Here is a 115,343-nt window from a genome sequence, read left to right on the forward strand (position 1 = left end):
ACCGCTCATTACCTAGTCAACGCCGAAGTACTGCAGATTAAAGTCGCGCAAGGGGCAAAACCCGGTGAAGGTGGCCAATTGCCAGGTGATAAAGTCAGTGTCGAAATTGCAGCGCTGCGAAATGCGCGCCCTGGTGTCACACTCATTTCACCACCGCCCCATCATGATATCTATTCGATTGAAGATCTGGCGCAGCTGATTTTTGACCTTAAGCAGATCAACCCTAAGGCGATGATCTCGGTCAAGCTAGTGTCAGAGCCTGGTGTAGGCACCATTGCCACCGGCGTTGCCAAGGCCTACGCCGATATGATCACTATCTCAGGGTACGATGGCGGCACGGGCGCCAGTCCTATCACGTCGGTTAAATATGCGGGTAGCCCATGGGAACTAGGCTTAGCCGAAGTGCATCAATCACTGGTCACTAACGGCCTACGTCATAAGATCCGCTTGCAAGTCGATGGTGGCCTAAAGACAGGTACCGATGTTATCAAGGCCGCCTTACTTGGAGCGGAGACCTTCGGTTTCGGTACCGTGCCTATGATAGCCCTAGGTTGTAAATACCTGCGTATTTGCCATCTAAATAACTGCGCAACTGGTGTTGCCACCCAGAATAAACAGCTGAGAGACAATCACTACCACGGCTTACCTGAGCGGGTGATGACCTACTTTGAGTTTATGGCTCAAGAGATCCGCGAGTGGATGGCGGCACTTGGTGTCACAGAGTTTGAACAATTGGTCGGTAGAAGCGAATGGCTTCATGCACTCGAAGGCACTACGCCCAAGCAGCAACATTTAGATCTGTCGGCGATTTTACATAAGCCTGTAGTACCAGCAGGTTGCGCGCTGACATGGCAAGAAACTAACCCGACATCGGACAAAGGCGAGCTCAATCAAAAGATCCTCGCAGCGGCTAAAACCGCGGTTGAACAAGGCGAGAGCTTTAAGGGACGCTTTGAAATCAACAACACAGATCGCTCTGTGGGCGCCGCCCTGTCTGGCCATATTGCTACGACCGTGGGTCGCGACGGTGCTAAGGCGCCAATAAAGCTTAAGTTTAGCGGCAGCGCAGGCCAAAGCTTTGGTGTGTGGAATGCGCCAGGCCTATCACTCGACCTCTGCGGCGATGCTAACGATTACGTCGGTAAAGGGATGTCTGGTGGCAAGATCACCATCTACCCTGCCGTTGGTAGCATGTTCCAAAGCGAGAAGAGCGTTATCGTCGGCAACACCTGCCTCTATGGCGCGAGCGGCGGTAAGCTGTTTGCAGCAGGCCAAGCGGGTGAACGTTTTGCGGTGCGTAACTCAGGCGCGATTGCCGTTGTCGAAGGTCTAGGTGACAACGGTTGCGAATATATGACTGGCGGTATCGTGGTTGTGCTAGGTAAGACTGGTGTCAACTTCGGTGCGGGTATGACAGGCGGCTTTGCCTATGTATTTGACCGTTTTGGTCACTTCAATCGCCGAGTGAACACCGACCTGGTCGATACCCATAAAGTCAGTTCACCTATTCAACAACAACATCTTAGAGGCCTGATAGAAGAACATCTGGCTGAAACCGGAAGTGAACACGCCAAGATGTTATTAAATGATTTTGAAAACTGGATCGATTGCTTCGTACTCATTAAGCCAAAGAATATCGCGCTTGGTGATCTATTACGCATCGAACAATCGCAGCCAGAACTTTCAGTAGTAGCGGGGTAACTTCAAATGAGCAATGATTTTCAATTTATTGAAGTGGGCCGCAAGGATCCGACGAAACACCAAGCGGCAAAGCGTGCCACCCAGTTTATCGAGATTTATCAGCCGTTCGCTCAGCCTCAGGTCACTGAGCAAGCCGACCGCTGTCTCGACTGCGGGAATCCCTATTGTGAATGGAAATGTCCACTGCACAACTATATCCCTAACTGGCTCAAGCTAGCGCAACAAGGGCGTATTCTCGAAGCAGCAGAGTTAGTTCATGAGACTAACACCCTGCCTGAGATCTGTGGTCGCGTCTGCCCACAAGACAGATTGTGTGAAGGTGCCTGCACCCTTAACGATGAGTTCGGTGCCGTCACCATAGGTAACGTCGAGAAGTACATTACCGACACGGCCATCGCCCAAGGCTGGCGACCAGACATGAGCAAGGTAACAGCCCGCTCTGAGCGCGTTGCCATTATTGGTGCCGGCCCTGCGGGTCTTGGCTGCGCCGATATCCTCGCTCGTAATGGCGTACAGGCAGTGGTGTATGACAAAAATCCGCAAATTGGCGGCCTACTAACCTATGGTATCCCGTCGTTTAAACTCGATAAATCGGTCATGGCTACTCGCCGTTCGGTACTCGAAGGTATGGGGATCGAATTTAAGCTGGGCGTAACCGTCGGTGAAGATGTGAGCTTTGACACTCTACTGAGCGAATATGATGCCATCTTCCTCGGTATGGGAACTTACACCGCGATGAAAGCTGGGCTGGAAAATGAAGATGCCAAAGGCGTCTATCAAGCCCTGCCCTACCTTATTGGTAACACCCATCACATCATGGGCACAGAGTCCGCCGAATCACCTTACTTGAGCCTGGCAGGGCAAAAGGTCGTGGTACTGGGTGGTGGTGATACCGCCATGGATTGTGTGCGCACCGCGATACGTCAAGGCGCCAGCGAAGTCACTTGTGTCTATCGCCGTGACGAAGAGAACATGCCAGGTTCGCGCCGCGAGGTTCAAAATGCCCGTGAAGAGGGTATTCAGTTCCTATTTAATCGCCAACCTACCGCGATAAAAACCGAAAACGGCATCGTCAGCGGCATCGAGTGTGTCGAAACCGCCCTTGGTGAGCCAGATGAGTCCGGTCGTCGTCGCCCACAGCCGATTGAAGGCAGCGAGAAACTGATCGAGGCCGATGCCATTATCATCGCCTTTGGTTTCCAGCCTAGCCCCGCTAAGTGGTTAGGCGACCATGGTGTAGCGCTAGATCAATGGGGACTCGTGGTGGCGCCTAAAGTTGCCGACAATCCGTTCCAAACCAGTAATCCGAAGGTGTTTGCTGGCGGCGATATGGTGCGTGGTTCAGATCTCGTCGTCACCGCGATTGCCGAAGGACGCGATGCGGCACTGGGGATATTAAACAGCTTTGAAGGTTAATCTTGGTCGGCGCTTACCCAAGCACAGTATGAAGTAACCCAACCCGTTTGCTTGTGATTTGGCACTTTAACTTTGAGTGAAGGTTAAAGTGCTTTTTTTTGCCTCGGGAAAACCAAGGTTGTTTTTGCCAGTTAACATTGACCCGTATTTATAAAAGTTCGCTTGAGTAGCGTTTGGCGGCGTCCTTTTGGAAAGAGTGCTTGAAGGTCGAACCTTCATGGCAACCTATCACCAGCGGTGAGCGAATGTGCAAACACTTCTGCGACACGGTGAGTAAAGCATAGCTTCGAGCTCACGAACGAGAGGCAAGACGAGCTTGGCGACAGCCATATACTCGCGAACGAGAGACAGGAATGTCGAACTGGCTTTTGTATGTGGATATATTTTGCCGAACTGGCTTTTAAACAAGGATATCGTTCAAGCACATCCATGTGGGCTCTTCAAAATCATCTGACCTCCAAGGACGGAGGGAATGCCGAAAAATGTCAGGAACATTTTCGGTCATGATTTCGAAGACCAAAACCGCGCTTACACCGAGTCATTTTATCTATTCAATTTAACGGCATTTGGTGTGAGTTCAGAGTTAACAGCTAACGTACTTTTGCCCCGTTACGAGTTAGCACCAGCATTACCGCAGTCGCCCAAAACGCCACCAGCCACCAGCCACCAGCCACCATATCGAGTGGTGCCAATCGACTAATTCGTTTCAATAGAAAATGTTTGTACGGTTTTACCTATAACAACGATTGATCTAATCAATTAGCTATTCTATCTTCGTGTTCTCATAATATGATACATCTGAACCGTTTTTGTATGTTTATTAAACCGCTTACATTGCAGATGTTGGTTGAAAACAGGTAACTACAACCGATTACCTGAGTTAATAATTGCCGCAATCAAATCTAAACCAGTTGAACAGGCGGTTAAGATCTCATAAGTTGATCGCCCTGAACGACGTTAGTGGAGACTAACTCTTGCATTATTTATCGAATTTAAAAATAAAAACACGTTTAGCCGCTGGTTTTGGCTGTATTTTGAGCCTGATGGTGCTGCTAAACATCCTCGGAATAAACCAAGTTAACTTTATTGATCGAACCCTTTCCGTAATGACCGACATTAACTCTGTAAAACAGCGTTATGCCATCAACTACCGTGGAAGTGTCCATGACAGAGCTATTGCTATCCGTGATATCTCCCTTGCTAGAACTCCGGCAGAAATCGGTTCTTTTGAGAGAGAGATAGCCCGCCTGGAAAATTTTTACAAACAGTCGCAGATTAAGATGGACGAGATGCTCTCAAGGGGAATCGATTTTTCTTCAGAAGAAAGGAGAATTTTAGGAGACATCAAAGATATTCAGGCTCGTACGGAACCAATAATTCAACAGATCCTGCAGGATAAGAAGCAGGGGCTTAACATGACGGACGTGGTACTTAACCAGGCTCGCCCAGCATTTATAGAGTGGCTGAACCGGATCAACGAGTTTATTGATTACCAAGAAACTCAGAATCAGCAGCTGACACCTAAAGCCCGGGATGCTGCAGGCGGTTTCGAGAATCTCATGCTATGGTTAACGGCATTCGCTCTGGTGGTGTCAGTTATTATCGGCATTACAATTGAGCGAAGTTTGAGAAATTCCCTGGGTGGTGAACCATTTGAAGCAGAAAGTACCCTTAAAGTTATGACCGAAGGGGATCTGACAGAAAGTGATAAAGGCCGCCCAAAGAGCAGCGTTCTCGGCTCATTATATGAAATGAGAGCCAAGCTTACTCAGATAGTACGCAATATAATAGGGGCATCCGATAGCCTGTCAGTTCAGGTAAGTGAAGTTTCACAAGAGTCTTCTATGGTTCTTAGTGCTGCCCTGCAACAGGGAAAGCTGACATCGGACACAGCTTACAAACTGGAAAATATGCGTGACAGTATTGACCAAATCTCACAGCTATCTAGCCTGACGGAAAGTAATTCCGAAAAGACAGCGGAAAACGCCCGTCATGGCAGCCAACTGGTATCGCTCGCCGCACAGGAAATGGAAAAAATCGCCTCAACGGTGAACAGTGCTGTAATGCAGCTGAGTTCACTAAAAGAGAAAACTGAACAGATTGGCGGTGTTGCGAATGTTATTAACGATATTTCCGAGCAAACCAATCTGCTTGCACTGAACGCTGCTATAGAAGCTGCTCGGGCAGGAGAATCCGGTAGAGGTTTTGCTGTCGTTGCTGATGAGGTTAGACAGTTGGCAAAGCGTACCAGTGAAGCAACTACGCAGATTGAAAACATGGTTGTTCAGATTCAGTCTGAAACTGCTGAAAGTGTTCAAGCGATGGAGACCGCGCAGCCACAAGTGATAAAAGGGCAGGAACAAATCACTCAAGCCACAGATATACTGCAAAGCATCGAGGAACAAGCCGCAGATTCTTTGGATCGCATCCGTGAGGTCGCATTATCTACAACGGAGCAGGTCAGCGTAGTAGGCGACGTTGCAAGCGCCATGGAGCAGATTTCGGCAATGTCTACCAGCACTATAAATGCAATGCAAAGCAACGAAAAAGCCGTAGAGTCTCTGAATAAACTGGCCAGTCAATTAAGAGGTGAAGTGGCATACTTCAAAGTACAGTAAACTCGTTGATTCTGTACTCTGTTTCACGCATAAAGTGTCTCTGATTATGCAGTTCGTCGATGATAATTTTTGTCTACAAATGAACAACAGACCACCGCATCTAAGTGGTGGTTTTTACGTATTGGGGTATCAAAAATTATTTGAAGGGTAGATTAGATATCGTCCGAAAGATCTAAACGTTTATATCCACAATGTATGCTACACGTTCAACAGTACTGGTCAACAAAACACTGATCAGTGAGTCACAACCACCTAAGCCACAGATGATTGCATCCACCACTCAAGCAATAGATGAGGTTAACCGTCATTGCGGCAAGCGATCTCGCCAGAGAACCACTTGTTTGCTATATTAGCGCCCGTTAGCCTGACGATGACGTCGAAGCTACTCTCTAACGCAATAACAAACGTAATAGCGAACGTAATCGCAACCATCACCATATTAAGGTCATTCAATGAAAATCGGTATTATCGGCGCCATGGAGCCAGAAGTTGCTCATCTCATCGCCTCTATGACTAACCCTGAGTCACAAACTATCGCTGGCATCGAATTTGTTGCCGGGCAGCTAGAGGGAAAAGAGGTGGTGGTCACTCGCTCGGGTATTGGTAAGGTCACAGCCAGTGTTGCAACTACTCTATTGATTGAGAAATATGCGCCTGATTATGTGATCAATACTGGTTCGGCTGGCGGATTTGTCGATAGCCTAGCGATTGGTGATATTGTCATTTCATCGGAAGTACGTCACCACGATGTCGATGTGACCGCATTCGGTTACGAAATTGGTCAGATGGCGCAGCAACCAGCCGCCTTTATTCCCGATGCAACTTTAGTGAGTGCAGCGCAAAAAGCGATCGCTAGCCTTGGTGAAGTCAAAGCTATCGAAGGACTTATCTGTACTGGCGATAGCTTTATCTGCGATCCCGTTCGCACTAAGACAATGCTAGAAAACTTCCCAACAATGGCCGCTTGCGAGATGGAAGGTGCGGCAATTGCGCAAGTCTGTCATCAGTTTGGCGTACCATTTGTTGTTATTCGTTCACTATCAGACAACGCCAATAACGACTCGCCCGTCGACTTTGACAGCTACATTGTTAAGGCTGGACATCATTCGGCGCTTATGGTGATGTCACTGCTTAAGCAACTGTAATTGCCCTCGCCATGCTGCCAGATTTTACCCAACAGCTATTGAATGACAGCTCCTTATATCAAGGGGCACTGATTCTTTTGGTGTCAATATTGCTGGCAAAAATGGCCCCGCTGCCACGAGAGGCGCAAGCATTTTACTGGTACAGCCATCTCGCGCGCAGCTTATCGGCCAAGGTTAACCGTAAAGGGCGCACCAGTTCCCAACAAAAAACCGCGGGCTTTCTGGCTATCGTGCTCTTGGTCGTGCCTTTTTGGCTTATCACCACCTTCTTAATCAATCTTGCCGCCTTTCCCTGGTTTTTCGAATTTATTATTCTCTACCTCTGCCTGTGTGATGAGCAGTTCTACAAGGTTGCCGAAGAAACCGCCCAAGTATTAAGGCAAGATAATCGCCCCAGAGCGCGAGCACTGTTAAAACACTGGTTATTTAGAGACACCCAAGGCTTATCTGAAGTCGGCTTAACCAAAGCCACCATAGAGAAGCTCGTCACCACCCCAGTATATGGCACTGTGGCCACTATCTTGTTTTTCGCCATCGGCGGCGCTCCACTGGTACTCGGCGCACGAATGATAAAACAGCTCGAATATTGCTGGCCATCAATCAATCCACAATATCGAAGCTTTGGTAAACCCACATATTACTTAAGCTACGCCCTCTATTTCCTGCCGACACAGTTATGGAACTTCACCTTAGCCATACAAGGCGGCCCCCGGACATTGATGCTAATGCTCAGGCCAACTAAGAGCCGTTATCCAATCAACAACCATATCGCGACCTGTGAAATTGCCGCGCATGTGCTGCATATAGAGCTAGGTGGGCCAATAAAGTTTGCCGATACTAAGGTTTCTGTCGAGAAAGTAGGTAAAAGCCAAAAACCAGATGCATCTCACCTCCTCCCCGCCCTAAAACTGGTCCGAATGGGAAATACTATTTGGGTTTTGAGTGTTATCTTAATTCCCGTTATTTGGGCCTTATTACGCTACCTCAAAACCGCAGCGCTATAGTTTTTAGTCGAACGACGGTCTCCATAGAGGATTGGGCTAGACAAGCGACAACGGATTGGTATTATGCGATTCTAGCGGTAACATACTGACACAATAGGCATAACGATTTTGTTTGATAATCTTCATATTTCACTGACAACCCCGGCGCTACTTTTCCCTGCAATTTCATTGCTATTACTTGCCTACACCAATCGCTTTTTCTCGCTAGCGGCGTTAATCCGTAACCTTAGTAGTCAGGGAACGCCAATTCATAGTGGACAACTTAAAAATCTCCGCCAACGCATCGTTATCATTCGGCGCATGCAAGAAGCGGGTGTATCTAGCTTCGCCCTATGTGTGTTGTGCATGATTTTTATCTATATTGGTTTTAACAAGACAGGGTCTCTCATCTTTGGCTCAAGCCTACTGCTCCTGCTTTATTCTCTGTTGCTATCCGTCATTGAAATTCGGATCTCGGTCGATGCGCTTAATTTTCACTTAAAAGAGCTCGATCAATGAGAGAGTGGCTCTATTTTTTTGACTTATGTGGTACCGCAGTATTTGCCCTATCAGGCGCACTGGCAGCAGGACGTCATCGAATGGACCCTTTTGGGGTGATTGTTCTCGCCTCGGTAACCGCGATTGGCGGCGGCAGTATTCGTGACGCCCTCTTAGGAACCACGCCAGTATTTTGGATCCGCGACCCCAATTACATCATAGTCATTCTCGCTACTGTGTTGTTAACGTTTATCTTTATTCGCAAGCCCAAGAAGATGCCACAATATACTCTGCCCGTGGCGGATGCTTTAGGTTTAGCATTATTTACCGTTATTGGTGCAGAAAAGGCGCTCAATCTCGGACTCGGCGGTATGATTGCTGTGGTAATGGGCTTGATAACTGGCGTCGGAGGCGGCATTATTCGAGACTTACTCTGTCGCCAAGTCCCGATGATTTTACGTACCGAAATTTATGCTACCGCATCAATATTCGGCGGGATAATTTATACCTTGGCATTAAGCCTAGGCGCCGCCAATAAGGCTGCATTCGCGGTCGCTATGATTAGCGCTCTGGCCATTAGGTTAGCGGCGATTAAATGGCACTTAAGACTCCCCGCTTTTGATTTGAAGAAAACATAAGATGATCAGGTATTTTTTATATAGCTTACTGGCACTAACCCCTCTATTTGCGCAGGCAAATCCTGGTGATATGCCAAAAGAACAGCAGATGGCTGTCAAGTATATTCAAGCCCTTACCGATCACGACTACCGCACTCTAGGATCATTTTATAATCGCGACAGTATCTTTATCGATCGCACCGCCAGTAAAAAATACACAGGTAGACGCGATATCTTAGAATTTTTCGAGCGCGCTCATCGCGGCGTACTCGAATATGATTTCAATATTGAACACATGTATAACTCAGGCTCATTGGTGATCATGATAGGTAACTACCACTATCGTGGCCCAGGAAGTCTATTTGGTAAGCCAGGGAAAGTGATTGAACTTGCGATACCAGGGGTAACAACAGTAAAACTGGATCTAGCCAACCACCGCGTGACCCAGCATGAAGACCTAATGGATTATCAAACCATGCAAGATCAACTCGCAACGCAGTAAGTTTCGAGCAAAGAGCATAAGTGTTCCAGACACAAGGCTAATTTCTACCCATCCATGGGAAATTGACATAAGTGTTCCAGACACAAAAAAGGTCTGCATGGCAGACCTTTTTTATATTGCTTAGCTTTACTCTGAGCCAAGTACTCTAGACCAAAGCGATTTAAACCAAAGTGATTTTGGCAAACTTACGCTTGCCCACTTGGAATACCCCGCTAGCCCCTGCAGTTAACTGCAGGCGAGTATCTTCAATCTTAACGCCATCAATCTTAGCAGCGCCTTGCTTTATCATTCGCATTGCATCAGAAGTTGAACCGACAAGGCCCGCCTCTTTTAACACGTTAGCGATCGCAATCCCTTCACCGGCAACAAGCTCAACCTCTTCGATATCTTCAGGTAGAGCGCCTTTTTGGAAGCGGTTAATAAACTCTTGGTGAGCGGCTTCAGCTGCGGCTTCATCATGAAAACGCGCGATGATCTCTTTCGCCAGTAAGATCTTAACATCTCTAGGGTTAGTACCTTGAGTCACATCCTCTTTTAACTGAGCAATTTCAGTAAGTGGACGGAATGATAAGAGATCGAAATAACGCCACATCAAATCATCAGAAATTGACATGATTTTACCGAACATTTCACTCGCTGGCTCGCTAACACCGATATAGTTGTGTGCCGACTTCGACATCTTCTTGACGCCATCAAGGCCTTCGAGCAGCGGCATCATAATAACCGTCTGAGGCTTTTGTCCCGCCGATTTTTGCAGTTCACGGCCCATCAGCAAGTTAAACTTCTGATCCGTACCACCAAGTTCTACGTCAGACTCTAGCGCTACCGAGTCATAACCTTGCAAGAGTGGATACATAAACTCATGAATCGCGATAGATTGACCCGAAGCATAACGCTTCTTAAAGTCATCACGCTCCATCATACGAGCAACCGTTTGCTGAGAAGCTAAGCGGATCATCCCCGCCGCGCCTAGCGGCTCTAGCCAGCTAGAGTTAAACTCGATGCGCGTCTTAGCAGGATCAAGGATCTTGTACACCTGCTCTTTATAGGTCTCGGCATTCGCCAGAACTTGTTCACGGGTCAATGGAGGACGAGTGCTATTTTTACCGCTTGGATCGCCAACCATACCGGTGAAATCACCAATCAAGAAGATCACTTCATGACCCAGTTCTTGGAAGGTTCTCATCTTATTCAAAATAACGGTATGGCCAAGATGAATATCTGGCGCAGTGGGATCGGCCCCCAACTTAATGCGCAGAGGACGACCCTCTTTGAGTTTTTCAAGCAGATCCGCTTCGAGAAGGATCTCGTCGGTACCACGTTTAATTTCTGCTAATGCTTGGTCTAAATCAGCCATCTTGGCAGCTACTCCTGAGAGCCTATAGGTAAATACTGGGCACTAATGTTACTTGTTAGCCAGCACAAATGAAAGGGTGTACACTAACAGGATGGGCTTAAGTGTAAGAAATTGGTATCGGAGTCAATGGGAAAGGTAATAACACTCTTAAAATTGTTACCCAGATTACATCAAATTATATTGAGTATCTTAGTGGTGATCACCTTAATGGTGGTATTTTTACCATCTGACGATGCTCAGGCTTCCCGTTCTACAAACAGCGCGCTATCGGGATCTGTGACCTTCTCTGACGAAGGTAAAGCGATAATCCCCAATGCCCAAGCGTATCCCGTCCCATTAGCCTTCAGAACACCTGAGCCGCCAAGCGCCGCTGAAATAGCCCAAGACGCAAGTAAGGCTAACCAAGTCGATTTAACCCAAACTGCACTATCATCTCCCGCCATTGATAATGAAGAAGACACTGTTGAAGCTGCTGAACACAAAGAACAATTTATCGTTCGTAGTGGCGACACCTTAGCTGCACTGTTTAAGCGTGCAGGACTTAGCGCGCGCGACGTATATGAGATCACCCAACTGCCCAAAGCCAAAAAGAACCTGTTAAAAATCATGCCGGGCGAAGAGATAGAGATCGTTAAAAATGAGGCGGGTGAACTCACTAAGGTGCATTACCATCTCGACCCCATCTCGACACTCATTATCAGTAAGCAAAGCAGTGGCTATAGCGAAGCGGTCGAGACCAAACAAGTAGAAAGCCGTACTAAATTTGCAGCGGCAACCATTAGTAGTAACTTTTGGAATGCTGGCGTTAGCGCAGGCTTAACACCAAACCAGATCATGCAGTTAGCGACCATCTTTGGCTGGGACATCGACTTTGCCCTAGACCTAAGACAGGGAGATAACTTCGCCATCTTGTTCGAAGAGGAGTACGCCGACGGCGAGTTTTTACGTAACGGCAATATTCTTGCCGCTGAATTTATTAACCAAGGCGATAAGTACACCGCAGTGCGTTATAAAGACGGCAGCTACTACTCGGCGGAAGGACGCAGCATGCGTAAGGCCTTCTTACGCTCACCTGTTGATTTTAAATATGTAAGCTCAAGCTTCAATCCACGCCGCCTTCATCCCGTTACTGGGCAAGTCAAAGCCCACCGAGGCGTCGACTATGTCGCCGCGGTCGGCACACCGATTAAAGCGGCGGGTAAAGGCAGAGTAATTAAATCGGGTTACAATCAATACAATGGCAACTATGTATTTATTAAGCACAATGAAACCTATACCACTAAATACCTTCACCTTAAAAAGCGCAAAGTAAAGCAAGGACAAACGGTCAAACAGGGCCAAGTGATCGGCACGTTAGGCTCAACAGGTCGGGTTACTGGCGCACATCTTCACTATGAATTTATCGTCAATGGGGTTCATCGCAATCCGCGAACGGTAAAACTACCGCAGTCGTTACCAATCGACAAAAAAGAGAAGCAGCAATTTCTCGCGCTTAGCCAGCAATTAATGACTAAACTTGAACAGCAACAACAAGTTCAGCTTGCCGCTCAATAGGATCGACTAATGACTTCAAAATACTATATCGGCTTAATGTCGGGTACCAGCATGGATGGTGTTGACGCCGTTCTAGTCGATTTCAGCGACGACAAGATAGCCCTAGTCGCTAGCCATACCGAAGCACTGCCTAAACACCTGCTGAGTGGCTTACAGCGTTTATGTAAGTCAGGCAACGATGAAATTAATCGGGTTGGCACCTTAGATCGAAGTGTCGGCAAATTATTTGCCCAAGCGGTTAATGGATTAATCGACAAAGCGGAAATAGACAAAAGGCAGGTGATTGCCATTGGCAGTCATGGTCAAACAATAAGGCACATGCCAAATCTAGAGATGGGATTTACCTTACAAATAGGCGATCCCAATACTATAGCGGCGTTGACAGGTATCGATGTGATAGCCGATTTCAGACGAAAGGATATCGCCCTTGGTGGCCAAGGAGCACCTTTAGTGCCCGCATTCCACCAGCAGCTATTTGCCAAAACGGGCACCAAAAGGATGATATTAAATATTGGTGGCATCTCTAACATCACCTATCTGCCTGGTGATGCAACTGCGGTTATCGGATTTGATAATGGCCCTGGCAACACCTTAATCGATGCTTGGATGAAGCAGGTTAACGGTGAGCCCTATGATAAAGATGGTGAATGGGCGGCCAGTGGAACCACAAACCAACAACTCTTAGAGCAGATGTTATCCCACTCCTATTTCTCTTTAAGTGCACCCAAGAGCACAGGTAGAGAACTGTTTAATCAAGCTTGGATGGAGCAACAAACCGCCGACTTTGGTTACATGAATGAAGCCGATATTCAATCGACCCTGCTCGATCTAACCTGTCACAGCATCGCTAATGATTGCCTAAAACTCACCGATAGCGCCGAGCTTTATGTCTGTGGCGGCGGCGCCTTTAATAAAGAGCTGCTGCGCCGCATAACCCTACTGCTGCCACATTATACGGTGAACACCTCAACGGCCCTAGGGGTTAACCCTCAATGGGTCGAAGGCATCGCCTTTGCTTGGCTTGCCATGCGCCATAAACATGGACTGCCAGGCAACTTGCCAGCGGTAACGGGCGCCTCAAGAGAGGCAGTGCTTGGTGGATTCTTCCCTGCGGGCTAAACATCTACCCCGCTCCCATGACATAGTTTATTCAACGCAAACGGCTTAGATCACTGTCATATCTGTTGTCTTGTTGATTGATAAAAAAGTTTCACTTTTCATCTAGTCGATAGGCGTTAAAGTGCAAGTAGTACGATTAACAATATTCTCACAATACAAGGAATCGTTTTATGAATATGACACAGAAAATGACTGCTGAATTTATTGGCACACTCTGGTTAGTGCTAGGGGGATGCGGTAGCGCAGTGTTAGCCGCGGCGTTCCCAGATGTAGGGATCGGCCTACTTGGCGTTTCATTTGCCTTTGGTTTAACGGTATTAACTATGGCCTATGCAGTGGGTCATATCTCAGGTTGCCATCTTAATCCAGCGGTATCCTTTGGTCTTTGGGCTGGTGGTCGCTTTCCCGCCAATGAACTCTTGCCGTACATTACCGCTCAAGTTGCTGGCGGTATTGCTGGCGCAGGTATTATTTACTTAATCGCATCGGGTAATCCCGACTTTAACCTCGCAGATGGCTTCGCATCCAATGGATTTGGTGACCACTCCCCAGGTGGTTATACCATGGCAGCCGCATTAATCTGTGAGGTTGTCATGACATTGTTTTTCCTATTAATTATCTTAGGCGCCACAGATCCTCGAGCTCCTTCTGGTTTTGCTCCTATCGCTATCGGTTTAGGCCTAACACTTATCCACTTAATCAGTATTCCAGTCACAAACACCTCGGTAAATCCGGCTCGCAGCACGGGCCCAGCCTTATTTGTCGGCGATTGGGCTATGTCTCAGCTATGGTTATTCTGGGTCGCGCCTATCGCTGGGGCCATCCTTGCAGGACTGATTTACAAAGTATTTAATGCGAAACAGTAACGATAAACGCCTCAAAAAAATACGCCAATATGTCAAAACATGTTGGCGTTTCACCAATAAAGCCTCACGACAAAATCCTCTATACTGCGGCCTAACAAATGTTATCATTGTAGCCAATCGGCCTAGCCATTAAAACTGAAGAGTAAACCATGACTAAAAGTGCAAAAGATGCCAGCAACATGACGCCCGAAGCGCGTTACGACTACCTCGTTGAACAAGCCAAAACTCACAAGACATTGTGGACACTGCAAGATTTAGATGGTTGCGTGATGTTAACCACCGAAGATGAAGATTGCATCCCTATGTGGCCATGTGAAGAGACCGCTAAGATGTGGGCCGTTGAAGATTGGGCTGACTGCACGCCGCTGGCGATCCCGCTAGATGAATGGTTAGAGCGTTGGGTTGCCGGTATGCAAGATGACGATCTATTTGTCGCTGTATTCCCTGTACAAGAAGATCTCGGTGTCGTTATCCCGCCTTATGAATTAGAGCAACGCCTAACGCCAAAGCAACGCCACTAATTTTCATCAAAAAGGGAGTAACACGTGTCGTCATCAATACCGTCAGACAAGCAAGCAGCACCAAAAGCCGCTGATAAAACCAAGTTACCTAAACGCTTATTAGCCTTGCTACTTTTCTTAGGCATCGCCTCGATAAGTGGATTGATGGCGAAACAAGGGGTACTGTTTTGTATATTGACGCTGTTGATGGTGATCGCTGTATTGGGCCGCCAAAAAGCAGGCTTATACATGCTCAGAGGTTATACGGTGATCCAGTTAGGACTCGTTTGTCTATTACCGGTGATTTTATACGACCCAGGAAATCTAGTTGCGGGTCCATCGACCTTCCAGCTTGGTGAGTTACAAGGACAAATACCCGATTCCATCGTATTTAGCGTGTTGATCTTACTATCTATCTTACAAGTGTGGGTCGCCTTTACTCCCAAAGTGAAAGCCTATTGTCATATCAAAACCAATATGAACATTATGCGATAAGCATTAGCTTTAACGCTCGCGATACAAAAAAAGCCAGCTATGCTGGCTTTTTTTATCTAACTCATCAATCAAGCTTATACCGAGAAACTCGCGCCACAGCCACACGTTGTGGTGGCATTAGGGTTTTTCACGAAGAAACGCGACCCTTCAAGGCCCGAAGTATAATCGACTTCGCCACCCACTAGGTATTGCAGACTCATGGGATCAACCACTAACTGAACACCTTGTTTTTCCACGGTGAAGTCACCTTCATTTACCTTCTCATCGAATGTAAAGCCGTACTGAAAACCTGAGCAGCCACCACCAGTTACATATACACGTAACTTAAGCGCATCATTTTGCTCTTCGTCCAACAAGGTTTTTACCTTTGAAGCTGCCGCGTCGGTAAAACGGATTGGCATTGTATCTTCAACTTGTTCAGTCATTACTACCTCTTACATCGGTTTGCTGAGCGGAATTATCCGATACCTGACCATTTTGTTCAAGTAATAGTCGTGGCTCAGGTGAAATCAGTGATGAAGCCGATTCATCGTCATGGTTTTCTGGCAATGCTTGAGGCGATGTGGCATCACTCTCAGGGGCAATTATATCATCTTGAGAAGGTGCTAAGCCTTGCTTCAACGCATTTTCATTCACCTCATCGCCGCCAACCTCTTCGAGGATTGATTCAGTTCTATTTAACAATTCTTGAACCGTAAATGCCTGCTCCGCCGATGCGCCTTTACTCCAACGACTCGAGGGTACCGTAACCTTAGCCTCCACTCTCGATAGCTCAAATCCATCGGGAAACTGCACCACAGTTTCTAGACTCTGAAAATACCTAAAACTAAAGTTAAATTTATCCTCGGTTAAGTCACCCAATGATAATTTGGCCACCTTACCCTGTTGAAGTCCGATAAAGAGAAGATCGGCTTTGCCTTTTAACGCTTGCTTGCGCTTTTGCAATTGAGTGAGTACTAACTTAACTCGATATTGATTAGTAAGCAGACTCGGACTCATCTCCAGCTCGTGAATCGCTACTCCATCGGCTTGATGTTCAGGTGCCATTATACTGCGATAAAATGCCAGTTCACGATCCAGCTCTTTCTGCTTCTGATGCTGCTCTAAAAACATCTGCTGCATATTGTTGTTTGCTTCACGCTCGAGCGACAGCTCTAAATTACGAGATGCGAGTACCTCAGCTTGTGCTTTTAACGCCTGACTAAGCTCAGCTTCCCGAGCATTAGATGGATTAGCAATAACTTGATGCTGAGACGACCAAATATCCCACGTTAAGACGCCAGTAAAAAATGCCACTAAGATTAGCAACAACAGATAAACGCTCGAAGGTCTAATTTTTCGCTCAATGACTTGCATGCGATCGACCCAGCGATGATAATTTGGCATTAAGTATTAGCCCCTTATAAAAAAATCTTAACTCTATTTGAGTACAACAATGGTTTATCCGGAAGGTTACTGTGCAGCTAAAAATTAATAGCGTCATTAAGCAATGCCAGAAATACCTCAATACCGATCTCAAAGATAAGCTATCACAAGCCCAGATCAGTGTGCAGCTTTGTGGTCTCGCGCTCGCTTTTGCTCTCGTGGCATCGGCGGTGATAATACTATTTCGCCTGCTATTACTCGGATTAAACACTTTCACCCAAACTCAAGAGTGGGATTTTACTGGCAACTTTGGTGACTGGCGAGTGCTATTGCCACTTTTAGGGGCGATATTAATCTGGATCGTGGCGATTTTGGGATCTAAACGGTACAAGCGCATGGGAATCGCCTATGTCATGCACCGCATGAAATTGCATTATGGCAAGATCCCTCTGCAATCTGCACCAGGGCAATTTTTCCAAGCATTGTTTGCATTAGCGACCAACTTCTCTGTGGGACGCGAAGGCCCTGCCATACATCTCGGTGCGGTCAGTGCCAGTGTTATGGCTGAGAAATTCAAATTGCCAGACAACAGCGTACGTATCATGTGCGCTAGCGGCATCGCCGCCGGAATCGCCGCCATCTTTAACGCCCCCTTAGCGGCGGTTATCTTTGTATTTGAGGTGGTCCTTAGAGAATACAAAGTCCATTACTTCTTCCCTATCATGCTCTCGGCCATTTGTGGCGCAGTTACCAGCCAGCTAGTGTTTGGTAATGTTCATGAATATGAGCAGATTGGTATCAACCATATTCCCTTGTCTCAATACCCTATTTTACTTGTCTGTGGCGTCACACTTGGCTGTATCGCGGCGTTATTTAATCACACGCTTCTGCAAGTCACCGACAAGGGGCAGCAGTGGCCCTTGATCTATCGCCTGTTATTAGCTGGCGGTATCACGACTATCATTGGCGTATTTCTGCCGCAAGCATTAGGCAGTGGTGACCTTGCTATCACCCATGCCATAAGCGACAACCCAAGCTTGCTTTTATTGATAGGCCTTTTGGTCGGTAAAATCGTCGCCACCATTGCCGCTATAGGGCTTGGTATTCCTGGCGGGATCATAGGCCCGTTATTTGGTATCGGCGCGTTAATTGGTGCCATTTTGGCCGTGGTAAGTGCCTTTTTCTTTCCGTCGGTGACCCCTTATGTGGGTCTCTATACCATTATCGGCATGACCGCCATGATGGGCGTTTGCCTAAGTGCTCCCTTAGCTGCACTCGTGGCATTACTTGAACTGACTAACAATGCATCAATTATTTTACCTTCGATGTTTGTCACCATCCCTGCATTTTTGATCGCTCACCAAGCCTTCAATACTAAATCACTGTTTTACCGCCAAATGGATATTATGGGGCTCGATTATAAGATCTCTTCCGTTAAACTAGGACTCCAGAAAAAAGGCGTGAGAGCCGTTATGGATAAACGCTTTGTTATTGTCAAAGACAATAATGAGTTGCTACTCGAAGTATTGAAACGCGCCGAAGGTCGCTCTGTGTTGGTGCAAAACAACCTAGGCGAAATGGAGATGCTACAGCTAGAGCTTCAGATAGTGGATGATATGAGCACCTTAACCCGTCATCCAATCCAAGGTCTGGCCGATACCAGCACGCTAAAAGAAGTTTATGAGGTACTATCGAGAGAAAGACGAGGAGAAGTGTTTATCTATCAAGGTAGCATCGACAAGGTAGTGGGTGTGATTAGCTGGGCAATGCTGCAAAAAGAGATTAACTCTGGGCAGATATAATGCGCCTTATCTGTCTCATCATAGTCAATTGAGTAAACGCGATTCACAGCTTAAATTTGCCAATCAACCCGCTGGCGTATGATTCCACTGTACTGGCAGTTCTGCTATAGTGCCGTCTCGAACATTTAGCAACTTATTGCCATATTTAATGGCTATTTGACCGCAATGACGTTATCCGTAGACTAGCCCAAAAGCACACGTAGCGGATTAGTCTAAAGACGTTTTAAGATATCGCAAGTACGCTTGAGCTTGAGCAGGGTGTTGATGAGCCATGTTGCTGCGCGGTTTAACGGTAAAATGGTTATTCAGTATGGCGTAAGGCTTATTTAGCCTAACGCCCTGACAATACCAAACTATGTGATCGATGACATTGAAAATGCTGAGCATAAGATCACAATTACAACTCGACTCGCAGGAAATTTAGACCAGCCTGATATACTCTAGCTGACACGAATTTAATAAGTGCGTTTTCCTTCATAAGAAGGTGTTAGTGGTAAGTGCAGCATTCACCACAATATTTTACGCAGCGTGACAAATACAGTGAAAGTGTCCCCGCTATCCAGAGGCCATTGAGAGCGGGATAATAAATAAGAAATGACTCGAGTAGTCATAGATACTCAACCGTTTCTATACGAGCGGGTAACGAACTCTTAATTTCCATGGCACTGTTCACTCATGCTGTTAGCACTGATATTGGCAATTGATTCACAACTTGAACAATACCAAGGCCCAATTAATTGATATTCACAAAAAGCCAGTTTTAATCTGGCGACTGACTTTAAGGATATAGAATGACCCGTTCTGAAACCCTATTTGAACAGGCTAAAAAAACCATCCCTGGTGGCGTTAACTCACCTGTACGTGCCTTTAACGGTGTTGGTGGTTCCCCCCTCTTTATCGAAAAAGCTGACGGCGCTTATATCTATGATGCCGATGGTAAAGCCTATATCGATTATGTTGGTTCTTGGGGCCCGATGATTTTAGGCCATAATCACCCTAAAATTCGTGCAGCTGTGTTAGCCGCTGTCGAGAATGGCCTTTCTTTTGGGGCACCAACAGAACTTGAAGTGCGCATGGCTGAGAAAGTCATTGAGATGGTGCCATCGATGGAACAGGTTCGTATGGTCAGCTCTGGAACAGAAGCAACCATGAGTGCCATTCGTCTAGCACGTGGCTTTACCAACCGTGACAAGATCCTCAAGTTTGAAGGCTGTTACCACGGTCACGCAGACTGCTTGCTGGTTAAGGCGGGATCTGGTGCATTGACTCTTGGTCAACCAAGTTCACCTGGTATTCCAGAAGATTTCGCTAAGCACACCCTGACCGCCGTTTACAACGAGCTTGAATCGGTTAAGACACTGTTTGAACAGTATCCAGAGGAGATCTCCTGCATCATTCTTGAGCCTGTTGCTGGCAACATGAACTGCATTCCGCCAATTCCAGGCTTCCTTGAAGGACTGCGCGCCCTTTGTGATCAATATGGCGCCCTGCTTATTATCGACGAAGTGATGACAGGTTTCCGCGTATCAAAAAGCGGAGCTCAGGGTCATTACGGCATCACTCCCGATCTAACGACTTTAGGTAAAGTGATTGGCGGCGGTATGCCGGTCGGCGCTTTCGGTGGCCGTAAAGATGTGATGCAGTTTATTGCACCAACGGGTCCAGTTTACCAAGCCGGTACCCTATCGGGTAACCCAATTGCGATGTCAGCAGGTCTTGCACAGATGGAAGCGCTTTGTGAAGAGGGTCTTTACGAAGAGCTAGCCGCTAAGACAAAGCGGATCGCTGAAGGCTTTAAAGCGGCGGCGAACAAGCACGGTATTCCACTGAGCATCAACTATGTTGGTGGTATGTTCGGACTCTTCTTCACTGATGAAGAGAAAGTCACTCGCTTCGATCAAGTCACTAAGTGTGACGCTGAAGCATTCCCAGTTTTCTACCATGGCATGCTAGATGAGGGTGTTTACCTAGCACCGAGCGCCTATGAAGCAGGTTTCTTGTCCATGGCTCATGGCGAAAAAGAACTAGAAGCCACACTTGCTGCAGCAGATCGCGTATTTGCTAAAATGGCTAAGTAAGCTTTTTTGGTAGTTGATCATAAAGGGGCGCCTCGGCGTCCTTTTTTATTAAGCCGACAAACCTACCGATAGATACTGACAGGCATTCTATTAACAGTGATAATCACTGGCTTTACCCCGTTAACCATGACAAAAAATGATTAAACCACCTAAATTAGCATAATAATCTAAATAAAGGTGTTGGCTGATTTTTATCTAGTGCTATCCACCAAAGCTAAACACTTAAAAAAAATATTCTCCTAACCACAAAACCCAAGCATGCGTAACCTCTCATTTTTTTCCAAAGTTAGACTAAGGTAACGCTTGCGTATTATCTCATCCTATGGTCAGATCGCCGCCTATCACAACAACCTTAACTAAACCTTGAATGAAATCACGCCTCCTATCCCACATTAGGCGCTGATCTAACTCGGCTGTAGGAACAAATGTATGCTCGACATTTTCCTGATAACACTTGCTGTGCTAGCGCTATTAAGCATTATTTTTGAAGAGGTGACTCACTTAAATAAAGCGAAAACCACCCTGTTTTTCGGCTGTATAGCCTGGATAACCCTATTTGTGGCGGCTCAAGATTCAGATCACCAACGCTTGGTGGCAGAAGAGCTAAACGAGAACTTACTCGAAATCGCGACGCTGTGGTTATTCTTAATGTCAACCATGACCTTTGTGGCTTATCTAAATGCCAAGGGTATGATCCAGATCTTAGTGCAAAAGCTTTTTCCGCAGAAAGTCTCTGTACGAATGTTGATGATACAGGTCGCACTGTTCTCACTCGTTTTGTCTGCTATATGTGATAACGTAACGGCGACCTTGGTTTCTTTAGGCTTATTGACCACTTTCCAACTCGAAAGTCAGATGAAACGCCGCATGTCGGTGCTTATCATCTTTGCGGTTAACTCGGGAGGTGTTGCACTGATCACGGGGGATGTGACCACTCTGATGATCTTCCTTGGCGGTCACGTCCATATATCTCAGCTACTGGTGTTGTTTATTCCTGCCGCGGCAAGCGTCATGTTGCTGGCAGTATTATTTTCGCTCAAAGCCGAGGGACACGTCAGCACAACCCCCATCAAACGAAGTTACAATCGCATTGATGTGCTGATCGCCTTTATCTTCTTGATCACCATCATTCTAACTATGGTGCTCAACATTTTATTTGGTATTCCTCCCGTACTTACCTTCCTTTCAGGTTTATCTGTGATGTTCTTAGTCGGCACCACCTCTCGCAGCAACAAAGAGGAGTTACAGATCCTGGAATATATCCGTCAGGTCGAGTTTGATACCCTGCTGTTCTTCCTTGGGATCTTGTTACTTGTGGGTATGCTTAAAGAGATAGGTACGCTTCATCTACTAACAGAGGTATACGCAAAGTTTGATCCCAACATATCTAACTTCGTTACCGGTATGGGCTCGGCAATATTAGATAACGTGCCACTAACTGCGGCCCTACTTAAAGCAGAACCCGTGTTGACCACCCAAGAATGGCTAGGTCTGACCTATTCGGTTGGGGTCGGAGGCTCACTATTGGTCATTGGTAGTGCGGCTGGTATCATCGCCATGAGCAAGGTCAAAGAGCTGACCTTTGTCACCTACCTAAGATATGTGCCAGCGCTTTCGCTATGCTACACCGTAGGTTATGGACTTACCCTGTTTATCGCCTATGAGTTTTTTGGCTAATCTCTTTGAGCTGTTTCGTTAGAGTGACTCTTTAGGGTAGCGATGTTTAACAGTAAAAAAGGCGATGGAATGATCCATCGCCTTTTTTAATTTACCCCTGATAGCAATCAATATAAGGTTAAATCGCTGGCACCTTAAATTGAGTACCCGCAACCTCTAGCACCACATCACGCGGCCTGATCTCCACAATCGTTAACTTACCACCGATCATATCTCCCTGCTGTAACTCAGCGCCATCGACATTTAACCAGCGGTTATTAGGATCGCTGGCATAGACATGAGCCAGGATGTTAAATTCGGGCACTTGCAACTGGACTCCTGCCGGCAATTGACCATATTTAGGCAGTTCATCTGGCTTAGGCTCAGGAATAGGATCGAGCTTAGGCTCAGTCACAGGCTTAGCGACCGCATTGTCTTTTTCGACCTCTTTGAGCGCAGCTTCGAACGCTGCCACCAGATTATTCGACGCTAAATCATTGGATATATCCTCAGGCTGAGACCGCTCCAAACCTAGCTCCTGCGCCGCTTCATTCACCTGAACCTTCAACGAACTGAGTAACTCTTCGCCGCGCTGGTTGCTGTTGGCGCCCAAGATGATAGGTTCTTGAAAATCGCCGTTATTAACTTGAGTCGCGACTGCAATTGTCTTTGAGCCCTTAGCCAAGTTTTGTTGGGGCAATGACGGTTCAACATACCGAGGGGTTTCTGCAGAGACATAAGGCTCAGATCTTGGACGCTCAATGGCGACGGGCAGCGCTACTTTGCCTGCCAGTTGCACCTCATTATTGATAGTCGTGGTTGCCGGTAATTGAGCTATCTGCTCCTGCGCTATAGTTCGACTTTGCTCAGTTTGCGCCGCTTTCCTATCGGCAACATTCGCTGACGGATCGTTTATAGCTTGAGCCACTAGAGTACCAGATTGCCCGCTAAACGGGCTGGTACGACTAAACAACCAAGCCAGCACCACAGCAAGCAGTAAAAATAGGATAAATAGTGATATTTTAAGGCCTAAATGACGCCCTTGATTCATTGCCTGATATTGTGCCCGCGGCGTAATAACGGGATCGATAAGCTGATCTTGCTGCTTAGCTCGGGTCACTGCATCGAGTAAAATCGACATTAGTAACGACCTCCGCTCTCTTGCAAACGCGGGCCTTTATCGCTCAAATACAAGTTTAACTGTACTAAGGTTTGGTTACCCGCTATCGCATCGGCTCGTAATCCATGCTGACGCTGAAACGCTTTCAATGACTGCTCGAGTTCATCGTCAAAATAACTAACCAATCGAGGTGACTTATCTTGAATATGGGCCAATGCGTTTTCAAGCCATTGGATCTGCGGCGCGGGAGCACCTCGACCTATCTCTTTGGGTTGATAAGCGGGCGCTTGCCACAATAACTCCATCGTTCCGCTAAAGTGACGCGTAAACCACTCTCTATCGACCCACAATTGTTGTTCGGACAACTGCAGTAATAACTGCTCTCCTTGGCGAGAAACGACTGTGCCATAAAATGGCTGCTGCGCATCATCCACAAGATATACAACGGCAGGATAATTTAACCGTATCAGCGAATGCCAATTGCCCTGTTGCTGAAAGCAATCTAGCCCTTGTTGCTGAGCAGACTGACAAGCGGTAAGGCCAACATAGGGTGATTTCCCCCATAGCCCTAAAATCGCCGCATAGGCAGTATCAATACTTCGGCTTTGCTCTATCGCACTGCGCAGCACCTGTTGACTGGCAGACAATGATGTTTTTAATGCTGGCTCAGCGGCTTGTGGCATGACTTGAGGCGTTACAGATGCCTGCTCGCTAGCAATGCTAGGTTCAGAAATCCCACTTAACGATTGCTGCTGATTAACTTGTTGTTGATTAAACAGGTAAAACGCTCCTGCAAAGGTTATTCCCACTGCAACAACTGCCATACTTGGCCACAGTAATGAACGCTGCTTAATCTCCTCGCCCAATACCTCAGACGCCGCAGTGCGAACCATTTTTGCATCAATAGGCACTTTCGATTGCGCATATCCCGCCATTAATGCTCGCTCACATAAGAGGTTAATCAGTCTAGGAATACCGCCACTGTATTTATGTAAGGTTTTTATGGCGCTGCGATGAAACAGCGGCTCATGGCGACCACCCACTTGCAAGCGGTGCTGCACATAGAGCGCGATCTCTTGCTCTGTTAAAGGCAATAGGTGGTAGCGAGCGGTGATCCGCTGCGCCAACTGCCTTAACTCTTGTCTTTTTAGCAACTGTTGCAGTTCAGGCTGCCCAATTAAGATCACCTGCAATAGTTTCTTAGTATCGGTTTCAAGATTAGTGAGTAACCTGAGTTGCTCGAGTACCTCAGCGCGAAGATGTTGAGCCTCATCGATAATGAGTACGGTGTTGCGACCCTTTTCATGATTAGCCAACAAAAACTGACTCAGGTGATCAGTCAACTGCTTTAAGGTTGGAGATTCACCGTAGGTGATATTAAGCTCATCACAAAGCGTCGCTAACAACTCGAGCTCTGTGAGAGAAGGATTAAGAATAAAGGCGGTATCGGTATTTTCGGGTAACTGATTAAGCAAACAGCGTGAGACCGTGGTTTTTCCCGTTCCCACTTCACCAGTCAGCAGTACAAATCCCCCCGTCTCACCTAATCCATAGGTTAAGTGTGCCAACGCCTCACGATGCCGATCGCTAAGAAACAGATAATGCGGGTTTGGGGCAATTGAAAATGGGTTATCGTTAAGTCCATAAAACGCTTTGTACATGCAGCCTTTAGTCCCAAAAAATAAATGACGCTCCAAATTAATCCCTAGGGCTATTATTGTCAAAAAATCCCCACAAATAATTGACATCAATCCTAGCCCAAATAATACATTTAAGGCGGTTGAGCGTGGTAAGCTAGTGACAGATAACGCAAAGAGAATGAAACAACGTGAAGATCTACTTAGTTGGCGGTGCCGTCCGCGACCAATTACTGCAAATTCCCATTAAAGATCGCGACTATATGGTTGTTGGCGCTACGCAGCAACAGATGTTAGATCTCGGCTATAACCAAGTAGGCAAAGACTTCCCTGTATTCCTTCACCCTAAGACCCAGCAAGAATATGCCCTGGCACGAACCGAGCGCAAAACCGCGGCAGGGTATAACGGGTTTAGCTGCAATGCAGCCCCGGACGTCACGATAGAGGAAGACTTACTCAGAAGAGATTTGACCATTAATGCCATCGCCCAAGATGAAGATGGTACTCTAGTCGATCCTTATGGTGGCCAGCAAGACATAGAAAACCGACTGCTTAGGCACGTATCGGATGCCTTTACCGAAGATCCTCTAAGAGTCCTCAGAGTCGCAAGGTTTGCAGCTAGATTTCATCATCTAGGTTTCAGCGTGGCTCCCGAAACGCTCACTTTAATGCAACAGATAGCCCAAAGCGGTGAGCTCGAAGCACTAACACCTGAGCGCGTCTTTCTTGAACTCGATAAAGCCCTGACCACGCAATCACCACAGATCTTTTTTGAGGTATTAAGGCAAACTCAGAGTTTAGCTATTTTGTTTCCCGAAATAGACGCGCTATTTGGTATCCCGCAACCAGAAAAATGGCATCCGGAAATCGATACGGGCATCCACACCCTAATGGTATTAGAACAAGCTGCTATGCTATCACCCGATCGCGCCATTCGTTTTGCAGCACTAGTTCATGATTTAGGTAAAGCGCTCTCCCCCAAAGAACACTGGCCAAAACATCATGGGCATGGACAAAAAGGACTCGCACCAATCAGAGCGCTTTGTGAACGTATTCGAGTACCTAACGAATATCGAGACCTTGCCCTTTTAGTGAGCGATCAACACCAAAACATACACCAAGCCTTCGAACTAAAACCGCAAACGATCATAAAAATATTCGATAAAGCCGATCTTTGGCGCAAACCGCAGCGCCTCGCTCAGTTGCTCATCGCCTGTGAAGCCGATATCAAAGGCAGAACCGGTTTTGAACAAAAGAATTATCCACAAGCCCAATACCTAAAAGATTGTTTTGACGCGGCTGTTAGTGTGGCAATTAAACCCATTATTGATGCCGGCTTCAAAGGCGCGGACATCAAAGCTGAACTTCAACGTCAACGTATTGAAATATTGACTGAATATAAAAAATCTACTCAAAAAATATGAACAATGATAATTAAAAGTGAATTTTTAGTGATCATTGAGCCAAAAATTGCTCAAAAAGCCTACTCAGGCTTGCTTTTGTGGTTTCATGAGATATTGTATAGGTACCTGATTGTGAAAATTCATAGCAAAATAAAATAGCTATGACATAATTACCCCGTTGCAGTTGTCTTTTCGGCTGCTCCATTTCAATCCAACTTATTTAAAGGGATTTCCCAATGAACAAAAAAGTACTGATGATTGCTGGCGTAGCAATGACTGCCCTTCTTGGTGGTTGCGCAAACACTACTGCTCTAGAAGAAAGCGTTGCTAACCTAGGCAACAAGGTTGATCAATTGTCAGCTGAAGTTAGCTCTCTTAAGTCTGAGCAAGGCGCTCTTTCTGCAGACGTTAAAGATGCAAAAGCTGCTGCTATGGACGCACAAGCTGAAGCTAAGCGTGCTAACGACCGTATCGACAACATCGCTTCTTCTTACAAGAAGTAATTTGTCTATATCGGCAACACAACTGTGTTGCCGATATGTTCCCCCTCGCCATCCTTTCCCCATTTTACAACAACATTATTTACGCTCTTAAGTAAATCTTAACTCGCGCAATCTGTACTAAACCAAGCCCCATGGTTCAACACGCATATCATTGAAAGTTATCTACCTCTGCCTTTGACACTGGCTGCCCTGCTCAAATTTCACTCTTTAAGCCATTACTTTAGCAACCCAAAAGCGCCCCGAGGGACACTTATTGATAGAGCGGTAAACAATTAAAGAGATTAGTGGTCTCCAACATTATACTCTTGGGCCGTTAACTCATCATGACTAATAATCATCGGAATACCGTTTTGGGTCAGCAGCGCATCATTAGCCTTTGTGTTATCCACTTTATCTTGGCTGATAAACTTAACGACTTTACTACTTAAACTCAGCACCTTCTCACGCTGCTCGCCTTCTGACTTAGACAGTGGCGAATGAACCTCGATTATTTGCCGGCCATCAGGCTCTGAGGATATTTTCACAGTTTGGTTAATAATTCTCACGCTATCGCCGTATTTAGCTTGATGAAACAACCATTCAATATCGTCAGGATTGAGCCTTATACAGCCAGCGCTAACGCGCATTCCAATACCAAAATCTTTATTGGTTCCATGGATAAGATAGCTACCATCACCATAGGAAAGCTGCATAGCATACTTACCAAGTGGGTTATCAGGGCCAGCAGGAACCACCCGAGGTAACACTTCACCTTTTTCCCTTAAATGCTCGGCTCTCAAGCTGGCCGGAGGCGTCCAACTAGGATTGGGGATACGCGACTTAATTTTGGTCGTCATCTCGGGGGTTTCACGCCCTACTCGCCCAATTCCGACAGGAAAGACGTGAACCTCTCTACCACTTTTGGGAAAATAATAGAGACGAAGTTCAGGTAAATTGATAACTATGCCTTTTCTCGGTACATCTGGCAGCAACATCTGGGTGGGGATAACTAATTCAGTACCCGGTGTTGGCAAAAAAGGATCCACACCAGGATTAGTCTCCATCAACTCCAAGATGCCAATATTATACCGTTCTGCAATGGTCTTGAAATAATCGCCCTTTTGCACGACATGTGTCTGCAACTCTCCGATCAGGCGCCCGCCTTGAGCTGGGAGTGAATAAACATTCGCTAACAGCTGCAGCGGGAATAGGCATAGGATGAACAACAGCATTTTACGCATCATCAACAATCGCTTCCAAAAATTACTCGATTAATAGCTCAAAGGTTAACCCGAGCCGACTCCATTTTCTAGTCTTGATTCCGCAGCAAGTCTTAATTGACCTTGTCATCAATTAACTTTGTACTCAAGGTCAAATAGAAGTCGATCTCAAGCTTGCTAAAGTCACCAGTCAACATTTGCCGCTTCTGTTTATCACCCGCGCGCCACGCATAAGGAGTCATCTCTAACAAGGTAATGGCATCCTCTGGTGTGACATCAAGGGTAAAGCTAATTCTTTGCTGGGTCACTAAGGCTAATTGCTTAGGTAAGGTTAGCTCTGCCTTTTTCTCGGTTAAATCACTATAAAGAAACTCTTTAACCTGCCACAGATGGCGAGGACCGGGGGCTAGCTGTACAAAGAGACCACCAGGTTTTAGGACCCGTAATAGCTCTTTGCCCTTTAATGGCTTATCGATGAGAGTGATGAGATCAAAGCTGGCATCGGCAAAAGGTAACTGCTTAAGTTGGCTAACAATGTAGGTCGCATCGGCGTGACTCTTCGCCGCAGCAAACAGCGCATTTTCGGCCTCACCTATTCCCGTTTGGGTAAATCCATTCGACAGATGTTGAAGGCTTGAAGTTAACGCCCGCAGGTAAAAGCCTTCACCGCAATCGAAATCCAGATGGTTTATTGGCTCAGGAGAAGATGCTAAAGCACTCGCTACATATTGATTTAACGCCTCAACGACCGGAGCAAAGACACCAGATTCCAGTAAAAAGCGTTTTGCGCGCATGAGCTGACGCGAATCGATATTGGGTTTTTTCGCCTGACTAAAAATCCAATAGCCTTGATCATTTTTATCTAAATGATGTTTGTTGACGCAATGCAACCCTTGTGAGGCCTGATGAACCGACATCGGTGACTGGCAAATAGGGCATAAATAATGGCTTTGCATTAGTTCTCTTCAATAATTCATGGTAAATAAAAACATTAAGCGAAAATAACTGCGCACAACACAGCACCTAATGCTAAACGATAAATAACAAAAGGCGTCATTCCCATCCGGCTAATAATCTTTAAAAAGTAGTGGATACAAAGATAAGCTGCAACGAACGAGAGCGCAGTGCCCAGTATAAGCGCCTGTAAATCGACACTTTCACCGCTTTCAATCAAATCTTTGACCACCAAAATAGCAGCGCCCAAACTCACAGGCACTGACATCAAAAATGAGAACCTAGCTGCGGCTTCACGACTGAGTCCGAGCATTAATGCAGCAGTGATAGTGGCACCAGAACGGGAAGTTCCTGGAATAAGCGCCATTGCTTGAGCGACGCCGATAACTAACGCTTTCTTCCAACCCACCTGAAACTCATTAAAGCCCTCGCGAGTCATCCTATCTGCCCACCAAAGGAGCAAACCAAAGACTATGGTAGTAAAAGCGATAACCTCAATATTACGCAGATGGGTAGCGATAAATCCTTTCGCTGTAAACCCGACGATAACGGCCGGGATCGTGGCAAAAATGATCCACCAAGCCAACTTACTCTCTTCATTTTGTTGACGACTTACTATGCTGCCAGTCCAAGCGGTGAACATCGACCATAACTCACGACGAAAATAGATAACCACAGCCAACAATGAGCCAGTATTGACTGCGACATCGAACGTTAATCCCTGATCTTGCCACCCTAATAATTGCGCCGGAAGAATAAGATGCGCCGAACTAGAAATAGGTAAAAATTCAGTAAGGCCTTGGATTAAAGCCAATACAATTACCTGAAAAGTGTCCATGTTAATCCTTTATAAATGCGTCTTAATAAGACCAATAAAACTCAATCGGCCACAGCTTTTGCTGCGACTTATCATAATTATCCCAAAGGGTTTGGTATGTTTGTTGCTCGACAGGGTGTACCAGATTCGGTGCTATCTCGGCTAAGGGCCATAACACAAAGGCATTAGTTGTGATCTCGGCCCTTGGTAATTCAACTGGCGCAGTCACTACGCAATCATCAAACAACAATAGATCGAGATCTAATGTCCGCGGGCTAAACTTCTTGGCGCCTATTTCTCGACCATTGTCTTGCTCAATACGTTTAAATACAGCAACTACCTGAGCAATATCCAGCTGAGTATCAGCCGCGACAACCATATTCAAAAAATTACTACCATCAAATCCAACGGCCTCACTTTCAAAAACCGATGATAAACATAAATTTGAGAAATCTTTAGACAAGGCTTTTAATGCGGCATTGAAATAGTGCTCAGCTTCAATATTACTACCGATACTAATAAAGATACGTGCCATAGCGTTATAAGTGACCTCGTTCAATCTCTACACCCACAGCAGTCGCGGCGGGCACAGCGCCTGGTTTCATCACTTTGACTTTGACCCAAGGCACGTCAAACTCTGTCATCACGCACTTAGCACAAAGTTCGGCAACCGTTTCAATTAACTCTATCGGTTTTTCTGTAATCAATGCGGTCAACCGATTTGATACAGTTTCGTAGCAAAGCGCATACTGATAATCATCACTATCGGCGGCTTGACGGTTGTCCCATGCCATCTCCAGATCGATCACTAAATTCTGGTGGATCTGCTTTTCCCACTCGTAAATCCCGATCACCGTTTCCACTTTAAGTTGTGAAATAAGCACCTTGTCCATAATGCCTCCCAATGGGCAAATTAAATGTGGTCTAAAAAGAGGTCTAATAAGCTAATGAGCTCAATCTTGATATAATCACAAAATTGATCAGATATCTGTCATTTCCCCTTTCGTACAGCCGAAAACCCAAGTAGGATAAGCTGCTGTAATGGCAACGAAACAGGGTGTATGAGAACGGATGACAACACCCAACGACTCATTACAACGACATGATCAACCAGTGCGTAGAATACAAGGTTGAATCAAAGGCCTCGATGCTAGGTCGCGATAATACCTTAAGAAGGATAAGGAAACCAATTTGAGCTTAACGCTGCTGACTCTAGCAATGATATTGAGCGCCTACCTAGCAGGTTCAATTTCAAGTGCTGTGCTAGTATGTCGTCTTCGAGGATTACCCGATCCGCGCAGCGAAGGTTCAGGCAACCCTGGCGCAACCAATGTTCTGCGTATTGGTGGAGCAAGCGCCGCGGCCATGGTGCTATTATTTGATATGCTCAAGGGAGCTATTCCAGCTTACGTGGCTTTCAGATTAGGCGTGGATGCCATTTCCCTAGGCCTGATTGCTATCGCCGCTTGTTTAGGTCATATATTTCCCATCTTTTTCAAGTTTAGAGGCGGTAAAGGCGTTGCAACTGCATTTGGTGCAATGGCTCCTATTGGCGCAGACTTGTCGCTGTCGCTTATAGCAACTTGGGTGTTATTGGTATTAATCTGCCGATACTCCTCACTTGCCGCCATCACCACCGCACTTTTGGCACCCGTCTATACTTGGTATTTTGATGAACGTTTTACCCTGCCTGTCGCCATGCTCTCATTGCTCATAGTCATTCGACATAGGGAGAATATTCATCGACTACTAAAGGGGGAAGAGCCAAAAGTGTCGAGAAAGAAGCAGGATAAAATTTAACAGTAGCTATAACAGTACGTTATACCCATCAGTATAAGAAAGTGATCTACTCAGCGTGTTTTTTGGCAACTCATTCAAGGTGAATGGGCGATGGAATGGTTGATCCCTTATGAGGCCATTCAACGCAGAAGTAGGAAGGTAAAAAACACGCCTAATAGGCGAGTTTAAGCGCTTTTGATGCTGCGTTAACGCGTTTGACCCTAGTTCAACTATGCTCTTCACTCGCTGCAATCAACAGGGTCTAGCATATTCCCGACATACTTAAGACATTCCCTCCATCTCTAGCGGTCAGATGCCTTAATGCACGACGATATGGATAATAGGAGATAGGGTAACGCATGAAGCGGTTACCGAGCATGTAGAGCCGAGGAGCAATTAAGGGCTTTGCCTCATAAGCGCTAATTTTTCGCTGAGCGATCACACCTTTATACTGATAGGTATTATAGAAATAGCTGAAATCACGAGGGCTATTAAATTATAGCCCTGTGCTTGTCAGCATATAAGCGTTATACCGCAGGTAATGAATCTAATGGCCAACGCGGCATGCCTTTTACCGCCAAGTCTTCTATCTGTCCAGCCTTAAGACGTTGCATTCCCGCATAGGCAATCATCGCACCATTGTCGGTACAGAACTCTCCGCGAGGATAGTAAACTCGACCACCCAATCCTTGCATCATTTCAGCTAAAGATTCTCTTAAACGGCTATTGGCACTTACTCCACCCGCGATCACTAAGCGGTTATATCCAGTCTGCTTAAGGGCACGTTTACATTTAATCGCGAGAGTATCTACGACCGCCTCCTCGAAAGCTCGGGCGATGTTAGCACGAGTCTGTTCATCATCAGGCTCAGATGCAATGGTATTGGCAGCAAAGGTTTTAAGGCCTGAAAAACTAAAATCGAGTCCAGGGCGATCTGTCATTGGTCGAGGAAAACGGTAACTGTTTGGCAAACCTTGAGCCGCAAGCTTAGCAAGCCTTGGTCCACCGGGATAATCTAACCCCATCAATTTAGCCGTTTTATCAAACGCTTCACCAGCGGCATCATCGACAGACTCACCCAGCACTTCGTAGCGACCAATCCCCTCAACTGCAACCATCATAGAGTGACCGCCAGAGACGAGTAGCGCCAAGAAAGGAAACTCAGGAATATCATCTTCTAACATTGGCGCCAGCAGATGACCTTCCATATGATGAACACCAACAGCAGGTTTACCCCAAGCAAAGGCAAGTGCTCTACCAACACACGCACCCACCAACAAAGCCCCGACAAGACCAGGGCCTTTGGTGTAGGCGATGCCGTCGATATCATCCGCAGTACAGTTAGCATCTTTCAACGCTTGCTTAATTAATGGCACAATCTTACGAACGTGATCGCGAGACGCCAGTTCAGGTACGACCCCGCCATAGTCAGCATGTAACTTAACTTGGCTATAAAGCGTATGAGATAAAAGACCTTTTTCGTCGTCATAAACGGCGATACCTGTCTCATCACAAGATGTTTCTATACCTATAACTCGCATCGTTTCCTGTCTACTGAAATTAAGTGGCGGCCAATTTTACCTGCTCAATTGAAATTATACCAATCTTGCTTATCAGCAACGTCTTTAGGCCACATCCTCATAAACAGGATCACCGCCATTGTTATATAGCGCGGAGCTGCGACGCGGCATTAAATCACATTAAATGCTAAACTAGATCCCTGTCGACGGGAAAGATCGCGAAATGGATCGCCATAAAGGGGTTTACAAAGGGTAGACTGTCGGTATAGAATTCCGCACCATTTTTAAATTAACTTGGGTTAAGAAATTAACTCAATACAACCTACACCTAAGGGGTGATGGCGTATGCCAATTATTAAAGTACGTGAAAATGAACCATTTGACGTAGCTTTACGTCGTTTCAAGCGCTCTTGTGAAAAAGCTGGTATCTTAGCCGACGTTCGTGCTCGTGAATTTTACGAGAAGCCAACTACTGCACGTAAGCGTGCTAAAGCCGCTGCAGTTAAGCGTCTTGCTAAGAAGCTTTCTCGTGAAAATGCGCGTCGCGTACGTTTATACTAATCTCTTATGAGCCTAGTTGATCAGCTAAAAGACCAAATGAAAGATGCCATGCGTGCCAAAGATAAGGTGCGCTTGGGAACTATTCGTATGGCATTGGCTGCCGTCAAACAGATTGAAGTGGATACCCGCGAAACTCTGAATGACGATCAAGCCATAGCTGTCTTAACCAAAATGGTTAAACAGCGTCGTGATTCGATTGCTCAATATACAGCAGCCGGTCGTGACGAGTTAGCAGATGCAGAAGCAAGTGAGATTCAAGTACTTGAAACTTTCCTGCCTAAACCTCTTTCACAAGAAGAGATTGCTGAGCTAGTAGATGCAACGGTCCAAGAGGTCGGAGCATCATCCATGGCGGATATGGGCAAAGTAATGGGAGCGTTGAAACCTAAGGTACAAGGACGAGCTGACATGGCGGCAATTGGCGCTATGATTAAGGCTAAACTTCAGTAACTTAGTGTTCGATGTATGAATGAGCCGTGCTTAAGCACGGCTTGTTTGTTTGTAGGATTTCTGTTTCATTTCGCGAAAGGCGGCATTTATACAGCAATGGCGATACCTCGTGATTTTATCAATGAGCTTGTAGCTCGCACCGATATTGTCGATCTTATCGATGCTAAAGTCCCCCTGAAAAAGGCGGGGAAAAATCATTCTGCCTGTTGTCCGTTTCATAGCGAAAAATCGCCCTCTTTCACCGTAAGCAGAGATAAGCAGTTTTACCATTGTTTCGGCTGTGGTGCCCATGGCAACGCAATTGATTTTGTCATGGAATATGACCGACTCGACTTTGTCGATGCCATTGAAGAACTCGCCGGTCAACTCGGTCTCGAAGTACCTAGAGAACAAGGTACAGGTAAGCGTCGCGACGAAGGCTTGAGTCGAGACCTATATCAGTTGATGGAAGAAGCGAGTCTTTTTTTCCAAAATCAGCTGAGACAACATACAGATAAACAGAAAGTGCTCGATTATTTATCCCATCGAGGGCTATCAGATGAAGTGATAAAACACTTCAATATAGGTTTTGCGCCCGATGGCTGGGATGGACTCCTTAGCCGTTATCGCCAGAATCAAGATTCGCAAGACAAACTCCTCACCGCGGGAATGGTGATCGAAAATGACAGTGGTAAGCGTTACGATAGATTTCGTGACCGACTAATGTTCCCGATCCGCGATAGACGAGGCAGAGTCATAGGTTTTGGTGGACGAGTGCTTGGTGATGGTACGCCAAAATACTTGAATTCGCCCGAAACGCCCATATTTCATAAGGGATATGAGTTATATGGCCTATATGAACTAAAGCAACGCCATAGGGACCCAAATCAAATATTGATTGTCGAAGGGTATATGGATGTTGTTGCATTGGCCCAGTTCGATGTTGATTATGCGGTAGCGTCTTTAGGCACCTCAACGACAGCTGAACAGTTTCAACTACTGCTGCGCAGCGCTAAAGAGGTCGTTTGTTGTTACGACGGAGATAAAGCAGGAACGGAAGCGGCATGGCGCGCACTAGAAACAGCTCTGCCACTGCTAAAACCTGGCGACCAGGTTAAGTTTATGTTCTTGCCCCAAGGTGAAGATCCTGACTCTATGGTTCGGCAGATTGGCAAGCCCGCATTCGAGCAGTTAATAACAGAAGCTAAGCTGTTACCCGAATTTTTATTCGATACCTTAGCCAGCCGTTACGGCACAGATAAAGGCACCCTGGCTAAACAAGCTATGGCGCTGATTGAAAAGGTACAAGATACTGTTCTACAAAGTTTATTACTGGAAAATCTAGCCTATAAACTGGGGATGAACAGTGCGGAAGAGTTGCAACGTAAACTCGGTTTTCAAGCTAAAAAGCAGAGCAAACCGATGCAAAACAAAGCGCTTAAAGGACGTGGAACACCATTGCGATTAGCCATCGCATTACTCGTTCAACATCCTCGCTTGGGTAATGACTTACCCGAGCAGCCAGCGCTAAAACATATCAAGATGGCAGGCATTGAGTTGCTTACCCTCTTATTAGACCGAACTCGAGCAGATAAGATTAACAGCGCACAACTACTTGAACAGTTCAGAGGTGATGACCAATTAGGCACCCTGAAGAAGCTGACCCAATGGGAACATCAGGTGGCGGATGAAAATTTACAGCAAGAGTTCAAAAAAGCCCTGATATGGTTAAACAATCAATACATTGAACAACGATATCAGGAATTGAGCTTAAAACAGCACCATACTAAAGAAGAGCGGATACAATTGAAAAAGCTCATCGCTGTGATGCAAGGACAAATTTAAGAGCAAATTTTGTCTCAATAAGTAAAGACTTGGACTAGCACAGCATTGCACACACGGCTATAATTGACGATTTGCGCGGCACTAATTTGCCCGTCGTTTAACAGTTACCCAACTTGGATGATATCTATGGAGCATACTCCGCAGTCGCAACTTAAATTGTTGCTTGCCAAAGGTAAAGAGCAAGGTTATTTAACCTATGCAGAAGTGAATGATCACTTACCTGCAGATATGGTCGATTCTGACCAGATCGAAGATATTATCCAGATGATAAATGACATGGGTATTCGCGTCTATGAGCAGGCGCCGGATGCCGATGACATCATGATGTCTGAAGACAGCACCGATGAAGATGCTGCAGAAGAAGCTGCCGCTGCGCTTGCTACGGTAGAGGCAGAACTTGGACGCACAACAGACCCTGTTCGTATGTATATGCGTGAAATGGGTACAGTTGAGCTTCTTACCCGTGAAGGCGAGATTGTTATCGCTAAGCGTATCGAAGAAGGTATTAATACCGTTCAAGCCTCAGTAGCTGAATATCCTCAAGCAATTACCATGATTCTTGAGCAATACGATCGCTATGAAGCTGAAGAAGTCAGACTATCAGACATTATCTCTGGATTTGTTGACCCTAATGCAGAAGATGTTGCCCCAACCGCAACACATATCGGCTCAGAATTATCTGACGACGAACTCGATGACGAAGACGACGAAGATGATGATGATGAAGACGACGAAGAAGATGATACGCCAAAAGGGCCAGATCCAGAGGAAGCTCGCGAGCGTTTCACTCAGCTTCGCGTAGCACATGAACATGCGTTAAAAGTGATTGCTGAAAAAGGTCGTGAACACCCTGAAGCCACTGGTGCACTATTTGCGATTGGTGAGATCTTTAAAGAATTCCGCTTAGTGCCAAAACAGTTTGACCGCCTTGTGAAAAACATGCGCGAAATGATGGATAAAGTGCGTATTCAAGAACGCCTCATCATGAAGCTATGTGTTGAACAAGCTAAGATGCCAAAGAAAAATTTCGTTAAAGTATATACTTCTAACGAAAGCAGCATCGAATGGTTTAATGACGAACTTGCAGCGAAAAAACCTTATGCTGAAGGTCTAGAAATGGTTGCAGACGACGTAAGACGTTGCCGCGCTAAACTAGATGCAATTGAAAACGAAACTGGTCTTGCTATTGCTGCAATCAAAGACATCAACCGTCGTATGTCAATCGGTGAAGCTAAGGCTCGTCGTGCGAAGAAAGAGATGGTTGAAGCGAACTTACGTCTGGTAATCTCAATCGCTAAAAAGTACACCAACCGTGGTCTACAGTTCTTGGATCTTATCCAGGAAGGTAACATCGGTCTGATGAAAGCGGTTGATAAGTTCGAATACCGTCGTGGTTATAAGTTCTCGACCTATGCTACTTGGTGGATACGTCAGGCGATCACTCGCTCTATTGCTGACCAAGCAAGAACGATCCGTATCCCAGTACATATGATTGAGACAATCAACAAGCTAAACCGTATCTCTCGCCAAATGCTACAAGAGATGGGCCGCGAACCTTCTCCAGAAGAGTTGGCTGAGCGCATGTTGATGCCAGAAGACAAGATCCGTAAAGTACTTAAGATAGCCAAAGAGCCTATCTCTATGGAAACCCCTATTGGTGACGATGAAGATTCGCACTTAGGTGATTTCATCGAAGATACGACCCTTGAGCTACCACTGGACTCTGCGACTGGCGAAAGCTTGAAGAACGCGACTCATGAAGTCTTAGCAGGCCTAACGGCTCGTGAAGCTAAAGTGCTGCGTATGCGTTTCGGGATCGACATGAACACTGACCACACCTTAGAGGAAGTGGGCAAGCAGTTCGATGTAACCCGTGAACGTATTCGTCAGATTGAAGCGAAGGCGCTACGTAAGTTACGTCACCCTTCTCGCTCAGAGATCTTAAAGTCATTCCTAGACGAGTAACCCTTGTTTAAGTGACTAATTTAAAACCCAGCATCTTGCTGGGTTTTTTGTTTTTATGCTTTGCACAAGCCTAGATTGATTAACAGATAACCACTTGAATTCAAACTTAGGATTTGAACGAAAAACTGGGGTGACAAGCGCAATCAAACCTCGTATACTTCTCAGCGCTTTCGATAGTGACGACTATCTTAAGTCGGCCCCTTAGCTCAGTTGGTTAGAGCATACGACTCATAATCGTCAGGTCCACAGTTCAAGTCTGTGAGGGGCCACCAATTTTGATAAGCCGCTTAGAGAAATCTAAGCGGCTTTTTCATGGCTAGAGTTTGCAATCTCGCCTCCTGTCCATATCCGGTAACAGATCAGTAAAAGATCACTGGTTACTCTAGAACACCGGCTCATCATCATTTCAAATGCCAAACAGTTTAAGCTTTAAGTAGATTAGCTTTATTCGTTTGAGGGTTCTATACGATCGCGACCATGTTCTTTAGCAAGATACAACTGTTTATCTGCGGCCTCAATTTCTCGCTCCCAGTCAGATGCATTATCAGGAATAATCGAGCTTACTCCCGCACAGATAGTAACGTACTCGCTCACACCTGAATCCGAATGGGGTATATGCAGCTCCCTGACCGCATCAACGATCTGCTGTGCCAAGACTTTCGCCCCATTCATATCGGTATCGGGTAAAACACAGATAAACTCTTCACCGCCGTAACGCGCACAGAAGTCATAAGGTCGCCTAATGGTATTGGCTATAACCTGAGCAATACGAATCAGCGCTTTATCCCCTTCTGGGTGGCCATATATGTCGTTAAAACGTTTAAAGTAGTCGACGTCTAACATCAGTATCGATATGGGTGAGTGCAGGCGAATACTGTTACGCCAAGCTTCAGGCAGACGGCGTTCAACATGGTGGCGATTACCTATCCCAGTTAAACTATCCAGCATGACTAAGGATCGCAGAGTGTCCGTTTGTTTTTTCAGTAACAGTTGGTTTTCGACTCTAGCCTTTGTGATGGTGGTATTGATAGGCTTATGAATAAAATCGGCCGCGCCCATATCAAACCCCTTTGCTTCTATCTCTTCGTCATGATGAGCCGATACAAATATGATCGCGATATCCTTAGTTAAATTATCGGCTTTGAGTTGTTCGCAAACATCAAAACCAGACATGTAAGGCATCTCAATATCCAACAAAATAAGATCTGGCTTAAAGCTTCGGCAGAGCTCAATCGCTTTCTCACCACTTAAGGCGAATGCGACTTCGTGTTGTCCCTTAAACAGCTGAGATAAGATGACGATGTTCACCTGCAAATCATCAACAAGCAAAATTCTTCCTCTACTATCTACTTCGAGTCCATAACTTTGATTTTCTGACGCCATCGAACCAACCTTAAACTTCTATAAGTTATGATGTTATTGTCGACTAATCATCTATTGCAGGCTTGATCAAGCTGTTGCGCTAAATAGCATTTTATTAGCGCGACAATCCTCTGGTACGAAGGTACTATGTCATCATACAAGTTGATCAAGCTGTGTTTGTTGTGTGCTTTCGCTGCAGATTCTAAGTCGGATAGTTTTACTTGTAACTCTACCGCACCAATACTGCTTGATAGCCCCTTTAATCCATGACTCAATTGACGCGCCTTTTCACAATCACCTAGTTCAATTGCCGCTTTTAGTTCGCCAATCTGTAATGGAGTGGAGTCTAGGTACATCTGACAAATTTCAATAAACAACGGAACATTATCCATCAATCGAGTAAGCGACTGGGTGATATTCCATACATCATCACTTACATCTAACTCATCACAGGCACTGTTATCAACTTCACTATCAAGACTATCAATTTGCATATCCACACTATAACTATCAGCACTAATGTTAAAACCGTCAAATTGCAAACCTATCTCATTGTTGATAGTGGGAAGTTTTTTCGGGAAATATCCAGAAACAACCCAATTGAACACTTTTTCTTGTAACTCCTCCGCCACAATGGGCTTAGTGACGTAATCATTCATACCCAAGTTAATGCATTTTTCGCGCTCTCCCATCATGGCGCTAGCGGTCATAGCGATAATTGGCGTCGAAATATACTGGTCTCCGGCCTTACCTTGACGAATCTCTCTAGTACACTGATAACCATCCATGATCGGCATTTGGCAATCCATTAAAATACAATCGATTGGCTTGTTGTCTTCAGCACAACTCATTAATACGTCTATTGCCTCTTGGCCATTTTCAGCTTTTACAAACACAAGGGGCAATGTCGATAACACGCCTATTGCGACCTCTATATTGATGTTATTGTCATCGACAAGCAAAACCCTTGCACCTGCAACCTTATTCAATGCAAACTTATCTAATGTAAGCTGAGTACGACTCGCATCAAACTCGCTATGATGATAATAACTAGAGTCAGGCAGTTGCTCCTCCTCTTCGCCAAACACCTTAATTAACTCAGACATCAGTAAAGGATTATTTATTAATGTCACCTCGACATGAGTTACTCTCAATGGAGGCTCTCCACTTCTCTGAAAAATCAGTACCTTTGGAGGATTAAATCTAGATACGAGTTCGGTCCACCTATTATCTAACTCGGCGAGCAGTGGATCTTGTTGTTCAATGATAATGACATCGGGAAGTGATTCTGGGCAACTTTGACTATCAATAAGCCAATCCAATAATGATTGCACCGAAACCACCTCCCCACCTAATGCCATTAACGCTCTCTCGATACATACCAACTGTGGTGGCTTTGCCACCCTTAAAGCACATCTATATCCCGCTAACACAGGAGGCAAAGAAGTTAGCCTGTAATCTCCCTCTTTAAGATTCATGGTAAAAGTAAAAGTACTACCAACACCCTTTTCCGATTCAAAACTGATACTGCCATTCAGTAGCTCACTTAACTGCTTACATATCGATAACCCAAGCCCTGTTCCACCATATTTGGATGAAATACTCATGGTTTCCTGAGTAAATGCCTGAAAAAGTTTGTTGTGGTTTTCAGCTGCAATTCCAACCCCGCTATCAGAAACATGACACGTAAACTGCATCTCTCCTGTATTTGTAAGCAGGTTAGTAACGCTCACCTTAATCATCCCTTCCTCGGTGAACTTAATGGCATTATTAATTAAATTGGCCAAAATTTGTGACACTCTATGCATGTCACTGACGATCGAAATACAATTTAAATCAACCAGGTCAATAATAAAATCCAGCCCTTCTCCCTGTGCTTTAACAGCCATACTGCTGCACAAGCTTTCAACTAAATGACGCGGGTTGAATGGCTGGATATTAAGCTCTAACTTACCAGCTTCTATCTTAGAAAGATCCAACACATCATTAATGAGTATCGCTAGCGCATTGACGCTAACCTCTGTCATATTCAAGTAACGAGATTGACTAGCGGTCAAGGGCTCTCGCCTTAGCAAATTTAAGGTACCGACAATACCGTTAAGAGGAGTTCTCATCTCATGGCTTATATTTGAAATAAAAGCACTTTTAACATGGCTTGCCCGCTCTAGCTCTGCGGTTCTAATCGCGACCTTTTTCTCTAATTCTGTGTTGATTGATTGTATTTTTTGAGCGGCACGCTTTTCAATCGTGATATCGCTAATGATCACTGCGCCCCCACAGCTCTGATGATGTTCATTAGTAATCGATGACAGAAAAACCGATAGATATAATTGTGTTCCATTACCCTGCTTAAAAGAGGTTTCAAGACATAGTGACCTACCATCGCAGTGTAACTTGTCAACGAGTTCTGCGAGATCAACCTCCTCCAATAGTGATAAATCACTAAGCATTCTACCTATGGCATACTTGGCATCATAGCCAAAAAGCAGCTGAGCAGAACGGTTCCAACTGGTAATTCGACCTATGGTTGAAACCGATATAATCGCATCTTTTGAGCTACCAATAATTGCCGAGGATTGTGCTCTTGCGGCAGCAAGAGCATGGCTGTTTTTCGCATTGCGATGAACAATGGTTACCACAAAAGCGAAGAGTAAAGATAGGGCTAACATAAATGAGTAAACGCTAAAGCGTCTAGACATCATAATCTGATCAATGTTGTTTTTTGAGATAAGCAAAATCGCTTGCAATTGACCATTTTGACTATAACTAGAAAGCGTTACATCGTCTCTAAAAATATAATATGGCTTGTTATCCGTATATTTATCAATTGCTTTATGAAAATCCTCCTCAACCTCATCAACGATAAAATAACGCTTATCCCATCGCTGTTCAGGCGCTAAGTCTCGGCTAAACTGCGCCCCCTTATCTGGATGTACCAAGAAAAATCCATCATGATCGAGCAATATAAATTGATAGGGAGACGGGATCATCATTTCGAAGGAGTGCAGTAATTGCTCAACATTAATATTTGCAATCATAAAACCAAAGCGCTTACCTGACTCGTCAAAAATCGCAATTGATAGCCTCAACATTGGTCGATGAGGATACTCGATTCGGCCAAACTCTCTATTAAGCGAGATAGCCGAAGTGTAAACCTCATTAGGGTGAAGCTTTACACTCGTAGCAAAATAATCCCGATGACTTTTATTTTGTAAATTAGGATCATCAATGACTTGTACTAGGTTCGCACGCCGATCAACACGCACGATCTCGTTACCATCAAGCGATACTATTCGTAATTGTTCATACTCACTGTTGTTATCTAAAAAAGACTCGAAAATAATTTCCAATCGCTTGCGCCATAATAAATAGCTACTACTATCAACAGGATCGACACCATGATTATTTTTAGCACGAGTTAAACCAGAAACAGGAGGGGTTGAATACAAAAATCGTAAATTATCTAAATATCGAGATAAATGCTCCTGTATTTGATGATCAATTTGGCCACTTACATCAGATAAGTTTGAATGCACCTCGCTAACAATAGAGCGAGTTAGCCGAGATTCGAAACTGACAACGGCAACAGTAGCGACAACAAATAGAACAATAAATGAAAGAGTTAATAGTGAGCCGCCTAATCTATTAAACATATAAGCAAGACTGTTTTTTTTAGTTACCATCCTTGTAACTCCTTAGTATCACCCGTAAGTAGTGCCTTTGGACTTTACTTTATTCAAGTTCAAATATTTAGACTTAACAATATTTTCTAACCATCACACTAAGCAAAGTTAATCGAATAAGCTAAACTGATCATTGACGCACGATATGAAAGGGAGTTCGTAAATGCTTTTCAATAATGACGTTGAATCTCGTCAGAAAATTTTGGTTGTCGATGATGATCCCACCAACTTACATTTATTAAAAACAGCACTTAGCGACTTAGCACTGATACTGTGCAGCTCGGGTGGACTAGACGCCTTAGAACTCGCCTCAAGAGAACAACCTTCAATTATTCTGCTAGATATAGAAATGCCAGAGATGAACGGTTTTGAGATATGCACTAAGTTAAAAAACAATCCAAAAACCTGTAATATCGCGGTCATTTTTGTCACCGCACACAATGAAAGTACATTCGAATACAAATCGTTAGAGCATGGTGGAATCGACTTTATCGGTAAACCCATCGATATCTCTTTATGCCGCCTAAGAGTGAAAAATCACTTAACACTCAAACAACATGAAGCGGCATTGATTGAAGCAAAGAAGGATATGCAAGCACTGGTCAATCAAGTACCAGCCTACATCTCTTACTGGTCAGAAGACTTGAACAATCTTTTTAACAACGACTATAACGGAAAATGGTTAAATCTTCCCCATACCGCGACAGTGACTAAGCATGCATCTGAAATTCTGCCCGCCAATCTTTATTTCGCAATTATGGAGCGTCTTGAATTAGACCAACTACACCATGAATTCGAAATAAAATTTGCCAATAATCTTCACCAAATCACCTATGCACAAGTGCACTTAACCATGGCGAAGTCGGGGACTAAATTCGCAGGCCTACTCTTGACCATGACGGATATCAGCTCGATAAAACAGGCAAAAAAACAACTCAACGTCGAAAATAACCGCCTGAGAATTATGCTCAACTCTATTGGCGATGCAGTTATCGCAACAGACAAGTTGGCACAAATCACATTTATGAACCCCATTGCAGAGCGGCTAACGGGTTGGGTAAACCGCGATGCTATGGGATTACATATAGATGAAGTGATGAATCTATGTGACGCAAGCACAAAATATAAAGGCCAAAACCCGGTAACCATAGCCCTGAAAGAGAAGCGCACCGTAGGTATGGCACTCAACTGCCAGTTAACCAGCCAAGATGGCACAGTATATCGAGTAGAAGACTCAGCGTCTCCAATCAAAGATGATGAAGGAAATATCACGGGAGCAATCATAGTCTTTCATGACTGCAGTGAATCAGTGGCTATGGCGGTTAAAATGAGCCACCTAGCAAACCATGATCAGCTAACCGACCTGCCTAATCGCATTTTACTCCATGATAGAGTCACTCATGCTTGTAATGTCGCTCGAGCCCACAATAAGCTAGTCGCATTACTGCTGATTGATATAGACCACTTTAAATATGTAAATGACTCATTCGGTCACGCTCATGGCGACCTTATTATTAAATTGGTCGCTAAACGATTACAGTCACTCATTGACCCTAATGCCACATTAGCAAGAGTCGGAGGGGATGAATTTGTATTACTGCTGCCTCACATCAAATCAGCCAGCCAAATCGATACCATCGCAAATGACATAGTCCAAAGCACTCGAACGCCATTTAGAATAAAAGGTAATGAACACACGCTATCGGTGAGTATCGGCATCAGTATCTTCCCAACAGACGCCACCAGATGCGAAGAGATGATGACCCATGCAGATGCGTCAATGTACCGTGCCAAAGATTTAGGTAGAAACCGTTTTTGCTATTTTTCTCAGGAGCTAGAGAATCAATTGGTAAAACGTAATCTGCTGATAACACAACTACGAACAGCTATCGATACCGAAGCAATTGAGGTGTATTTCCAGCCAAAACTAGACCTACAGACCATGGAAATTGTTGGCGCAGAAGCCCTCGCTCGGCTGAGTACCCCAGATGGACAAATGATTTCGCCGTTAGACTTTATTCCTTTAGCCGAGGAAGTTGGCTTTATTCACGAATTGGGAAAAATCATATTGCTCAAAAGCTGTGCCGTCGCAAAAAGGTGGAACGACGAAGGTCATGATTTACGCATCGCCGTCAATATCGCAGCCAAACAATTTACCAACCCCAATTTTTGTGAAACAGTAACCAACGCGTTAGAATTGACTGGGCTAAGAAGTAAGTACTTAGAACTCGAAGTGACAGAAAGTGCTTTAATGCATGATTTTGATGAAGCCTTAAGTATTCTCAATACCCTGTCTTCGATCGGTTTAACTATTGCCATCGATGATTTCGGCACAGGTTATTCTAGCCTGTCCTACCTGAAGTATTTCCCAGTTAACACGCTAAAAATAGATCAATCATTCGTTAAAGATATGTTTGTCGATGAGCAGAGTCTAGATATCGTCAAGGCGGTGGTGAATCTCGGTAAATCATTGAATCTTACATTAGTCGCCGAAGGGATAGAAAGCCAGCAGCAGCTAGAACAACTTCAGAGCTTAACGTGCGAACAAGGGCAAGGCTACCTATTTAGTAAACCGTTACTCTTAGAACAGTTTAATCTACTGTTACAAAAACAATAACCCCCCCCAATTCCCCAATATTAAGTTGATATTCATATAGTCATCGGGACTTTGTGAATAAACATAGCGCAACAAAAAACCCGCCGAAGCGGGCTTTAATTAGATCTGACTAGGCTTTAAATTAAATTCCTAATCTATCACGCATGGTGTAATACCAGGCTCCGATAGCAGAAAATGGCACTTGAAGTAGATGCCCACCAGGGAAAGGATAGTGTGGTAAGCCAGCAAACGCATCAAAGCGCTTCGCTTGACCATTAATCGTCTCAGCTAATATCTGCCCAGCAAGGTGAGTGTAAGTCACACCATGACCACTACATCCTTGAGAATAGTAGATATTTTTACCAATACGTCCGACCTGAGGAAGACGAGAAAGGGTCAACAAAAAGTTACCCGTCCAGGTAAAGTCAATTTTCACATCTTTAAGCTGCGGAAAGGTTTCCAGCATCTTAGGGCGAATAATCGCCTCAATATCAGCTGGATCTCTTGCCCCATAAACGACCCCGCCACCATAGATAAGACGCTTGTCGCCTGACAATCTAAAGTAGTCGAGTAAATAGTTACAATCCTCAACACAGTAATCTTGTGGTAGTAACGACTTAGCTAATGCCTCATCTAAAGGCTCTGTAGTGATCACTTGTGTGCCACACGGCATTGATTTGGCCTGTAACTCAGGCATCAAACCATTGAGATAGGCGTTACCAGCGACAATAACAAACTTACACTTAACCGATCCCTCTTTGGTATGCACCACAGGACTTTCACCTTGATCCACTTTAACCACGGCCGAATCTTCAAAAATTTGTCCACCTAAAGACTCAACGGCATCCGCTTCACCCAAGGCTAAGTTAAGCGGATGAATATGGCCGCCACTCTTGTCTAACAAACCGCCCACATAGCGCTCTGAAGCGACAACATTCCGAATACCTGACTCATCAAGCAGCTCTAGATGCCCCATATGACCATGCTTTTCCCACAAGGCTTTTTGTGACTCGAGATGCCCCATCTGCTTTGGGTTAAGTGCGGCAAATACACCGCCGTCTTTAAGGTCACATTGAATATTATATTTAGCCACTAGATGCTTGATGATACGGCCGCCCTCGAACGCCATCTCGCCGAAAAGTTTACCCTTTTCGACACCAACGGTTTTTTCGATAGTATCGATATCGCGGCTGAAACTATTAACAATTTGTCCGCCATTACGGCCCGATGCACCAAAACCGACACGAGCGGCTTCCAGTACGGTAACTTTGAACCCTGCTTCCAGTAGATGAATGGCCGACGATAGCCCAGTATATCCAGCACCAATGATGCAAACATCGGTTTCAATGTTATCGGCTAATTTTGTGCGTAACTGCTTGGTATTGGCAGACGCGGCGTAATAGGAGTTCGCGTGAGGTGTACAGTTCATATAAACCACCTGAATTTTATAAAAATTTTTCAGTTAGATTAGGCAGGCTACGCCGTGATCGGCTATAGCCTGTCACCAGAATTATTGATGAGTTATTGTGAGATTAGTCGCTCGCCATTCTGCTGCGCTTATCTGCGCGGCGCGCCATATACCAAGAGATAAAGGCTATTAAAGACACCATCAAAATGATCAGCGTCGCTAGGGCATTAATCTTTGGCGATACGCCCATTCTCACAGAGGAGAACACCACCATAGGTAAGGTCGTTGCACCCGGTCCTGATGCAAAACTCGCAATCACCAGATCATCAAGCGATAAACTAAAGGACAATAACCAACCAGCGATCAGTGCTGGCGAGATCATAGGTACTGTGATGTAGAAAAAGGTCTTCAGTGGCGTTGCACCTAAATCTTGTGCAGCCTCCTCTATCGACATATCAAGCTCACGTAGACGCGATGACACGACAACGGCAACATAAGCGGCGCAGAAGGTTGAATGGGCAATCCATACCGTCAACATCCCTCGTTCTGCTGGCCAGCCAAATAGGTCTGCCATATGAACGAACAATAACAGTAGTGACAAGCCCGTAATTACTTCTGGCATAACTAATGGCGCAGTGATCATATTCGACAGCGTCATCCGCCCCCAAGAGCGCGCGAAACGCGTCATCACAAATGCCGCCATAGTACCTAAGATCACCGCCATCGTTGAGGCGAAGAACGCCACCTTTAAGCTGGTCCAAACTGCATCTAATATCTGCTCATCGCGAAACAACTCGCCATACCATTTAGCCGAAAATCCCCCCCAAACAGTAACCAATTTAGATTCGTTGAATGAGTAGAACACCAGAATAAACATTGGCGCGTACAGGAAAAACATCCCAGCCCAAAGCATTATGGTAGAAAAACTGAGTTTTTTTAGTCTGTTATTCATACCGTTCTCTCCATACTTCTAGACTGGTAACGATGAAATAGCGTGATAGGTATGATCAATAATCCTAGCATCACAATCGCAAGCGATGAGGCTACTGGCCAATCACGGTTATTAAAGAACTCCTGCCATAGCACCTTACCTATCATTAAAGAATCAGGGCCACCCAGTAGCTCAGGAATAACAAACTCACCCACAACAGGAATAAATACCAACATAGAGCCCGCGATCACGCCACCTTTAGAGAGTGGTAAAGTCACTTTCCAGAAAGTATTTAAACTACGAGAACCTAAGTCTGCTGCCGCTTCCAACAAACTACCATCTAGCTGAGACAAGTTGGCATAGAGTGGCAGGATCATAAAGGGTAAATAGGTATAAATGATACCAATATAGACGGCAAAATTAGTATTAAGCATTTGAATTGGTTCAGATATAACCCCTAGCCACATCAAGAGATTGTTGATAACACCATTGTTACTCAAGATCCCCATCCAGGCATATACACGGATAAGAAACGAGGTCCACGATGGCAGCATCACTAACAATATCAGTACGGTTTGATGTTGTTTAGGCGCTCTTGCAATGGCATAAGCCATTGGATAACCAAGCAGTAAACATCCTATTGTCGTAACACACGCCATTTTCAGTGAACCAAGATAAGCATTCACATATAAGGAGTCTTGAAACACCAATAAATAGTTGCCCAGATTAAGCAGAATATGCAATGACTCATCTGCATACTGGTAAAGCGCTTCATAGGGCGGAATGGCTATCGCAGGCGATGACAAACTGATCTTTAATACAATCGCAAATGGCAATGCAAAGAACATCAGCAACCAAAAATAGGGGATGCCTATTGTCCAAAATCGCCCTTTGGGGAACAATAGCTTAAGCGGATTTTTTTTCATACGGCCCCCACTCATGATCTAAGTACCACACCACTGTCGGCTTCCCAACTGACGAACACTTTCTCTTCCCATGTTGGTGAGTCTGAGCGGCGGTCGCTATTGGTCATTACCGATTGGATCAGTTGGTTGTTACTTAAGCGAATGTAATAAACCGAAATGCCACCTAAATAAGCAATATCTTCGACTTCACCAGCGCACCAGTTATATTGACCTTGCGGTTGCTCTCGTGAAATATGGGTTTTCTCAGGGCGCACAGCCAACCAGACTTTAGTACTATCCACGCTGGTAGACACACCATAGCCAACATAGAATTGTTGAGCGATATTGGGTGATTGAATCACCAAGTGATCCGCTTCATCTTCAACGATGTCGGCTTCAAAAAGGTTAACCGAGCCAATAAATTCAGCCACCATACGGTTAGCTGGACTCTCATAAATATCCGTCGGGGTCCCCGTTTGCGCTATCCAACCATCATTCATGATAGAAATACGCTCTGCCATGGTCATCGCCTCTTCTTGGTCGTGGGTTACCATGACACAAGTCACACCCACAGCTTCCAAAATATCAACAACTTCCAGCTGCATTTGGGTACGAAGTTTTTTATCGAGCGCCCCCATAGGTTCATCGAGTAGCAGTAGCTTTGGTCGCTTAGCTAACGAACGAGCCAGAGCGACACGTTGACGTTGACCACCTGAGAGCTGATTAGGCTTGCGCTTAGCATACGCTTCCATATGCACCAGCTTGAGCATCTCTTGTACTCGCTGATCTATCTCAGCTTTTGGCATCTTGTCTTGCTTTAACCCAAAGGCAATATTTTGGGCGACAGTCATATGCGGGAATAGCGCATATGATTGGAACATCATATTAATTGGACGCTCATACGGAGGCATATCGGTAATATCGACACCATCAAGATAAATACGTCCATCAGAAGGTTTTTCAAAGCCCGCTAACATGCGCAGTAGTGTTGACTTACCAGAGCCTGAGCCACCAAGTAATGCAAAAATTTCCCCACGATTGATATTGAGTGACACGTCGTCTACAGCACGAACATCGTCAAATAGCTTGCTGACTCTATCTATCTTCAGCAATACCTCTCCTTGCGTCTTTGTTGTCGGTTTATTGGTGACGCCCGAATTGCTAGCCATATTACTTCTCCACAAAAAGTGCCTCAGTAGCACCTACTGCAATATTTAGAATAAAGTTTGATTAAAAAGGGCAAGCGAACTTGCCCATAGAACAGTGGCATTACATGCCTGATTTAACTTTGGTCCATACGCGAGTCATAGCACGTTGTGCTTTCATTGGACGTACATCGGCAACATAGAGACGTGATAACACTTCTGCTGTTGGGTAGATGGCAGGATCATTTAAGATCTCTTGGTCAACAAACTCCTGTGCTGGCACATTTGGATTGGCATAAGCAACGTAGTTAGTGATTGGCGCGATGACCTCTGGACGAAGTAGGTAGTTAATAAACGTATGAGCATTTTTAACGTTTTTCGCATCGGCAGGGATGGCTAACATATCGAACCACAGGTTAGCGCCCTCTTTCGGAATAGCGTAGTTAATCTCTTGGCCGTTCTCAGCTTCTTCGGCGCGCGCCGCCGCTTGGAACACATCCCCAGAATAACCGAAGGCAACACAGATATCGCCGTTTGCTAAGTCAGTAATGTAACGAGATGAATGGAAATAAGTGACATATGGACGAACCTTCGCCATCACCTCACCCGCCTTGGCATAATCATCACTACTAGTGCTATTAGGATCTAAACCAAGATAAACCAGCGCCATTGGCAGCATTTCATCAGCAGAATCAAGGAATGACATGCCACACTTGCTCACCTTCTCTGCGTATTTAGGATTAAATAGCAGCTCGAGTGAGTCAACAGGCGCGTCCTCGCCCAATACTTCTTTTACTTTAGCAACGTTGTAACCGATACCCGTAGTACCCCATAGATAAGGCACTGCGTGCTCATTACGTGGGTCTGCAGATTCAAGCTGTTTCATTAGCTCAGGTTTTAGGTTTTTATGATTTGGTAACTGACTTTGATCAAGCTTTTGGAACGCACCGGCATTGATCTGCTTAGCAAGAAAGTTGTTAGAAGGGACGACAATATCATAACCTGAACGACCAGATAGCAGCTTGGCTTCAACCACTTCATTACTATCGAATACATCATAAATTACACGAATACCTGTTTCTTTTTCAAAGTTTGCTAATGTGTCCTCGGCAATATAATCAGACCAGTTATATACGTGAACGACCTCTTCCGCCGTTGCTGCAGAGCTTGCGAATACACCAGCAGTGACTATAGCGAGTGTGGTCATTTTCTTTAAAAGCTTCATGCTATCTCCTTTTTAGCTAGCCAGTAATGTGTCGAAAACTTACTGTCATGGCATTGCCGTTTATACGGCTTTCATTGTTATAGTTATCCAATGCTACAGCTAGTAAAACGCATCGGTAGATTGCTTTACAGTTAAAAATCTTGAACGCCCTCAAAAGTAGCTCCAAGGGCACTCGATAGTTAATAACCAGATTTGGCTTTAGTCCATGCTCTGGTCATCGCTCTTTGCACCTTTAGTGGGCGCACTTCGCGAATATACAAGTTCTTAATGATCTCTTCGCTTGGATAGATACCAGGGTTATCAAGGATCTCTTTATCTACCATGCTCTGTGCACCATCATTTGGATTGGCATAAGCAACATAATTAGAGATATCCGCAATCACATCGGGGCGAAGCAGATAATTAATAAACACGTGGGCATTCTCTTTATTCTCTGCATCGGCTGGTATCGCTAACATATCAAACCAAAGATTGGCGCCCTCTTTGGCAATGGAGTAATTCACTTTTTGTCCATTACCCGCTTCATCTGCACGAGTTGCCGCCTGAAACACATCACCAGAAAAACCGAAGGCTACGCAAGTATCACCATTTGCCAGATCGGTGATATAACGTGACGAATGAAAATAGGTCACATAGGGGCGCACCTTCTCGATGGCTTCACCCGCAGCTTTGTAATCATCAGCTGTTGTACTGTTAGGATCACGACCAAGATAAGAGAGTGCCTGAGACATCATTTCATCGGCAGAGTCCATCATAGAGAAACCACAGCTCGATATTTTCTCTGCATATTTAGGATCGAAAATTAACGCTAACGAATCCACTGGCGCATCTTCACCTAATACCGCTTTCACTTTATCTACGTTATAACCTATGCCCGTGGTGCCCCATAAGTAGGGCACGGCATAACGATTTTGTGGATCGGCTTTCTCTAGCTGTTTCATCAAGTCGGCGTTCAAATTGCCTAAATTCGTGAGTTTGCTTTTATCCAATGGAGCAAAAGCCCCTACTTTGATCTGCTTAGCTAAAAAATCATTTGATGGCACAACAATATCGTAGCCTGAATGGCCAGATAACAACTTAGCTTCGACCATTTCATTACTGTCGAAAACATCATAAATCACCCTAATACCCGTTTCTTTATAGAAATTCTCTAAGGTATCTTTGGCGATATAATCGTTCCAGTTATAGACCTTTAAGATCTCTTCAGCATGAAGGGCACCACTTGCTAAACTGCACCCCATTACCAAACAAGATACTTTTACCATCTTTAATAGTGTCATCAATTTCTCCATTACTACCGCCGTTTACACGGGGTAAAACTGTTAGTCATAATGTTGTCGAGCTATCGACAAATAGATCTCATTATTATCAACCAATGCTACAGCTTACTTCCGCATCGAGCCTTGCTAACTCTTGCTCTCCCGTAGTGTAATTTTGAATAATTCCATATTCAATTTGAATTTATAGGCAACACAAACCCTGTAGAACTTACTTAATCAGCTGGATTAAAGAGTGACGCTAAACGCCCCAAATTAACCCAAGCCGATGAAGACTCTGCACCATAAAAGTGCGCTAATACATTAAACTGTCAGAAGTAAAAACTCTCGTTCCCAAGAACTAATAACTCGGCGATAGTTCTCGAGATCCGCTTGCTTAACCGCAATATATCCATTGGTAAAGGTTTCACCTAAATATTCACGAACCGCAGAGCTTTCTGACATCACAGCTAAAGCCTCTTCCAGCGTTAGGGGTAAGCTAATACCTTGACGATTTTCGTTCGCACGCCCCTGAACGGGTGTCGATGGTTTAACATCTTCAACCATGCCCATAAAGCCACACAACAATGTCGCTGCAATCGCTAAATAGCTATTGGCATCGGCACCGGCTATACGATTCTCGATACGACGGTTCTGTGGTGATGACTCAGGAATTCGCAGACCGCAAGTTCGATTTTCATCACCCCATTCCAAATTGACTGGTGCCGAAGTACCAGGCAAGAAACGTCTAAACGAGTTAACATTCGGAGCCATCAATGGCAAAAGCTCTGGAATATACTTTTGCAAGCCACCTATGTAGCTTAAAAACTTAGCACTCTTCGTGCCATCTTCATTGGTGAAAATGTTCTTACCGCTTTTGGCATCGACAACACTCTGATGAATGTGCATTGCACTACCTGGTTCATCGGTAACTGGCTTAGCCATAAACGTAGCGCATACATTGTGCTTCAGCGCCGCCTCGCGCAGAGTTCGTTTAAAGACAAACACTTGGTCGGCGAGAGAGAGCGCATCACCATGACTAAAGTTGATCTCCATCTGGGCAGTGCCCTCTTCATGGATTAGGGTATCAATATCGAGGCCTTGGGCTTCACACCAGTCATACATATCTTCAAATAGCGGATCGTATTCGTTAGCGGCATCGATAGAGAAAGACTGACGGCCAGATTCTCTGCGACCACTGCGGCCAATTGGTGGGCTTAATGGAATATCTGGATCTTCATTTGGCTTAGTAAGGTAAAACTCCATCTCTGGTGCAATGACGGGCTTCCAGCCTTTATCTTCATAAAGTTTCAATACTTTCTTAAGCAGGTTACGAGGAGATAACTCGATTGGATTACCCATCTTATCGTAGGTATCATGAATCACCTGAGCGGTAGCCTCGACACACCAAGGCAACATGAAGATGGCCTTATCATCGGGTACACAAATAAAATCGATATCGGCCTTATCAAGCAGCGAGTCATACACGTCATCTTCCACGTAATCACCCGTTACCGTTTGCAGCAACACGCTCTCAGGTAGTCGCATCCCTTTTTCATCAATAAACTTAGCAACCGGGGCGATTTTACCACGAGCGATACCTGTCATATCACTGATGACACACTCCACTTCCGTGATCTTATTCTCTTTTAAATAGCTGATTAACTTCTTCATCTTTATTATCTCGTTCGTTGCACTGCTCTTTGTTGGCAGGCTTTATTAAAGGCGGTAAAAATCGAGCGATAAAAAGGATTGTCTAATACCTTCCATTCAGGGTGAAACTGCACACCTAGCGCAAAATTTTTCGAATCTTTGACCGAAAACGCTTCGATTAATCCATCGGGAGCGTACGCTTCTGGCCGCAATCCAACACCCAAACGGTCAACGCCTTGAGTATGTACAGAATTGACTTCCGCTAAATTGCGGCCCCATGCATCGTGAAGCAATCCCCCTGGTTCAATGTGGATCTCATGAGAGAGTCCATATTGAATCTCAACCGGTGCATCGCGGTCTTCGCGGTGTTCAATATATTTACCCACTTGGTGAAGCTTCTGATGTAATGAACCGCCGTAAACCACATTCATCTCCTGAAAGCCACGACAAATGGCGAGCACAGGTATCCCAGCATCAATAGCTGCTTTGAGTAGCGGTAAATTGGTTGCATCACGCTTTGGGTCGTGCAGAGTACCAATATCACTAGGTGAACCATCATAATGATGAGGCTCAATATTCGATGGTGAACCCGTGAAAAGTATGCCATCTAAACGTGGAAGAATCGTATCCGCGGGACAATGCCCCAAAGATGGGATCACAAGCGGCCAAGCGCTCGTTGCGTCTGCGATACTCAGTAGATACTTCTCGCCGACAATATTAAATGGATGCAGGCCTAATTGTTGATTGCAAGCTGTGACGCCAATTACTGCAAGTCCTTCCTCGGACATAGTTCACCTATAGAGCATTGATGCTTTTATTGTTATGAATTATGAGCAGACGTTAACTGAATGTTCATTTTTTCACACACTACACTGAAAAATATCACTAGGCAATAGGTCTTGGTAAACAAAATATACAATAGAACTCAATGATGATAAAAATCCAATTAAAACAACATTGAAATCGATAACAGCATTTATAAAGACTTGTATACAGATGTCATGATTTAAAAATAATTGTGAGCAGCGTCGCGGCTAACCTCTAAGGTCAACCAGATAGTAAATCATTATTAATGAGTGAAATTATTTACACTTAAACTCAAATAGAATAAAAAACCAAAATGAAGTAATTAACAGAAATGCTCAACAAGATATTGATAACTGAGAGGGTAGATTGGACGAGTAGGCGCGATACCACGCCTAGACTATAGATTAACGCACTAACACTAGAAATTAGCTGGAGTGGTGGCACTCACAATGCGGCAAGGAAGGTCGAAAGGATTACGAAAACGATGTGGCAATTCACTATTAAAGTAATAGCTATCACCTTCTGCGAGTATAAACACCTCATCGCCTACGGTGATCTCAATTTTACCTTCAATCACCATCGCGGCTTCTTCGCCTTCATGTTGTAACATCTCTTCACCCGTATCAGAACCAGGTGGGTAGACTTCATTCATCACAGACATAGAGCGATTTGGGTAGTCTCGTCCAATCAGCTTGTAATCTAAATTACCATCGCCAATATCTAACAACTCACCCGCACGATAAACCACCTTCTGCTCTGACGGTAACGTCTCCTCAATAGAGAAAAAGTCAACCAAAGACATGGGTAATCCAGATAAGACTTTCTTTAATGAACTTACCGAAGGGCTGACACTATTTTTCTCGATCATCGAGATAGTGCTGTTGGTCACGCCGGCTCGTTTGGCCAACTCTCGTTGCGATAAACCTTTCATTTTACGAACAGCTTTGAGATTTGCGCCGATATCCAAAAAACATCTCCTATCAAACAGATTGTAGATGAAATAATTTTCCATACTAGTTTGTCTCAAACAAAAAAGCATGTTAAATATAATCAACAAGTGTGAATTATAACCAACTCAAAGGTCAGAAGTATACTTACTCAGGCCAATTTAGTCGAATAACAACAATAAAACCCGATTTTGGAGCCATGATGTCCAGCAAACCACCCGTTCATAGTGAAAACTACCCTGATTCCTATTATTTCGCTACGGCAAATGCATTAGAGCCCCAACCTCAATTGACTGAGCGAATCAGCGTCGATGTATGCATTGTCGGCGGCGGGTTTAGTGGTATTAATACCTCGATTGAGCTTGCCCAGAAAGGCTTTAGCGTCGCACTACTTGAAGCCAAACGTATTGGTTGGGGCGCTTCTGGCAGAAATGGGGGCGAACTGATCCGCGGTATTGGTCACAATATCGAACAATTTCGAAATGAGATCGGCAGCGAAGGCGTAAAGGCTATTCATGAAATGGGGTTTGAAGCGGTTGAGATAGTCCGAAATCGCGTAAAAGAGCATAACATCGATTGCAACCTAAAAATGGGTTACTGCGATCTCGCCATGAAACCTCGCCACATGAGTGAACTCGAGGCCGACTACCAAGATATGCTTAGTCAAGGTAGAGGAGAGAGCTTCAAACTACTGCAAAAGCATGAGCTCGGTGAAGTTATCGGTTCTGATATTTATAGCGGTGCCTTGGTCGATATGAATAGTGGCCACCTTCACCCTCTTAACCTTGCCTTGGGTGAGGCGCGAGTTGCCCGCACTTTGGGAGTGCAGATGTTTGAATACAGCGCCGCCACAAAAATTATCAAGGGTGATAAGCCTAGAGTGATAACCGAAAAAGGCGAAGTCGATTGCCAATATCTAGTCATGGCAGGAAATGCCTATATTGGTCATAAGTTAGATGGTTACCTCGGTGGTAAAGTGCTCCCAGCGGGCAGCTATCTGCTCGCAACAGAGCCGCTTACCCAAACTCAATGTGATGAGATCATCCCGCAGAATATGGCCTTTGCCGATATGCGTATTGATCTGGATTACTTCCACCTTTCTCAAGATAATCGCCTGCTATTTGGCGGCCTATGCACCTATTCGGGCAAAGATCCCAAAGATATCGATGCGGCACTTAGGCCTAATCTTGAGAAGGTTTTCCCGCAATTAAAAGGCGTCAAGATCGACTATGAATGGGGCGGAATGATAGGGATTGGCGCCAACAGATTGCCCCAAATAGGCAGACTCACCGATTGTCCCAATATCTTTTACGCTCAAGCTTATGCAGGGCATGGTGTCAATGCGACACATATGGCTGCAAAACTTATCAGTGAAGCCTTAACGGCGCAAGCAGAGCGATTTGACGTGTTCGATAGAGTGTCGCATATGACGTTTCCTGGGGGGCCCACCTTTAGGTCGCCTATGTTAGCCGCTGGTATGCTTTACCATAGGTTTAAGGATCTTTTTTAGCCTAACCATAAAAGCAAAAAGGAGCGATTAAGCTCCTTTTTATTTACCGTTACAGTTAAGTTTGTTGACTGGATAGGGCTGGACTAATTGGCATCTGCTGATGACTGCCCCACTCGGCCCATGAACCATCATATAACACAGCGTTAACGTGACCGGATGCAACTGAGGCTAATATTAGTATGCATGCGGTGATCCCAGAGCCACAGCTAAAAATACGTTCGAAAGTTTGATCATTATCTTGCTGTTCAAACAGCTGCTGAAGCACTTCAACCTCTTTTAGCTTGTAGCCGTCGAGGACCTGAGCAAAAGGTAAATTGATCGAACCGGGAATATGGCCGCTACGCACATTCGCTCGCGGCTCAGCGACTTCACCATTAAAACGCGCTGCGCCTCTGGCATCAAATACTTGCACATCATTAGCATCAAACCGAGAGAGTATATAGGTCATGTTACACACGAGCCCCTCTTGATACTCAGCTTGAAAATCGCCTTGAGGCAAGCGTTCATCTTGATGATACACATCAGTCGTCATACGCTCTTCGGTAAGCCATTGGGGCAATCCACCATCGAGCACGAACACCCTATCAAACCCCATCAGCTTAAACATCCACCATGCACGGGGAGATGAGTAAATACCTTGGTTGTCATAGATAACGACAGTACTGTCAGCGTCGATACCTAAATGCGCTATTCCTTGGTTAAACTGCTCGACAGTCGGCATAGCATGAGTTTGAGGCGACGATAGATCGCAAAATACATTTTCTAAATCAAACTTATGCGCCCTAGGGATGGCGACAAACTTATCATAGACAATAGGCTCTTTGCCTATCACTGTGTCCATGCTGGCATCAAGCACTATCACATTTGCATCAAACAAATTAGCTTCCAGCCACGCAGTGCTCACTAAAGGATATTCCATAGTTACTCCAAACGGGCTTTCGCCAGTTGACAGTTTATTATCCACTGGGAACATAAACTAAGACGCTTACAAACTACAAGTAAAATATCCCCGCTTTCCAGCTCTGAATATGACCAAGATCAAGACGATAAACAAAAAGCCCTTTAACCATAGGCTAAAGGGCTGTTTCACGCTAAGACTTGAAATAAGAATAAATCGTTAAACAACTTAACTGATAATGATTTGAAAAATTGCCCTACTTAAACCTTAAAGCGCTATCCAAGTCGCCTTAATCTCAGTGTATTTATCGAAAGCATGCAATGACTTATCACGACCGTTGCCCGATTGTTTATAACCACCAAATGGCGCCGTCATGTCACCGCCGTCATAATGGTCACTGCATAGCCCGAACCATATCGCTGGCTATAGCGCTATCCAAGTCGCTTTGATCTCAGTGTATTTGTCAAAAGCATGCAGTGACTTATCACGACCGTTGCCCGATTGTTTATAACCACCAAATGGCGCCGTCATGTCACCGCCGTCATAATGATTAATCCATACCATACCACTGCGTAACGCCTTTGCGGTTTTATGGGCTTTACTGATATCAGAGGTCCAAACACCAGCCGCTAGGCCATAAATGGTATCGTTTGCGATGCGTATCGCCTCATCCATCCCTTCGAAAGTAATGACTGACAATACAGGGCCGAAGATCTCTTCTTTGGCAATGGTCATCTCATTATTCACATTTGAGAAGATCGTGGGTTCAACATAAACACCACCCGATTCAGCCATCACTTGCTGACCGCCCTGTACCAAACTCGCCCCCTCGGCAACACCAGCACGAATATAGCCCAGTACATTATCTAGCTGCTGTTTATCGACCACTGCACCACACGTTGTTGCGGGATCCAGTGGATGCCCTGGCTGCCATGCTTGCATTTCAGCTTCGATAAGCTTTATCAGCTCATCCTTAACCCCTGCTTCTACCAATAAGCGCGAACCTGCGGTGCACACTTCTCCTTGGTTGAATGCGATGGCTGACGCCGCCGCAACGGCGGCTTCTTGCAGATTTGGGGCATCATTGAACACGATATTAGGACTCTTTCCACCAGCCTCTAACCAGACGCGTTTCATGTTGGATTCACCCGCATAAATCATCAACTGCTTGGCAATCTTAGTTGAGCCAGTAAACACTAAGGTATCGACATCCATATGCAGTGCTAGCGCCTTACCCACTGTATGACCAAATCCAGGCAACACATTTAACACGCCCTTCGGGATACCCGCTTCAATGGCAAGCTGTGCCATACGAATAGCGGTTAATGGCGACTTTTCAGAGGGCTTTAGCACCACACTATTACCCGTTGCGAGTGCAGGGCCTAACTTCCAACACGCCATAAGCAGAGGGAAATTCCAAGGCACAATAGCGGCAACAACTCCCACAGCTTCGCGGGTGATCATACCAATTTCGTTATGAGCAGTCGGCGCGATCTCATCATAAATTTTATCGACAGCCTCACCTGACCAACGTATCGCGCGAGCCGCTCCAGCCACATCAACACTACCGGAATAACGTATGGGTTTACCCATATCGAGTGTCTCTAACAACGCCAACTCATCTTGGTTTTGCTCTAGTAATTCAGCAAAACGAATCATCACCTGCTTACGTTTAACTGGAGCCATCTGCGACCAATCACCACGTTCAAATACTTCACGTGCTTTTGCCACGGCAATATTGGCATCAGCGAGATCGCAGCTAGATACCTTGGTCAGCACTTTTCCATCGATTGGGCTAACACAATCGAAGGTTTCACCAGACACTGCCGCGCAGTATTCACCGTTGATAAATGCTTGACCATTAATAGAAAGCGAATCTGCCATTTGCTGCCATTGTTCACGACTTTGGGGAATACTCATTCTGACCTCTTAACGGGTGATAAATAATCTTTACAGTTAATAATAACCATTTGCGCGCCACCGAGTCGATCGCATGGTGAAGCAATTGTTGCCCTAGATTACGCCTTTCCCCATTTAAATTTCAATATTTTTTACAAAAAGTTATTTTTTGCTACAAATAATGAACAAATTGCTTTCATGTTCATTATTTCTGACATAGCATAGCGAATATCGACCACTCACAAAAACAACAATTAATCTGAACCAGGGTAGATGATATGGAAGACTTTAAGAATACAGGGCAAACAAACGTAGGTTCACTCGACCACTATTGGATGCCATTTACCGCCAATAGACAGTTTAAACAAAGCCCGCGATTACTGGCACAAGCCGAAGGTATGTATTACAAGGATGTCGATGGACGCCCGGTACTAGATGCTACCGCTGGTCTATGGTGTTGTAATGCTGGACACGGACGTAAAGCAATCTCAGAGGCGGTAAGTAAGCAGATCCACGAGATGGATTATGCACCCTCTTTTCAAATGGGTCACCCATTAGCCTTCCAGCTCGCAGAGCGTCTCGCCGACATCGCCCCTAAAGGCATCAATAAGGTGTTCTTTACCAACTCTGGTTCTGAATCGGTAGACACGGCATTAAAAATTGCACTCAATTATCATCGTGCCCGTGGTGAAGCCACGCGTACTCGCTTTATTGGTCGAGAACTTGGTTATCATGGTGTGGGATTTGGCGGCATCTCTGTCGGAGGCATAGGTGGAAACCGTCGCACCTTCAGCCAGCAGTTGCTGCAAGGGGTTGATCATCTTCCCCACACTCTCGATATCAATACCAATGCTTTTTGCAAAGGCCTGCCCGAAACGGGCGCCGAAAAAGCAGAGGTACTTGAACAGCTGGTTCTGCTTCATGGCGCCGAAAATATTGCAGCGGTGATCGTCGAACCTATGTCGGGTTCTGCGGGGGTAATTTTACCGCCACAAGGTTACTTAAAAAGACTAAGAGAGATCACCCAGAAACACGGCATCCTACTGATCTTTGATGAAGTTATCACAGGTTTTGGTCGTGTAGGTGCCGCCTTCGCGAGTGAGCGTTGGGATGTAAAACCTGACATGATCACAACAGCCAAAGCACTCAACAACGGCACAATTCCAATGGGTGCAGTGCTTATCGACGATGCCATCTACGATGCCAGTATGGATGCGCCAGAGGGCGCAATAGAACTGTTCCATGGTTATACCTATTCAGGTCACCCAGTGGCAGCAGCTGCAGCATTAGCCACTCTGGATATCTATAAAGAGGAGCAGCTATTTGAGCGCAGTAAATCACTTGAAGATTATTTCCAGCAGGCGGTTCATAGCTTAAAAGGCCTACCTAACCTTATCGATATTCGTAATACAGGGTTAGTCGCCGGTATTCAGTTCGCCCCCAGTGACAAGGGCATTGGCAAACGTGGATTTGGTATTTTCGAGACCTGTTTTAAGAGCGGCACATTAGTGCGCGCAACGGCTGACATTATCGCACTTTCGCCACCACTTATCGTCGACAAACAACAAATTGACCACATGGTTAACACCTTGAGCGATGCGATTAAAGCCGTAGGCTAAATGAGCCTCATAAACCTAAGTAAATACTTAATCATCTTTGGCAGGAACAAGAAGCGTTATGCAACAGATAAACCACTACATCAATGGCCAACATTCAGGTAATAGCGAGCGCAGCAGCGCAGTATTTGAGCCCGCGACAGGCGAACAGAAAGCAAGTGTATCCTTAGCGAGTGCGGCAGAGGTCGCCGGAGCGATAGAGTTAGCGAAAAAAGCACACGGGACCTGGTCTCAAATGACCCCACTAAACCGCTCACGCATTCTATTTAAATTTAAGGCCTTGGTTGAGGCCAACATGGATGAACTTGCGGCCATGATCACCCGTGAACACGGTAAGGTCCTTGATGACGCCAAAGGTGAGATCATCCGCGGCCTAGAAGTCGTCGAGTTTGCTTGTGGCATTCCACACTTACTAAAAGGTGAGCACACAGAGCAGGTGGGCGGCGGCGTCGATGCATGGACGCTCAATCAATCTCTGGGAGTCGTTGCCGGTATTGCACCATTTAACTTCCCAGTCATGGTGCCCATGTGGATGTTCCCCATTGCCATTGCAGCGGGTAACACTTTTATCATGAAGCCATCAGAAAAAGACCCTAGCTCAGTCATGCGCATGGCTGAACTGCTGACCGAAGCGGGATTACCCGATGGTGTATTTAATGTCATCAATGGTGACAAAGAAGCCGTCGATACACTACTGAGCCATAACGATGTGCAAGCTGTTAGCTTCGTTGGCTCCACACCTATCGCCCAATATATCTATGAAACCGCCTCTAAGCATGGGAAACGTGTTCAAGCATTAGGCGGAGCAAAGAACCATATGCTGCTAATGCCAGACGCCGATCTTGATCAGGCTGTTAGTGCACTTATGGGTGCCGCATACGGCAGTGCTGGTGAACGCTGCATGGCTATATCAGTCGTGTTAGCCGTCGGTGATGCTGGCGATGCGTTAGTCGAGAAGCTGCTACCACAAATTGAAGCGCTTCGTGTCGGTAACGGCCTTGAAGCCGATATGGATATGGGGCCACTCATTTCAGCTCAACACTTGGCGAAAGTGCGCAGTTATGTCGACCAAGGTGTTGCCGAAGGCGCTACGCTATTGGCCGATGGACGCCAACTCAGCGTAACAGACCATGAGCAAGGGTATTTCTTAGGTGGCAGCTTGTTTGATCACGTTACACCTGAAATGACGATTTACAAAGAGGAGATCTTTGGCCCGGTCCTGGCAATTGTTCGTGTTAAAAACTACAGCGAAGCCCTGCAGCTGATCAATGATCACGAGTTTGGCAACGGTACCGCCATTTTCACCCAAAGTGGTGAAGCCGCTCGTCATTTCTGCCACCACGTACAGGTGGGTATGGTTGGAGTGAATGTACCTATCCCAGTACCAATGGCATTCCATAGTTTTGGTGGCTGGAAGCGATCCTTGTTCGGTCCCCTGCATATGCATGGTCCCGATGGCGTGCGTTTTTACACCAAGCGCAAAGCGATCACAGCACGCTGGCCAAAGTCGAACCACGTTCAGGCAGAATTTGTTATGCCAACAATGAAATAAACTTATAAAAAATATATAAAAAATGGTGCGGACTCTTCCGCACCTGTATATGTTAAAACAATAATGTTGGAGCAATGATGAGTTTAAATATCGATGCGATTATCAATTTTGGCCAACACCAAGTTGCGACTGAATATTACGATGTCGCTAAAGAGAAAGTGATCTCAGGTGACCCGAAACAACAGCTCGAAAATCACTATTCTAGCCCTTGTGATCAATTCCATGCCGGAGTCTGGCAAGGGGAAAAAGGCAGCTGGAAAATTAACTATACCGAACATGAGTATTGCGAAATCTTAGCAGGTAGCAGTGAAATAACCGATAGTTCAGGAAACAGCATTACTGTGAGTAAGGGTGACCGATTTGTCATTCCAGCTGGATTTTCAGGTGTTTGGAAAGTGATCCAACAGTGTAGAAAAATTTACGTCATTTTTGAACAGAAGTAACCGAGTTCGATTTTGAGTAATCGCCATGTAGTCTCAGCAAAGTCAGCTGTTGTTTGGCTAAGTTCAGTATTTTTAAATGTCTTAAAAATACTGATGTCAACAAAGTGAAATGGAGAAACCACCGTGTATAAAAAATTTAATAAAAAACGGATTGCCCAAGTTACTGGCTTAACCTTAGCCGCAGCGCTAATGGCACCTATCGCTCAAGCAGAAGTTTCTGGCGAAATAGGTGTAACTAACGACTACCGCTTCCGCGGTATCTCACAAACGGCAGGTGATTTTGCCGTACAAGCTGGTATCGATTACAGCATGGAAAGTGGCTTCTTTGTTGGAGCTTGGGCGAGTAATGTCGACGATGAAAGCTATGATGCTGACATCGAAGTCGATATCTATGCTGGCTACGCAGGCGCTTTTGGTGAAGATGACGCCGTTGAATATGACGTCACTCTAACCTACTACACCTACCCCGGCCAAGATGAAAGCTCTCGCTACCTTGAAGCGACGGTTGGATTCTACTTTGAAGATTTTCATTTTGCACAGTGGTATACCAACGATTACGCCAATGCCGATGTTTCACTGCACTACAGTGAGCTAAATTACTCCTATGAAATCGCCGAAAACTGGAGCATCGATGCCCATGTCGGTTACAGCTATGGAGATGGTGCAGATCTAGATTGGGGTGAAAACTACCTAGACTACTCTATCGGCGTATCGACCGAAGTGAGTGGCGTTGGTCTATCTCTCGCTTGGTTAGATACCAACCTGAGCAGCGATAACGATATCAGCTCTGGCGCGTGGAAAAACAGCGGTACGGTATTAGCGACGGCAAGTTACGCCTTCTAATACAAATACTCCTCCCCCCAGTTCCCTAGTTATTATCAGAAAACCGCCTTATGGCGGTTTTCTATTGTCTGCTTACGACACAATTTTAGGGTTCTGACCATTACGCACTTTCTGCGCTAACTCTCGCCAATCATGACTTAATCGTCGATGTTGATTTTGCCGTTCTGGAAATGAATGAGACAAGTCTTCAATAATCTTAGCTTGTTGCTCACAAAGCTTGACCCAGTTCTGAGCATTTGAAAGATACATAATATCATCCTTAATTTTTTTAATACCAATTAGTATATGGGAGTGATCGGTATAACATTCCTTTGGAGCTTTAAAGTATAATCATAGTTAAAAAGTTTGATCTAGCCCGCTAGGAAAATCGGTAAACCGAGAGTATCTTCAATATTAAAGAACAATAAGGAGCTTCCATGACTGCCACTATATTCAAAGTCGTATTTATCCTTATAGGCCTAGCGCTTATATACAAACTGATCTTTAGCGGTAAAAAGGGATTAACACTATTTGAGATGCATTTTAAAGAGGGACGATTAATCAGCCATAAAGGCAAAATCCCAGACAAATTCCAGCGTGAATGTAAGGGTATCGCTAAATCAGAAAAGCTGACCTGTGTGGTGAGGGCAGAAAAATCAGGCGATGTTCGCTTACATGTCTCTGCGAATGTGAGTGATGCTATTACCCAGCGTATCCGAAATCAATTTCCGTTTGAATACTACGATAAGAAACAGGTAGATAACTCTAAACAAACGGGCTAAAAAAACAGGCGGCTCACTGGCCGCCTATATTCAAGTTAAACAGCAAACCTTACAGCTTACTCAGTTTACCCTCACGGCGAGCATCATCAATAATACGTTGATTATCGGTAGCCATAGGGTCTTTGACTTCCAGCGGATCAGTTTGAGGCTCCTCTTCTAAACTAACGTCAATTAGATTGATATTAGCGCAAGCACTCAGGCCTAATAGCCCTAGAAGCAATAGTTTTTTCATTAACTTTTTCTCCCTGCAAAGTGCTCTACCCCCCACACCAATCCAATCCCTGCCACCATAGCTGCAATGGCCCAGACAAGATGCGCAGGCTGACCAGTAAACTGTTCAAACTGCATTGGCGACAAGTTTTGCTCCAGCAATGGCACTAAGTTGCCAGCCGAGTTTTCTCTCCAAGTGAGGACCTGCTTCCACGGCCAGATCTTGCCCAAAGTTCCCAACATGAGTCCAGTGAGGAAGATAAGCGTGGCATCATGATAGCGGCGTAGCAGCGCCGATAACAGGTGACTAAAGGTCAATAAGCCAAATACGCAGCCCGAGGCAAAAACCGCTAAAATGAGAATATCAAAGCTTTTTGCTGCACTCAGTACTGAGGTATATAGGCCAAGCAACAGCAAGATAAAACTGCCAGAGATACCAGGCAGTAACATGGCGCAGATGGCAATACTGCCGCCGATAAATACATTGAAATAGGTCATTTCAAGGGCGATGGGATTGAGTACCGTTATCCCCCATGCAAATGCGACACCCGCGATAAATAACCCTAATCTCAAGACAGAAAAGCCTTGCACCTGCTTCAACATATGAATAACAGAGATGATAATCAGCCCAAAAAAGAACGACCAAACGGGAATAGGATGATTAACCAAAAGGTAGGTGATCAACTTAGCTAAGGTAAAAATGCTGGTTAATATTCCCCCAAAAACCGCCAATAAGAAAGGACCATTAATATACTCAAAAGCCGCTTTAACGCCTTGAGTACGAATAACCTTAATTAAACTTGGGGTAATTCGACGAATACTCTCTAGGAGTGTATCTAAAATCCCTGTAATAAACGCAATTGTGCCACCCGATACACCAGGAACCACGTCTGCGGCCCCCATTGCCATGCCTTTCAAATATGTCAGCAGGTATTTCACGCAAAATCCTTATTAAATTAATCACGCACCGCTCTCACGGTTTCGATAGCTGTCGATTATACCCATGCTCAGGATACAAGTGGAAATGAACTTTGCTTCATTTCCACTTATTACAGCCGCTCAACAAGTTCGATCCATAAGACACGGACTATTGTTAACTCCTTGTTATTACGCTAACCTGAAAACTCATCCGACCAGAATGAGGGAGCAGAGAGTCTATGCCACAAAAACCAACCAAGGTGATGGCGTTATACAACAAGGTCACTCGATTGCCATTTGGGCAGAAGATTTTCTCCATCATAGTGTCACGTATGGCCCCCTATTTCGGCACCATACGGCCATTGATCACCGAGCTTCGTCCCAACTACTGCCAATGCCTGATAAAAAAGCGTAAAGCGGTGCACAACCATATTCAGACCGTACATGTTATTGCTATCTGCAATGGTTTAGAGATGGCCATGGGTGTGATGGCTGAAGCATCGATTCCACACCATCTGCGCTGGATCCCAAAAGGGATGAGCGTCGATTACACAGCCAAGGCGGGTAGCGATATTCGCTGTGTTGCCGAAGTGACACCAGAGCAGTGGGTTGAAGGCGATATGCTCGTTCCGGTCACTGCCTATGATAATAATGATGTTGTAGTCGTAAAAGGCCATATCAAACTATGGATCTCGGCTAAACCCGCCAAACACTAACATCAAAGTTAAAAATGCCTTAGGATAGCTTGCCTCAGTGCTGTATGGATAAATAGACCCTAAATGAAGGAAAAACCATCCACGGGTACCTTAGCATCATGGCATAAGGATAAGGGCTTTGGCTTTATTCAGCCCCATGATGAAAAGGCGCCTATATTTGTTCACATCAGTAGTTTTGGCTCAAAGATGGGCTCACCAAGCGTGGGGCAAGTCGTCTATTTTACGCCCAATAAAGATGCAAGGGGCCGACACTGCGCCATCATTGTCGATAATTATGGGACACCGCTAGCAAGACAACAACGCCAATTTGTCAGCTCTAAAGTGAAGCAAAAGCTAAACTTAACCCTAGTATCAGGGCTATTTATTACGTTAACTGGGGCCTACCTGACACAGCAGATCCCCATCGATCCCCTGCTCTACTATGTCGCCTTAAGTCTGATAACTTTTATCATGTTTGCTATCGATAAACGCGCCGCTCGCTTGCAACACAGACGCATCAGCGAACGTAGCTTACAGCTAGCGTCCTTGTTGGGCGGCTGGCCTGGTGCTCTAATCGCCAAACAAACCCTAAGGCATAAATCCCAGAAAGTGAGTTTTCGCTTAGGTTTATCGCTGGTTATCGTGTTAAACAGCGCAATATTGATATGGCTTACTTATCAAGGCTATCTCAGTAGTTTTAGCCTGATAGATTGGGTATCATGACCCATCAATTTTAACTAAATGAATTAATTATGAGAATGATATTAGCGGTCGTCGTCATTGCAGGCGTCCTGTTTTACTTTTACACCAGCATGAATAACCAAAAAGCGGCCAAAGCAAATATCGAGATGGGTCAGCAATTTCTAGCCGATAACAAAAACAAACCTGGTGTGGTTGAAACCTTATCGGGTCTACAATATCAAGTGTTGGCAAAGGGTAACGGCACCGAGCATCCTAAGGCAACGGATACGGTTACCGTCCATTACCATGGCACCTTAATTGACGGCACAGTGTTTGACAGCTCTGTTGAGCGCGGTGAACCTATCGCCTTTCCCCTTAACCGTGTGATTAAAGGTTGGACCGAAGGCGTGCAGTTAATGGTGGTGGGCGAAAAGACCCGTTTCTTTATTCCCAGCACACTTGCCTATGGCAATCGCAGCACTGGCAAGATCTCTGGCGGCTCAGTACTGATTTTTGATGTTGAGCTGATCAGCATAGACAAGTAATGCCATCGCGATCAAAAAACGCGCCGACTGGCGCGTTTTTTGTTTAATCACTAAGGCCCACAGCCTGATCACTCGTAACCAAATGGGTTATCGATTGAGTGAGCGGGCGCGGTAAACCAAACGGGGCCGTTTTCGGTCATATAGAAGTGATCTTCATGACGCACGCCAAACTCGCCTGGGACACACAACATAGGCTCATTACTAAAAGACATGCCAGGGGCCAGTGGCGTCTTATCGTTAAGCACCAAATAGGGCCATTCGTGGATATCTAAACCAATACCATGACCTGTTCGATGAGGTAAACCCGGAACATCGTATCCAGGACCAAAGCCCGCCGCTTCCAAGACATCACGTGCCGCCCTATCGACGCTCGCACAGGTTGCTCCAATTTTTGCAGCTTCAAATGCCGCAATTTGTGCATCTTGCTCTAGTTGCCATAACTGACGTTGACGCTCGCTTGGGGTACCAAAGACATAAGTACGCGTAATATCTGAGTTATAACCATGCAGCTGACAGCCGGTATCGATCAGTACAGTATCATTTAGCTCTAGCGCCTTGGGCGACTTAACGCCATGAGGGTAAGCAGTGTCTTCGCCAAATAGAACGATACAGAAATAGGATCCCGCAGGGATCCCAACAGCTTTATGGGCATCGTTGATAAAGGCTTCAACTTCACCCACAGTGATACCTTCACGCAGGATCCGCGCCGCTGCTTTATGCACCTCTAGCGTCATCTCTTTAGCGCGCTGTAGTAAGCTCAGCTCGGTAGCAGACTTAATCATACGGCACGCAGCAGTGACACTCTTTGCGTTCACATATTCAAAGCTCGGCGCAGCTTGACGCACCCCATCAAAAATAAAGAAGGCCGCCGATTCATCGATACCGACCTTACCACTGTCGATACCCATCTTGTTAAGCACTTGGCCAAACAAGGCGTAAGGGCTTTCATCTTCATGCCAGGTATTAACCTTACCATCGATAACCATGAACCCTTTTAAGGTGTCCAGCTCAAATGCAGGGGCGATATACTCCACATCGCCATTGGCCGGAATAATGGCGCCCACCATACGTTCGCTAGCATACCAGCGGGTACCTGTGTAATAGTAAAGGCTAGTCCCGGCATTGACATAGATAGCTGCGAGTCCCTGTTCACGCATAAGCTGCTGCGCTTTTTCGATACGGGCAGCAAACTCATCGAGACCAATCGCCGCAACGCCTTGAGTCATATTGCTAAGCTTGGCAAGCTCTTGTGCTGGCGTTGAACCGCCAATCCCCATAGAGCCACAGCAGATCTTCGTCATAACACACCTTTATAGTTGTGCGGCAAAGCTCCCCGTTCAGGCTACTTTGCCCCAAGATAATTCAACAATCAGAGAGACTTTTTAGCATAAAGTATACAAAAAATCAGCATGAAATTAGTGGGATTTTTCAATCTGTTGTTACTACAGCAAATAAAAAAGCACAACAAAAAGGGGATTTCCCCTTAATAAAAACAAGACAATAGCTAACTAAACTAGCCATTTAGGAGAAAGGTAAATGTGACGAAAACAGGCTAGCTCTGTTGCTTTAACAGCACTTTCAATCCTCGGCAAACTAAGGTTTCCATATCATCGACGCGCGCAATATTAACATCACTCATTGGGGCAGTTAAGGCGAGTTGCTTTAACGAGTCTAAGCAACCTCGATAATAATCATGATTATTCATCATAGGCCCTGCTAGCCAGATCCTATTAGGATTAAACAGGTTTACTGTCCAGGCCAGTCCCATTCCTAAATAGCTACCGGCACGATACAACTCTTGTGGTGATTTGAGTCCTCGGATGCGGATCGACTCACCGCTGGCGAGTTGCTCTAAGCTATGCTCACCAGACTCGCTGATCACACGGCAATGCCCCAGCTCACCGGCAACGCCTGCGGCTCCGGTGAAAGGCTGTCCCTTGATAGCGATAGACATTCCAATTCCCATACCGCTCATCAGCAGCAATTCGCAATCATTCTTAGCGTTACATAATGCAAGCATACCTGCATCGATATCGTTATGGATCACAGCATGTGTCGCTTTACTCGTTAATTGCCCTAGGGAAAGGCCGTTGAGTTTGGGCGACACTTTACAGGAGACTAAAGTGTGGTTTCTAACTAAGCCGGGAACGGCAATGCCGAGTTGGTAATCGACCAGTCCATAATCGGCTTCAAGCTCCATGATCTGCTGATTGAGCTGCGTTACCGTAAAATGTTCACCCGTTGCAATTTTGTATTGCTCGGTACGTCCTTGAACTTCAATCTCAAAGAGGGCTGTCGAACCACCAATATCAATGGTCAATGATTGCATAACGTGCTCCGATAACATCTGTTCAAGTACAAAAATGAGGTTAACTTTATGATCAACAATGCTATCACAAATTAGTGACTAAAACGCCATAAAAACTGTATCTAAGGTATTGCTTTGATTACATTTACAGCATAGTCATTAAGTTTATGCCAATCGAAAAGTGATATTTCCATTCAAGACTCAAACTTTGGACGCTTAAGCAGGGCTATTCTGCCCCACGCCATCAGGCAAAGATGAATGGCGATAAGCGGAATACAGCTAACCAACATCACCTCCCAGCCGAGATTATGCAAAACCCATCCCGCACTTAATGAGGCGATCGCTTGTGAGCCAAACACAAAGGCATCATTAAAAGACTGAACCTTAAATCGTTCATCGCTCTCATAATAATGGGGTAATAATACGGTGCCGCCAACAAATAGAAAATTCCAACCAATACCCAATAACACAAGTGCGACCCAATAATTGAGTAGTTCATGTCCCAATAAGGCCACGGTGATAGTGATACCATAGGCGAACAAGCCTGCTAACATCATTTTTCTAGGACCAAACTTAGCCATCAAATAGCCACTAAACAGTGAAGGGAAATACATAGCGATGATATGGCTTTGGATCACCCATTTAGTATCGGCGAGTGAGTGGTGCTCTATATGATGCATGTGCAGCGGGGTGGCCGTCATCACAAAACTCATCATCCCATAACCTATAGTTGCGGCGCCAACGGCAGTCCATATCTGTGGCTGCGATAGAATATTCGCCAGTGGCCGCCCGTCGCTCACAGGCTCATTAAGGCTCATTGGCGCTTGAAGTGGCTCGTGATAAAAGCTCAGCACCGCCGCTGCAATCAAGCAAACTAGGGTTAAAAAAAGAAATGCCCCCACATAGGGCTCACTGATCAGGCTAGAGCCAAAAACAGCTAATTCAGGGCCAACAAACGCGGCGACTAACCCACCGACAAGCACACGCGAAGCCGCCTTAGCCCCATCCATAGCCTCGACCGACTCCATCGCCGCAAATCGATATTGCTGTACAATCGCCCCCGATGTGCCCAGCATAAAACCGCTAAAACAAAACAGTGAAAACCAATGTGTTTGAGTGGCAATGGCGGCAACAATCCCAGCCAAAGCACCACCGCAAGCCCCGAAGATAAATACCCGCTTACGTCCAAACCGGCGCATAAGCCGACTAACCGGAATCACCGACAGCGCAACACCAATCACCATCATGGCAATCGGCAGCGTGGCCAGCGCAGGAGTGGGCGCTAACTCGACACCAATCAAGCCACCAAGCAGCATCATCATGGGCGTAGCACTCATCGCAAACGCTTGTGCTAAGGTTAACACCCATACGTTTCTTGGCATCTTCTCTTCTCCATTCACCGATCACGCAATTAATTTATACAACAAGATAAACTACACCTAGGTTAATAATCTAGGGTAATGATCTCGCCCATGCCTACTCCCCTCTTCCAACCTTGGCCTGCAACTGCGATAATCCTTGCTCATTTGATCAAGCCCGATGCTACCTTCACGGTAGTAAAAACAGGAGCCAGTATGACGACACCAACAGCACAACACCTCAATTTAGTCCGCAATGAGCTAGATTCAGCCCAATTAGACGCCTTTATCCTTCCCCGCGCCGATGAATATCTTGGCGAGTATGTGCCAGAGCGAAATGAACGTCTGCAATGGCTTACTAATTTTACCGGCTCGGCGGGAATGGCGATTGTGCTAAAAGAGAGTGCCGCCATTTTTATCGATGGTCGTTACACTGTGCAAGTCAAACAGCAGGTCGATGCTTCGCTCTACCAATACTTGAGCCTGACCGACACTCCGCAGATCTCTTGGTTAGTCTCACAGCTATCAGCTGGCGCAAAAGTCGGCATCGATGCGCGATTACACTCTTTAAATTGGTATCAAGCGACCAAAACTGAACTTGAACGAGCCGGCATCGAACTCGTCTCCATGACCGCCAACCCAGTCGACCAGCATTGGCAACAGCGTCCTGAAGCATCGACGGCCCCTATCACCCTATTTGATGAACAAAGCGCTGGACGCTCTAGTATTGAAAAGCGGACGCAAATAGGCGCCGCAGTAGCACAAGCGGGCGCCGACTGCGCCCTTATCACAGCATTGGACTCATTCTGCTGGTTGCTCAATATTCGCGGCAGCGATGTCCCAAGACTACCAGTCGTGCTCGGCGCGTCACTGCTATATGCCAATGGCGACATGGTGCTATTTACCGACCTCAATAAACTGCCTGAGAATATCGAGCAACATGTTGGCCCGGGCGTGACATTTAAAGCAGAAAGCGAACTGGAAACGACATTAAGTTCACTCTCTGGGGTGAAATTATTAATCGATCCCAACGGCGCTAATGCCTGGATGCAATTAACGGCAAAACAACATGGTGCCGAGCTCGTTGAAGGCCTTGATCCCGTAGCCTTGCCAAAAGCGCAGAAGAATAGCGCAGAACTTGCGGGGATGACCGCCTGCCATATCCGAGATGGCGTAGCCGTTAGCCGCTTCCTCGCTTGGTTAGACAAAGAGGTCGCCACAGATAGACTCTATGACGAAGGCGTACTAGCGGATAAACTGGAAAGTTTTCGTCTGCAAGACAGTTTATATCGTGAACCCAGCTTTGATACCATCTCGGCCGCTGGCGCCAACGCGGCCATGTGTCACTATAATCACAATAATGGCACCCCAGCCATGATGCAGATGAATAGCATCTACTTAGTCGACTCTGGCGCACAATATTTAGATGGCACCACAGATGTGACCCGCACCATCGCCATCGGCAAGGTTAGCCAAGAGCAACGTAAGATGGTGACCTTAGTATTAAAAGGCCATATCGCACTCGATCAGGCTCGCTTCCCCAAAGGCACCACAGGCCAGCAGCTCGATAGCTTTGCGCGTCAATATCTGTGGCAACATGGCTTTGACTATGATCATGGTACGGGCCACGGCGTAGGCCATTTTTTGAGTGTCCATGAAGGACCACAACGTATCGCGAAAAACAGTAACAATGTCGCGTTACTTCCTGGCATGGTGCTCTCTAACGAGCCAGGGTATTACCGCGCCGATGCCTTTGGTATCCGGATTGAAAACTTAGTTGAGGTTCGTCCATGTGCTGCCTTGCAAGGTGCCGAACGGGAAACCTATGAGTTTCATGCACTGACACTCATCCCGATAGATTCACGACTTATCGACACACAATTGTTGAACGATAATGAGCTTGCTTGGTTCAATGCTTATCATCAACGGGTTCGCGAAACCTTAGCGCCGTTAATGCAAGGTGAAGATCTGGCCTGGCTATTACAAGCAACCGAAGCAATTTAAGCTCAACAAGCTTGTTTAACTGGTCATCTAAAGGTTAACGATAAACGGCACTAATCTAGGTGCTGTTTTTATTTGAGCTAATAAAAAAATCGACTCTGTATACCTCATCTATCATTAAACCCAGCGATGCCGGCTTTATCGAACGCAATTGAGTCAATACAATAAAAGTGCAGGTTTTAACCAAAAATTTTGCTATACTCCGCGGCCGCCATTTGGCGTCAGTCATTAATCTAGGGAGACGTTCTCCGTTGATTAACCAGACCAAACTAAATTGTTATATTGTCGTTATGTTGAATAGGTAAAAACAGGATATCCCAATGAGATTTGAATCTTTTAGTTTTGCTCCAGAGATTGTGCGTGCTATCTCCGATTGTGGCTATCAAAAAATGACGCCTATTCAGCAGCAAGCCATTCCAGCCATTCGCCGTGGCCAAGATGTGCTGGCAAGTGCGCAAACCGGTACGGGTAAAACCGCCGCATTTGCCTTGCCTATATTACAAAAAATGGTCGACAATCCAAGCGAGACTCAGCGTTCAAATACCCGCGCCCTAATTTTAGCGCCAACTCGAGAGTTGGCCGCGCAAGTTGCTGACAATATCAAAGAGTACAGTCGCTACTTACCCATATCTGTGTTAACCATCTATGGTGGCGTTAAGATGGATTCCCAAGCGCAGAAGCTAAAGAAAGGGGCCGATATTATCGTCGCCACCCCTGGCCGTCTGCTGGAACATATTCAAGCTTGTAATCTGAGCTTATCCAATGTGGATTTCTTGGTACTCGATGAAGCCGACCGCATGTTGGATATGGGCTTTATCAGCGACATTCAAAAAATTCTGCAGGCGGTTAATAGCAAACGCCAAAACCTACTGTTTTCGGCGACCTTCTCAAATGCAGTTAAACAGCTCGCAAACGAGATGCTGGTTAAGCCCAAACTCATTAGTGTTGATAAGCAAAACACCACGGCAGTGACCGTGAGCCAAGTTGTCTACCCTGTAGAACAGCGCCGCAAGCGTGAGTTACTGTCAGAGTTAATCGGCACCAAGAACTGGCAACAAGTGCTGGTATTTACCGCCACGCGAGAAGCCGCCGATACCTTAGTGAAGGAACTCAACCTCGACGGAATTCCGTCTGCTGTAGTACACAGCGAAAAAGCCCAAGGAAATCGTCGTCGTGCCCTACGTGAGTTTAAAGAGGGTAAAGTGCGCGCATTGGTTGCAACCGAAGTGGCAGCTCGCGGCTTAGATATTCCAGCATTAGAGTATGTCGTTAACTACGATCTCCCCTTCCTTGCAGAAGATTATGTTCACCGTATCGGCCGAACGGGGCGTGCCGGTCGAAGCGGCGTCGCCATCTCTTTGGTCAGTCGTGAAGAGGAGCGCACCTTACACGATATCGAGAAATTGATCGGTAACAAGATCCGCCGTATTACGATCCCAGGCTACGAGGTTGGTAGTCGAGAACTACTGATCAAACATCTACAGAAACGTCGCAGCTTCGCCAAGAAACAACAGCGTAGTGACAATGTAGGGGCTCAGGTCGTCGCCGAAAAAAACTTAGGTACTCGCCGAGTGAAGCTGAAGAACTCTGCTAATGCCAAAATAAAGAAGCCAAAATAATCGACGTACGGTCACAGAATTATTTTATATACAAATAAGGCACTTAAACGTGCCTTTTTTGTGCAGCGAGATTAGAGCTGTTGCAATATCGTTTTATATTCAGTGGCAAATCAAAAAACGGCCTCGCGCCTAAAAAGCTGTTTTAGGCATATCGATGAAAGTTCCTTGTTCGTTCTCGGGTCTCTTGTGTATCAATAACAATACCAACAAGGCTCCCCAATGAACAAAGTGTTATTAGCCCTATTTATCTTACTAATTAGCCTGCCGAGTATGGCAAAACCCATCGCCCAAGATGAGTTATCGATCTCGCCACTCTTAAACGGTCAAACGATCCCAAGTGTGACGGTTACCGAGCTTAACGGCGACAGTGTCAGCCTAGCAAAGCTTACGGCAAACAAACCGAGTGTGATCTTCTTCTATCGCGGAGGTTGGTGCCCCTTCTGCAACGCCCAAATGGGCCAACTAAAAGCGATTGAGCAAGATCTGATTAACATGGGCTTTCAGCTCATCGGTATTTCACCCGACTCGCCAGACGCATTAAACGCATCCCTAACCAAGCAAAAACTCGATTACACCCTGTTATCCGATGCTAAACTTGATGCCATGCGTGCATTTGGCTTGGCTTATTTTACCAGTGCCAAGACGACTAAGGCCTACCAAAGTAAGCTACAAGTTAACAACCAAATGTGGAAAAATAGTGACGGCGATGAACGCCTTGTATTACCCGTTCCCGCCATCTATATCATAGATAAAAATGGCTTAGTGCACTTTCAATACGTTAACCCAAATTACAAGGTTCGCGCCGATCCAAAACTCATCTTAACCGCTGCGAGTTTAGTCCCGCAGTAAATAAAGGCATGCCGTTATAAAGGAATGCAATCATAGAGGGATAACAAGGATATAGGGTATACTCTCCGAGCAAATCGCCACTTTTTCTGCTCGGAGAAACCATGACAGAGCAAACCTATAACCAAGCCATTGTTGAATTAGCCCAAGCTGGACTTAGCGCTTTAGCGCAAAGAGCCGACACGCCGAATTCCATAAAAACAGCCGCGGCTGAGAGCCACTTTATTTGTAGCTGGATGGCACAAGCATTAAAAGAGCGACGTTTTGCTAAGTTAGTTGCAGGCGATCTAACTAACTGGATCCGTGATGGCAGAAGCTTGGGCGCTAATGCTCAGCTGCCAGATCTTCTTGCTCGCATAAACACTCAATATCTGGCCGCCATGGACAACCAGCATATTGGTGACGCGCTTAAGGCGATGATTGAGGAACTCGATGAAGCGAAGTGGCTGGTGATCCTTGACTGCGAAGTCAATGGCAAGCTAAAGCTAGGCAGCGATGGTCGCAACAGCCTGATTATCTCAGTTGAACAGTATGAGCAACACATCGAAGCGGGACAACTACTTAAACCCATCACCCTCTATGTCCGCAGCGATGAACAATTGCTTGCCAGATTAGCCGCAAAACATGGGCTACTACTTAGCCCTGGCAACAAGAAAGCGAGCTTAATCAAGCACCATAAAGCCTATAAAGTTTACCCAAATAATCAGCAGCCAGCATTGGCGCTATTAGTTAGCTAACGCTAGCGAGCGATTCCAACAACTCTGCATACGAGAGCAACTATGACCCATTCATTACAAGACTACGATAACTTGTGTCAGCAGTTTAAAACCATCTACCACTTTGAGCATTTGCAGGCTTTAGGAGATTGGGATCAGGCGACCATGATGCCCGCAGGCGGCAGTCAGGCTCGCGGCGAGGCCATGGCACAACTGGCACTGCATATTCATACTCTTAAGACCTCTGCCTATTTAAGTGAACAACTGGCACGTGCCGCCGATGAACCATTGTCAGATGATCAGCGCGCTAACTTACGCGAAATGAACTACCAACACCTTCAAGCGACGGCGCTTCCGGGTAAACTGGTTCAGGCGAAAACCGAGCTAACTTACGCCTGTGAACATGGGTGGCGGGAGCAGCGAAAAAATAATGATTGGCAAGGATTTAAACCCAATTTAGAAGCGGTTATCGCCTTGGTTCGTGAAGAGGCGAACATCCTAGGTGAAGTGCAAAACATGGCACCCTATGATGCCTTGATCAATAAATTTGAGCCAGGTACCAGCACAGCACAAATTGATAAGGTGTTTGGCGATCTAAAAACCTGGCTGCCAGATCTTATCAGCCAAGTGCAAGTGCGGCAGCAAGCGTGGCCGAAAATAGCTGTCCCCAACACCGCAGTCGATGCGCAGCGGATCTTGAATACCGAGGTGATAACCCAACTGGGATTTGATTTTAGCCAAGGAAGACTCGACACCAGCAGCCACCCATTTTCAGGCGGTGTTCCTGGCGATGTGCGGATCACCACTCGCTATGATGAGCAGGACTTTCTTACCGCGCTATTTAGCACTGTCCATGAAACGGGTCATGCTAGGTATGAGCAAGGATTACCAATCAAATGGCGCGGACAACCTGCAGGGCAAGCCCGCTCGATGGCGATTCACGAAAGCCAGAGCCTGTTTTTTGAGATGCAGCTGGCCCGCGGTGAAGGCTTACTCAAACAGCTCACTCAAAGTATTAACTTGTATCTAAATACCCAATTTAGCGATAGCCAGCTACAACAACTGGTAACCCGAGTATCACCAGGGCTTATCCGTGTCGATGCCGATGAAGTGACCTATCCTTGCCATATTATGCTGCGCTATGAAGTGGAAAAAGGCCTTATCGACGGTAGCCTGACCGTGGCCGATCTGCCTGAGTTTTGGGACGTTTCCATGCAATCGCTATTGGGATTATCGACCCAAGGGGATTATCGCAACGGCTGCATGCAAGATATTCACTGGCCGGTGGGAGAACTTGGTTATTTCCCTAGTTACAGTTTAGGCGCCATGTATGCCGCGCAGTTCAGAGCCAGTATGGAGAGCCAAATAGGCAATCTAGACTCACTGATAAGCAGTGGCAATATAGAGACTGTCATGCAGTGGTTAAAGGATAACATCTGGTCTAAAGGTTCACTGCTCACCACTGATGAGTTAGTTACTGCCGCGACAGGGGAAAGCTTAAATCCGGCTCACTTTAAGCAGCATCTACTTAATAGATACCTTTAGTAGCATTAGTGGCGCCTAAAAACAAAGAAGCACCCAAACGGGTGCTTCTTGTTGTGCTGCGGTTACCGTCTATTGGCGCGGCTCAGCGTCAGTAGCTTCGGCACCATTTAACCCACTGTTTTTTGAACCCGCACCGTTTAAGGTAGCCCCCTTGACACCATGAGCATGGTGAGTCGATTCGCCCCCAGGGAAAACCTCATTGATTAACTGATGATTGCCACTGAGTAGAGAGTTCAGGCTCCCCTTATCGGCATCCACCAAACCCAACTCTCTTAACATGGCATCGACCAAGGGCGCATTAGCGCGATAATTAAGCGCCGCGCTGGTGACCTGCTCGGCCATACCGCCTTGACTCACATGCCCTTCACCCTGAACCGTCGCCAGGGTATTGCCGCCAGCACCATAACCTTGAAGGATCTTAATCCCCTCGATATTCTCTAACGGCTTAACCGATTGCTCGATGATCTGTGGTAAGGCTTTAAGCATAGCGAGTGCCTTCTGCAGCTCGATCTGTTCTATGCTCAGCACGTTTTCAGCTTCATGTAAGGCCTGCTTACCTTTCGCATCGACTTCGTACACTTTCTCATTGGCCTGTGCCTGCAATATCTTAGCATCTGCACTGGCTCTGGATTCCGTCAGAATCGCACTCGCTCTATCTTCTGCGGCGCGTTTCTCGGCTTCGGCTTCGACGGTTACCGCAACCGCTTCACGCTCTGCCTCTTTACGCGCATCGATGACTTCAATCTCTTTTCGGCGATTAGCTTCTGCCACTTGGCGAGCGGTAATTACCGCTTCCTCTTTCTCAACCTTTAACTTTTCAGCCTCGGCCGCCTTAGCACGCGCCGCCGACTCCTCTTCAGACTTGGTGGCAACGGCGATCTGCTTTTCCTGCTCGGCAACTTCGATATCGCGCTGCTGCTGAATACGAGACTGCTCAATCGACTTACGCTTCTCGATCTCACGGGTTTCGATATCTTTGGTCTTTTCAATCTGAGCCGTTTCAACCGCGCGCTCTCTGGCGATCTCCGCTTCACGCTCTTCACGGGTCTTCTGCTCTTGCTGCTTTAAGATCTCAGCTTTTTGCTCGGCTCGCTTAAAGTCCAGTACCTGTTGTTGAGCCAGTCGAGCTTCTTGTTCAGCCTTTTCAATCTCTAGCGACTCTTTTTCCGCTTCAAGGTTACGCTGTTCAATCTTAATGCGGTTATCTTGCTCGATATCGTTGGTTTCTTTGCGCTTCTCTTCGATGATCTTAGCGAGGCGCGCGCGACCTTCGGCGTCGAATGCGTTATTTTCATTAAAGAATTGCAGATCTGTTTGATCAAAGCCTGTTAACGAAACCGACTCTAGCTCTAAACCGTTCTTTTCAAGATCATTGGCAACATTGTTTTGTACTCGTTGCACAAAATCCGCTCGCTGCTCATGCATCTCTGTCATGGTCATCTCAGCCGCGACCGCGCGTAGCACGTCGACAAACTTGGACTCCATCAGCTTTTTGACCTCTTCGACGCGGGTTGTCCGTGTACCAAGGGTCTGCGCTGCCATCGAGATCCCTTCAGAGCTCGGGGCCACCCGCAGGTAGAAATCGGCGCGCACATCGACGCGCATTCTGTCTTTAGTGATCAATGCATCTTTCTGCATTTTCTCCACTTCAATACGCAGTGTATTCATGTTGACAGCGATAGTTTCGTGCAGCACTGGTAGTACGATCGCACCGCCATCCTTAATGATTTTTTCACCACCAAAACCGGTTCGCACAAACGCCATCTCTTTCGACGCACGTCGATAGAGCTTGGCGAATATCAATCCGATCACCAATAAACCAATTAATACCGCGCCAGCGACAATAAACACAAAACTGCCGTTAAGCGTCGAGCCGATCCCCTGAATTTCACCCATTTTTATTCCTTAAAAAATGCCACTACATCTGATTGAAAAGCATAACCAGTGGTATGGGTTATGCCCGTTACTGACTAACTTCTTACGTTAATTGATAAACTTTGCCGCCGACCATATTTTGCCGTTGCGCTTTAGTAACACGACTTGTGTGCCTTTAGGAAACTCGAACGCTTCTGATTCTGGCTCGACTAACACGTAATGCTTTTGGTTAAAGGTATCGCGCACGGCTGCCTCGCTAGGAAACCCGCGTCGAGCGCAGCCCACAGTGATCACACCAATGAACCCAGAAAGTTCATCAACGGACACCGCTGAGGATTCATTTTTAGGTAATATCAATGCTAACTTTGCACCTAAAAATCGGCACGATAACGCGCTAAACAAAAGCGCTATCGGTACACCAATCGTCACTGGCACAGGAGCATAGGTGAGCAGCGCAACATAATTGATAGAGAAACCCGCGATAGCAAAACTGATGAGCATCAATACTAGCCAGATGAGCAAGGGTAAGCGATCTAGGCACAGCCATCCGACGACACCTGTAACACCGGTAGCCCCCGTTTCAAAATCGCTATCGACATCGATAGGTGAAAAGTCGTCGAGTAAACCAAATAAGCTTACGCCCAATACCATAGAAATGCCTTCCACTAAGCCTAACAACACGACAAAGGCGATGGCTAAACTAAAAGGTAAGTTATCTGACAGAAGTAAAAAATCCACTTTATCTCTCTCCATGAGAATAGCCATTATCGAGGGACGATTAAGGCCTAGTTAATCTTTTGCACTTATTTTATGACTCAAGACGATTGTGCTGAAAGTGTTGAGACGGGTCGACACACTGGATTTTAATATTCACCGATTTAGGATAACAGACTGAATAGGCGAATGAAACATTCAAGACTCAGATAAGCCTACTAAAAATATAGCCCAGAAGGCGGCTTAGTGAGTTAGCAGATAATTGATTAGCTAATCATACTGTGAGACCATCGAAAATCGCTCAATACTCATTCGAATAACACTAACTCTAAGAATAAGCGATATAGGCATCATGAACATTCGTCATATAATTCCTACGGACTGGCCAGCGATTTTAACCATTCAGGAGGAATGTTATCCCGATATCGTTCATGAATCCTTAGCGGCGTTGCAGAGCAAGGCCTTTGTGGCACCGCAATCTTGTTATGTGCTTGAGGTCGATGGTGACGTGTTAGGTTACTGCCTCGCTCATCCGTGGCGTATCAATCAACCACCAAGCCTAGAACAGGTTATCGATGCCCCCAACGATGCCAACACCCTCTATCTTCATGATATCGTCTTCTCCCACAAGGCTCGCGGATTAGGCGCTGGAGAAAAAGTGTTTAACCGATTGGTCAATAAGGCAAAACAGCTCAATTTTGACACCCTTTCTTTGGTCGCCGTGCAAGGCGCCAACACTTATTGGCACCGTCTTGGGTTTAAATCGCGTATAATCGACAAATCCCTCGACGACTACCCCGAAGATGCCTGCTATATGGTCTATCAAATATCCGGCGAGTAGTTTTTAAGTCGAAGAATTTACTAGATATAAATACTTAAGAGAACGATATGGCCCGTAGAGTCGGTTACACCTTCAAGAAGCAATATAAAGAGATCAACTTTGTTTACGATAAGTTCAACGACATGTATGAGGCGGTTGCCGCTGCAGAGGGTGTCGATCTCACGCGTTATCACGCGATGGAAGCCCAAGTTGCGATGACTTCTAAAGGCTCACAAGCCGTCAAAGATTACCGCCTGAAAGAATTTGAACGTTTCGGCTTTACCAATATCCATTTTATTCGAGATGAAATTGAGTAAGCAGTCCGATAACATATCGCTCTACCCACTCTTGTCTACCACTAGATGTAGGAACTCTGATGTCCAATAGTGAACACGCTAACTTTCCACGCGCCGGCTTCTTTCGCCGTCTAGGTGCCATTGTTTATGACCTATTACTGGCTGTTGCGGTATACATGATTGCGGGTGCCATAGGTTTTGGCATCTTTACCGCTTTAAGTTCATCCGGGGTCTTGTCGATGGATGGCTTTGAACATGTATCGGATCTACTCAACGGCACGCCCCTCTACAAAGGAATTTATCAGCTGTGGATCGCCCTGTGTGTCGCGCTATTTTATATCCTGTTTTGGAGTTACGGCGGTCAGACCTTAGGTATGCGAGCATGGCGTCTGAAGATCCAGCATCCTAATGGCCAAAGCCTAAGCATGATAACCGCGGCGGCGCGCCTCGTATGGTCTCTGTTGGGTATAGGCAATTTATGGATCTTAATCAATGGTGATAAGCTTGCACTGCAAGATATGATGACTCGCTCAGAAGTGGTGGTCCTATCGAAAGAAGCTAATCAGATGCGCAACTGGCATGGGGTTTAACCCCTAAATACCAGCATCAAAAAAGGACCGTTCGATGGTCCTTTTTTGATGCTGGTTTTCGTATCGAAGCACTCAAGCACTCACACCTTCCAACCTAATACCTTCAGCCATCAAGCCTATTTTCGAATATAGTAGATAGCGATACTACTGAAAATAATCGGCGGCATTATCGCGCCAACGATTGCGGGTAATCCATAAACTAAAGTCATGGGCCCAAAAATCTCATTACAGATATAGAAACTAAAACCCGCTACAACTCCTAACAATACTCGTCCCCCCATAGTCACTGTGCGCAGCGGACCAAACACAAATGACAAGGCAACCAGCATCATTACCGCAACCGTGATGGGTTGCATCACCTTGCGCCAGAGCGCCAGCTCATAACGACCCGAGTCTTGATTATTAACCCGCAAATATTCGAGATAATCCATCAATCCCTCTATCGATAACGCCTCAGGCGTCACTGAAACGACACTGAGCTTATCTGGCGTTAAGGTTGAATCCCATCGGTACAAGGTCAGATCTGTCAGTGTCACCTTATCTTGGCTTAGCTGAGTTTGACGTACGTCAATAAGGCGCCAATGATCCTTTGCGTAGACACCACGCTTAGCTTCAATGGTACTGATTAAATTAAGGTTTTCATCAAACTGATACAACATCACATTATGTAGGCTGTTGACATCTTCAACTTCACCTATGTTGACGAACAGATCGCCATCTTTAGCCCAGATCCCACGGCTCGATTGAAACAGGCTACCACCAGAAAGCTTTACCGCTTGCAACTCTTTAGCATGACGCTCAGCAACTGGCGCGCCCCATTCACCCAGAGCCATCACCAAAATCATCAGAGGCACAGCCGTTTTCATTGCTGATAGTGTTATCTGAAACCGTGAAAGTCCAGATGACTGCATCACCACCAACTCAGAATTAGACGCTAGCATCCCCATACCGATTAGCGCGCCAAGCAGCACCGCCATCGGAAAAAACATCTCAATATCGCGAGGAATAAGAAACAACACATAGATCCCTGCATCTATCATGCTATACGTCCCGCGGCCCACAAGACGGAGCTGATCTACCCACTTAATAATGCCAGACAAACCAGTGAGCACCAGCAAACATAATGCAGAGGTACTCAACAATACTCTAGAGATATAGAAATCTATAATTCTCACGCGGCCACCTTCTTACGTTTAAGCAGCACTGAAAGCCTAACTCCAACAGGCCTTTCTTTACCCAGCAGCAACAGTCCCATAAAGAGTGCCGATGCGTGGATCCACCACATACCGAGGTAAGCAGGTATCACTTCATCTTCCAGCGCCTTACGCCCAGCGATCATCAGCCCGAAATACCCTAAATAGAGCAATATGGCCGGCAACATCTTAGCAAACTTACCTTGGCGCACATTGACTCTTGCCATAGGTACGGCTATCAGCGTCATAAAGGGGATAGCCAATGGAATAGCTAAACGCCAATGAAACTCGGCGACAGCGCCAGGGCCTTCGGTATCGAGCAGTTGATCGATAGGCAACGCAGAAAGTTTGCGTCTTCGCTGATCAACCTCCTGCTCCTTAATTTGCATCTCATAACCCGCAAAGTCTGCAACTTGATAGTCGAGTTGCTTGGGCTTGCTCTGATACTGAGTGCCATCGTTTAACTTTAAACGCTGGGCGCCCGTCTCATCCTCAATCACGCTACCGCCTTGAGCAACGACAATATTCGCCTCTCCAGAACTATCTTCAGGATCGGGTAACTGAGCAACAAAAACCTTATCTAAACGATTATCGCGACCAATGCGCTCGACAAACAATACCGCTCGTCCATTAGGACTGGTTTGGAATCGCCCTTGGGTCAACGCGGCTAACCCTGCCTCAGACTGTGCATTATCTAAGACGCGATTTTGCGTCTCTTCAGCCCAAGGCGTGACATAAATGGATAAAAAGCCTGTAAATAGCATATTGGCAAGCGCCAATAGCAAGGTGACCCGGGTGATATACCACTCACTGATCCCTACACCATGAAATACCACCATCTCACTCTCGGCATACATACGCCCGTGGGCGACTAAAATCCCCAAAAAGAGACTTAAAGGCACCACTAGTACGGCTAGATAAGGAAGATTTAACCCCAATAGGGTCATAACGAGTGAAGCGGGAAATTCCCCGTCTGATGCATCAGCAAGCACCCGAACAAAATGTTGGCTGATAAAAATAGCTAACAGTACTAAAAGTACCGCCATTTGGGCTTTTAAAACTTCTCGAATCAAGTATCTAAATACAATCACAGGCAGGATCCAGTCCCTAAACTTATATTTATGCTGGTATCAGCCCACTTTTCATGTAGACTGTCTACTTTTGGTAGTTTTGTGACCAACCATTAACTAAAAATGGTATAAAAAACACCCGAAAATTAACATTGGTGTGCCAATTTTTAAGTCCGATTTGGACACAAGCAGACATTATCTAATAAATAATAAAATTTGTCTTTAAGAATCTAGGAGAGCTCATGGAGTTTAGCGTTAAGAGCGGCAGCCCGGAAAAACAACGTTCGGCCTGTATTGTCGTTGGTGTCTACGAACCTAGACGCCTCTCTGGTATTGCTGAGCAACTGGATAAAATCAGTGAAGGCTACATTAGCAACCTACTTCGCCGCGGCGATTTAGAGGGTAAACCGGGTCAGATGCTACTTCTGCATCATGTTCCTAACGTCTTGAGTGAACGTGTCCTTCTTGTAGGTTGTGGAAAAGAGCGTGAGCTAGACGAACGCCAGTACAAGCAGATAATAACAAAAACCATCAACACCTTAAATGAAACAGGCTCAATGGAAGCGGTATGCTTCCTAACTGAACTTCATGTTAAAGGACGCGATACCTACTGGAAAGTACGTGAAGCCGTTGAAACCACACAAAACAGCCTATACAGCTTCGATGCACTAAAGACCCGTAAAGGCGAAACTCGTCGCCCATTGCGTAAATTAGTCTTTAATGTGCCAACTCGTCGCGAGCTCACCGTAGGCGAACGAGCAATTGAACATGGCATGGCAGTCTCATCTGGGATGCATTTATGCCGTGACGTAGCCAACATGCCACCTAACATTTGTAACCCAGCCTTTTTGTCTTCACAGGCTCGCCAAATTGCAGAGAACTTTGACAACCTAAAGGTAACTACGGTTGGTGAAGAACAGATGGCTAAACTGGGTATGAACTCATACCTAGCTGTTGGTCGTGGTAGTGATAACGAATCCATTATGACCATAATGGAATACAAAGGCGCGGTCGATAGCACTGAAAAGCCGATAGTATTAGTCGGTAAAGGTCTCACCTTTGACTCCGGCGGTATTTCTCTTAAGCCAGGCGAAGCCATGGATGAGATGAAGTACGACATGGGCGGCGCGGCGGGTGTTATTGGTGCCATGAAGGCTCTTTGCGAACTCAACCTACCCATCAATGTCGTGGGTATTTTGGCTGGCTGTGAAAACATGCCATCGAGCAACGCTTATCGCCCTGGTGATATCTTAACTACTATGTCAGGCCAGACCGTTGAGGTGCTCAACACTGACGCCGAAGGTCGTCTGGTATTGTGTGACGTGCTGACTTACGTTGAGCGTTTCGACCCAGAACTTGTGGTGGATACAGCAACCCTAACTGGTGCCTGCGTGATCGCATTAGGTAAACATGCATCGGGTCTATTCTCATCACATAACCCGCTTGCCCATGAGCTACTCAATGCCGGCGAGCAAAGTGGTGACCGCGCATGGCGCATGCCAATTTGGGATGAGTATCAAGAGCACCTCGAAAGCCCATTTGCCGATATGACCAACTTAGGTGGCCGTCCGGCTGGCGCAATCACAGCGGCTTGCTTCTTGTCACGCTTTGCTAAAAAGTACAACTGGGCACATATTGATGTGGCTGGAACGGCTTGGAACAGTGGCGCAAACAAGGGATCAACTGGCCGTCCAGTGCCCTTGCTAACTCAGTTCCTGATCAACCGTGCAGGCGTTGAGCAAGGCGAATAACCCATTAGCTTAGCATTAAAAAAGGTGAAGCCTAGGCTTCACCTTTTTTGTTTCTGACTAGGCCTGAGCCTTGCCCGAGGAAGTAATTATCTGCACCAGCATCACCAGCACACCGCCAAACACGCTAAAGGATGACACGGCTAAGAAAGGGTCCACCAAGTCTACAACTACCCACTCGCCATACAGTAAAAACAATCCACTCGTCACGCCAATCGTGCCCAGCTGATGCAACCACAGCTGCGCCGTCACTAAGCTACCTTGCTGCCGATGTTGCCACAAGCGGTAACACAGGGCATAACTAAAGGAGAGTAGGAAACCTATCATTATGATATGGGCATGGGTCACCAGTTGACCATGGTCGTGTGAGGCGGCCATATCCATATAGTCGTGTATTAAGGGCATTCACAACATCTGACCGCCAGGGATGAAGAGAAAGTCTTAAATATGTCGGGAACAAGCAAGACCCTGTTGATTGCAACGAGTGAGGAACATAGTCGAACTAGAGTCAAACTCCCTCAGGCTTAGCCGCACTCACAGCACCACGCCACCAGCAAGTTTGTTGTCCGCCACTTAAGCCCAAAGACAAGTCAAAGCCCCTCGAACAACTTCCCCGACTTCGACACCTGAAACACCGAGTTTATTACGCTCGGCCAGTGAGCTAAATTGGCATCAAACAGCGTAACTTGTTAGGGTGTACCTATATTTTGGCCATCATTATGATGGCTCGCTTTACCAAAGCTTAAAGGAACCCACCATGCTGCGTCTGTTTATCGCCCTAATCACCATCGTACTCATCTCGTTCACCGTCGATGTGAGTGCGGCAGTAAATGATGAAGCAAAAGAGAATGTGGCCCCTGCCGCCGTAGATAAGCGCCATACGGATCTCGACATTCTGGATAGGCCACTGGTCGAGCGGTATATCTTGGATGAGCTCAAAGCCCTGAGAATGGAGCAGCAAGATTTAGAACGCCGGATGACGGTCGATATTACCGATCGAGAACTGGCTGTGGCTGATAAATCACTCAATTACGCCAACGTCACTGTGACCTACTTCTTCTATATCATCGCAGGTGTCGCCTCATTGATCGCCTTTATTGGCTGGCAATCACTGCGAGAAATTAAAACCAATACCGCTAAGCTCGCCGCCGAGCAGCTACAGAAAATCACCGAGCAGTATGAAGAGAAATTTAAAGAGTTAGAGCACGACCTCAAACGTAAGAGCCGCATTATCACCAAGAACAACCGTGAAATTGAGATCATCAACGAGATCCATACCCTGTGGCTGCATGCACAAAGTGCACAAACACCTGAACAGAAGATCTCTGTCTACAATGAGATCTTAAGTATTCGTCCTGGTGATTTAGAAGCCATGACCTACAAAGCCGATGCGGCGATGGAGATGCGCGAATTTAACTGGGCGCTTAGTCTTTGTAACCGCGTACTCGAAGTCGATGCCGGCAATGCTCACGCGCTCTACCAACGCGCCTGTGCCTTTGCCTGTTTAGGACAAGAAGATCGCGCACTATCGGACTTAGAACAGGCCATCGAAAACAGCGTGTCCTTCAAAGAGGTCGCCGCCAATGAGGCGGATTTCGCCAACCTAAGAGACAACCCTAAGTTTGATGTCTTGATATCATCAAGCGAGGTCTAATTTAACGCCTGTTCGGCGGAGAGACTATTTGAAGGTCGCACCTTCATGGCAATCTATCGCCTGCCCGGCGGGGGATGTGCAGATACTGCTTCGGGACGGTGAGTGAAGCGTAGCTTCGAGCCCACGAACGAGAGACAGGGTGAGCTTGACGACAGCCATATACTCGCGAACGAGAGACAGGGATGTCGAACTGGCATTTGTATATGGATATATTTTGCCGAACTGGTTTTTAGATAGGGATATCGTTGTACGCCATCCATGGCCGCTTAACGAAAACATCTGACCTACATGGAAGTAGGGAATGCCGAAAAATGTCGGGAACATTTTTGGCCATGTTTTCGATACCCTCTGCCGCATCTACACTGGGTCATTTCATCTCTTCGATTTGGCTTCATTGGGTAAGGTGAGTGACGTACTAGCGAACATTTAGCTGAGTTCTTGTTTATTGGATGTGTTTGAAGGTTGTACCTTCATTGCTACTTAGACATAATGACTCCCCACAAAGATGCTGATCTCCAATCAATCGTGGGTTAGCTGAAAGCCAGAGCCATACTAGTTTTGTTCATAAACTAAAAATTGGAGATCAGCATGAAACAACATAGCACACTTTTTATTGGCCTTGATACGCATAAAGAATTCGTTGAAGTTGCTTATATTGAAGAACAACGTGGAGCGCAAGCCGTTCATTACGGTAGAGTTTCTAGTGCGAAGGCCTCAATCACCAAACTCGCTCAACAATTCCAATCAAAATATCCTAACGCTATATTGCATTTCGTCTACGAAGCTGGACCTTGTGGCTATTGGGTTTATCGCTTACTCACAAGCCTTGGTCATTGTTGCTATGTAATAGCTCCTTCTCTAGTTCCTAAAAAGCCTGGGGAGAAGGTCAAAACGGATAAGCGAGATGCGCTTAAATTAGCAAAGTTACTTAAATCTGAAGACTTAACCCCAATATATGTACCAGAGCCAGAAGATGAAGCTATCCGTGACTTATCACGTGCGCGAGAAACGGCAATGAAAGATTTAAAAGATGCCAAATATCAGCTCAAAGCGCTGCTATTACGAAATAATATCAACTATAAAGGCACCGCTAACTGGTCACTACAACATTTACGCTGGTTAACAGAACTCATCTTGCCCCATCCTAGTCAACAGATTGTCTTACAAGAATATTTACAAACCATTACCGAACGCCTATCAAGGCTTAAGCGGCTCGATAATGAATTGGAACATCATGTAAAGAATTGGCGCTATTATCCTGTTGTGAAAGCAATCCAAGCTCTTAGAGGTGTAAGGCTGTTAGTGGCTACCGGAGTGATTGCTGAACTAGGAGATCTCACCCGGTTTGATCACCCTAGAAAACTGATGAGCTATCTGGGGTTAGTACCTTCAGAACATTCAAGCGGCGGGAAACGGCATATTGGAGCCATCACAAAATGCGGTAATAGCCGTGCTCGCCGATTATTAGTAGAAGGTGCTCATACTTACCGTTACTCAGCTAACATCTCAACGGATTTACAAAAACGACAAGAAGGCTTACCAAAGCAGATTATTGATATCGCATGGCAAGCGCAATTAAGGTTATGCAGACGCTATCAACGATTAATGTATAAAGGTAAACACTACAATGTCGTCGTGACGGCTATTGCACGAGAGATGATTGCTTATATTTGGGCTATTGCAAGAGAAGTGGTGTTAGTACAAGTTGACCCTAAATTACGGATAGCGAGAGTTCCTGCATGAGTAACGATTTTGAGTTAATGCGGTTGATTAGGCATCGGGTGTGGCACAACCACCGACGGCGTTAGGATGGCAATACGGCTAATCCTGTATTGAACCACGAACATAGACTGACGACAGGTGCCACGACGGATCAAGTAAGGTAGGCGCTGCTTATTGAAAAATGAGTAATCCACGGACCCAGCATGACAACCGACGAAAGTACTTGCCTCATCGTCTGCATTAACTCAATCCCATAGGGGGTAAACTAAAATTGGCTTAAAAATTTAGGCCTATATTGTTACGTTCTGCTTGACGTGGGGAGTCATACCAACGCCTGTCCGGCGGGGGATGTGCAGATACACCTGTGACACGCTGTGCGCCATCCCTGGCCGCTCTGCGGTTTCATCCCTGAAACCGAAGGTCACCTGCGTATCTACACTGGGTATCCAACGTCTCTTCGATTTAGCTGCATTTGATACTGTGAATGAAGTGCTAGCTAACATTTAGCTGAGTTCTTGTTTATTGGATGTGTTTGAAGGTTGTACCTTCATTGCTACTTAACGCCTGTCCGGCGAGGAATGTGCAAACACTTCTGCGGCACGGTGAGTGAAGCATAGCTTCGTGCTTACGAACGAGAGGCAGAGTGAGCTTGGCGACATCCATATACTCGCGAACGAGAGACAGGGATGTCGAACTGGCATTTGTATATGGATATATTTTGCCGAACTGGCTTTTAGACATGGACGTTGTTCAAGCACAATCCCTGTGGGCTCTACGCCAGCATCTGATGTGAATGGATTCACAAATGCCGCGATGACAGGGATGTCAAAGAGCGGCCATGCTGGCAAAGGCCGCAGCCGCGTTTACACCTATGTCTAACATCTCTTCGATTTAGCTTCATCTGTTGCTGGTTGATACAAGCTATTATTTTTACGAAAAAAAGCATACTAAAATGTGACATAACATGTTGATTACAACCAGCAGGATAGATTAAAGTATCACCTCTTAAGGACAGAGCTAGGCCAACTCGACTCAAACATCGACCACGCCATTCAGGGAATGAAAAAGCCAGTCACCATACGCCAACCAACTCCCTCAAAAGTTTGCTCTGCCTCTGTTAATTTGACCCTGTTTATTTAATTAGCTTATTTAACTACAAGCGATATAAAAGGAATTTTATATGATGCGATTTCTCATGATTGGATTACTGTTAATTGCCAACGCAGCCAACGCAACATCAATCGATGAGCATACCGAAGATAAAGCACAGATACGTACCCTGCTACACCACCTATATGTTGATGGCAAAGATGCTAACTCTTCTGCAGAGGCATACTTATACAATTATTTTTTGCCAACCGACTTAAAAAGACTTCACGTTGTTTCTGGTGCTGATGGTGAACGTAAAAAATGGAATGAAATGCTACAAGCTTTTGATGTTAAGAATGAAAGGTTTCATCAATACTTGGAAATGCTATCGAATGCAGAGCACGCTTCAATCAAATTCTTTACCGGTAGAACTGGTGAGTCTCAGGCAATCATAGAAGTCGAAGCGCCAAGACAACCACGCTTTACTAAATATCAAGGGAAATGGTATGCATCAATGTAATTCTAGGATAGAAAAAAATACGCTCAGTAAATATGCCTTATTCACGCTATCGTTATTGATCAGCGCAAATACTTTGGCTGTAGATTGCCAGCATGATGTTAAATATCATTCTAGCCTGAAGGAAAGAAATTTTCTGGTAGATGTTTCGGTAGGCTTGCCTGCCAATTTTGACTCTTCGGGTACATTAGAAATAAGTGGTTTCAAATGTACGTCCGAAGTCACTGCAGAACAAAACTTTAAGATGTCGATGAGCAAGCAAGCATCACTACCTCAATTTGACATAATTTATACTGATCCTGATGGGGTTAGATTCAACAACATTATGCAAGCTAGCGTCTTTCCGTGGAGCAAGTCAGTAAGAGTCGATATGCAATCTACAGTACTCGCTGATTTATTGAAGAATATTCCCGAATTTCGACATTATGAAGAAAAAGACAAGCCCATATTGTTAGACATGGCAAGCGATTCTTCGTATCTAAAAAAATGGGCAGAATTACGCAGTAAACGCACCGCCAAAAATCCATTGTTATACGCTTATCCACTTCCCCAAAATGAACATGATTTGCTGTTACTCGCTATCGACGAGTTCAACGAAAAATACCAACAGCTTCAGCAGAGTCATATAGATAAGATCGCTAAGCAACCCGATGAGGTGCTCTCAGAGCTATTTACAAAATTAAAAGCAGGTAAGCTAACCGATGATGCCTTATCGGGTTATTTAGTTAAAAGTAGAGAATATAGTGATCGGTATGTGCAAGAGCTTCTTGATAAACAGATCAAGGAGATTAAAAAAGTTGAGTTGTTAGAAAACAAACCCCTCGACGGAAGGGCCTTTGTGAATGTCACATATAACACTCAATCAAATCCTACGGTTGTAGAACAGAAGTTTTTCATGAAGCGAGTTCAATCTCAATGGTTAGTATTTTCTGCTTATAACCTACGTGTAGTGCCAAATTAGGTATTGATACATGCCTTGTAGTAGTGGCCAAATTTAATGTGCCACTACAGTTTGAAGGTCGTACCTTCATGGCAATCTATCACCTGCGATGAGGGTTGATTAAGCGTTAACCTTCGCTTTAACCAATTGCCTGCCGCAGGCCTATGTGCAGATACTTCTGCTACACGCCGTAAATCCGTCCGTGGAGGCTCGACGATGGCATCCCTGCCATCAACGTCCGCAGCCGCATCTGCACTGGGTTATTAACTCTCTTCGATGTAGCTTCATTGGGTAAGGTGAGTGACGTACTAGCTGACATTTAGCTGAGTGCTTATTTATTGAATGTGTTTGAAAGTTGTACCTTCATTGCTACTTAACGCCTGTCCGGCGAGGAATGTGCAAACACTATTTTGGCTCGCCGCAAGCACATCCATGTGGGCTCTGCGAAATCATCCATGATTTCGAAGGCCAAAATCGTGTTTACACTGGGTCATTTCGTCTCTTCGATTTGGCTCTATTGTGGGCGATTGGGAAGGAATCTTTGGCCTAATTTCTATTTACAGGAGATTTGAAGGTCGTACCTTCATGGCAATCTATCACCTGCGGTGAGGGTTGATTAAGCGTTAACCTTCGCTGCTATCAATCACCTGCCGTGGGCTTATATGCAGATACTTCTGCTACACGCCGTAAATCCGTCCGTGGAGGCTCGACGATAGCATCCCTGCCATCAACGTCCGCAGCCGTATCTACACTGGGTTATTAACTCTCTTCGATGTAGCTTCATTGGGTAAGGTGAGTGACGTACTAGCGAACATTTAGCTGAGTGCTTATTTATTGAATGTGTTTGAAGGTTGTACCTTCATTGCAATCTATCACCTGCGGTGAGGGTTGATTAAGCGTTAACCTTCGCTGCTATCAATCACCTGCCGTGGGCATATGTGCAGATACTTCTGCTACACGCCGTAAATCCGTCCGTGGAGGCTCGACGATAGCATCCCTGCCATCAACGTCCGCAGCCGTATCTACACTGGGTTATTAACTCTCTTCGATGTAGCTTCATTGGGTAAGGTGAGTGACGTACTAGCGAACATTTAGCTGAGTGCTTATTTATTGAATGTGTTTGAAGGTTGTACCTTCATTGCAATCTATCACCTGCGGTGAGGGTTGATTAAGCGTTAACCTTCGCTGCTATCAATCACCTGCCGTGGGCATATGTGCAGATACTTCTGCTACACGCCGTAAATCCGTCCGTGGAGGCTCGACGATAGCATCCCTGCCATCAACGTCCGCAGCCGTATCTACACTGGGTTATTAACTCTCTTCGATTTGACTTCATTTGATACTGTGAATGAAGTGCTAGCTAACATTTAGCTGAGTTCGTATTTATCGAATGTGTTTGAAGGTCGTACCTTCATTGTTACCTAACGCCTGCCCGGCGGGGTTGTGCAAACACTATTTTGGCTCGCCACAAGCACATCCATGTGGGCTCTGCGAAATCATCCATGATTTCGAAGGCCAAAATCGTGTTTGCACTCGGTGTCTAACGTCTCTTCGATTTGGCGTCGATTGTTATCGATTGGGAAGCAGCATTTGGCCTGATTTGTATTTACGTCAGATGTGAAGGTCAAACCTTCATGGCAATCTATCGCCTGCCCGGCGGGGGGTTGTGCAAGCACTCTTTTGGCACGCCGAGGTTCCGTCCCTGGAGGCTTCACGGCGGCGTCCATGCCGCCGAGAGCCAAAAGTGTGCTTACACTTGTATTTAAACGTCTTTTCGATTTGGCTTCATTGGGTAGCATTGAGACAAGTTATTATTTTCACGTAAAAAAATGTGACATAACATGTTGATTGCCACCAACCAGATAGATTAAAGTATCACCACTTAAGGACAAAGCTAGGCCAACTCGAATCAACCATCGATGCACTATTCAGGGAATGAAGAATCCAATCTGCTCCCTTAAAAGTTTAATCATCTCCATTAATTCGGGTCCGTCTCATTATTAGTACACTAATTTAAAGGGAATTAAGTAGTGAAGAAAGTTTTTTACTTATATGTATTAGTGGCGTCACTCTCGACTAATGCCACCCCCACCCCACATGGTTATCCTGATGACGCAACTTTTATTCCTCCACAACAATCTGAAAAGTATTTCTATACCTGTAGAGATAACTATCCAGGAATAGGATTTGGATTTGATGATAAAGTTCCAGCTGAAATTTGTTGGAGAGCCATGGATGAAGCGATTTCAGCCTTTAATACTGATACAAAATAGTTCGCCGATTGTTATAAAGGTATTGATGGTTGGGGATACGAGTTTATGAGGTGTAGAGGATATCTAAAATATTATAATTGGGATGGTAATGGTACAACAAAAGTTATAGAAGGTGGCTTTGCTCTAATCGGCGATCTAGTAAACACGGAAAATAGAGGAGGATTATATTGTAATGACGAAATATATCGTGATGGACATGATACAAATGGTGATGGTGAAATTGACCGTTGTTATAACCCTGATGACAAATTGAAAAATCGAGAGAATATAGATTCATGGTGCATTGGTTATGAAACGTTATCTTTAAGTACTAGTGACGAAAATACACTTAAGAAGGCAGCGGAAGATTTATTAGTACTTTTGAGTAACATTGATTCAGATTTTTCATCTCCGAATCTGGAAAACTCTTGTAGACTGAATGGACTTGCTTCACTTATGGGTATTCCTGACTACCAGCATCCAAATTTCAAATTACTAACAGATTCCATGTCGCGATCTTTGTTTGGAATAAAACAGCGGTTAGAAGTTGCAAAGAATGATCTTTCCGGTACTGATTCTGGACCTAGATATATAATAATGAAAGACACTGATAATGCCCGGGCCATTCACTGTACAAATAGTCAGAATTTTCCTTTCAGCGAAGAAGACATAGCGTTCGATGATAATTTAGTCGACAATTACGGTAATAATGAAGACGATGATTTAAAATTTTTGATGACATTTATGCATGAAGTACATCATTCTCTTGGAGCAAGACATCCCAAAAGAACAGATGATCACTCTGATTACACAGTGGCGTTATATAAAAAAGATTTTGAAAATGAAGTTTCAGAAATTAATGACAATAAAGGAAAGAGCTTTGCCACACCAGCTTGGTTTGAATCCGAATATCAACAACTGATGAGAAACCCTTATCATTTAGCATGGGCAATAGGAGCAGTAAAATGTCAATAAAAACGATTATTCTTCTTTCAACGTTGGTTTTTTTTAGTGTTGATATTGTACCTGCTGAGATTGAAAGAGATTCAAAGGAGCAATATGTTGCGTTAAAAGTATTGCCACTCTGCTCTGTAGACGGGCAAGTTAAAGTTATATTCACCAATGTTTCTGGTGGTAAGTTGATGGTCGATCCCGACTATGGTTCAGTGGACAGATTTGATGTTGGCAATCAAGCGATTGATCTATATACCGCCGATCTATACCCAGTAAAGACTTGGGCACGTAAATCTGTAAAGCCAACTTCAGATTGGTCAGTATTTACAGCAGGCCAAAGTGTTGAGCACATCATAGATTTTCGTGAACATAGCCCAAATCTAGATCTATCGAAAAACTATATTGTCATGACAAATGCAGTTTTCAATGTGATCACTGAAGCCGGAAAAACAATCAGAGTAAGGCTTAAATCTGGCTCATTGGATGAAAGAGTTGAGTTTGGTCCAGATTGTTTTAAATAATAGTTATAAAATAAATGGAAAAGTGGGGTCAGAGTAAACATTCTGAAAAATGCTAATTCCCATAATAATTTTACGGCTAGACCTTCTCACAAGGTCAAATCGAAGAGATGGATAACTTAGTGTAGGTACGGCTGTGACCTTCCGTGACAGGGATGTCACGGCAGAGCCTACAGGGAACGTACTTGCGGCGTGTCACAGCAGTACCTGCACGAAAGGCCTGCTGCCAAGCAATTCAAAACAATGAAGCATTGGTATTCAACAGGCAAAATTCAATTCCACAAGGCCTTGGCTTACCAACCTCAAATACTTAGCGTACCCAAACACGGCTAAATCACAGAGATAGATAACTCGGTGTAAACATGCTTTTGGCCTTCGAAATCATGGATGATTTCGCAGAGCATCCAAGGATGGACTTGCTGCGTGCCAAAAGAATGTTTGCACGAAAGGCCTGCTGCCAAGCAATTGATAAACCATGAGGCTATGGTTTAAAACTCACCTTACAAATCCCCAAAACAGGTAAATGCTTAAATAACAAAATGAAACAACTCACTCACCACCTCAAAATAGGGCTGACACATGAGCCCACCGCAGGTGATAGGTTGCCATGAAGGTGCGACCTTCAATCCCACTCAATCAATGACAATTCAGCCAAACGCTACAACCAAAAAATATTACCCAATTTGTTATTCTACAAATCCCCTCCCCCTCTGGTTTAACAACTCACTTTTAGTGTAAAATCTCCCCTTTCGTCAATCATCAAGTCAGACTCAGCCAACATAGAGCCAGATAATGCCAAACGCCCTGTTTTACCTGATGCCGCAAACACTTCCTGAAGCTGGGCAACCTGCTGCTGCCGCAAATACGGTTACATCGGCAACGGATGATGTTTACCGTTTGGCGTGCCAACTTGCCGAAACCGCCTATAAGGCGCAGCAGTTGGTGTATATCCACTGCAACGACCAACAGCAGGCCTACGCCATTGACGAAATATTATGGCAATTTGAACCCATAGCATTTGTGCCCCACAACCTAAAAGGTGAAGGGCCAACGGGCGGCGCGCCAGTGGAAATAGGCTTTGATAAGCTCGGCCCCAATAAAAATCGTCATCTTCTGATTAATCTTGCAGACCAAGCGCCGCAATTTGCGGTAAACTTTGGCCAGATTATCGACTTCGTTGCTAACGATGCTGCCAAAAAGACCATCGCCCGCGATCGTTATCGGCAGTATCGTGATTTAGGGATCGCCTTAACGACCCAAAATGCGTAACACAACCAATTAATTAGTTTGAGAAGCATACGCTCCTATGGAAAAGACATACAACCCGCAGTCAATCGAACAAAGTCTCTACCAAAACTGGGAAGAGAAAGGTTACTTTAAGCCGCACGGCGATGAGTCAAAAGGCAACTATTGCATCATGATCCCGCCACCAAACGTGACGGGTAGTCTGCACATGGGCCATGCCTTCCAAGACACCATCATGGATACGTTAACCCGTTACCAGCGCATGAAGGGCAAAAACACCCTTTGGCAGGTGGGTACCGACCATGCAGGTATTGCCACCCAGATGCTAGTTGAGCGCAAAGTAGAAGCCGAAGAGGGTAAGAGCCGTCACGATTTAGGTCGCGATGCCTTTATCGAGCGTATCTGGGATTGGAAAAACCAGTCTGGTGGCACCATCACCAAACAGCTTCGTCGCCTTGGCGCATCGGTCGATTGGGATCGTGAGCGTTTCACCATGGACGAAGGGATGTCTGAAGCGGTACAAGAGGTTTTTGTTCGTCTGTATGAAGATGAGCTCATCTACCGCGGTAAGCGCCTCGTTAACTGGGATCCAAAATTACATACTGCAATCTCAGATCTCGAAGTTGAGAATAAAGAGAAGCAAGGTAGCATGTGGCATTTCCGCTACCCGCTTGCCGATGGCGCGCTGACCGCCGACGGTAAAGACTACCTTGAAGTGGCCACTACGCGCCCTGAAACCATGCTAGGTGACAGTGCCGTTGCGGTGCACCCTGATGATGAGCGTTATCAATCACTGATTGGCAAGTTTATCATTCTACCTATCGTTAACCGTCGCATCCCGGTTGTGGCCGACGATTATGTGGATATGGAGTTTGGTACAGGTTGTGTGAAGATCACCCCAGCCCATGACTTTAACGACTATGAAGTGGGTAAGCGCCATGCGCTACCTATGTTCAACATCTTAACGATTGATGCGGCGATTCGCTCAACGGCTGAAGTGGTTAACACCGACGGTACCGCCAACAACGAGTTAGATAACAGCCTGCCTGAGCGTTATGCCGGCCTTGACCGTTTTAAGGCCCGTAGCGCCATCGTTGAAGAGTTTGAAACCTTAGGCTTACTGGGCAAAATTGATCCCCACGGATTAAAAGTACCTTATGGCGATCGCTCTGGTGTGGTGATTGAGCCACTACTCACCGACCAATGGTATGTTGCGGTTGCGCCAATGGCGAAAACTGCCATGGAAGCGGTTGAAAATGGCGATATCAAATTTGTCCCGCAGCAGTATGAAAACATGTACAACTCTTGGATGCGTGACATTCAAGATTGGTGTATCTCACGCCAGCTATGGTGGGGACACCGTATTCCAGCTTGGTATGACGAAGCGGGTAAAGTGTATGTGGGCCGAGACGAAGCCGAAGTACGTGCTAAGCACGGCTTAGCCGATACCCTTGTGCTACGCCAAGACCCTGATGTACTGGACACTTGGTTCAGCTCAGCCTTATGGACCTTCTCGACTTTGGGCTGGCCAGAAGACACACAGGCGCTTAAAACCTTCCATCCAACCGACGTGTTGGTGACAGGTTTTGACATTATCTTCTTCTGGGTGGCGCGCATGATCATGATGACCATGCACTTCATTAAAGATGAAAATGGCAAACCACAAGTGCCGTTTAAGACGGTTTATGTGACGGGGCTTATCCGCGATGAAGCGGGTAACAAGATGTCTAAGTCTAAGGGTAACGTGCTCGATCCGCTGGATATGATTGACGGTATCGACCTTGAAGCCTTAGTCGAAAAACGCACTGGCAACATGATGCAGCCTCAGCTGGCGGCTAAGATTGAGAAGAGCACCCGTAAAGAGTTTAGCGAAGGTATCGAAGCCCACGGCACCGACGCGCTGCGTTTCACCTTGGCATCAATGGCCTCTACTGGCCGCGATATCAACTGGGACATGAAGCGTCTCGACGGTTACCGCAGCTTCTGTAACAAGATCTGGAACGCATCACGCTACGTGTTAATGAACACCGAAGCACAAGCCGATGATGCTGCAGATGATGCAGTAGGCGAGCCATTAGATTGTGGCCAGCATGGCGGTGAAATGGAGCTGTCATTAGCCGATCGCTGGATTATCGGACTGTTTAACCAAACTGTTAAGACCTATGACGAGCACATGGAAAGCTACCGCTTCGACCTAGCGGCGAACACCATTTATGAGTTCACTTGGAACCAGTTCTGTGACTGGTACTTAGAGCTCACTAAGCCTGTGATGCAAAGCGGCACTGACGCCCAGCTTCGTGGTACTCGCCATACCTTGGTGACCATCCTTGAAGCAATGCAGCGCCTAATGCACCCCATGATGCCATACCTCACTGAGACTATCTGGCAGCGCGTTAAGCCACTAGCAGGCGTTGAAGGTGACACCTTGATGTTGGCAGCGTTCCCTGAGTATCAGGCGGACAAAGTCGATGCGGTTGCGATGGAAGATCTTGAGTGGGTTAAGCAAGTGATCACTGCGGTACGTAACATCCGCGCTGAGCTAAACATTGCCCCAAGCAAGCCGCTTAATGCGCTACTACGTGGTGTGAGCGAGCGCGACAAGGCCCGTATTGAGACTAACCAAGCCTTCTTTAAGACCTTGGCTAAACTTGAAAGCATGACCATTCTTGGCGACGACGACACCGCGCCTATGTCAACCACTCAGCTGATTGGTAACATGGAGCTGTTGATCCCAATGGCGGGTCTTATCGATGTGGCGGCAGAGATGGCGCGTATCGACAAGCAGCTTGAGAAACTAGCTGGCGAGTTTAAGCGTATCGAAGGTAAGCTGTCTAACCAAGGTTTCGTAGCCAAAGCCCCTGCTGCCGTAATTGAAAAAGAGCGTGCTAAGCAGGCAGAATACCAACGAGACATGGACAAGCTCACCGAGCAAAAAGCAGAACTAGCCAAGCTGGAAGATTAACCTTAAATAGCTAGCGACTCAGTGCATGATATTAAAAAGCAAAACTTAGGTTTTGCTTTTTTTATGCCTCTTTGACGCCCAATAACCTGTCTACCGCAAGTGAATACAACACAGTTAGCAAAATAAAGAGCTATTTGATAAACATTTATTATCCTGAGTTCAGATTATGTTAGCCATAATGAAATAAATTCCCCAAATCGCCGTTCTATTTTCGCTGATCGTACACACAAGAGAGCTGCATTAGACTATGATGATTATCATTTCGAAAAAGAGGTTGTTGTGAGCAACAAAAGTATCAATAAACGGTTAACGCTGACTTTCGCTTTGATGATATCGACAGTCACTACTGCTGCTTGGTCTCAAGGGGTGACACTTATCAATAGTGACGGTGATGCGATGGCAGGGATGGTGGTCTATTTAAATGGCGCATCAAGCCAACAATCCAATGATAACGCCATCAGAGAGCCTATTGAGATCCACCAAAATAATAAGCAGTTCACACCTTATATCACAGTGATTCAAAAAGGTTATGAATTACAATTTGTTAATGATGACGATATCACCCATCATATCTACTCCGCTTCTGGGCCAAAACGCTTTTCATTCAAACTGCGTAAGGACAATGCCCAACAAGCGATGTTGTTTGACCAAGTGGGTCATATCTCCATGGGCTGTAACATTCATGACTGGATGAGTGGTCATCTATTAGTGGTGGATACCCCCTACTTTGGTGTGACCGACGCTAATGGATTTATCGACTTTGATGTGGTGCCACCTGGGCAATATCAAGTGGTGATTTGGCATCCGCAACTACTCAGCCAAGACAACATTGTCACCTATGAGAGTCAATGGCCACTGACACAAACATTAACCATTAAGATCGATGCCCCTATGGCTGAAATACCATCACAGCAGAGTTTAGATGATTTTGAATTTTTAGAAGGATATTAACTTTCGATATGTTTAATCGAATACAAACAAGGATATTTGCATTTTTCATGCTGTTATTGATTGCCGTACAGGCGATCTCTTTTGCTATCACTTTCTACGCTAATAATCGACTCCAACAGCAACAACTGGGCAACCAATTGTCGATTGCCGAGCTGGTGTTCAAATCTGAATACAATAACCGTAACTACTATCTGTCGGCCTTTGCCGAAACGGCCGCAAAAGACTTTGGCCTTAAAGAGGTATTTATTGACAATGATCGTCGCAGCTTTCTTGTTGCGCTCAATAATCATCGAAAGCGTATTAATGCCGATCTGGCTATTGCCGTTGATAAAGAGGGTGAGATCATTGGCGAGCTACTGTTAACCCCAGATGGCGTTAACCAAGGCAAAGTAAAAGTGGGACCAGAGCAAGGCGAGCCGTTTCGCTCACCATTAGGGTCTGAGTTTGATAACAATAATCCGCTCTACTCATTAGGAGATCATGTCTATCAGTTGAAGTTTGCGCCCATCACCAGTGGTGCCGCCAACATTATCGGTTGGATAGGCTTTGGCTACATTATCGGTGACTCTCTCACCCTGTCGCTGTCACAACAAACCGGACTCAATACCGGCTTTGTACTGAGTGATGACAAGCAAAACCAGCAAATCGTTAGCTTGTCTGGCAGTGAATTATCCAGCGATGACGAACAGATACTGGCAAACTTCATTCAGCGCGGCCAACGCAGTGAAGAGTATTTGTTGTGGCAATCGTTCTTAGGTGATGTTCAAGGCAAACAATTACATGCCTTTATGTATTTAAGCCGCCAAGATGTTCTCGCCTCTTCGCAAAAGCAGTGGCTGCAACAACTCATATTGATTCTGTTAATGCTGCCATTGTCATTAATGGTTGCCTATGTCATTGCACGCGGAGTCACCAAACCAATTACCCAATTGATCACTCAGGCGCGCTTTATTGCTAAAGGTAACTATCATTCCAAAGTTGAAGTTGGAGCCAGTACTGAGATGCAGGCACTGGCCCAAGAGTTCACTGAGATGCAGCAAGCGATATTGAGTCGTGAAAACAAGATAGCGTTTCAGGCTTACCACGACCCGCTAACCAATCTTGGCAATAAAAATGAGTTAATCCGAGTGACGCAAAGCTGGTTTGAGCAAAAATCGCCGCTGGCATTGTGCCAAATTAATATTCGCCGTATGACTGAAGTTAACGGCACCTTAGGCCATGAAGTGGGCGATAAGGTGATTGAAGAGGTAAGCCGTCGTCTACGCAGCTTTAGTCATATTGATTTAGTCTGTCGCCTTAATGGCGATGAGTTTGTGGTGGCCATTGAGCATTCTGAGCCCAAAGCATTACGCCAGTTAATTAGCCAAATTCAGCAATCGATTGAAGCGGAATATTGTTATCAAGATATCTCGCTGCACTTGCAGGTGACTATTGGGCTCAGTTATGTCCACTACCCTAGCGATCTGGAGACACTGTTAAGGCAAGCTGACACTGCGCTGCAATATGCCAAGAAAAACCGTTTAGATATTCAAGTTTATCACCAGAAAATAGACGTCAATAGTGTCGACCGCTTACAGCTGATTAATGAACTAAAACCGGCCATTGCCAATGATGAGTTGGTACTTTTTTACCAACCTAAACTCGACTTGGTACAAAATAAGGTGACACACGTGGAAGCCTTAGTCCGTTGGCAACACCCAGATAGAGGTATGATCCCGCCAGATACCTTTATTCCCATCGCTGAAAAAATGGGCCAGATGAATGCCTTAACCCGCTGGGTAATAAACTCGGCGCTGACACAATATCTCACCTGGCAAGCTGAGGGCGTTAACTTGGCCATTGCGGTCAATATCTCTGCTGAGAACTTAAAAGATGGTGAGTTTTGCGATTATGTACTGCAAGCGATTCGAGATAAAAAAGTGCCCATTGAGGCGCTCACCTTAGAGATCACCGAAGATGCGGTCGTGGCCGATCCTGACAACGCGATTAAGCAACTGTCCTTGTTAAAACAACATGGGTTAAAGCTGTCGATTGATGATTACGGTACTGGCTACTCGTCGCTTGCACAACTTAAACAGCTGCCAGTGGATGAACTTAAAATTGATAAATCCTTTGTGCAAAACTTAATGGTCAACAGCGATGATCAGATCATTGTAAGCTCGACCCTGCAACTGGCCCATAACTTGGGCTTGCGGGTCGTCGCTGAAGGCATTGAAAACCAAGCAACACTGAACTGGTTAACCGAGCGTGGTTGTGAAATGGGTCAAGGTTTTTACCTGTCTAAACCCATTGACGCACAAGCGCTCACAACTTGGCTTGCGCAATCTCGCTCTACCAAGTAAGCGCCAACGACAAGGTGGTTTAACTCAATTAACAAGGGGTACGGATGAGATATTGGCTATGGATGCTATGTTTGATTACGGCAGATGCTATGGCAGCCGAGCATAAGTTTAGCGGTATTGTTGATATTAGAGCCACTTACACCGATGGTATTGACACTTATGTTGATGGAGGCTTGGGCAAGTTTCGATTTGATCAAGGCAGCCAGCTCTCCATTGCACAAGCGGGTGTCAGCTATGAGCTAGACTGGGACAGCCCCTTATCTGCCCAGATAACGGCTAACAGCTATATCGATGGGGTGAACAATAATCTCGGCATCACAGAAGCTTTCATTAACTATCGAGGCCTGCCCTTTAAAAATGGCCTGCGACTGCAAGCGAAGTTTGGTCTGATGTACCCCAGTATCTCTTTGGAAAACATTGCCACAGCATGGTCGTCACCCTATACCTTAAGTGACTCGGCAATTAACAGTTGGTTAGGGGAGGAGTTTCGCCATATTGGGGCTGAGTTCTCTGTCGAGCGACTCGGAAAAATCAGCAATAGTCCGCATGACTTTGTCTTGTCAACCACGCTATTTCAACACAATGACACCGCAGGTGCGATGTTGGCATGGCATGGCTGGACCAATAGTTCGAGACAAACCTTGCTGCAAGAAACCTTGCCGCTGAGTAATATGCCTAGCCTACAAAACGGGACGCTCGCGAAACAGGCCCAAGCATCAGATCCCTTTATTGAACTGGATAATCGCTTCGGGTATCACGCTAAGGGCCAATGGCGTTATAAGGGAAAGGGAGAGTTGTCTATCGGTTACTACGATAACAATGCCAACACCCGAGTCGTTGAAAAGGGGCAATATGCTTGGCTAACTCGATTTATTCATATCGACAATAAATGGCACTTACCCTATAAGATTCTTTTGCTAGCGCAGTATATGCATGGCGATACCTTGATGCAGTCCCCTGATGGTCGCGACATAGTCGATAATCAATACCAGGCTGCCTATTTATTGCTTAGCCGACGTTGGCAACAACACCGTCTTAGTGTGCGATTAGAAACATTTGACGTCACGGATAATGATGCCACCGTCGATGACAACAACAACGAGCGTGGTTACGCAGTTACCGCTTCCTATCAATATAGATTAACCAAAGGTTGGTATCTTCAAGCCGAATACAACCGTATTGATTCAACACGTGCGGCCCGCATTGAGCAAGGCTTGCCCAATGATTTGATTGAGCAGCAGTGGCAACTAGCTAGTCGCTGGTACTTTTAATCGCCAAACTCAAACGTGATGGGCATCGCCCCTCTTACGTCTTTATATTGAAATGGCATGGATTTCACTCAAAAAAAATACCTGCATGTGGCAGGTATGTTTTAGCACCAAGTAGACAGCAATTAGTTTTGCACCTTCACAAATAGAAGTTTCAGCATCCTCTAGCCGTTGCTACTTTACAATCGTTGTAATTGTCAACAAAGCGATTGATATTTCAAGCATTAACCGAATGTGATAATAAGCGCTATCACACCTTATAGTGAGCGATATCCGCTTCCATCGATTCGGCGAGTCTGGCAAGATCCTCGGTAGCCGCACTGCTCTGCTGGGCACCTTCGGCAGTCTGATCCGAAATATCGCTGATATTGGTAATATTGATATTGATCTCTTCGGTCACCGAGCTCTGCTCTTCCGAGGCCGTCGCTATCTGAGCATTGAGACCATTGATCTGCTCTATGCTGTTGAGGATCTGTTGCAGTGCACCACGTACCAACAAGGATTTATCCACACTCAGTTTCACCTGCTCGGTGCCACTTTCCATCATCTGCATCGAACTTTGCGCGCCCTGTTGTAACCGCTGGATCATCTTCTGGATCTCTTCGGTAGAGTCTTGAGTGCGCTTAGCAAGCGAACGCACCTCATCGGCCACTACCGCAAAACCTCTGCCCTGCTCACCGGCTCTTGCCGCTTCAATCGCCGCATTGAGCGCCAGCAGATTCGTTTGCTCGGAAATCGACTGAATCACATCGACCACACCGCCGATCTCATTGGAGTGCTGCGCCAATAAAGTCATGGCTTCACTGGCCCCTGCCAGCTCTGTGGCTAAGGCTTCAATCACAGCAATACTCTCATCGACAACCCCTTGCGCGCCATGGGCCGCCTCATTGGCTTCTTGAGAAGCGCTGGCTGCCGCCGCGGCGCTTTGCGCCACCTCACGTACCGTAGCGGTAAATTGATGGATCGCGGTGGCGATAAGCTGAGTCTGTTGCTGTTGGTCTAACACATTACGCTGGGTCTGGGTCGAGACCACGGCATTTTCTTCTGCCGAGCTGGCTAATCTTGAGGTCGATTGATGGGTATTGGTGACCGCCTTCTGAAAGTCAGCGGCAATGCTATTAACATGCTCGGCAATATGCGAGAACTCATCATTGCCGCCTAAGTCGATACGCTTAGTCAGATCCCCCGATGCTATCTCAACCGCCGTATCTTCAAGCTGCCTGACCGACTCACTCACACGTCTGATAATAAATACCGCACTCACGCTTATCACCAACATGCTGACACCCGAGAAGATAGCCACCAGCCAGATATACAGGGCGATGCTCTCTTGCGACCGCTCGAAACTCTTCTTGGCTTCGCCAATCTGGAGGTCTAAAAAACCTTGTGCCTCACTAGTAATATCCTTAAAGAGTGGATTGATTTTTGTTAAAAGGATCTGATTCGATTGAGAGTAATCACCATTACTTAACGCGGTCGTGGCGGGCTCAAAACCCTCCTTAGTCACCTTGTCGAGTAAGTTAACTAGGCGATTGACCTGCTGACGCTCACCATCATCTAAATTCGATATTAAAATTTCATTATCGACAATATCATGCAACTTTTTCAGAGATGCCTTACTGGAATCAATATGAAACTCAATAGGATGATTGTGCATATCAGCAAATTTGCTGCGAGGATCATGTTGAAATCCAAGTAATAAGCCACTACGCGCCTTCTCAAGTTCGTTAAGCACTTTGCCAGCACGAATACTATGTTGCATACCTTGAGTGTAGAGATCACCGATAGAATCTCCCGCCTGTTGCATCCCCGTTATCCCCTTATACCCTAGAAAGATAAAGGCAATAATGATTAAAAAAACGTTCAGCTTAAGTTGAAATCTCACCGATTTAATCCGTTCCATAAAATCACTTCCCTGCGACGATTTCTGTCGACTCATATCATCCTCAACCTGAATACCTGTAACAGACATAGTATCTTCCCTTAGTGAAATTTTATTATGAATAGCACAATGACAGCGTAGTTAATTAACCATAGCCCCACTCATTGAAAATACCTACTAGGGAGTAGATCTCATTCGAGAAATCGTTTGATTAATTGATCTAAGTCACGATCTCAAAAGAAGCAATATCTAACTTTATATCAGCCGCTTACATATCCATACCAAACTACTTCAGCATTATCTTTACGCTCAATAGAAAGCGGAGTTCGGCCAATTAAAGGGATCTTATCACTTGCAAGCGTTAGCACTCGTTTTATCTCGTTTAACATCGCCCCCAATCCTCCCGCTCGTTACAATCACTTTGGTTTTTAGCACCAAATTTAGGTAAAGTGTGCTCTGCAATCACAAGCTATTATCGCAAGCTCAACATTTTTGCGACCAAAACAACAAAAAATAACTCTAATAAGGAAGGGTATGAGCGACTCCAAAGATGCTTACGCAGACAATGATCTGCGTGAAGTTAAGCAGCTGGGAATGTGGGCCTCCATTGCTAGCTTAAGTTATATTTTCTGGATCGTCGGCGGCATGGAGCTGGTCGAACGTATCGCTTACTATGGCGTCAAAGCCAGTGCGGGGCTTTACGCTAAAGCGCCAGTTTCCCAAGGCGGCTTAGGGATCAACCTGCACGACTATGGTGTGATCATCTCTATTTGGGCATTGATGCAAACCTTTATTCCCGTATTTACCGGCGGTATCTCAGATCGCGTCGGCTACAAGGAAACGATTTTTGCCTCCACCATTATTAAAATCTCTGGTTATTTGGTGATGGCCTTCTTCCCCAACTTCTGGGGATTCCTGTTTGGCGCCATATTACTCGCCGGAGGTACAGGTATCTTTAAGCCCGGTATTCAGGGCACCTTGGTGCTCTCTACGGGTCGGCAAAATACCTCGATGGCTTGGGGGATCTTCTACCAAGTGGTCAACATCGGCGGCTTCTTAGGTCCACTGGTTGCCGTACATATGCGTCAGCTCTCCTGGGATAATGTGTTCTATGCCTGCGCCGCGATTATCTCGCTCAATTTCCTATTCCTGCTCGCTTACAAAGAGCCAGGCAAAGAGGTGCGTATAGAGCGTAATCGCAAAATCAAAAGTGGTGAAGTTACCCAGCAGGCGCTATGGAAAGATGCTTGGCATGAGCTAAAGAAACCTGTGGTTATCTATTACATGCTAGTGTTCGCTGGCTTCTGGTTTCTGTTCAACTCACTGTTTGACGTACTGCCTATACATATTGCCGAGTGGGTCGATACGAGTGTGATTGTCACCAGTCTATTTGGCAGCGAGGGCACCTCAAACGGTATCTTACAGTTCTGGCTTGGCCTCGATAATACCGGTACCAAAGTGATGCCCGAGGGGATGCTTAACCTCAATGCGGGGATGATCATGACCAGCTGCTTCCTAGTGGCTGCCCTCACGGCAAAATACCGCATTACCACCGCCATGTTAGGTGGTTGTCTGCTCAGCATTTTGGCCTTTGTATTTATTGGTGCGACCAATGCGGCCTGGATGATAGTGCTGGCGATTGTGATGTTTTCCTTTGGCGAAATGATGATTAGCCCTAAGAAAAATGAGTTCATGGGTAACATTGCACCTGAAGGTAAGAAAGCCATGTATTTGGGCTTTGTCATGCTACCCCAAGGGATAGGTTGGGGACTCGAAGGCTACTTTGGCCCTAAGTTATACGAGATGTATGCATCGAAAGAGATCTTCTCCCGAGAACTGCTGCTCGATCGCGGTATGAGTAGCAGTGACATTGCAGCCATTCCTCAGGGCGAAGCCTTTACCACTCTGGTGAGTTATACTGGCGAGTCGGCGCAGGCACTAACGACACTGCTGTATAACACCCACAATATTGGTATGGCCTGGTACATCATCGCTGCTATCGGCACGATTTCGGCGGTCGGTATCTTTATTTATGGTAAGTGGCTGCTGACCCTGCAACGAGCACGAGCCTAAAATCGTGGCTTCACGAGGGAGCGAGGCTCCCTCGTGGTCTAAGTCTAAGCAGCCTACTGCTGGATGTTACAACTACTTTGCGTTATGGCGTATTGCCGAGCCTCTTTTGCCGGCATCGCCTTAGCATAAAGCCACCCCTGAACCACAGATACCCCGACAGCAGCAACGAACTCCTCTTCAGCCTCAGTCTCTACCCCTTCGGCCACCAACTTAAAGCCTAAACTACTGCATAGCATACAGGTATGACGGTATAGCACTTGTCCCTTGTGATGCTTGATATTTTCCAGGATTGAACGATCGAGTTTGACCCCATCTATAGTTATTTTACTGAGGAGGCTAATACTGGAAAAGCCGGTACCAAAGTCGTCAATCACAAAAGAAAAACCATGTTGTCTTAAGCTCGCTATACTGCGTTCGACACTGGCTAGATCAGCCACAAACATAGACTCGAGCACCTCAATATCGACCCGCGAAGCCACATCGCCGAGTTGTTCAATAAGCGTCGACTGTATCTCGGCATCAAGCACACTGTTTGGATTTAAGTTAAGGCTGACTCTGGGATAGAAGCCCTCTCTGGCCCATGCCACCATATCTTCACGTAAACGATTGATAACAAAGCTATCAATCAAATTGGCGTACCCAGCCTGCTCGAATGCACGAATAAAGTAGGGCCCGACAACTTTTCCCTGGGCGTTTCTGAGCCGTAATAAAGCTTCAAAGCCGACGACACTTCTGTCATTCAGGCTCAGCTTAGGCTGGTAATAGAGTAAAAACTTACCATTGAGCACGTCTTTGATTATTTTTTCCAAATTAATATTGGCGGCTAGATCTAACGACTGTTGTCGCGCATAGTTTTGCTCGCTGATCTTGTCGATATCATTTTGAAGTTGTATTCGCTTGATCAAATCGTGTTCAAAGTCGTTTTTATCGGCAAACAAGCTATAGCGCCTAACGAAAGGTAAATAGATAAATACGCCGGCACAGACGAGCAACAGTTGGATCAGCGGTAATGCTAGGCTGCCTCCCGCCAAATACCCATTGAGAAATATCGGCGTGATCCAAGGAAATTCTGCGCCAGTAAAGCCAATCCAGCCCATATGAACCAACAAGAGTCCGGCCAGGGTATTAAACAGCGGCACCAGGACAAAGGGCACCACCAACCTTGGGTTGAAGATAATCGGCAAACCATAAATCAAAACTTCATTGATGTTAAACAGGGCAAAGGGCAAGGCAAGCTTGGCAATATTAATGGCATTTCTATCTTTCGAAGCGATAAACAAGGCGATAATCAATGAATGGGTCGCACCACTGCCACCCAGTAGCACAAACAGGTCGGTAAATTGAGACAGCGTCAATTGCATCGCAACCTGCTGCAGTCCATTATCTAAACCTATGACCAATAAGTAGGCGATGTCACCATGCACCCCAAAGCACCAGAGAATATGCGTCGCAAGCACTCGTACAAATAATTGTAGATCCACACTACTGGCGGCTAACCCCTGTTTCAATATCCCAAATACTTGCGCCAACATTTCACCGGCGACATACATACTCACGGTGACTAAAACAAAGCATAAAATTAACGGTATAAATAAATTGAGATGTAACTTCAGATAACCACTCAGGTTCGTACTCTTGAGTAAGTTGAGTGCCTCAATCCGCATCAGATACCTAAGTAAATAGGCAATGAGAATAGGCGTGATAATGGCTCTGGCATCGCCAAATAAGAAGGTAAACCCCTCTGTCACAACTAAAGCATTTACGACCTGAATATTCAACGCTATCTGAGTACCAATGGAGAGTGAGGCAACCACCACAGCGGAAACATGCAGATACTTGGCAAAATGAAATGATAAAGATAGCAATGCCAACAGGGGGAAAAAACTAAACAACAACCCCCCAAATTGACTGAGCCAGATGTAAGCATTGCTCGAATGCCAGCTGGGCTGCCACACATCGACTAACGCAAGAATCAGCGCCAGTAAGGAGTTAACGAAGATAAAGGGTAGCAATGCAATAAAAGACTCTTTTACTGCAATCAAGAACAGACGGGGAAAAGTTTCGTTGACGGCCAATATATTTCCACTTAATCAATCATTACCACTACTTAACTTAGCCTAATAAAATGGAAATAGAAAGCCTATAGAAAGCCTATAGAAAGCGACGATTTTTCAGCTACCAACAAAAAAGGGGACCTTTAAAAGGTCCCCGAAAATACTTCTATCTCAGTGGGCTGGTAGCAGGGGGTGAGCCCACTTTGAGAGATCTATTATTATCTAGATACTGTATCTAAGTACTATACCTAGGCACGATCTAGTGTCCGCCTCCCATGTGGACTTTATCAACACCGTATGTCTTACCTTCGGCGTGACAGGTTGCACAAGACTCTACTGGTAAATCTGGAGTTGCATCTGCCTTACCATCAACAGTCGCACCGTTGCTCTCGAAGTGAGCAAGCGCTGATGCACTGATGTGACAAGTACGGCAAGTTTCAGCTACAGGAGAGATAAACCCTGTTGGAACTTGAATTGAACGCTTACCAGAAGTTAATCCACCATCGGCTGCGAAGAAAGTCGCGCCGTCTTTGTGACAAGCTTGACAGTCAGTCGCTAGTGCTGGGTAACCAACAGTTTCTAAGTTCTTATCTAGGTAGATTCCACCACCAAACGTACCAGTGTGGAAACGGTGAGCAACGGTCATTAGGTCGCGGTTATTGAAAGTTAGACCTTCAACAGGAGCCATGATTGGGTTGCCATCAGTATCGACTTCACCTGTATCATATTCCACTGCACCGTGGTAAGAACCTGGGTATTTGTTGTTATGACAATCCATACATTGAGTAAACTCACTTACACCATGACGTGGAGCCTTGATATGAGTAAGGTTACCGTGACAACTATTACACTTAGCTTCGCTCACTGTTACGCGGTCCATGTCGCTCATGCGAGCTTCTGTAGCTGCAACAGCAGGGTCATCTAGGTTAAAGTACTTAACTGGAGCACTTGCTGATACCTCTGTGTAATCGCCATCGGCACACATAGCAGCTTCACCGTCAGCACCACAGATCATCACCTCAGCAGTCACATAGATAGAACCCATTAGACGAGCTGAATCGAAGCTCTTAGTTGTAATAAGCATACCACCAGTCATTGCTACACCACTTACAGGCATGCCCAATCCACGGATTGGAGTGCCATCGGCGTCAACATTACCAATCAATAGACCAGTAGATAAACGCGGCATGTACGGATCAAGCATTGAACCGTCTGCAGGAGCTGCGCCGTTAACCGTCACCTTAGTGGTTACAGTTAGTGCACTGGTACCGTCACCATTGTCAGTCACAGACACACCTTGGAAATCAAGAACAACTTGTTCTTGTTCAAGCGCTCTGTTACCCACTTTATGCGCAACTTCAGGACTCAAGTTACCAATATGACAGTTCATACATTGTGAATCGTCAGCTTGTGGTAGCTGGAACTCAGAATGACCTTCACCAGTTTCAAAGTTAACGGTTACGTGACAACCCACGCAGGCCTCACGGTAAACATTCTCTTTCCACTGATTACCATTGTCATGACAAGTCGTACATTCGTTCAATTCCGCAGGGAAATGAACACCGGCAAACTCTTCTGCATCACCTTTTAACACGCCCCACTCAGCAAGATGCCCACCCGCATGGATGGTATGGATCATTGCATTGAAATTAGGGTTAAAGCCTTTTTCAGGATCGTTTTGGTCGGCTGCATAAGCAGGGTTATGACACGCTACGCAGTTTTCAACTTTCTGATAGTTATGATGAGCACCGATGTTAGCGATACGCTTATCGTCATCACCATAGCCCATCAACTCACTATGACACTGAATACAAGCAGCGCTTGAAACCGAATCTTTAGCCGATACGGCCAACTCACCCGTTGCAGGAATGAAATCAAGTGGTGTCGAGAGTAATTTATCGCTAATGCCTACGCCAGAGGCATCAGTCACATCATAGGTACGAATCATCACCCTAAACATGCTGTTTGGATCGCCATCGGCAGATACAACAGGAGCGTTACCATCATGTTCCCATGTACCCATATAGGTACCAGGGTTTTCAGCATCTTCGACTAAGGTACATGCATCGACTTCGGTGCCGCCACGCGCTGCTGCCTTACCAGTCGGCGTACAGTACATGCTAGAACCAAACTCGTTAAGTAATGCATTGTTTGACCACAACATTGGCGCGCCAATATCTGTAGTGTTCTCAACTTGGTTAGTGACATATAGCGCCACTTTTTCAAGACCAGTAAATGGAACGTCATCTCCTTTACTATTTTTACCTGTCGCAGTGAACTTAATAGAGAAGTCATCAGCTCCAACTACTACGATATCGGCAGGTTGTAGGGTTAACATGAAGTCTGCAGCGGTAGTCACGGTATCAACAGTTGCACCAGCTGGTGCTCCAGGTGTACCTGGCGTTCCAGGCGTTCCAGGTATCCCTGGTGTTCCGGGGGCACCATCTTTACCATCGTCTCCATCACCACATGCGCTCACACCAATGGCACACATAAGTGCCACGGCTAATAATGTTCTTTTATTTTTTTTCATCGCCATATCCCTTTCTAGGTATTTGCTGCTATTGCAGTACCTCAAATATAAGGGAGTTACGACAAAATGTTAGATAATTGAGTCCAAGTTGTGACTACAATTTAAAGATTCATTAACAGAAATTTCAAAATTTGAAATGACTAATTCTAAATTTTGAAATCAGCTAGCAACGAGTAGCTTCTTGATAAGTTGAATAATTAATTCGCGTTGTTCGATAGAATAACGACGATACTCTTGCGGACTCTCTATCAACAGGTACTCAGGTGACATACTTTCGCCGTGAAGTCGCTCTACCTCATCGACGGGTAAAGGCTCAACTCTAATGCCTGGCAAGCTAGTGCAAATCCCAGCTTCAGAGCAGGGTAAAAACGAGATAGACCCCATAGTTAACAGATGGCTGTACCACTCATCTCTGGTGGTCACTCGCGAGATACTCTCTATCGCAACACCCGCTTGGCGAGCAAAGACTTCGAGTGGATCGATCTTGTCATTAAACCCTTTACCATTGAGGCAGAGAAACGGGTAACTACAGATAGCTTCTAAACTGATTGAGGCTGAAGATGTCCAAATAGGATGAGACTCTTCTGCCGCAAGACTAATTTGTGAGAGTACCCCCAGCGACTCAATCGACAATTGATGTTCACTCGTGGTATCGAATCCGACCCCGAGATCGATCTCACCATTATGGATAAGATCGGCCGACTCACTATCCCAACTGACAAACTGCAATTTTCCAATCAAATGACGGTATTGACTACGAGAAAATGCAAGCGACAAACTCGCCATAATACTTGAGGTCACCGCTACCTTTATACAATCCGTACTGTGTTCTCCTGCCTTTTCGGCTATCGACTGTTCTATTTTTAAAACGGCATCACAGAACTGGCAAATCGGTTCATATAAGTATTCGGCTAATGGCGTGGGCTTGAGTCCCAACTGACGACGATAAAACAACTCATCATCAAAAGTGGCTCGTAACATATTTAAACAACGACTAATTTTAGGCGCTGACACATTGAGCTGCTTAGCCGCAATATTGGCATGTCCAGTCTGGAATATTACTTTAAAAACCATCAGGCAAAAGACATCGAGTTCGCTTATTTTTTTAAGGCTTTGGCTAGTCATCTACACTATTGTTTATTTGAGCAATCTAATATTTATAACACAAGATTCTACCAAAGCAATATAGGTTACT

General features: G+C 45.7%; 99 protein-coding genes and 1 tRNA gene (1 of these 100 cut by a window edge). 57 read left to right on the plus strand and 43 right to left on the minus strand.

All coding sequences use genetic code 11. The features are described 5' to 3' along the window. From gltB to K0I73_RS14105, 4 genes are all read left to right on the plus strand, one after another. Window positions 1–1,701: the 3' portion of a glutamate synthase large subunit gene (gltB, locus tag K0I73_RS14090; protein ID WP_220061701.1), read on the plus strand. Its footprint begins 2,748 nt before the window's first position; 1,701 of the gene's 4,449 nt are visible here — the last part of the coding sequence; its start codon lies beyond the left edge, outside the window; its stop codon occupies window positions 1,699–1,701. Window positions 1,702–1,707: 6 nt separating this feature from the next. Continuing rightward, window positions 1,708–3,117 carry an FAD-dependent oxidoreductase gene (locus K0I73_RS14095; RefSeq protein WP_220061702.1) on the plus strand — a complete coding sequence of 470 codons (1,410 nt, stop codon included), beginning with the start codon at window positions 1,708–1,710 and terminating at the stop codon, window positions 3,115–3,117. A 472-nt stretch (window positions 3,118–3,589) separates the two neighbouring features. Beyond that, a complete protein-coding gene (locus K0I73_RS14100; protein WP_220061703.1) occupies window positions 3,590–3,817 on the plus strand; it encodes a hypothetical protein in 228 nt (75 codons plus the stop codon). 274 nt (window positions 3,818–4,091) lie between these two features. Beyond that, on the plus strand, window positions 4,092–5,735 hold the full coding sequence (locus K0I73_RS14105) for a methyl-accepting chemotaxis protein (RefSeq protein ID WP_220061704.1): 1,644 nt from the start codon (window positions 4,092–4,094) through the stop codon (window positions 5,733–5,735). Window positions 5,736–6,032: 297 nt separating this feature from the next. Here the strand turns inward: K0I73_RS14105 and K0I73_RS14110 are convergent, their stop codons facing one another. Then, window positions 6,033–6,173 (minus strand): hypothetical protein, encoded by a 141-nt coding sequence (locus tag K0I73_RS14110; protein ID WP_220061705.1) that lies wholly within the window; start codon window positions 6,171–6,173, stop codon window positions 6,033–6,035. A gap of 14 nt (window positions 6,174–6,187) precedes the next feature. Between K0I73_RS14110 and mtnN the strand changes: the two genes are divergently transcribed. The 5 genes from mtnN (at window position 6,188) to K0I73_RS14135 (ending at window position 9,480) form a co-directional block, all read left to right on the plus strand. Next, window positions 6,188–6,880 carry a 5'-methylthioadenosine/S-adenosylhomocysteine nucleosidase gene (mtnN, locus tag K0I73_RS14115; protein ID WP_220061706.1) on the plus strand — a complete coding sequence of 231 codons (693 nt, stop codon included), beginning with the start codon at window positions 6,188–6,190 and terminating at the stop codon, window positions 6,878–6,880. Between the two features lie 11 nt (window positions 6,881–6,891). Then, window positions 6,892–7,884, plus strand: coding sequence for a cobalamin biosynthesis protein CobD/CbiB (locus K0I73_RS14120; RefSeq protein ID WP_220061707.1), 993 nt, complete (start codon window positions 6,892–6,894; stop codon window positions 7,882–7,884). Between the two features lie 108 nt (window positions 7,885–7,992). Beyond that, entirely contained in the window at window positions 7,993–8,382 is a 390-nt protein-coding gene (locus K0I73_RS14125) for a DUF2721 domain-containing protein (RefSeq protein WP_220061708.1), read from the plus strand. Continuing rightward, entirely contained in the window at window positions 8,379–8,999 is a 621-nt protein-coding gene (locus K0I73_RS14130; protein WP_220061709.1) for a trimeric intracellular cation channel family protein, read from the plus strand. Before K0I73_RS14125 ends, K0I73_RS14130 begins: the two co-directional genes overlap by 4 nt. A gap of 1 nt (window position 9,000) precedes the next feature. Further along, window positions 9,001–9,480, plus strand: coding sequence for a nuclear transport factor 2 family protein (locus tag K0I73_RS14135; RefSeq protein ID WP_220061710.1), 480 nt, complete (start codon window positions 9,001–9,003; stop codon window positions 9,478–9,480). Between the two features lie 160 nt (window positions 9,481–9,640). On the opposite strand, the gene tyrS is transcribed toward K0I73_RS14135, so the two are convergent. Continuing rightward, window positions 9,641–10,837 (minus strand): tyrosine--tRNA ligase, encoded by a 1,197-nt coding sequence (gene tyrS, locus K0I73_RS14140; protein ID WP_220061711.1) that lies wholly within the window; start codon window positions 10,835–10,837, stop codon window positions 9,641–9,643. Window positions 10,838–10,963: 126 nt separating this feature from the next. Between tyrS and K0I73_RS14145 the strand changes: the two genes are divergently transcribed. The 5 genes from K0I73_RS14145 to K0I73_RS14165 all read left to right on the plus strand — a co-directional run bounded on the left by K0I73_RS14145 (window position 10,964) and on the right by K0I73_RS14165 (window position 15,371). After that, window positions 10,964–12,391, plus strand: a complete 1,428-nt coding sequence (locus K0I73_RS14145) for a peptidoglycan DD-metalloendopeptidase family protein (protein ID WP_220061712.1) — start codon at window positions 10,964–10,966, stop codon at window positions 12,389–12,391. Window positions 12,392–12,400: 9 nt separating this feature from the next. Beyond that, complete coding sequence (locus K0I73_RS14150) at window positions 12,401–13,510, plus strand: anhydro-N-acetylmuramic acid kinase (protein ID WP_220061713.1); 1,110 nt, start codon at window positions 12,401–12,403, stop codon at window positions 13,508–13,510. Window positions 13,511–13,680: 170 nt separating this feature from the next. Next, on the plus strand, window positions 13,681–14,376 hold the full coding sequence (aqpZ, locus tag K0I73_RS14155) for an aquaporin Z (protein ID WP_220061714.1): 696 nt from the start codon (window positions 13,681–13,683) through the stop codon (window positions 14,374–14,376). Between the two features lie 149 nt (window positions 14,377–14,525). Continuing rightward, entirely contained in the window at window positions 14,526–14,897 is a 372-nt protein-coding gene (locus K0I73_RS14160) for a DUF2750 domain-containing protein (RefSeq protein WP_220061715.1), read from the plus strand. Window positions 14,898–14,921: 24 nt separating this feature from the next. Then, a complete protein-coding gene (locus K0I73_RS14165; RefSeq protein WP_220061716.1) occupies window positions 14,922–15,371 on the plus strand; it encodes a hypothetical protein in 450 nt (149 codons plus the stop codon). A 74-nt stretch (window positions 15,372–15,445) separates the two neighbouring features. Here K0I73_RS14165 and erpA read toward each other — a convergent pair whose 3' ends face one another. After that, on the minus strand, window positions 15,446–15,796 hold the full coding sequence (gene erpA, locus K0I73_RS14170; RefSeq protein WP_220061717.1) for an iron-sulfur cluster insertion protein ErpA: 351 nt from the start codon (window positions 15,794–15,796) through the stop codon (window positions 15,446–15,448). Continuing rightward, window positions 15,789–16,757, minus strand: coding sequence for a DUF6776 family protein (locus tag K0I73_RS14175; protein ID WP_220061718.1), 969 nt, complete (start codon window positions 16,755–16,757; stop codon window positions 15,789–15,791). Before K0I73_RS14175 ends, erpA begins: the two co-directional genes overlap by 8 nt. 71 nt (window positions 16,758–16,828) lie before the next feature. Here K0I73_RS14175 and K0I73_RS14180 point away from each other — a divergent pair, with 71 nt between their 5' ends. The 3 genes from K0I73_RS14180 (at window position 16,829) to nhaD (ending at window position 22,293) form a co-directional block, all read left to right on the plus strand. Continuing rightward, a complete protein-coding gene (locus K0I73_RS14180) occupies window positions 16,829–18,538 on the plus strand; it encodes a chloride channel protein (RefSeq protein ID WP_220061719.1) in 1,710 nt (569 codons plus the stop codon). Between the two features lie 791 nt (window positions 18,539–19,329). Beyond that, window positions 19,330–20,616 (plus strand): glutamate-1-semialdehyde 2,1-aminomutase, encoded by a 1,287-nt coding sequence (hemL, locus tag K0I73_RS14185; RefSeq protein WP_220061720.1) that lies wholly within the window; start codon window positions 19,330–19,332, stop codon window positions 20,614–20,616. Window positions 20,617–21,045: 429 nt separating this feature from the next. Further along, a complete protein-coding gene (nhaD, locus tag K0I73_RS14190; protein WP_220061721.1) occupies window positions 21,046–22,293 on the plus strand; it encodes a sodium:proton antiporter NhaD in 1,248 nt (415 codons plus the stop codon). Window positions 22,294–22,411: 118 nt separating this feature from the next. On the opposite strand, the gene K0I73_RS14195 is transcribed toward nhaD, so the two are convergent. Both K0I73_RS14195 and K0I73_RS14200 read right to left on the minus strand, forming a co-directional pair. Beyond that, window positions 22,412–23,413 (minus strand): general secretion pathway protein GspB, encoded by a 1,002-nt coding sequence (locus K0I73_RS14195; RefSeq protein WP_220061722.1) that lies wholly within the window; start codon window positions 23,411–23,413, stop codon window positions 22,412–22,414. Beyond that, complete coding sequence (locus tag K0I73_RS14200) at window positions 23,413–25,053, minus strand: ExeA family protein (RefSeq protein WP_220061723.1); 1,641 nt, start codon at window positions 25,051–25,053, stop codon at window positions 23,413–23,415. Before K0I73_RS14200 ends, K0I73_RS14195 begins: the two co-directional genes overlap by 1 nt. A 167-nt stretch (window positions 25,054–25,220) precedes the next feature. On the opposite strand from K0I73_RS14200, the gene K0I73_RS14205 reads away from it, so the two are divergent. Both K0I73_RS14205 and K0I73_RS14210 read left to right on the plus strand, forming a co-directional pair. Then, on the plus strand, window positions 25,221–26,453 hold the full coding sequence (locus K0I73_RS14205; protein WP_220061724.1) for a multifunctional CCA addition/repair protein: 1,233 nt from the start codon (window positions 25,221–25,223) through the stop codon (window positions 26,451–26,453). Window positions 26,454–26,668: 215 nt separating this feature from the next. Further along, entirely contained in the window at window positions 26,669–26,935 is a 267-nt protein-coding gene (locus K0I73_RS14210; RefSeq protein WP_028762277.1) for an Lpp/OprI family alanine-zipper lipoprotein, read from the plus strand. A gap of 281 nt (window positions 26,936–27,216) precedes the next feature. On the opposite strand, the gene K0I73_RS14215 is transcribed toward K0I73_RS14210, so the two are convergent. The 5 genes from K0I73_RS14215 to folB all read right to left on the minus strand — a co-directional run bounded on the left by K0I73_RS14215 (window position 27,217) and on the right by folB (window position 30,798). Continuing rightward, window positions 27,217–28,158, minus strand: a complete 942-nt coding sequence (locus K0I73_RS14215) for a L,D-transpeptidase family protein (protein ID WP_220061725.1) — start codon at window positions 28,156–28,158, stop codon at window positions 27,217–27,219. An 89-nt stretch (window positions 28,159–28,247) separates the two neighbouring features. Beyond that, window positions 28,248–29,090 carry a methyltransferase domain-containing protein gene (locus tag K0I73_RS14220; protein ID WP_220061726.1) on the minus strand — a complete coding sequence of 281 codons (843 nt, stop codon included), beginning with the start codon at window positions 29,088–29,090 and terminating at the stop codon, window positions 28,248–28,250. Window positions 29,091–29,125: 35 nt separating this feature from the next. After that, window positions 29,126–29,926, minus strand: a complete 801-nt coding sequence (locus K0I73_RS14225) for an undecaprenyl-diphosphate phosphatase (RefSeq protein ID WP_220061727.1) — start codon at window positions 29,924–29,926, stop codon at window positions 29,126–29,128. Between the two features lie 22 nt (window positions 29,927–29,948). Next, window positions 29,949–30,440 carry a 2-amino-4-hydroxy-6-hydroxymethyldihydropteridine diphosphokinase gene (gene folK / locus K0I73_RS14230; protein WP_220064396.1) on the minus strand — a complete coding sequence of 164 codons (492 nt, stop codon included), beginning with the start codon at window positions 30,438–30,440 and terminating at the stop codon, window positions 29,949–29,951. Window positions 30,441–30,444: 4 nt separating this feature from the next. Beyond that, window positions 30,445–30,798: a dihydroneopterin aldolase gene (gene folB / locus K0I73_RS14235; RefSeq protein WP_220061728.1), complete on the minus strand. Its 354-nt coding sequence runs from the start codon at window positions 30,796–30,798 to the stop codon at window positions 30,445–30,447. A gap of 298 nt (window positions 30,799–31,096) precedes the next feature. On the opposite strand from folB, the gene plsY reads away from it, so the two are divergent. Beyond that, the gene (plsY, locus tag K0I73_RS14240) at window positions 31,097–31,705 is read left to right on the plus strand and encodes a glycerol-3-phosphate 1-O-acyltransferase PlsY (RefSeq protein WP_220061729.1); all 609 of its coding nucleotides are present in this window, start codon (window positions 31,097–31,099) and stop codon (window positions 31,703–31,705) included. 506 nt (window positions 31,706–32,211) lie between these two features. Here plsY and tsaD read toward each other — a convergent pair. Beyond that, a complete protein-coding gene (tsaD, locus tag K0I73_RS14245; protein WP_220061730.1) occupies window positions 32,212–33,225 on the minus strand; it encodes a tRNA (adenosine(37)-N6)-threonylcarbamoyltransferase complex transferase subunit TsaD in 1,014 nt (337 codons plus the stop codon). 324 nt (window positions 33,226–33,549) lie between these two features. Here tsaD and rpsU point away from each other — a divergent pair, with 324 nt between their 5' ends. From rpsU to K0I73_RS14270, 5 genes are all read left to right on the plus strand, one after another. Then, complete coding sequence (gene rpsU / locus K0I73_RS14250; protein ID WP_006080725.1) at window positions 33,550–33,765, plus strand: 30S ribosomal protein S21; 216 nt, start codon at window positions 33,550–33,552, stop codon at window positions 33,763–33,765. Window positions 33,766–33,771: 6 nt separating this feature from the next. Beyond that, window positions 33,772–34,215, plus strand: a complete 444-nt coding sequence (locus tag K0I73_RS14255) for a GatB/YqeY domain-containing protein (protein WP_220061731.1) — start codon at window positions 33,772–33,774, stop codon at window positions 34,213–34,215. A gap of 96 nt (window positions 34,216–34,311) precedes the next feature. After that, a complete protein-coding gene (gene dnaG, locus K0I73_RS14260) occupies window positions 34,312–36,039 on the plus strand; it encodes a DNA primase (protein ID WP_220061732.1) in 1,728 nt (575 codons plus the stop codon). A gap of 126 nt (window positions 36,040–36,165) precedes the next feature. Beyond that, window positions 36,166–38,004, plus strand: coding sequence for an RNA polymerase sigma factor RpoD (gene rpoD, locus K0I73_RS14265; RefSeq protein ID WP_220061733.1), 1,839 nt, complete (start codon window positions 36,166–36,168; stop codon window positions 38,002–38,004). 195 nt (window positions 38,005–38,199) lie between these two features. Continuing rightward, window positions 38,200–38,276, plus strand: a tRNA-Ile gene (locus K0I73_RS14270). 172 nt (window positions 38,277–38,448) lie between these two features. Here the strand turns inward: K0I73_RS14270 and K0I73_RS14275 are convergent. Together K0I73_RS14275 and K0I73_RS14280 are read right to left on the minus strand one after the other, a co-directional pair. Continuing rightward, window positions 38,449–39,387: a GGDEF domain-containing response regulator gene (locus K0I73_RS14275; RefSeq protein WP_220061734.1), complete on the minus strand. Its 939-nt coding sequence runs from the start codon at window positions 39,385–39,387 to the stop codon at window positions 38,449–38,451. A 47-nt stretch (window positions 39,388–39,434) separates the two neighbouring features. Next, a complete protein-coding gene (locus K0I73_RS14280) occupies window positions 39,435–43,049 on the minus strand; it encodes an ATP-binding protein (RefSeq protein ID WP_220061735.1) in 3,615 nt (1,204 codons plus the stop codon). A 163-nt stretch (window positions 43,050–43,212) separates the two neighbouring features. On the opposite strand from K0I73_RS14280, the gene K0I73_RS14285 reads away from it, so the two are divergent. Next, window positions 43,213–45,666: an EAL domain-containing protein gene (locus tag K0I73_RS14285; protein ID WP_220061736.1), complete on the plus strand. Its 2,454-nt coding sequence runs from the start codon at window positions 43,213–43,215 to the stop codon at window positions 45,664–45,666. 121 nt (window positions 45,667–45,787) lie between these two features. Here K0I73_RS14285 and K0I73_RS14290 read toward each other — a convergent pair whose 3' ends face one another. The 9 genes from K0I73_RS14290 to K0I73_RS14330 all read right to left on the minus strand — a co-directional run bounded on the left by K0I73_RS14290 (window position 45,788) and on the right by K0I73_RS14330 (window position 55,942). Next, the gene (locus K0I73_RS14290; RefSeq protein WP_220061737.1) at window positions 45,788–47,074 is read right to left on the minus strand and encodes an NAD(P)/FAD-dependent oxidoreductase; all 1,287 of its coding nucleotides are present in this window, start codon (window positions 47,072–47,074) and stop codon (window positions 45,788–45,790) included. A gap of 103 nt (window positions 47,075–47,177) precedes the next feature. Further along, window positions 47,178–48,005, minus strand: a complete 828-nt coding sequence (locus K0I73_RS14295) for an ABC transporter permease subunit (protein WP_220061738.1) — start codon at window positions 48,003–48,005, stop codon at window positions 47,178–47,180. Beyond that, window positions 48,002–48,910, minus strand: a complete 909-nt coding sequence (locus K0I73_RS14300; protein ID WP_220061739.1) for an ABC transporter permease subunit — start codon at window positions 48,908–48,910, stop codon at window positions 48,002–48,004. The genes K0I73_RS14295 and K0I73_RS14300 overlap by 4 nt, the downstream gene beginning before the upstream one ends. Before the next feature lie 11 nt (window positions 48,911–48,921). Then, window positions 48,922–50,058, minus strand: coding sequence for a polyamine ABC transporter ATP-binding protein (gene potA, locus K0I73_RS14305; protein WP_220061740.1), 1,137 nt, complete (start codon window positions 50,056–50,058; stop codon window positions 48,922–48,924). Window positions 50,059–50,158: 100 nt separating this feature from the next. Beyond that, window positions 50,159–51,259 (minus strand): polyamine ABC transporter substrate-binding protein, encoded by a 1,101-nt coding sequence (locus K0I73_RS14310; protein WP_220061741.1) that lies wholly within the window; start codon window positions 51,257–51,259, stop codon window positions 50,159–50,161. Window positions 51,260–51,438: 179 nt separating this feature from the next. Next, window positions 51,439–52,539 carry a polyamine ABC transporter substrate-binding protein gene (locus K0I73_RS14315; protein WP_220061742.1) on the minus strand — a complete coding sequence of 367 codons (1,101 nt, stop codon included), beginning with the start codon at window positions 52,537–52,539 and terminating at the stop codon, window positions 51,439–51,441. 300 nt (window positions 52,540–52,839) lie between these two features. Then, window positions 52,840–54,189 carry a glutamine synthetase family protein gene (locus K0I73_RS14320; protein WP_220061743.1) on the minus strand — a complete coding sequence of 450 codons (1,350 nt, stop codon included), beginning with the start codon at window positions 54,187–54,189 and terminating at the stop codon, window positions 52,840–52,842. Between the two features lie 5 nt (window positions 54,190–54,194). Further along, window positions 54,195–54,956: a gamma-glutamyl-gamma-aminobutyrate hydrolase family protein gene (locus K0I73_RS14325; protein ID WP_220061744.1), complete on the minus strand. Its 762-nt coding sequence runs from the start codon at window positions 54,954–54,956 to the stop codon at window positions 54,195–54,197. 437 nt (window positions 54,957–55,393) lie between these two features. Next, the gene (locus K0I73_RS14330) at window positions 55,394–55,942 is read right to left on the minus strand and encodes a cupin domain-containing protein (protein WP_220061745.1); all 549 of its coding nucleotides are present in this window, start codon (window positions 55,940–55,942) and stop codon (window positions 55,394–55,396) included. A 182-nt stretch (window positions 55,943–56,124) separates the two neighbouring features. Here K0I73_RS14330 and K0I73_RS14335 point away from each other — a divergent pair, with 182 nt between their 5' ends. Then, window positions 56,125–57,432 (plus strand): NAD(P)/FAD-dependent oxidoreductase, encoded by a 1,308-nt coding sequence (locus tag K0I73_RS14335; protein WP_220064397.1) that lies wholly within the window; start codon window positions 56,125–56,127, stop codon window positions 57,430–57,432. 55 nt (window positions 57,433–57,487) lie between these two features. On the opposite strand, the gene K0I73_RS14340 is transcribed toward K0I73_RS14335, so the two are convergent. The 3 genes from K0I73_RS14340 to K0I73_RS14350 all read right to left on the minus strand — a co-directional run bounded on the left by K0I73_RS14340 (window position 57,488) and on the right by K0I73_RS14350 (window position 60,250). Beyond that, window positions 57,488–58,351: a sulfurtransferase gene (locus K0I73_RS14340; RefSeq protein WP_220061746.1), complete on the minus strand. Its 864-nt coding sequence runs from the start codon at window positions 58,349–58,351 to the stop codon at window positions 57,488–57,490. A 246-nt stretch (window positions 58,352–58,597) separates the two neighbouring features. After that, window positions 58,598–58,705, minus strand: coding sequence for an aldehyde dehydrogenase family protein (locus K0I73_RS14345; protein WP_220061747.1), 108 nt, complete (start codon window positions 58,703–58,705; stop codon window positions 58,598–58,600). Between the two features lie 48 nt (window positions 58,706–58,753). Next, complete coding sequence (locus K0I73_RS14350) at window positions 58,754–60,250, minus strand: aldehyde dehydrogenase (RefSeq protein WP_220061748.1); 1,497 nt, start codon at window positions 60,248–60,250, stop codon at window positions 58,754–58,756. A gap of 257 nt (window positions 60,251–60,507) precedes the next feature. Between K0I73_RS14350 and aptA the strand changes: the two genes are divergently transcribed. The 4 genes from aptA (at window position 60,508) to K0I73_RS14370 (ending at window position 64,683) form a co-directional block, all read left to right on the plus strand. Further along, window positions 60,508–61,848: an omega-aminotransferase AptA gene (gene aptA / locus K0I73_RS14355; RefSeq protein ID WP_220061749.1), complete on the plus strand. Its 1,341-nt coding sequence runs from the start codon at window positions 60,508–60,510 to the stop codon at window positions 61,846–61,848. A gap of 58 nt (window positions 61,849–61,906) precedes the next feature. Further along, window positions 61,907–63,397 (plus strand): CoA-acylating methylmalonate-semialdehyde dehydrogenase, encoded by a 1,491-nt coding sequence (locus K0I73_RS14360; RefSeq protein WP_220061750.1) that lies wholly within the window; start codon window positions 61,907–61,909, stop codon window positions 63,395–63,397. Between the two features lie 77 nt (window positions 63,398–63,474). After that, the gene (locus K0I73_RS14365) at window positions 63,475–63,840 is read left to right on the plus strand and encodes a cupin domain-containing protein (protein WP_220064398.1); all 366 of its coding nucleotides are present in this window, start codon (window positions 63,475–63,477) and stop codon (window positions 63,838–63,840) included. A gap of 123 nt (window positions 63,841–63,963) precedes the next feature. Next, the gene (locus tag K0I73_RS14370) at window positions 63,964–64,683 is read left to right on the plus strand and encodes a TorF family putative porin (protein ID WP_220061751.1); all 720 of its coding nucleotides are present in this window, start codon (window positions 63,964–63,966) and stop codon (window positions 64,681–64,683) included. A gap of 72 nt (window positions 64,684–64,755) precedes the next feature. Here the strand turns inward: K0I73_RS14370 and K0I73_RS14375 are convergent, their stop codons facing one another. Continuing rightward, window positions 64,756–64,932, minus strand: a complete 177-nt coding sequence (locus K0I73_RS14375; RefSeq protein ID WP_220061752.1) for a hypothetical protein — start codon at window positions 64,930–64,932, stop codon at window positions 64,756–64,758. Window positions 64,933–65,099: 167 nt separating this feature from the next. On the opposite strand from K0I73_RS14375, the gene K0I73_RS14380 reads away from it, so the two are divergent. After that, a complete protein-coding gene (locus K0I73_RS14380) occupies window positions 65,100–65,444 on the plus strand; it encodes a DUF3634 family protein (protein ID WP_220061753.1) in 345 nt (114 codons plus the stop codon). 49 nt (window positions 65,445–65,493) lie between these two features. Here K0I73_RS14380 and K0I73_RS14385 read toward each other — a convergent pair whose 3' ends face one another. Both K0I73_RS14385 and K0I73_RS14390 read right to left on the minus strand, forming a co-directional pair. Further along, complete coding sequence (locus tag K0I73_RS14385; protein WP_220061754.1) at window positions 65,494–65,676, minus strand: hypothetical protein; 183 nt, start codon at window positions 65,674–65,676, stop codon at window positions 65,494–65,496. Continuing rightward, window positions 65,676–66,593, minus strand: a complete 918-nt coding sequence (locus tag K0I73_RS14390; RefSeq protein WP_220061755.1) for a polyprenyl-phosphate transporter — start codon at window positions 66,591–66,593, stop codon at window positions 65,676–65,678. Before K0I73_RS14390 ends, K0I73_RS14385 begins: the two co-directional genes overlap by 1 nt. Window positions 66,594–66,811: 218 nt before the next feature. Here K0I73_RS14390 and K0I73_RS14395 point away from each other — a divergent pair, with 218 nt between their 5' ends. The 3 genes from K0I73_RS14395 to bamJ all read left to right on the plus strand — a co-directional run bounded on the left by K0I73_RS14395 (window position 66,812) and on the right by bamJ (window position 68,493). Then, on the plus strand, window positions 66,812–67,288 hold the full coding sequence (locus K0I73_RS14395) for a hotdog fold domain-containing protein (protein WP_220061756.1): 477 nt from the start codon (window positions 66,812–66,814) through the stop codon (window positions 67,286–67,288). Window positions 67,289–67,351: 63 nt separating this feature from the next. Beyond that, a complete protein-coding gene (locus K0I73_RS14400; RefSeq protein WP_220061757.1) occupies window positions 67,352–67,990 on the plus strand; it encodes a DUF1294 domain-containing protein in 639 nt (212 codons plus the stop codon). Window positions 67,991–68,019: 29 nt separating this feature from the next. Further along, the gene (bamJ, locus tag K0I73_RS14405; protein WP_220061758.1) at window positions 68,020–68,493 is read left to right on the plus strand and encodes a BamJ family beta-barrel-assembly machinery protein; all 474 of its coding nucleotides are present in this window, start codon (window positions 68,020–68,022) and stop codon (window positions 68,491–68,493) included. A 68-nt stretch (window positions 68,494–68,561) separates the two neighbouring features. On the opposite strand, the gene K0I73_RS14410 is transcribed toward bamJ, so the two are convergent. The 3 genes from K0I73_RS14410 to K0I73_RS14420 form a co-directional block, all read right to left on the minus strand. Continuing rightward, on the minus strand, window positions 68,562–69,794 hold the full coding sequence (locus K0I73_RS14410; protein WP_220061759.1) for a M24 family metallopeptidase: 1,233 nt from the start codon (window positions 69,792–69,794) through the stop codon (window positions 68,562–68,564). Between the two features lie 251 nt (window positions 69,795–70,045). After that, window positions 70,046–70,822 carry an ROK family protein gene (locus K0I73_RS14415; RefSeq protein WP_220061760.1) on the minus strand — a complete coding sequence of 259 codons (777 nt, stop codon included), beginning with the start codon at window positions 70,820–70,822 and terminating at the stop codon, window positions 70,046–70,048. Window positions 70,823–70,995: 173 nt separating this feature from the next. Further along, window positions 70,996–72,183 carry an MFS transporter gene (locus K0I73_RS14420; RefSeq protein ID WP_220061761.1) on the minus strand — a complete coding sequence of 396 codons (1,188 nt, stop codon included), beginning with the start codon at window positions 72,181–72,183 and terminating at the stop codon, window positions 70,996–70,998. Between the two features lie 192 nt (window positions 72,184–72,375). On the opposite strand from K0I73_RS14420, the gene K0I73_RS14425 reads away from it, so the two are divergent. The 5 genes from K0I73_RS14425 (at window position 72,376) to K0I73_RS14445 (ending at window position 78,886) form a co-directional block, all read left to right on the plus strand. Continuing rightward, complete coding sequence (locus K0I73_RS14425; RefSeq protein ID WP_220061762.1) at window positions 72,376–74,163, plus strand: aminopeptidase P family protein; 1,788 nt, start codon at window positions 72,376–72,378, stop codon at window positions 74,161–74,163. A gap of 317 nt (window positions 74,164–74,480) precedes the next feature. Continuing rightward, complete coding sequence (locus K0I73_RS14430; protein ID WP_220061763.1) at window positions 74,481–75,779, plus strand: DEAD/DEAH box helicase; 1,299 nt, start codon at window positions 74,481–74,483, stop codon at window positions 75,777–75,779. 219 nt (window positions 75,780–75,998) lie between these two features. After that, window positions 75,999–76,628 carry a peroxiredoxin-like family protein gene (locus K0I73_RS14435; RefSeq protein ID WP_220061764.1) on the plus strand — a complete coding sequence of 210 codons (630 nt, stop codon included), beginning with the start codon at window positions 75,999–76,001 and terminating at the stop codon, window positions 76,626–76,628. 101 nt (window positions 76,629–76,729) lie between these two features. Beyond that, window positions 76,730–77,362 (plus strand): DUF2913 family protein, encoded by a 633-nt coding sequence (locus K0I73_RS14440; protein WP_220061765.1) that lies wholly within the window; start codon window positions 76,730–76,732, stop codon window positions 77,360–77,362. 42 nt (window positions 77,363–77,404) lie between these two features. After that, a complete protein-coding gene (locus K0I73_RS14445) occupies window positions 77,405–78,886 on the plus strand; it encodes a carboxypeptidase M32 (protein WP_220061766.1) in 1,482 nt (493 codons plus the stop codon). 69 nt (window positions 78,887–78,955) lie between these two features. Here the strand turns inward: K0I73_RS14445 and K0I73_RS14450 are convergent, their stop codons facing one another. Continuing rightward, the gene (locus K0I73_RS14450; protein ID WP_220061767.1) at window positions 78,956–80,782 is read right to left on the minus strand and encodes a flotillin family protein; all 1,827 of its coding nucleotides are present in this window, start codon (window positions 80,780–80,782) and stop codon (window positions 78,956–78,958) included. An 87-nt stretch (window positions 80,783–80,869) separates the two neighbouring features. Continuing rightward, window positions 80,870–81,514 (minus strand): YqiJ family protein, encoded by a 645-nt coding sequence (locus K0I73_RS14455; protein WP_220061768.1) that lies wholly within the window; start codon window positions 81,512–81,514, stop codon window positions 80,870–80,872. Between the two features lie 313 nt (window positions 81,515–81,827). Here K0I73_RS14455 and K0I73_RS14460 point away from each other — a divergent pair, with 313 nt between their 5' ends. The 3 genes from K0I73_RS14460 to K0I73_RS14470 are packed head-to-tail and all read left to right on the plus strand — an operon-like array spanning window position 81,828 to window position 83,181. Then, entirely contained in the window at window positions 81,828–82,316 is a 489-nt protein-coding gene (locus K0I73_RS14460) for a GNAT family N-acetyltransferase (protein WP_220061769.1), read from the plus strand. A gap of 47 nt (window positions 82,317–82,363) precedes the next feature. Further along, entirely contained in the window at window positions 82,364–82,612 is a 249-nt protein-coding gene (locus K0I73_RS14465) for a DUF2960 domain-containing protein (protein ID WP_220061770.1), read from the plus strand. 59 nt (window positions 82,613–82,671) lie between these two features. Beyond that, window positions 82,672–83,181 (plus strand): RDD family protein, encoded by a 510-nt coding sequence (locus tag K0I73_RS14470; protein ID WP_220061771.1) that lies wholly within the window; start codon window positions 82,672–82,674, stop codon window positions 83,179–83,181. Between the two features lie 116 nt (window positions 83,182–83,297). Here the strand turns inward: K0I73_RS14470 and lptG are convergent, their stop codons facing one another. Together lptG and lptF are read right to left on the minus strand one after the other, a co-directional pair. Continuing rightward, a complete protein-coding gene (gene lptG, locus K0I73_RS14475) occupies window positions 83,298–84,356 on the minus strand; it encodes an LPS export ABC transporter permease LptG (RefSeq protein ID WP_220061772.1) in 1,059 nt (352 codons plus the stop codon). Beyond that, window positions 84,353–85,465, minus strand: coding sequence for an LPS export ABC transporter permease LptF (gene lptF, locus K0I73_RS14480; protein ID WP_220061773.1), 1,113 nt, complete (start codon window positions 85,463–85,465; stop codon window positions 84,353–84,355). Before lptF ends, lptG begins: the two co-directional genes overlap by 4 nt. A gap of 221 nt (window positions 85,466–85,686) precedes the next feature. Between lptF and pepA the strand changes: the two genes are divergently transcribed. Further along, a complete protein-coding gene (gene pepA, locus K0I73_RS14485) occupies window positions 85,687–87,195 on the plus strand; it encodes a leucyl aminopeptidase (RefSeq protein WP_220061774.1) in 1,509 nt (502 codons plus the stop codon). 57 nt (window positions 87,196–87,252) lie between these two features. Here the strand turns inward: pepA and K0I73_RS14490 are convergent, their stop codons facing one another. Continuing rightward, complete coding sequence (locus K0I73_RS14490; RefSeq protein ID WP_220061775.1) at window positions 87,253–87,597, minus strand: TonB-dependent receptor; 345 nt, start codon at window positions 87,595–87,597, stop codon at window positions 87,253–87,255. A gap of 352 nt (window positions 87,598–87,949) precedes the next feature. On the opposite strand from K0I73_RS14490, the gene K0I73_RS14495 reads away from it, so the two are divergent. Then, on the plus strand, window positions 87,950–88,846 hold the full coding sequence (locus tag K0I73_RS14495) for a tetratricopeptide repeat protein (RefSeq protein ID WP_220061776.1): 897 nt from the start codon (window positions 87,950–87,952) through the stop codon (window positions 88,844–88,846). A gap of 588 nt (window positions 88,847–89,434) precedes the next feature. After that, the gene (locus K0I73_RS14500) at window positions 89,435–90,589 is read left to right on the plus strand and encodes an IS110 family RNA-guided transposase (protein ID WP_220061777.1); all 1,155 of its coding nucleotides are present in this window, start codon (window positions 89,435–89,437) and stop codon (window positions 90,587–90,589) included. A gap of 14 nt (window positions 90,590–90,603) precedes the next feature. On the opposite strand, the gene K0I73_RS14505 is transcribed toward K0I73_RS14500, so the two are convergent. Beyond that, window positions 90,604–90,762 (minus strand): hypothetical protein, encoded by a 159-nt coding sequence (locus tag K0I73_RS14505; RefSeq protein ID WP_220061778.1) that lies wholly within the window; start codon window positions 90,760–90,762, stop codon window positions 90,604–90,606. Between the two features lie 986 nt (window positions 90,763–91,748). On the opposite strand from K0I73_RS14505, the gene K0I73_RS14510 reads away from it, so the two are divergent. The 10 genes from K0I73_RS14510 to K0I73_RS14555 all read left to right on the plus strand — a co-directional run bounded on the left by K0I73_RS14510 (window position 91,749) and on the right by K0I73_RS14555 (window position 105,609). After that, complete coding sequence (locus K0I73_RS14510; RefSeq protein WP_220061779.1) at window positions 91,749–92,177, plus strand: hypothetical protein; 429 nt, start codon at window positions 91,749–91,751, stop codon at window positions 92,175–92,177. Further along, a complete protein-coding gene (locus tag K0I73_RS14515) occupies window positions 92,164–93,135 on the plus strand; it encodes a hypothetical protein (RefSeq protein WP_220061780.1) in 972 nt (323 codons plus the stop codon). The genes K0I73_RS14510 and K0I73_RS14515 overlap by 14 nt, the downstream gene beginning before the upstream one ends. A 2,009-nt stretch (window positions 93,136–95,144) precedes the next feature. Next, window positions 95,145–95,387: a hypothetical protein gene (locus tag K0I73_RS14520; protein WP_220061781.1), complete on the plus strand. Its 243-nt coding sequence runs from the start codon at window positions 95,145–95,147 to the stop codon at window positions 95,385–95,387. A 45-nt stretch (window positions 95,388–95,432) separates the two neighbouring features. After that, window positions 95,433–96,341, plus strand: a complete 909-nt coding sequence (locus K0I73_RS14525; protein WP_220061782.1) for a hypothetical protein — start codon at window positions 95,433–95,435, stop codon at window positions 96,339–96,341. Next, window positions 96,332–96,841, plus strand: a complete 510-nt coding sequence (locus tag K0I73_RS14530) for a hypothetical protein (RefSeq protein ID WP_220061783.1) — start codon at window positions 96,332–96,334, stop codon at window positions 96,839–96,841. The genes K0I73_RS14525 and K0I73_RS14530 overlap by 10 nt, the downstream gene beginning before the upstream one ends. Window positions 96,842–97,630: 789 nt before the next feature. Beyond that, on the plus strand, window positions 97,631–98,107 hold the full coding sequence (locus K0I73_RS14535; RefSeq protein WP_220061784.1) for a DNA polymerase III subunit chi: 477 nt from the start codon (window positions 97,631–97,633) through the stop codon (window positions 98,105–98,107). Window positions 98,108–98,144: 37 nt separating this feature from the next. Next, the gene (locus K0I73_RS14540) at window positions 98,145–101,045 is read left to right on the plus strand and encodes a valine--tRNA ligase (protein WP_220061785.1); all 2,901 of its coding nucleotides are present in this window, start codon (window positions 98,145–98,147) and stop codon (window positions 101,043–101,045) included. Between the two features lie 279 nt (window positions 101,046–101,324). Continuing rightward, the gene (locus K0I73_RS14545; protein WP_258405198.1) at window positions 101,325–101,996 is read left to right on the plus strand and encodes a cupredoxin domain-containing protein; all 672 of its coding nucleotides are present in this window, start codon (window positions 101,325–101,327) and stop codon (window positions 101,994–101,996) included. Window positions 101,997–102,004: 8 nt separating this feature from the next. Next, a complete protein-coding gene (locus K0I73_RS14550) occupies window positions 102,005–104,338 on the plus strand; it encodes a sensor domain-containing phosphodiesterase (protein WP_220061786.1) in 2,334 nt (777 codons plus the stop codon). A gap of 44 nt (window positions 104,339–104,382) precedes the next feature. Next, the gene (locus K0I73_RS14555) at window positions 104,383–105,609 is read left to right on the plus strand and encodes a hypothetical protein (RefSeq protein WP_220061787.1); all 1,227 of its coding nucleotides are present in this window, start codon (window positions 104,383–104,385) and stop codon (window positions 105,607–105,609) included. Between the two features lie 247 nt (window positions 105,610–105,856). Here K0I73_RS14555 and K0I73_RS14560 read toward each other — a convergent pair whose 3' ends face one another. After that, on the minus strand, window positions 105,857–107,578 hold the full coding sequence (locus K0I73_RS14560; RefSeq protein ID WP_220061788.1) for a methyl-accepting chemotaxis protein: 1,722 nt from the start codon (window positions 107,576–107,578) through the stop codon (window positions 105,857–105,859). Between the two features lie 170 nt (window positions 107,579–107,748). Beyond that, a complete protein-coding gene (locus K0I73_RS19165; RefSeq protein ID WP_258405199.1) occupies window positions 107,749–107,877 on the minus strand; it encodes a hypothetical protein in 129 nt (42 codons plus the stop codon). 145 nt (window positions 107,878–108,022) lie between these two features. On the opposite strand from K0I73_RS19165, the gene K0I73_RS14565 reads away from it, so the two are divergent. Then, on the plus strand, window positions 108,023–109,561 hold the full coding sequence (locus K0I73_RS14565; RefSeq protein WP_220061789.1) for an MFS transporter: 1,539 nt from the start codon (window positions 108,023–108,025) through the stop codon (window positions 109,559–109,561). A 53-nt stretch (window positions 109,562–109,614) separates the two neighbouring features. On the opposite strand, the gene K0I73_RS14570 is transcribed toward K0I73_RS14565, so the two are convergent. The 3 genes from K0I73_RS14570 to K0I73_RS14580 form a co-directional block, all read right to left on the minus strand. Next, window positions 109,615–111,636: an EAL domain-containing protein gene (locus K0I73_RS14570; protein WP_220061790.1), complete on the minus strand. Its 2,022-nt coding sequence runs from the start codon at window positions 111,634–111,636 to the stop codon at window positions 109,615–109,617. A 238-nt stretch (window positions 111,637–111,874) separates the two neighbouring features. Beyond that, the gene (locus K0I73_RS14575; protein WP_220061791.1) at window positions 111,875–114,148 is read right to left on the minus strand and encodes an OmcA/MtrC family decaheme c-type cytochrome; all 2,274 of its coding nucleotides are present in this window, start codon (window positions 114,146–114,148) and stop codon (window positions 111,875–111,877) included. Between the two features lie 159 nt (window positions 114,149–114,307). Then, on the minus strand, window positions 114,308–115,273 hold the full coding sequence (locus K0I73_RS14580; protein WP_220061792.1) for a LysR family transcriptional regulator: 966 nt from the start codon (window positions 115,271–115,273) through the stop codon (window positions 114,308–114,310). Window positions 115,274–115,343 lie beyond the last annotated feature (70 nt).

This window comes from Shewanella mesophila (assembly GCF_019457515.1).
GTDB lineage: Bacteria > Pseudomonadota > Gammaproteobacteria > Enterobacterales > Shewanellaceae > Shewanella > Shewanella mesophila.

Bases quoted from the DNA above. Each gene is read 5' to 3' on its own strand.
- K0I73_RS14095 (WP_220061702.1), top strand. From the start codon at position 1,708: ATGAGCAATGATTTTCAATTTATTGAAGTGGGCCGCAAGGATCCGACG.
- K0I73_RS14100 (WP_220061703.1), top strand. From the start codon at position 3,590: ATGCCGAAAAATGTCAGGAACATTTTCGGTCATGATTTCGAAGACCAA.
- K0I73_RS14110 (WP_220061705.1), bottom strand. From the start codon at position 6,173: ATGGTGATGGTTGCGATTACGTTCGCTATTACGTTTGTTATTGCGTTA.
- mtnN (WP_220061706.1), top strand. From the start codon at position 6,188: ATGAAAATCGGTATTATCGGCGCCATGGAGCCAGAAGTTGCTCATCTC.
- K0I73_RS14120 (WP_220061707.1), top strand. From the start codon at position 6,892: ATGCTGCCAGATTTTACCCAACAGCTATTGAATGACAGCTCCTTATAT.
- K0I73_RS14130 (WP_220061709.1), top strand. From the start codon at position 8,379: ATGAGAGAGTGGCTCTATTTTTTTGACTTATGTGGTACCGCAGTATTT.
- K0I73_RS14135 (WP_220061710.1), top strand. From the start codon at position 9,001: ATGATCAGGTATTTTTTATATAGCTTACTGGCACTAACCCCTCTATTT.
- tyrS (WP_220061711.1), bottom strand. From the start codon at position 10,837: ATGGCTGATTTAGACCAAGCATTAGCAGAAATTAAACGTGGTACCGAC.
- K0I73_RS14145 (WP_220061712.1), top strand. From the start codon at position 10,964: ATGGGAAAGGTAATAACACTCTTAAAATTGTTACCCAGATTACATCAA.
- K0I73_RS14150 (WP_220061713.1), top strand. From the start codon at position 12,401: ATGACTTCAAAATACTATATCGGCTTAATGTCGGGTACCAGCATGGAT.
- aqpZ (WP_220061714.1), top strand. From the start codon at position 13,681: ATGAATATGACACAGAAAATGACTGCTGAATTTATTGGCACACTCTGG.
- K0I73_RS14160 (WP_220061715.1), top strand. From the start codon at position 14,526: ATGACTAAAAGTGCAAAAGATGCCAGCAACATGACGCCCGAAGCGCGT.
- erpA (WP_220061717.1), bottom strand. From the start codon at position 15,796: ATGACTGAACAAGTTGAAGATACAATGCCAATCCGTTTTACCGACGCG.
- K0I73_RS14175 (WP_220061718.1), bottom strand. From the start codon at position 16,757: ATGCCAAATTATCATCGCTGGGTCGATCGCATGCAAGTCATTGAGCGA.
- hemL (WP_220061720.1), top strand. From the start codon at position 19,330: ATGACCCGTTCTGAAACCCTATTTGAACAGGCTAAAAAAACCATCCCT.
- nhaD (WP_220061721.1), top strand. From the start codon at position 21,046: ATGCTCGACATTTTCCTGATAACACTTGCTGTGCTAGCGCTATTAAGC.
- K0I73_RS14195 (WP_220061722.1), bottom strand. From the start codon at position 23,413: ATGTCGATTTTACTCGATGCAGTGACCCGAGCTAAGCAGCAAGATCAG.
- K0I73_RS14200 (WP_220061723.1), bottom strand. From the start codon at position 25,053: ATGTACAAAGCGTTTTATGGACTTAACGATAACCCATTTTCAATTGCC.
- K0I73_RS14210 (WP_028762277.1), top strand. From the start codon at position 26,669: ATGAACAAAAAAGTACTGATGATTGCTGGCGTAGCAATGACTGCCCTT.
- K0I73_RS14215 (WP_220061725.1), bottom strand. From the start codon at position 28,158: ATGATGCGTAAAATGCTGTTGTTCATCCTATGCCTATTCCCGCTGCAG.
- K0I73_RS14220 (WP_220061726.1), bottom strand. From the start codon at position 29,090: ATGCAAAGCCATTATTTATGCCCTATTTGCCAGTCACCGATGTCGGTT.
- K0I73_RS14225 (WP_220061727.1), bottom strand. From the start codon at position 29,926: ATGGACACTTTTCAGGTAATTGTATTGGCTTTAATCCAAGGCCTTACT.
- folK (WP_220064396.1), bottom strand. From the start codon at position 30,440: ATGGCACGTATCTTTATTAGTATCGGTAGTAATATTGAAGCTGAGCAC.
- folB (WP_220061728.1), bottom strand. From the start codon at position 30,798: ATGGACAAGGTGCTTATTTCACAACTTAAAGTGGAAACGGTGATCGGG.
- tsaD (WP_220061730.1), bottom strand. From the start codon at position 33,225: ATGCGAGTTATAGGTATAGAAACATCTTGTGATGAGACAGGTATCGCC.
- rpsU (WP_006080725.1), top strand. From the start codon at position 33,550: ATGCCAATTATTAAAGTACGTGAAAATGAACCATTTGACGTAGCTTTA.
- K0I73_RS14255 (WP_220061731.1), top strand. From the start codon at position 33,772: ATGAGCCTAGTTGATCAGCTAAAAGACCAAATGAAAGATGCCATGCGT.
- dnaG (WP_220061732.1), top strand. From the start codon at position 34,312: ATGGCGATACCTCGTGATTTTATCAATGAGCTTGTAGCTCGCACCGAT.
- rpoD (WP_220061733.1), top strand. From the start codon at position 36,166: ATGGAGCATACTCCGCAGTCGCAACTTAAATTGTTGCTTGCCAAAGGT.
- K0I73_RS14275 (WP_220061734.1), bottom strand. From the start codon at position 39,387: ATGGCGTCAGAAAATCAAAGTTATGGACTCGAAGTAGATAGTAGAGGA.
- K0I73_RS14280 (WP_220061735.1), bottom strand. From the start codon at position 43,049: ATGGTAACTAAAAAAAACAGTCTTGCTTATATGTTTAATAGATTAGGC.
- K0I73_RS14285 (WP_220061736.1), top strand. From the start codon at position 43,213: ATGCTTTTCAATAATGACGTTGAATCTCGTCAGAAAATTTTGGTTGTC.
- K0I73_RS14290 (WP_220061737.1), bottom strand. From the start codon at position 47,074: ATGAACTGTACACCTCACGCGAACTCCTATTACGCCGCGTCTGCCAAT.
- K0I73_RS14295 (WP_220061738.1), bottom strand. From the start codon at position 48,005: ATGAATAACAGACTAAAAAAACTCAGTTTTTCTACCATAATGCTTTGG.
- K0I73_RS14300 (WP_220061739.1), bottom strand. From the start codon at position 48,910: ATGAAAAAAAATCCGCTTAAGCTATTGTTCCCCAAAGGGCGATTTTGG.
- potA (WP_220061740.1), bottom strand. From the start codon at position 50,058: ATGGCTAGCAATTCGGGCGTCACCAATAAACCGACAACAAAGACGCAA.
- K0I73_RS14310 (WP_220061741.1), bottom strand. From the start codon at position 51,259: ATGAAGCTTTTAAAGAAAATGACCACACTCGCTATAGTCACTGCTGGT.
- K0I73_RS14315 (WP_220061742.1), bottom strand. From the start codon at position 52,539: ATGACACTATTAAAGATGGTAAAAGTATCTTGTTTGGTAATGGGGTGC.
- K0I73_RS14320 (WP_220061743.1), bottom strand. From the start codon at position 54,189: ATGAAGAAGTTAATCAGCTATTTAAAAGAGAATAAGATCACGGAAGTG.
- K0I73_RS14325 (WP_220061744.1), bottom strand. From the start codon at position 54,956: ATGTCCGAGGAAGGACTTGCAGTAATTGGCGTCACAGCTTGCAATCAA.
- K0I73_RS14335 (WP_220064397.1), top strand. From the start codon at position 56,125: ATGTCCAGCAAACCACCCGTTCATAGTGAAAACTACCCTGATTCCTAT.
- K0I73_RS14340 (WP_220061746.1), bottom strand. From the start codon at position 58,351: ATGGAATATCCTTTAGTGAGCACTGCGTGGCTGGAAGCTAATTTGTTT.
- K0I73_RS14345 (WP_220061747.1), bottom strand. From the start codon at position 58,705: ATGACGGCGCCATTTGGTGGTTATAAACAATCGGGCAACGGTCGTGAT.
- K0I73_RS14350 (WP_220061748.1), bottom strand. From the start codon at position 60,250: ATGAGTATTCCCCAAAGTCGTGAACAATGGCAGCAAATGGCAGATTCG.
- aptA (WP_220061749.1), top strand. From the start codon at position 60,508: ATGGAAGACTTTAAGAATACAGGGCAAACAAACGTAGGTTCACTCGAC.
- K0I73_RS14360 (WP_220061750.1), top strand. From the start codon at position 61,907: ATGCAACAGATAAACCACTACATCAATGGCCAACATTCAGGTAATAGC.
- K0I73_RS14365 (WP_220064398.1), top strand. From the start codon at position 63,475: ATGAGTTTAAATATCGATGCGATTATCAATTTTGGCCAACACCAAGTT.
- K0I73_RS14375 (WP_220061752.1), bottom strand. From the start codon at position 64,932: ATGTATCTTTCAAATGCTCAGAACTGGGTCAAGCTTTGTGAGCAACAA.
- K0I73_RS14380 (WP_220061753.1), top strand. From the start codon at position 65,100: ATGACTGCCACTATATTCAAAGTCGTATTTATCCTTATAGGCCTAGCG.
- K0I73_RS14385 (WP_220061754.1), bottom strand. From the start codon at position 65,676: ATGAAAAAACTATTGCTTCTAGGGCTATTAGGCCTGAGTGCTTGCGCT.
- K0I73_RS14395 (WP_220061756.1), top strand. From the start codon at position 66,812: ATGCCACAAAAACCAACCAAGGTGATGGCGTTATACAACAAGGTCACT.
- K0I73_RS14400 (WP_220061757.1), top strand. From the start codon at position 67,352: ATGAAGGAAAAACCATCCACGGGTACCTTAGCATCATGGCATAAGGAT.
- bamJ (WP_220061758.1), top strand. From the start codon at position 68,020: ATGAGAATGATATTAGCGGTCGTCGTCATTGCAGGCGTCCTGTTTTAC.
- K0I73_RS14410 (WP_220061759.1), bottom strand. From the start codon at position 69,794: ATGACGAAGATCTGCTGTGGCTCTATGGGGATTGGCGGTTCAACGCCA.
- K0I73_RS14415 (WP_220061760.1), bottom strand. From the start codon at position 70,822: ATGCAATCATTGACCATTGATATTGGTGGTTCGACAGCCCTCTTTGAG.
- K0I73_RS14420 (WP_220061761.1), bottom strand. From the start codon at position 72,183: ATGCCAAGAAACGTATGGGTGTTAACCTTAGCACAAGCGTTTGCGATG.
- K0I73_RS14425 (WP_220061762.1), top strand. From the start codon at position 72,376: ATGACGACACCAACAGCACAACACCTCAATTTAGTCCGCAATGAGCTA.
- K0I73_RS14430 (WP_220061763.1), top strand. From the start codon at position 74,481: ATGAGATTTGAATCTTTTAGTTTTGCTCCAGAGATTGTGCGTGCTATC.
- K0I73_RS14435 (WP_220061764.1), top strand. From the start codon at position 75,999: ATGAACAAAGTGTTATTAGCCCTATTTATCTTACTAATTAGCCTGCCG.
- K0I73_RS14440 (WP_220061765.1), top strand. From the start codon at position 76,730: ATGACAGAGCAAACCTATAACCAAGCCATTGTTGAATTAGCCCAAGCT.
- K0I73_RS14445 (WP_220061766.1), top strand. From the start codon at position 77,405: ATGACCCATTCATTACAAGACTACGATAACTTGTGTCAGCAGTTTAAA.
- K0I73_RS14450 (WP_220061767.1), bottom strand. From the start codon at position 80,782: ATGGGTGAAATTCAGGGGATCGGCTCGACGCTTAACGGCAGTTTTGTG.
- K0I73_RS14455 (WP_220061768.1), bottom strand. From the start codon at position 81,514: ATGGAGAGAGATAAAGTGGATTTTTTACTTCTGTCAGATAACTTACCT.
- K0I73_RS14460 (WP_220061769.1), top strand. From the start codon at position 81,828: ATGAACATTCGTCATATAATTCCTACGGACTGGCCAGCGATTTTAACC.
- K0I73_RS14465 (WP_220061770.1), top strand. From the start codon at position 82,364: ATGGCCCGTAGAGTCGGTTACACCTTCAAGAAGCAATATAAAGAGATC.
- K0I73_RS14470 (WP_220061771.1), top strand. From the start codon at position 82,672: ATGTCCAATAGTGAACACGCTAACTTTCCACGCGCCGGCTTCTTTCGC.
- pepA (WP_220061774.1), top strand. From the start codon at position 85,687: ATGGAGTTTAGCGTTAAGAGCGGCAGCCCGGAAAAACAACGTTCGGCC.
- K0I73_RS14490 (WP_220061775.1), bottom strand. From the start codon at position 87,597: ATGCCCTTAATACACGACTATATGGATATGGCCGCCTCACACGACCAT.
- K0I73_RS14495 (WP_220061776.1), top strand. From the start codon at position 87,950: ATGCTGCGTCTGTTTATCGCCCTAATCACCATCGTACTCATCTCGTTC.
- K0I73_RS14500 (WP_220061777.1), top strand. From the start codon at position 89,435: ATGAAACAACATAGCACACTTTTTATTGGCCTTGATACGCATAAAGAA.
- K0I73_RS14510 (WP_220061779.1), top strand. From the start codon at position 91,749: ATGATGCGATTTCTCATGATTGGATTACTGTTAATTGCCAACGCAGCC.
- K0I73_RS14515 (WP_220061780.1), top strand. From the start codon at position 92,164: ATGCATCAATGTAATTCTAGGATAGAAAAAAATACGCTCAGTAAATAT.
- K0I73_RS14525 (WP_220061782.1), top strand. From the start codon at position 95,433: ATGAGGTGTAGAGGATATCTAAAATATTATAATTGGGATGGTAATGGT.
- K0I73_RS14530 (WP_220061783.1), top strand. From the start codon at position 96,332: ATGTCAATAAAAACGATTATTCTTCTTTCAACGTTGGTTTTTTTTAGT.
- K0I73_RS14535 (WP_220061784.1), top strand. From the start codon at position 97,631: ATGCCAAACGCCCTGTTTTACCTGATGCCGCAAACACTTCCTGAAGCT.
- K0I73_RS14540 (WP_220061785.1), top strand. From the start codon at position 98,145: ATGGAAAAGACATACAACCCGCAGTCAATCGAACAAAGTCTCTACCAA.
- K0I73_RS14550 (WP_220061786.1), top strand. From the start codon at position 102,005: ATGTTTAATCGAATACAAACAAGGATATTTGCATTTTTCATGCTGTTA.
- K0I73_RS14555 (WP_220061787.1), top strand. From the start codon at position 104,383: ATGAGATATTGGCTATGGATGCTATGTTTGATTACGGCAGATGCTATG.
- K0I73_RS14560 (WP_220061788.1), bottom strand. From the start codon at position 107,578: ATGTCTGTTACAGGTATTCAGGTTGAGGATGATATGAGTCGACAGAAA.
- K0I73_RS19165 (WP_258405199.1), bottom strand. From the start codon at position 107,877: ATGTTAAACGAGATAAAACGAGTGCTAACGCTTGCAAGTGATAAGATC.
- K0I73_RS14565 (WP_220061789.1), top strand. From the start codon at position 108,023: ATGAGCGACTCCAAAGATGCTTACGCAGACAATGATCTGCGTGAAGTT.
- K0I73_RS14575 (WP_220061791.1), bottom strand. From the start codon at position 114,148: ATGAAAAAAAATAAAAGAACATTATTAGCCGTGGCACTTATGTGTGCC.
- K0I73_RS14580 (WP_220061792.1), bottom strand. From the start codon at position 115,273: ATGACTAGCCAAAGCCTTAAAAAAATAAGCGAACTCGATGTCTTTTGC.